The organism is Paraburkholderia denitrificans (assembly GCF_042655705.1).
Classification (GTDB): Bacteria; Pseudomonadota; Gammaproteobacteria; order Burkholderiales; family Burkholderiaceae; genus Paraburkholderia; species Paraburkholderia denitrificans.
Genome location: NZ_JBHSMP010000028.1, coordinates 1 through 89,041, shown reverse-complemented (window position 1 = coordinate 89,041; position 89,041 = coordinate 1). Strand labels below are relative to the sequence as shown.

Annotated in this window: 82 protein-coding genes, 1 pseudogene and 1 riboswitch; of the genes and pseudogenes, 33 read left to right on the top strand and 50 right to left on the bottom strand. The window is 63.7% G+C overall.

All coding sequences use genetic code 11. The annotated features are described in order from the left end of the window. Positions 1-774 precede the first annotated feature (774 nt). Positions 775-1,338 carry a LysE family translocator gene (locus ACFPTO_RS20100; protein WP_377714074.1) on the top strand — a complete coding sequence of 188 codons (564 nt, stop codon included), beginning with the start codon at positions 775-777 and terminating at the stop codon, positions 1,336-1,338. Between the two features lie 165 nt (positions 1,339-1,503). Here ACFPTO_RS20100 and ACFPTO_RS20095 read toward each other — a convergent pair whose 3' ends face one another. From ACFPTO_RS20095 to ACFPTO_RS20080, 4 genes are all read right to left on the bottom strand, one after another. Next, entirely contained in the window at positions 1,504-2,295 is a 792-nt protein-coding gene (locus ACFPTO_RS20095; RefSeq protein WP_377714072.1) for an enhanced serine sensitivity protein SseB C-terminal domain-containing protein, read from the bottom strand. Positions 2,296-2,299: 4 nt separating this feature from the next. After that, positions 2,300-2,839 (bottom strand): hypothetical protein, encoded by a 540-nt coding sequence (locus ACFPTO_RS20090; protein ID WP_377714070.1) that lies wholly within the window; start codon positions 2,837-2,839, stop codon positions 2,300-2,302. 180 nt (positions 2,840-3,019) lie between these two features. Continuing rightward, entirely contained in the window at positions 3,020-3,661 is a 642-nt protein-coding gene (locus ACFPTO_RS20085; RefSeq protein WP_377714068.1) for a hypothetical protein, read from the bottom strand. 38 nt (positions 3,662-3,699) lie between these two features. After that, positions 3,700-4,116 (bottom strand): hypothetical protein, encoded by a 417-nt coding sequence (locus ACFPTO_RS20080; RefSeq protein WP_377714066.1) that lies wholly within the window; start codon positions 4,114-4,116, stop codon positions 3,700-3,702. A 201-nt stretch (positions 4,117-4,317) separates the two neighbouring features. Here ACFPTO_RS20080 and ACFPTO_RS20075 point away from each other — a divergent pair, with 201 nt between their 5' ends. Beyond that, a complete protein-coding gene (locus ACFPTO_RS20075; protein WP_377714064.1) occupies positions 4,318-5,196 on the top strand; it encodes a hypothetical protein in 879 nt (292 codons plus the stop codon). A gap of 549 nt (positions 5,197-5,745) precedes the next feature. Further along, positions 5,746-5,967 carry a hypothetical protein gene (locus tag ACFPTO_RS20070; protein ID WP_377714062.1) on the top strand — a complete coding sequence of 74 codons (222 nt, stop codon included), beginning with the start codon at positions 5,746-5,748 and terminating at the stop codon, positions 5,965-5,967. Here ACFPTO_RS20070 and ACFPTO_RS20065 read toward each other — a convergent pair. The 6 genes from ACFPTO_RS20065 to ACFPTO_RS20040 form a co-directional block, all read right to left on the bottom strand. Then, positions 5,964-6,356, bottom strand: coding sequence for a hypothetical protein (locus tag ACFPTO_RS20065; protein WP_377714060.1), 393 nt, complete (start codon positions 6,354-6,356; stop codon positions 5,964-5,966). The two genes, ACFPTO_RS20070 and ACFPTO_RS20065, sit on opposite strands and share 4 nt — an antisense overlap. Positions 6,357-6,583: 227 nt before the next feature. Next, entirely contained in the window at positions 6,584-6,982 is a 399-nt protein-coding gene (locus tag ACFPTO_RS20060) for a DUF6088 family protein (protein WP_377714058.1), read from the bottom strand. Next, positions 6,979-7,164 (bottom strand): HAD domain-containing protein, encoded by a 186-nt coding sequence (locus ACFPTO_RS20055; protein WP_377714056.1) that lies wholly within the window; start codon positions 7,162-7,164, stop codon positions 6,979-6,981. Before ACFPTO_RS20055 ends, ACFPTO_RS20060 begins: the two co-directional genes overlap by 4 nt. Further along, positions 7,110-7,526, bottom strand: a complete 417-nt coding sequence (locus tag ACFPTO_RS20050; RefSeq protein ID WP_377714054.1) for an HAD domain-containing protein — start codon at positions 7,524-7,526, stop codon at positions 7,110-7,112. Before ACFPTO_RS20050 ends, ACFPTO_RS20055 begins: the two co-directional genes overlap by 55 nt. Before the next feature lie 28 nt (positions 7,527-7,554). After that, positions 7,555-7,884 carry a hypothetical protein gene (locus ACFPTO_RS20045; protein ID WP_377714052.1) on the bottom strand — a complete coding sequence of 110 codons (330 nt, stop codon included), beginning with the start codon at positions 7,882-7,884 and terminating at the stop codon, positions 7,555-7,557. A 245-nt stretch (positions 7,885-8,129) separates the two neighbouring features. After that, the gene (locus ACFPTO_RS20040; RefSeq protein ID WP_377714050.1) at positions 8,130-8,588 is read right to left on the bottom strand and encodes a hypothetical protein; all 459 of its coding nucleotides are present in this window, start codon (positions 8,586-8,588) and stop codon (positions 8,130-8,132) included. A gap of 296 nt (positions 8,589-8,884) precedes the next feature. On the opposite strand from ACFPTO_RS20040, the gene ACFPTO_RS20035 reads away from it, so the two are divergent. Continuing rightward, positions 8,885-9,124 (top strand): helix-turn-helix domain-containing protein, encoded by a 240-nt coding sequence (locus tag ACFPTO_RS20035; protein ID WP_377714048.1) that lies wholly within the window; start codon positions 8,885-8,887, stop codon positions 9,122-9,124. Between the two features lie 722 nt (positions 9,125-9,846). On the opposite strand, the gene ACFPTO_RS20030 is transcribed toward ACFPTO_RS20035, so the two are convergent. Then, entirely contained in the window at positions 9,847-13,140 is a 3,294-nt protein-coding gene (locus tag ACFPTO_RS20030) for a DEAD/DEAH box helicase (protein WP_377714046.1), read from the bottom strand. Between the two features lie 642 nt (positions 13,141-13,782). Here ACFPTO_RS20030 and ACFPTO_RS20025 point away from each other — a divergent pair. Next, positions 13,783-15,780 carry a tyrosine-type recombinase/integrase gene (locus ACFPTO_RS20025; RefSeq protein ID WP_377714044.1) on the top strand — a complete coding sequence of 666 codons (1,998 nt, stop codon included), beginning with the start codon at positions 13,783-13,785 and terminating at the stop codon, positions 15,778-15,780. A 337-nt stretch (positions 15,781-16,117) separates the two neighbouring features. On the opposite strand, the gene ACFPTO_RS20020 is transcribed toward ACFPTO_RS20025, so the two are convergent. The 8 genes from ACFPTO_RS20020 to ACFPTO_RS19985 all read right to left on the bottom strand — a co-directional run bounded on the left by ACFPTO_RS20020 (position 16,118) and on the right by ACFPTO_RS19985 (position 19,124). Then, on the bottom strand, positions 16,118-16,678 hold the full coding sequence (locus ACFPTO_RS20020; protein WP_377714042.1) for a carboxymuconolactone decarboxylase family protein: 561 nt from the start codon (positions 16,676-16,678) through the stop codon (positions 16,118-16,120). Between the two features lie 49 nt (positions 16,679-16,727). Continuing rightward, a complete protein-coding gene (locus ACFPTO_RS20015) occupies positions 16,728-16,997 on the bottom strand; it encodes a GDCCVxC domain-containing (seleno)protein (RefSeq protein ID WP_377714040.1) in 270 nt (89 codons plus the stop codon). Then, entirely contained in the window at positions 16,978-17,532 is a 555-nt protein-coding gene (locus tag ACFPTO_RS20010; RefSeq protein ID WP_377714038.1) for an RNA polymerase sigma factor, read from the bottom strand. The genes ACFPTO_RS20015 and ACFPTO_RS20010 overlap by 20 nt, the downstream gene beginning before the upstream one ends. Positions 17,533-17,535: 3 nt before the next feature. Continuing rightward, a complete protein-coding gene (locus tag ACFPTO_RS20005) occupies positions 17,536-17,745 on the bottom strand; it encodes a YgaP family membrane protein (RefSeq protein WP_377714036.1) in 210 nt (69 codons plus the stop codon). 209 nt (positions 17,746-17,954) lie between these two features. Further along, positions 17,955-18,128: a hypothetical protein gene (locus ACFPTO_RS20000; protein ID WP_377714034.1), complete on the bottom strand. Its 174-nt coding sequence runs from the start codon at positions 18,126-18,128 to the stop codon at positions 17,955-17,957. 154 nt (positions 18,129-18,282) lie between these two features. Continuing rightward, a complete protein-coding gene (locus ACFPTO_RS19995; RefSeq protein WP_377714032.1) occupies positions 18,283-18,417 on the bottom strand; it encodes a hypothetical protein in 135 nt (44 codons plus the stop codon). Positions 18,418-18,561: 144 nt separating this feature from the next. Beyond that, the gene (locus ACFPTO_RS19990) at positions 18,562-18,858 is read right to left on the bottom strand and encodes a type II toxin-antitoxin system RelE/ParE family toxin (RefSeq protein WP_377714030.1); all 297 of its coding nucleotides are present in this window, start codon (positions 18,856-18,858) and stop codon (positions 18,562-18,564) included. After that, positions 18,855-19,124 (bottom strand): ribbon-helix-helix domain-containing protein, encoded by a 270-nt coding sequence (locus ACFPTO_RS19985; RefSeq protein ID WP_377714028.1) that lies wholly within the window; start codon positions 19,122-19,124, stop codon positions 18,855-18,857. Before ACFPTO_RS19985 ends, ACFPTO_RS19990 begins: the two co-directional genes overlap by 4 nt. Positions 19,125-19,426: 302 nt before the next feature. Between ACFPTO_RS19985 and ACFPTO_RS19980 the strand changes: the two genes are divergently transcribed. Together ACFPTO_RS19980 and ACFPTO_RS19975 are read left to right on the top strand one after the other, a co-directional pair. Continuing rightward, a complete protein-coding gene (locus ACFPTO_RS19980; protein ID WP_377714026.1) occupies positions 19,427-19,669 on the top strand; it encodes a hypothetical protein in 243 nt (80 codons plus the stop codon). A 147-nt stretch (positions 19,670-19,816) separates the two neighbouring features. After that, positions 19,817-20,392 (top strand): hypothetical protein, encoded by a 576-nt coding sequence (locus ACFPTO_RS19975; protein ID WP_377714025.1) that lies wholly within the window; start codon positions 19,817-19,819, stop codon positions 20,390-20,392. A 61-nt stretch (positions 20,393-20,453) separates the two neighbouring features. Here the strand turns inward: ACFPTO_RS19975 and ACFPTO_RS19970 are convergent, their stop codons facing one another. Beyond that, positions 20,454-21,173 (bottom strand): FadR/GntR family transcriptional regulator, encoded by a 720-nt coding sequence (locus tag ACFPTO_RS19970; RefSeq protein WP_377714080.1) that lies wholly within the window; start codon positions 21,171-21,173, stop codon positions 20,454-20,456. Positions 21,174-21,290: 117 nt separating this feature from the next. Here ACFPTO_RS19970 and dgoD point away from each other — a divergent pair, with 117 nt between their 5' ends. Together dgoD and ACFPTO_RS19960 are read left to right on the top strand one after the other, a co-directional pair. Continuing rightward, positions 21,291-22,439, top strand: coding sequence for a galactonate dehydratase (dgoD, locus tag ACFPTO_RS19965; RefSeq protein WP_377714023.1), 1,149 nt, complete (start codon positions 21,291-21,293; stop codon positions 22,437-22,439). 281 nt (positions 22,440-22,720) lie between these two features. Further along, the gene (locus tag ACFPTO_RS19960) at positions 22,721-23,020 is read left to right on the top strand and encodes a hypothetical protein (protein WP_377714022.1); all 300 of its coding nucleotides are present in this window, start codon (positions 22,721-22,723) and stop codon (positions 23,018-23,020) included. Between the two features lie 41 nt (positions 23,021-23,061). On the opposite strand, the gene ACFPTO_RS19955 is transcribed toward ACFPTO_RS19960, so the two are convergent. Then, positions 23,062-23,988, bottom strand: coding sequence for a CopD family protein (locus ACFPTO_RS19955; protein WP_377714020.1), 927 nt, complete (start codon positions 23,986-23,988; stop codon positions 23,062-23,064). 499 nt (positions 23,989-24,487) lie between these two features. On the opposite strand from ACFPTO_RS19955, the gene ACFPTO_RS19950 reads away from it, so the two are divergent. The 4 genes from ACFPTO_RS19950 (at position 24,488) to ACFPTO_RS19935 (ending at position 29,302) form a co-directional block, all read left to right on the top strand. Next, on the top strand, positions 24,488-25,258 hold the full coding sequence (locus ACFPTO_RS19950; protein WP_377714018.1) for a c-type cytochrome: 771 nt from the start codon (positions 24,488-24,490) through the stop codon (positions 25,256-25,258). A gap of 22 nt (positions 25,259-25,280) precedes the next feature. Then, positions 25,281-26,585: a c-type cytochrome gene (locus ACFPTO_RS19945; RefSeq protein ID WP_377714017.1), complete on the top strand. Its 1,305-nt coding sequence runs from the start codon at positions 25,281-25,283 to the stop codon at positions 26,583-26,585. A 264-nt stretch (positions 26,586-26,849) separates the two neighbouring features. After that, positions 26,850-27,470, top strand: a complete 621-nt coding sequence (trhA, locus tag ACFPTO_RS19940) for a PAQR family membrane homeostasis protein TrhA (protein WP_377714015.1) — start codon at positions 26,850-26,852, stop codon at positions 27,468-27,470. Positions 27,471-27,697: 227 nt separating this feature from the next. After that, positions 27,698-29,302, top strand: coding sequence for a DEAD/DEAH box helicase (locus ACFPTO_RS19935; RefSeq protein WP_377714014.1), 1,605 nt, complete (start codon positions 27,698-27,700; stop codon positions 29,300-29,302). 249 nt (positions 29,303-29,551) lie between these two features. Here ACFPTO_RS19935 and ACFPTO_RS19930 read toward each other — a convergent pair whose 3' ends face one another. Continuing rightward, positions 29,552-30,385 carry a ferritin-like domain-containing protein gene (locus ACFPTO_RS19930; protein WP_377714012.1) on the bottom strand — a complete coding sequence of 278 codons (834 nt, stop codon included), beginning with the start codon at positions 30,383-30,385 and terminating at the stop codon, positions 29,552-29,554. Between the two features lie 581 nt (positions 30,386-30,966). Between ACFPTO_RS19930 and ACFPTO_RS19925 the strand changes: the two genes are divergently transcribed. Further along, positions 30,967-31,164, top strand: a complete 198-nt coding sequence (locus ACFPTO_RS19925) for a hypothetical protein (protein WP_296658469.1) — start codon at positions 30,967-30,969, stop codon at positions 31,162-31,164. 267 nt (positions 31,165-31,431) lie between these two features. Here the strand turns inward: ACFPTO_RS19925 and ACFPTO_RS19920 are convergent, their stop codons facing one another. Then, entirely contained in the window at positions 31,432-31,827 is a 396-nt protein-coding gene (locus tag ACFPTO_RS19920; RefSeq protein WP_377714010.1) for a hypothetical protein, read from the bottom strand. Positions 31,828-32,012: 185 nt separating this feature from the next. Here ACFPTO_RS19920 and ACFPTO_RS19915 point away from each other — a divergent pair, with 185 nt between their 5' ends. Then, entirely contained in the window at positions 32,013-32,699 is a 687-nt protein-coding gene (locus ACFPTO_RS19915) for an HAD family hydrolase (protein ID WP_377714008.1), read from the top strand. Positions 32,700-32,718: 19 nt separating this feature from the next. Here the strand turns inward: ACFPTO_RS19915 and ribB are convergent, their stop codons facing one another. Further along, entirely contained in the window at positions 32,719-33,450 is a 732-nt protein-coding gene (gene ribB / locus ACFPTO_RS19910) for a 3,4-dihydroxy-2-butanone-4-phosphate synthase (RefSeq protein ID WP_377714006.1), read from the bottom strand. Positions 33,451-33,624: 174 nt separating this feature from the next. Then, positions 33,625-33,815: riboswitch (FMN riboswitch) on the bottom strand. Between the two features lie 539 nt (positions 33,816-34,354). On the opposite strand from ribB, the gene miaB reads away from it, so the two are divergent. The 11 genes from miaB to ACFPTO_RS19855 all read left to right on the top strand — a co-directional run bounded on the left by miaB (position 34,355) and on the right by ACFPTO_RS19855 (position 46,885). Next, complete coding sequence (miaB, locus tag ACFPTO_RS19905; protein ID WP_377714004.1) at positions 34,355-35,728, top strand: tRNA (N6-isopentenyl adenosine(37)-C2)-methylthiotransferase MiaB; 1,374 nt, start codon at positions 34,355-34,357, stop codon at positions 35,726-35,728. A 33-nt stretch (positions 35,729-35,761) separates the two neighbouring features. Then, the gene (locus tag ACFPTO_RS19900) at positions 35,762-36,865 is read left to right on the top strand and encodes a PhoH family protein (RefSeq protein ID WP_377714002.1); all 1,104 of its coding nucleotides are present in this window, start codon (positions 35,762-35,764) and stop codon (positions 36,863-36,865) included. A 25-nt stretch (positions 36,866-36,890) separates the two neighbouring features. After that, positions 36,891-37,382, top strand: a complete 492-nt coding sequence (gene ybeY, locus ACFPTO_RS19895) for an rRNA maturation RNase YbeY (RefSeq protein ID WP_377714000.1) — start codon at positions 36,891-36,893, stop codon at positions 37,380-37,382. A gap of 26 nt (positions 37,383-37,408) precedes the next feature. Continuing rightward, positions 37,409-38,155, top strand: a complete 747-nt coding sequence (locus tag ACFPTO_RS19890) for a gamma-glutamylcyclotransferase (protein ID WP_377713998.1) — start codon at positions 37,409-37,411, stop codon at positions 38,153-38,155. 192 nt (positions 38,156-38,347) lie between these two features. Further along, the gene (locus ACFPTO_RS19885; RefSeq protein WP_296658451.1) at positions 38,348-39,241 is read left to right on the top strand and encodes an HlyC/CorC family transporter; all 894 of its coding nucleotides are present in this window, start codon (positions 38,348-38,350) and stop codon (positions 39,239-39,241) included. A 140-nt stretch (positions 39,242-39,381) separates the two neighbouring features. Next, positions 39,382-41,103 carry an apolipoprotein N-acyltransferase gene (lnt, locus tag ACFPTO_RS19880; protein WP_377713996.1) on the top strand — a complete coding sequence of 574 codons (1,722 nt, stop codon included), beginning with the start codon at positions 39,382-39,384 and terminating at the stop codon, positions 41,101-41,103. A 257-nt stretch (positions 41,104-41,360) separates the two neighbouring features. Beyond that, positions 41,361-42,368, top strand: a complete 1,008-nt coding sequence (gene glyQ / locus ACFPTO_RS19875) for a glycine--tRNA ligase subunit alpha (RefSeq protein ID WP_296658447.1) — start codon at positions 41,361-41,363, stop codon at positions 42,366-42,368. Positions 42,369-42,385: 17 nt separating this feature from the next. Next, positions 42,386-44,485: a glycine--tRNA ligase subunit beta gene (gene glyS, locus ACFPTO_RS19870; protein WP_377713993.1), complete on the top strand. Its 2,100-nt coding sequence runs from the start codon at positions 42,386-42,388 to the stop codon at positions 44,483-44,485. Positions 44,486-44,515: 30 nt separating this feature from the next. Next, on the top strand, positions 44,516-45,079 hold the full coding sequence (gene gmhB, locus ACFPTO_RS19865) for a D-glycero-beta-D-manno-heptose 1,7-bisphosphate 7-phosphatase (RefSeq protein ID WP_377713991.1): 564 nt from the start codon (positions 44,516-44,518) through the stop codon (positions 45,077-45,079). Between the two features lie 107 nt (positions 45,080-45,186). Then, positions 45,187-45,948, top strand: a complete 762-nt coding sequence (locus ACFPTO_RS19860) for a lysophospholipid acyltransferase family protein (protein WP_377713989.1) — start codon at positions 45,187-45,189, stop codon at positions 45,946-45,948. Positions 45,949-46,027: 79 nt separating this feature from the next. Continuing rightward, on the top strand, positions 46,028-46,885 hold the full coding sequence (locus tag ACFPTO_RS19855; RefSeq protein WP_377713987.1) for a M48 family metallopeptidase: 858 nt from the start codon (positions 46,028-46,030) through the stop codon (positions 46,883-46,885). Between the two features lie 189 nt (positions 46,886-47,074). On the opposite strand, the gene gloA is transcribed toward ACFPTO_RS19855, so the two are convergent. Beyond that, positions 47,075-47,458: a lactoylglutathione lyase gene (gene gloA / locus ACFPTO_RS19850; RefSeq protein ID WP_377713985.1), complete on the bottom strand. Its 384-nt coding sequence runs from the start codon at positions 47,456-47,458 to the stop codon at positions 47,075-47,077. A gap of 181 nt (positions 47,459-47,639) precedes the next feature. Between gloA and panE the strand changes: the two genes are divergently transcribed. Both panE and ACFPTO_RS19840 read left to right on the top strand, forming a co-directional pair. Next, positions 47,640-48,584, top strand: coding sequence for a 2-dehydropantoate 2-reductase (gene panE / locus ACFPTO_RS19845; protein ID WP_377713983.1), 945 nt, complete (start codon positions 47,640-47,642; stop codon positions 48,582-48,584). Positions 48,585-48,675: 91 nt separating this feature from the next. Further along, the gene (locus tag ACFPTO_RS19840) at positions 48,676-49,635 is read left to right on the top strand and encodes a DMT family transporter (protein WP_377713981.1); all 960 of its coding nucleotides are present in this window, start codon (positions 48,676-48,678) and stop codon (positions 49,633-49,635) included. Positions 49,636-49,755: 120 nt separating this feature from the next. On the opposite strand, the gene rsmA is transcribed toward ACFPTO_RS19840, so the two are convergent. The 4 genes from rsmA to ACFPTO_RS19820 all read right to left on the bottom strand — a co-directional run bounded on the left by rsmA (position 49,756) and on the right by ACFPTO_RS19820 (position 55,545). Beyond that, positions 49,756-50,589, bottom strand: a complete 834-nt coding sequence (gene rsmA / locus ACFPTO_RS19835; protein ID WP_377713979.1) for a 16S rRNA (adenine(1518)-N(6)/adenine(1519)-N(6))-dimethyltransferase RsmA — start codon at positions 50,587-50,589, stop codon at positions 49,756-49,758. A 15-nt stretch (positions 50,590-50,604) separates the two neighbouring features. Beyond that, a complete protein-coding gene (pdxA, locus tag ACFPTO_RS19830; protein ID WP_377713977.1) occupies positions 50,605-51,663 on the bottom strand; it encodes a 4-hydroxythreonine-4-phosphate dehydrogenase PdxA in 1,059 nt (352 codons plus the stop codon). Positions 51,664-51,675: 12 nt separating this feature from the next. Next, positions 51,676-53,076 (bottom strand): peptidylprolyl isomerase, encoded by a 1,401-nt coding sequence (locus ACFPTO_RS19825; RefSeq protein WP_377713975.1) that lies wholly within the window; start codon positions 53,074-53,076, stop codon positions 51,676-51,678. Between the two features lie 99 nt (positions 53,077-53,175). After that, complete coding sequence (locus ACFPTO_RS19820; protein WP_377713973.1) at positions 53,176-55,545, bottom strand: LPS-assembly protein LptD; 2,370 nt, start codon at positions 55,543-55,545, stop codon at positions 53,176-53,178. 223 nt (positions 55,546-55,768) lie between these two features. On the opposite strand from ACFPTO_RS19820, the gene ACFPTO_RS19815 reads away from it, so the two are divergent. Further along, positions 55,769-56,839 (top strand): aminoglycoside phosphotransferase family protein, encoded by a 1,071-nt coding sequence (locus ACFPTO_RS19815; protein WP_377713971.1) that lies wholly within the window; start codon positions 55,769-55,771, stop codon positions 56,837-56,839. Between the two features lie 59 nt (positions 56,840-56,898). Next, entirely contained in the window at positions 56,899-57,600 is a 702-nt protein-coding gene (murU, locus tag ACFPTO_RS19810; RefSeq protein ID WP_377714078.1) for an N-acetylmuramate alpha-1-phosphate uridylyltransferase MurU, read from the top strand. Between the two features lie 102 nt (positions 57,601-57,702). Here murU and ACFPTO_RS19805 read toward each other — a convergent pair whose 3' ends face one another. Beyond that, complete coding sequence (locus ACFPTO_RS19805; protein ID WP_377713969.1) at positions 57,703-59,586, bottom strand: ABCB family ABC transporter ATP-binding protein/permease; 1,884 nt, start codon at positions 59,584-59,586, stop codon at positions 57,703-57,705. 297 nt (positions 59,587-59,883) lie between these two features. On the opposite strand from ACFPTO_RS19805, the gene ACFPTO_RS19800 reads away from it, so the two are divergent. Further along, entirely contained in the window at positions 59,884-60,279 is a 396-nt protein-coding gene (locus ACFPTO_RS19800; RefSeq protein ID WP_293033334.1) for an acyl-CoA thioesterase, read from the top strand. A gap of 77 nt (positions 60,280-60,356) precedes the next feature. Here ACFPTO_RS19800 and ACFPTO_RS19795 read toward each other — a convergent pair whose 3' ends face one another. Both ACFPTO_RS19795 and ACFPTO_RS19790 read right to left on the bottom strand, forming a co-directional pair. Continuing rightward, positions 60,357-63,512, bottom strand: a complete 3,156-nt coding sequence (locus ACFPTO_RS19795) for a sensor domain-containing protein (protein ID WP_377713967.1) — start codon at positions 63,510-63,512, stop codon at positions 60,357-60,359. A gap of 214 nt (positions 63,513-63,726) precedes the next feature. Then, entirely contained in the window at positions 63,727-64,209 is a 483-nt protein-coding gene (locus ACFPTO_RS19790; RefSeq protein WP_377713965.1) for a nitrate reductase associated protein, read from the bottom strand. Positions 64,210-64,322: 113 nt separating this feature from the next. On the opposite strand from ACFPTO_RS19790, the gene fdhD reads away from it, so the two are divergent. Then, positions 64,323-65,147, top strand: a complete 825-nt coding sequence (gene fdhD / locus ACFPTO_RS19785; RefSeq protein ID WP_377713963.1) for a formate dehydrogenase accessory sulfurtransferase FdhD — start codon at positions 64,323-64,325, stop codon at positions 65,145-65,147. Positions 65,148-65,204: 57 nt separating this feature from the next. Here the strand turns inward: fdhD and ACFPTO_RS19780 are convergent, their stop codons facing one another. The 18 genes and pseudogenes from ACFPTO_RS19780 to ACFPTO_RS19695 all read right to left on the bottom strand — a co-directional run bounded on the left by ACFPTO_RS19780 (position 65,205) and on the right by ACFPTO_RS19695 (position 88,026). Next, entirely contained in the window at positions 65,205-65,972 is a 768-nt protein-coding gene (locus tag ACFPTO_RS19780) for an enoyl-CoA hydratase (protein ID WP_377714076.1), read from the bottom strand. A 159-nt stretch (positions 65,973-66,131) separates the two neighbouring features. Further along, a complete protein-coding gene (locus ACFPTO_RS19775; RefSeq protein WP_377713961.1) occupies positions 66,132-67,331 on the bottom strand; it encodes an acetyl-CoA C-acyltransferase in 1,200 nt (399 codons plus the stop codon). Positions 67,332-67,365: 34 nt separating this feature from the next. Next, positions 67,366-69,807, bottom strand: coding sequence for a 3-hydroxyacyl-CoA dehydrogenase/enoyl-CoA hydratase family protein (locus ACFPTO_RS19770; protein WP_377713959.1), 2,442 nt, complete (start codon positions 69,805-69,807; stop codon positions 67,366-67,368). 109 nt (positions 69,808-69,916) lie between these two features. Continuing rightward, on the bottom strand, positions 69,917-71,722 hold the full coding sequence (locus tag ACFPTO_RS19765; RefSeq protein ID WP_377713958.1) for an acyl-CoA dehydrogenase C-terminal domain-containing protein: 1,806 nt from the start codon (positions 71,720-71,722) through the stop codon (positions 69,917-69,919). Between the two features lie 82 nt (positions 71,723-71,804). Next, a complete protein-coding gene (locus ACFPTO_RS19760) occupies positions 71,805-72,404 on the bottom strand; it encodes a TetR/AcrR family transcriptional regulator (protein ID WP_296658386.1) in 600 nt (199 codons plus the stop codon). A 255-nt stretch (positions 72,405-72,659) separates the two neighbouring features. Beyond that, positions 72,660-73,973: pseudogene (locus ACFPTO_RS19755) on the bottom strand (phospholipase D-like domain-containing protein); the annotation flags it as partial. Between the two features lie 65 nt (positions 73,974-74,038). Next, positions 74,039-74,515: a dihydroneopterin triphosphate diphosphatase gene (gene nudB, locus ACFPTO_RS19750; RefSeq protein WP_377713957.1), complete on the bottom strand. Its 477-nt coding sequence runs from the start codon at positions 74,513-74,515 to the stop codon at positions 74,039-74,041. A gap of 229 nt (positions 74,516-74,744) precedes the next feature. Continuing rightward, on the bottom strand, positions 74,745-76,550 hold the full coding sequence (gene aspS / locus ACFPTO_RS19745) for an aspartate--tRNA ligase (RefSeq protein ID WP_293033354.1): 1,806 nt from the start codon (positions 76,548-76,550) through the stop codon (positions 74,745-74,747). A gap of 77 nt (positions 76,551-76,627) precedes the next feature. Then, on the bottom strand, positions 76,628-77,266 hold the full coding sequence (locus ACFPTO_RS19740; protein ID WP_377713956.1) for a DUF502 domain-containing protein: 639 nt from the start codon (positions 77,264-77,266) through the stop codon (positions 76,628-76,630). Between the two features lie 77 nt (positions 77,267-77,343). After that, positions 77,344-77,730, bottom strand: a complete 387-nt coding sequence (locus tag ACFPTO_RS19735) for an FmdB family zinc ribbon protein (RefSeq protein ID WP_377713954.1) — start codon at positions 77,728-77,730, stop codon at positions 77,344-77,346. Positions 77,731-77,869: 139 nt separating this feature from the next. Beyond that, positions 77,870-78,532, bottom strand: a complete 663-nt coding sequence (locus tag ACFPTO_RS19730) for a methyltransferase domain-containing protein (protein WP_377713952.1) — start codon at positions 78,530-78,532, stop codon at positions 77,870-77,872. Positions 78,533-78,612: 80 nt separating this feature from the next. Next, on the bottom strand, positions 78,613-80,190 hold the full coding sequence (gene ubiB / locus ACFPTO_RS19725; RefSeq protein WP_377713950.1) for a ubiquinone biosynthesis regulatory protein kinase UbiB: 1,578 nt from the start codon (positions 80,188-80,190) through the stop codon (positions 78,613-78,615). A gap of 3 nt (positions 80,191-80,193) precedes the next feature. Beyond that, positions 80,194-80,835, bottom strand: a complete 642-nt coding sequence (locus ACFPTO_RS19720; RefSeq protein WP_377713948.1) for a ubiquinone biosynthesis accessory factor UbiJ — start codon at positions 80,833-80,835, stop codon at positions 80,194-80,196. Positions 80,836-81,107: 272 nt separating this feature from the next. After that, positions 81,108-82,121: a Tim44 domain-containing protein gene (locus tag ACFPTO_RS19715; RefSeq protein WP_377713946.1), complete on the bottom strand. Its 1,014-nt coding sequence runs from the start codon at positions 82,119-82,121 to the stop codon at positions 81,108-81,110. A 36-nt stretch (positions 82,122-82,157) separates the two neighbouring features. Continuing rightward, positions 82,158-82,889 carry a bifunctional demethylmenaquinone methyltransferase/2-methoxy-6-polyprenyl-1,4-benzoquinol methylase UbiE gene (ubiE, locus tag ACFPTO_RS19710; RefSeq protein ID WP_377713944.1) on the bottom strand — a complete coding sequence of 244 codons (732 nt, stop codon included), beginning with the start codon at positions 82,887-82,889 and terminating at the stop codon, positions 82,158-82,160. A 101-nt stretch (positions 82,890-82,990) separates the two neighbouring features. Beyond that, positions 82,991-83,404 (bottom strand): gamma-butyrobetaine hydroxylase family protein, encoded by a 414-nt coding sequence (locus tag ACFPTO_RS19705; RefSeq protein WP_293033370.1) that lies wholly within the window; start codon positions 83,402-83,404, stop codon positions 82,991-82,993. 80 nt (positions 83,405-83,484) lie between these two features. Beyond that, the gene (locus ACFPTO_RS19700; RefSeq protein WP_377713942.1) at positions 83,485-83,916 is read right to left on the bottom strand and encodes an HIT family protein; all 432 of its coding nucleotides are present in this window, start codon (positions 83,914-83,916) and stop codon (positions 83,485-83,487) included. A 63-nt stretch (positions 83,917-83,979) separates the two neighbouring features. Then, a complete protein-coding gene (locus tag ACFPTO_RS19695; protein ID WP_377713940.1) occupies positions 83,980-88,026 on the bottom strand; it encodes a DUF3683 domain-containing protein in 4,047 nt (1,348 codons plus the stop codon). Positions 88,027-88,583: 557 nt separating this feature from the next. On the opposite strand from ACFPTO_RS19695, the gene ACFPTO_RS19690 reads away from it, so the two are divergent. Next, the coding region (locus tag ACFPTO_RS19690) for a pyridoxal-phosphate dependent enzyme (RefSeq protein ID WP_377713938.1) at positions 88,584-89,041 on the top strand (458 nt) is incomplete at its 3' end.

Genomic DNA, 89,041 nt, shown 5'->3' with positions numbered 1-89,041 from the left:
ATTCATTAACGCCCGGCTCCGTCCGCCGGATGACCGCCTATCCCGAAAATCCGACAGTCTCCTAGCCCGGAGAGTCAGTTTCCTGCGGGCGCGCCGATGCTATGGCTGACCCGACCGGCGATACATTGCTGCACGCCGGGCGCTCCGTGCGAATTTGCGGTTCCGGTGGCCGGACCACTCAGCACGAGGCACAAGAACAAAGCGCAAGCCGAGAGGTTGACGCCGAAGCGCCCACCACTGGCACGTTTTTGCTTTCGACCTGAAACGCCACTTTCACCTCCCATTCTGGGGTTTTTGCCCAGGCTGACAAGCGCCGCGAAGCGTCAAGGCCGCCCAAGCCTGAAAATAAAGTCTACCGACCGTCCAATGCGACCTCAAAACGGCTGAAGCTACGGTGCTACGGCGGACTACAGGGCTTGGGCTGTTTCCTGCGGGCGCGCCGATGCTATGGCTGACCCGACCGGCGATACATTGCTGCACGCCGGGCGCTCCGTGCGAATTTGCGGTTCCGGTGGCCGGACCACTCAGCACGAGGCACAAGCAAACTGCATTATTGATATCAGAATTTCCCCACCAAAACAACATCGGGGTCAAGGCTGGTGGTCAGGGGGCATCTCCCTCCCGACAACTCATCACGCAGGAACGAAAAAGCGCGCCAAGGCGAATTATGCGCGGTGCGTCGTGTTCTGCCAGCAGCGACCCAACAGAACTCGCGGCTCAATGCCGGCGTCATGTTGGTGCAACGCGACCTTCAACGCCCCCTGCCGGAGCAAAATGCTCTTGAACCTTCTCCCAGCCGACAAGCGGATTTCTATGGAAGCAAAGATTGCGTGCATTCGGTCCGACGAGATTTTCAGCCTATATCTTGCAATCACGATAGTTGTAGCACCGGGCATCGGAAAACTGGTCACGAGGGTTCCGTCCGTTCTGACCGTTGTCGGTGGCGCGTATCTGCTCTGGCTGGGCGTCCGGACGTTGATGCATCCGCCCGAACTCACCGCCAGTCAGAATGAAGTGCAGCAGAGCCGGTGGGACTGGTCAATGCGCGGTTTTGCAATCAGCGGCCTGAATCCGAAGGCTCTGTTACTGTTCGTCGCCCAATTGCCTCAGTTCGTCAGACCTCAAGCCGGATGGTCAGCCTCCGGCCAGATTGTGGCTCTGGGACTTGTGCACATGGTCAACGTCGGCACGGTCTACTCCGTAGTCGGCTTGGGCTCGAAGGCCGTCCTGAGCACTCGACCCAAAGCGGCACGCATGGTGGGTCAGCTCTCCGGTGCAGCAATGATTCTGGTTGCAGCCCTCCTGTTCGCTGAACAGGTCTACGCTTTCGCTCGATAGTCTGTTCGCGGAAGCAAACCACTTGATGACCGGCTGCGCCTTTGTCGGCCGCTATCCAGGCACCCGTTTAACCTGTACTGGCGGCCCGCTTCTCAAGATTTCTCATCGAGCTTGAGAATTCTTAAATCCGACGAGAATGCATAATGCACCCGGGTGACCATGCCCCTATCGTCGGCCGAAACCGAATACGCGCTTCAACTTAGTCGCGAGCGTCCGTTCATAGAACGGCTTATCGTTTTGGTAGAAGTGGCCAGCGAGCCCGCTATCCCCGGGAGCGATTCGCATGACGTCAGTCGGGCCGTAGCTCTTCACGTACTCGTCAGCGACAGCACCGACATCGCGCAACACCTGTAAATCCTCGCCCTCAAGCTCGATTGCAAACAAGAGATGTGGCTGCTCGTCGATAGATGCGTCATGCATGAGCGCGAGATACGCAGCCTTTACCTCACGTCGGCCAGCCAATAGCTTCGTCACCGATTGCGCCATGTCCTCCGGCCATACACGAGGTTTCCCGATGAGTACTTTCGTCTCCTGCCGAACGATGCGCGTCGTGCCCGGGTTGCTGACACCGGTACTCAGCAGCGCTTCGACCTCAGCCGGAATGAACTCCTTGCCATAGTCCAATTGTGGGTTGAGGACCAGCGCGGCTCCGCGCGTGATTTCGAAAAGGCTGCGAGCCGGTAGCCGCAGGTACTTCTCCTCCTCCCTAATGGCGAGGCGCATCGCTTTCTCCGAAGTAAAGAAGGGAATCACAGGGCTTCCGTCCGGTCGACACCAGCTTTTTACCGCTACGTTGGCACCAGTACGTAGCGTTCCTTGCACTAGCTCGCCCTCGGGATAGCCTAGGATAAATACCTCGGCTTGCAATAGTGTGCGAGCAAATTCCGGCCGATAGGCGGGCTCGGTTGCCGCCAATCGAAGCAGGCGCTCAACGTCGTTTTCGCGTTCAACATACATAGCATCAGTCCGTTTGTTTGTTGGATGAACCCGCTGAAATGACGTTCTCGTCCGTCGGCCCGTGGAACCCGCCTCTATCCCTGCAAAAAGCAAAGTAGGCGACGGCAGCAAAGTAGAAGAGCATCCAATGCCCAGAGAATCCACGAGCTACTCGAGCCCGAAGTGAGGTGTATTCGGCCGCGCTTAGACTTCGAACGATTCTGCCGTGGTTTTCAAGTACGTATTGCCCCGCTTTGATGGCTGGGTTTCCGTCCATGCTAACGAGGCAAACATAGAAGTTGAAGAGTGCATAAGCGAAGAACACAGCGACCAAAGCCTGGACCCAGTCAGGAAACGCCCGGCGCAGGTCAGCCAGCGCTGGCCTAGCTCCAAATCGCCTGCGCGCCAACATGACGGCAGGAGCGAACACGATGAATATGCCGACATGCAGGCCCCACACGTATGGGACACGACTCATGACGTCGACGCCTAACAGCGAGGCGCCATGCACGACGACTGAGAGCGCAAGCCCGATTGCTGCGATGGAAGCCATCAGGCGATTCATTCAATTTACCTTCCACTGTGGGATGTATCGCCACCGGCCCGGTGTATCAAAGACGGTCCGGTAATCGAGTGGCAGCCAACGGGCGGTGACCATGCTCGGAGTAGTTTCGAGAACCTAGCGCGTCCGCGGACTTGCGAACGCGCTCAATCCAGACTTTCAGACGCGGCGCAAATACGCCGTTTAGGTAATCGACTTCAGGAAGAACGAAGTCGCCTTTCGGGCAGGGGGCCATTCGGTCTGAGCGGCAAGCGTGAGCATACTCGCATCCGATTTGGCCTCAAGCCGGTTCAACGTTCCGCCGTACGCGTAGTCGGCCGTGCTCCCGCACACGAACAGCAGAACATGAGCACGCCGTCCGCCTCTGCCCATCGACACCTCCAAGTCCCTAGTGTCAACAACGTCGTTCCATGGCACCGTAGCGAGGTCGAAGTACGCCACACAATCGTCGCCTAGGCGCAGTGCAGGTCGAGCCCATGGAAGGTCGCTGCCAAATCGCACAATGCGACGCAGATTGCGACCAGCCACCAGGGCGCCCATAGCGGCCCCCGAAGCAAAAGGGACGAACGCAGCCGTTGCGAGTACAGGATGAACGGGCCAGTGGACCGCAAGCAAACAGACCAACGCGCTCGCAGCGACGAAAAGGGCAGCCGCCAAGCATGTGAGCAGAGGCAGTGACGCCTTTTTCACATAGACCTCCAGAACCACCTCCTCAGATGCCCACATGCTGCGCGTCGCATCGAGATTCGCCCGGCGTCGCTTTCGAGCCTCAAAGGCCACCCAGTTGATAGAGACGACTATCAGCCAAAGTGCGACGAACTCCATGGTGCTATGGCCGACAGCGGTTAGGAGGCCCCGGGTCGTTACACTTCCGGGTCGAAGAAGGAAGCAAGCACCGGGTAGGTGCTCGCATCCATGCTCGCGCAGCCGAGCTTGCGCAACGCATTATGGTGCCGGTCGCCGAGCCAATGGTCCGCTCCTGCGTCACGCAGCACTAGCCGAAACGCGCGCGCGTCGCTGCGGCCTGCGAAGAGTTGTTCCACATACCGGTCAGCATCCAATCGTCCCGCCTCCGCAGCGGCCGCCAGGCTATCCATCACCCAGTAGAGTGCGGGATTGTGAGGCATTGCCAGCAAGGCTTCGACGTGGATTGGCGTCAGCGTCTTGTCCTCGTGATTCCAGCCACCGAATTGTAGGCACGCTCCTGCAGTGCGCCTTCCTTCTTCAGTTTCGAACAGCAGCGGAGTAACGGTCGGAATGTACGCATTGATTGTCGCCATTGATGTCCTCGGAGCCTCAATTTTTTATTGCGCCGGTCAGCGATTAAAGCGGGCCGTACGGATTAACGGCATATGTCAACAAAGCTTTAGACTATCGAGTAGTTGTCAAACGCAGCGCTGTCTGTCACGACGCACTACAGCTACGCTGCAGCGAAGTCATCAGCCATAATCCAATAGTCGAGAACCGCGGGTCCGAAATCAATGAGCTACGACCTTTTCTTTACCCTGCCTGCTGACATCACCAAGGATGACGTCGCGGCGTACTTTCGACAGCGTAGCCACTACAGGGTCGACGGCAACGCCACATACGAAAATACGAACACGGGGGTCTACTTTTCCTTCGCATTTGATGATGCGGAGCCAACCAATGGGCAAAGTGCCGGAGCGCAGCGGCGCATCGCGTTCAACTTGAACTATTTCCGCCCACACATCTTTGGACTCGAAGCCGAGCCCGAGGTGTCGCTGTTTGTCAACCGATTCAATCCGGAAATTGAAGACCCACAGGTTCAAGGGATGGCAGCGGGGCCTTACTCGGCAGAAGGATTCCTACGTGGCTGGAACTGCGGAAATGAGGTCGCGTACGAAAGCATTATCGAGTCGCATAGCAGGACCAACAATTTCCTGACAATGTCGGAAGCCGTCATCGAGGCGGCGTGGCGCTGGAATTATGAAGTCCCAACAATGCAGGCAGCGCTCGGGCAGTCAGTTTTTGTGCCCAAAATCATGATGCTCAATATTGAGGGGGAAGCGAAGTCTTCTGTCGTGTGGGGCGATGGCATACCTACGCTGCTTCCCGAGGTCGATATCGTCTTTGTCTACCGTGACGAACTTGCGCCGAAGCCATTGCTCGGAAAACGGGAGAAGGACCATTGCCTTATCGTGCACAGCCAGCTCGATGAGGTACTCGAACCACTTTCGAACAAGGGCTATCCGCTGCCAGTGCGAACACCGATATATGTCGAGGCACCTAAAAGTGTGAGCAACTTCGTTCGCAAGCTTCAGAAACACACCGGTGCGCTCGAGAGAGTCGCGATGGACCGCGTACTCAGCCGCGAGCTTTTCGAAAAGAGCCCACAATAAGGGAAGGCGTAGTAGCGATTGTTACCGCCCCCAACTGAAACAAGCAGCCACACCGCTCTGGCTGCACCCGGCGCGCACTCTACATGTCCCTTCGTCTGCAAAACTGCGCTAGAGATAGAAAGACGCCTTTGCACACATGAATCCCACTTGCTCCTTCCGCGCGGCGCGCAAACTCCTGCAGCCACTCACGGCTATTTTCCATGGCCGTTGGCCCTATCGAAGTGCGGATATTCGCTGCATAAGCCAGTCCAGCTCTTCCGGCGACACCCACCCCTTGCGAGCAACTGACACCCGAACGCGCTCCAGCGTTCGGTCCCGCGTCTGCCCCGGGTGTCGTGCCACATCTTTGCGAGCAACTGCTACCAACTGCCGCGCGAGGTCTTCACACATTTCCCACCGTCTGGCGCGCTCCTCCTCGGTTTGCCCGGCAACGTATCGACCATCGACTAGGCGAACACCGATTTTTGGCTGCACACCAGAAACCGCTGCGGGCAGTGTGTCGCGGGGAAAATCTTCGGGTACGCTAGTCATCATGTCGAAGAAGGTGCGATGGAGCCGATTTTGCTGACAGTGCTGCGGGATACAGCGCCGGTGGCGGTAGTGCTGGTGTTAGCGGCCGCAGTTGGTTTTGCGTTGGGCCGCCTGCTGCGCGGCCGTCGACCCACCCCTGATGTGCCGGACGCCCGTAAAAAGGCATTCGCGGGACGCGCAATGACCCGAGAAGAGCTGGATAAGGCCTTGTCGCACGTCGAGGGGCGGACAGAGCGCTAGCGCTGCAGCTGACCTGCGAGGATTTTGCGCACAATTTCTACGGCGTCATCGCCCGGCTCGTAGCGCACGGGAGCCGTGTCCCACCTCGGCCCTTGCCCAACAGCACTGGCGCTTGCCCAGCCGTTTTGTGTACAGCCGTCGAGGCGTAGCAGGGGAGTCACCTCGTCGCCGACCTTGCGGCCAATTGCAACCGTAAAATAGGTGCCGCTCAGGGGCTGAATGCTGTATCGGTCGGCGCACATTTCCAGTACGCGAAGCGCTTCTTCCAGCACCGAAAAAGGCGGTCGGTCAAAGGGTGTGACGCTGCCCTCGATTTCGCACAGTCGTGCCAGGCAGGCCATAGGTCGCGAGTACTCGCCGTCGTAAATCGTGATTTTCAGCATGCTCATAAGCTGTCCCGAAAGCCATACCAGTCGTGCCAATATGCACATCCGCGTGGTTCCGGGTCTTCTGCAATCAGCAGGCATGTGCAGCCATCCAGGCTGCGCTGAAATAGCGTTCGCGCGGGCTCAGGTATTTCGCGCAGTCGCACATACCTTGTGCCCGTTGAGTCTGTATGCATAGGCACGTCGCGATGCGTTGACCTGCAAACACACATTTTCAGCACGGTAACCCCCTATTTGTCGTACTTCACCGCTCTGCTGCCAACTTGTATTTTGCGGCGGATACGACGCCGGCCGGTGCACACAGCGCCGTCCACTGGTATCTGCGTTGTTGCCCCAGCGTTGTACTCGCGCGTGAGACGCCCTAGCTGCACCGCAATGCGCAACTTTCGAAATGTCTCTGCGGCGATGACTTCAAACGGCGCTGCTGGCGCCAATTGCCCCGTAAACCTGTTGACACGTGTTTTTGCATACACCCCCCTGCTGACACGCACAAGCCTTCCGTCACTCACCAGCTTTGCCAGCACACGCCCCACCTGTGCGGCGCTTCCCAGTGGGGCGACCTCTGAGCGCAAGATGACCACGCCCTTCCTCCGTTTGATGGAGTGGACGAGGCGGGCTTCGACGGTCATGTGCTGTGCATTGCTACCAACTTTGCCTGCAGCTCTGCCAACACAGCGGGCTCGCTGATACCGAGGTCTGGGTCGGTGCGCACGAGGCTGTCCGGGCACCACTCAGGCCACCCCGAATCGTCGTCATCTAGTGCAAGCCACGCTTTCGGCTTGCGGCGCAGCACGTCGCTCCAGATTTGCATGCCTCGCGGCGAGTACACAAACGCCGGAACATCCATGCGCCCGTGAACGTGCCACCAACAACACGTGCCTTCAAGCCGTGCGTAAGTCGGCGTGCCACGTGGCTTACGCTTCGGTAGTGGCGCACCCACGACGTCGACAAAACAATGCGCAGTTCCGGGTACGGTTCCAGCACCTCTTCGAGCAGCGCACAGTGCTCGAACAGCTCGTGCCCCGGGTAGCCAACAAGAAAAGGTCCGGAGTCGCGCTTTGCGTACACGTTGTGCGGATGCAATACCCCGTCGAAATCCAGGTAAAGCACGTGCCCGCCCACGCGCCGCAGCGGAGGTACGTTGGGTAATTCTCCGGGTGGGCCTGTCAGCATTTAGCGCCCACCACCGTAATGTGCAGCGTCACTTGACCTCAATCACCTTGCGCACGCGCTCGGCGAGCGCAATTGCATCGCCAGGCAACATAGGCAACGGCCACAACGGCGCTGTATGCAGCTCCCACTCGAACAGGCTGCGGACAAGCGAAACGTCCTCTGCGGACAGCAATGCTAACCTCGCGAGTGCCCGTTCCATGACATCTTCGACGCGCTCGTCCCGTGTGTCTGCCAGACACAGCGTGGCATCATGGGTGCAAGCGCAGCACCAGTAAATCGCGTGCGAGGCGGCCATCAAGCGAGTTGACGGTGTCAATTCGGCAACTCGCGCATCGCGAATAAAGTCTTCGTACGTCAAGTGGCACTCCATTTTTGAACGACGCCGAACATGGCAAGAATATATATTCGCACTACTACATTTAAATTTGCGACGCGAATTATGTGAAAGATGCCTCGACTACGCAGCAGTTTATTGGGGGCCACGCCCGCGTGAGCGTATTGCGCGCTGACCTCACATTCGAGTAGGCAGCGTGCACTTGCAACGGTGCCGCTGAATGGAACTTCTTCGCTTACGATGCGACTTTGCTGCGTCGTTAAATCTGGCTACCAGTCCAAGAATTGAGACCAGTTCCAATCGGTTGGCCGTGCGTCCGGATTCATCCCCGCTGACTCTGGTCCTTTCCTTCTCCCGTATTGCCTTATCAGCGACCTGTACCGACTCAACAAGACATCTCCTTCTCGTTTGACGTCAACATCGAGCTGTAGCTCGTCAGGCTTCGCCAACCACGTCTTCTCCTCGTCGATATCACCAAGCGTGAGCAGTGCGCCTTCGGCGACTACCTGCGCCTCAATTGGATGCAGATTAGTCTTGCGAATAAGGTCCCGCTCGAGTGCAACCAGAGCAGCGATTCTCTCGTCTCGCGGCTGAGCCAAGAGTTGACAGGCCGTTCTGGCAACAAGCCAGTGGATGAAATCAATACGCCACTCAATCTCGCCCGGCATTTCGTGCGGCGAGAGCCTGAACTGCTCGCCGTCGATATCAACCGAGATGTAGGCGCCCACGCGTGCCATCATGGTTCGCGTGGTAGCCGGTGCGTATTGCAGATTTACTGGTTCCAACCGGACCTCCAAGTAAGGGCTCTGTCGCCGCTGGACCATGGCAACTGTGACGCACTTGCCCTGCTCGCAGACCTGCGTGTTACTGGTTGCCGCGAACACGGCGAAGGCGGTCAGGTGCTCAAGAATCAGCGAAAAAAACCTGAATTAGACGTTAACGCATAATTTTAGACGTTTACGCTCTTTACGCAAGTACTTTCCGCCAGGACACTGTCCACTCCCGAAATCGCCTAAAAAATTACATGCAGTTGAGGAAGGCCTTTGGTCTCGTCGTGAGCACTGAACGAAAAGCGCTCGAACTGACGCAGACAGAACTCGCTGAGCGCGGTGGCCTCCACTTCACGGCCGTGAGCATGCTTGAGCGCGGTTCCCGGCCCGCGAACTTTGACACCCTGGTGCTGATTTCGTCGGCGCTAGGCGTACCTCTGTCTGACCTCTTTCGCCGCGCCGAAGAACTGCAAAAATCGCATCCAGATTCGTAGGCAGCCTCCTCAGCGCTCGCTCTTTTTCTCGATAAAAGTGACGCACACGTTCAAGTGGTTGACCGCGAGCCTGCGGAAGAACCGCTGTTGCTTTGAGCCCGTGCTAGCCAAGCCTCGACAACATCAATTCGCCAACGCCAAAGTTGGCGGTCGTACAACTGAGCACGCGGCGGAAGCAGCCACGGTCGGTGTTTTGCTCGCAGAAGAACGACCCGTGGTGAGATGCCCAACACCTTCGCAAGTTCTTGAAAATCGAGATATTTGTCGGCGAGGGGATTGTTGATTGATGTCATGCACCATATAGCGCACTAATTTAGCCAAATAGTCATTTTGATGGCATGGCCGACAGGCTTCGCATCGATTGCCGGGGGTACGTCTGTTCCCCGTGATTTGATTTTCGCGAGCGCTTGATGATTCGCCACAGACATCATTAATCGGCGTGTGCGCAACTCGTTGGGCGAGCCTGCCCAACATCAGGTCAAACGGTCTACGTTTAAACTGCCGATTGCGCCCAACCGGGTTCGCAAAAAGCAAGGAACAGGACATCGATGCCAGTCGCGGTTCAGTGTCGGGCAGCCAGGCTCGGCTTGCAATTGGAGATAGGCGCGATTACGGTTCTTGCGATGGCAAGGAAGGCGCGTGAAGTACCGTGAAAGGCGCCGCGCGACAGGCCGCCCGCGGGCTCCTCGTCCTCGTCCTAGTCCTTCCTTGTCGGTCAGGCATTAGCTACCAATAAACTCGAATGCGCAGTCGTAAGTCTCACGCAGGTAAAGCTCGGTGACCCCAAGTAGTTCGAGCTGAGCGGGACTGACGTCTGCGTTCAAAACACCCGGCTGCACCACGTAAATCTTGAGTGATAGCCGGCTAGACCGAAGCGACCGCGCAACAGTGGAGAGCACTTTCAGGTCACCCCGTTCGAATCGCGTACGTCCAGTGCGTTGCCGGCTGACCTCGCGGTACTGCAAGTGTTTGAACAATCGCTCAGGCTCCCCCTTCCAAAAGACACTTCGCTGAGCTTGGCCGCAAACCACGTAAAGGTCATCAACGCGTGCTCCAGCTTTGTCCCCGTGCGAGTATTTGCAGTGATAGAAGGACACCTCGACCCCTCCAGGGACAACTTTCATTGCAACCACATCGGCCATCTCGCCAGAGCCGTCATCGTCGAAGACGATGTCCAGCCGTTCCTCACCTTGTAGCGCCAGAAGACTATCGACGACACGTCGTTGAATCGAATCTGCGTCCTTGGTCGCCCCCTGCGACTCTTTTCGGATGTTCACCCCGGCCCAATCCCATGCGACAAGATGTTCGCGTTGGAACGCAACTCGGCGCTCAGTGGCCGGAAGCCGGAACAACTCGTTGTGAATGAGCGTCGAACCGTCAGCGAAGTACAACGTCGGCGGCTCGGCGCGGAACCACGCATCCAACGATTCACGTTTGCGTCCCGACGCAACATACGCTGCGGTACCCTCAACGAGTACATAGGACACGTCGTCAGCCGAAAACCGGACTTCGTACACAGAGTCGCCGTTCGGCGTTCTGAGCCGCAAGCGTAACGGACCATCCGCGGCGGTCGAATCTGGCTGAAGGTCAACATCACAGAGAGCGCTCGACATTCCGCCAATGTCGAGCTCGACGGCGTCTTCCCTCCGGTGCAACATTTCCTCATTCCAGTCGACGGCTATCAATACAACCTCCGGTCGCGTCGAGACGACTTCTGGAATCACTACATTCCGAAAAATGTCTTCCGTTGAAATATCCGGATTATTTAGCTTCGCGCCGACCTGATGACACCACTGCACCCATTTTGCAAGGTCATAGGCAATACGATGAGACCAGAGGCGCCCCTTCTGAGAGCAACCGACTGTGACCCGCTCTCCGCCTTCATAGCCACGGCCGAACAGGTTGGATTTCGACCGGTTCTGGCGCAGCGCTAAGGTAAGCGCGTTCCCGACGTCTGCGCCGCTGTACATCGAGAATTGGACCGTCCGGCTTATCAGATGGCGCAGACCGAGGTTCATGATGAGAAATCTCGTTACGCCGTGCAACGATTTAAAGATTTGCTCGCCCTTGATTAAAGTCGCATCTGGACCACAGACTGCTCGAGCGAGTTCCTCATGCACCGAAGAATTGTCAGAGCTGTTGATAAAAAGAAGTCTTTGCTCTTCGTTCCAGTGCAACACAAACACGTTCCACGCCGTATTTTTCAAGTCCCGTACATCCCCCCACGGAACCTGTTCCTGGTCCTTCGTCACGAATACGCTAACGTGCTCTGCCGGATTATTGAAGGGACCCGCATACATGCGTACAGGCTTAATTGCACGCTCAATACGCTCAGGGTCCCACGTCGCACCTGTCCGGTAAACCACAGCGCTCATCTTCGGTGAGATGTTCTGCAACGCGATTTGGGGCGCGGACTCTTGGAACCCTTCGAGGAATTCCGAGCGCCGAATTTCGTCCTCTGTAGCCCCTTCGCTTAGAACGCGAAGTAGCTCGTTCCATTCCGCGTCTTCGGCGTAGAGTGCGCGCAGGCGTTCGCCGACCTCCACATCGGCGATGTTGGCAACAACCGTCGCGTTGCCGATGTCATCGGCAGACGTCCGTGTGAATCTTCCAGTAAATTGCAGCGTAATCGCCAAGCTCTTGTGCATGTCATGAAGGGCGGCAACCTTGAGCTGCGGCATGTCGAAACCCTCCCCGAGCATGTCGACGCAGACTATCACCCTTGAAGCTCGCGAGCGCAGGGCCTGTAGACTCGCCTGCTTGACGACCGCGGTTTGACGGCTGTGCACTATCAGCGGGTGCAGGTGAGGGGCGTGGTCGCAGTAAATTTGATGTATCGCTTCGGCCCGCGATATTGACTGTACCCGGGCCATAAGGACATGGTCGAGGTTTGCCGCCAAATCTGCACTAAGCGCCGAAACCGCCTCTTCCATGATTCGTTCGTCCGCCCGCTCATTGTTGTACTCAACAACGGGCCGGAAGCTTACAGGCCGGAAGTACCCCTCGGCCTGCGCACGTCGAAGTGGGTAGTTGAAAATTACCTTTCCGTCGACCAACTTCCCATCCGTGCGGAACGGCGTCGCCGTGAACTGGAGCACGGGCTTTTCGCCGAACTCATCGCGGAATGCCGTCCAGGTTGCTGCAGAAACATGATGAGCTTCGTCTATGAACACGTGCGTCGCCCATCTCGCGATGACTGCCCTATGAGTCGCTCTACCGTTCGCCGCAATGCTCATCGTCGCAACAACCACGTTACATCGCTCGAGAATTCCCTGAAGAGCCGCCGCATCCTTGGGCATTGCCTTCAGGAACCCAACCACGGGACACTGTGCATCGGAGCCAACGACCCCGAACTGCTTGAGCCACCCCAACGTAACAAACTTGGAGCCAATCTGGTCTCGAAGGGCGTCGCTGGGAACGAGCACCAAAAGTCGGGGAATCCGTTGGGCGACAAGCAATGCAAGCATTGTCTCCGTTTTCCCGGTCCCGGTCGGCATCACAACCGTGGCAGGCTTTGAGGATGCTCGCCAATGTCCCAACGACGCATGCAGCGCACCAATCTGCGGCGCGCGCAATCCTGGACAAACAGTCCCGTCCCCATCCTCTCGCTCTTCTCGATATCGGAAAGCATCAACCCAACTTTGAACGACGACACGGGTTCTCTGCGCACTTTCGCCTACCGGCTCGGTACCAACGTTCAGCGCTTTCGGAAACGCCCAACGGCTAGGTCGGGCCGTAAGATTCCAATCCGAGCCATCGGAGGGCATCTCATCTGAATCAGTAAGAATCAGAAGGCGGTCCACACCTTCAGGCGCAGCAATCGTTCTCGTTGAGACCGCGACTTTCTCGCCGTCGAAATTATCAAGAACGAGATAATTGCGTCCGCGACCCGATGGTTGATTCACCGACACTTCCCGCCGCTTCGCGTCGCGCGTCAGTTGAATTACTCGGTTGCCATCAACAAGGCCATGAATTCCATAAACCGCCGGGATAGAAGCTTCCGTTCTCAACGTCACTCTCGCCTCTCTGCTTATCTTTATTTTGATGCGCGGTGATTCGAACCGAACCCACTGGCACCCCCGAACTACCCCTTTTAGTTGCCTGTTAACAGCGGCAAGGCGTGCGCCTTTCGCAGGACTCTGGCTATTTTTAGCCGAACACAACGAGTCAGTCGCTGGCTTTCGCCAATAGTGCGAAATGTGAAGGAAGAAGTTACTGCGATTTCGTGTTGCATCCCGCACCTCGAGAGGCTTTCTTTGATATTTCCTCAGACGATTGTAGGGCATTGAGCCCGCGGCTGCCGACCGTAACAGGTGGTCAGGTTCACCAGGCAAAGACATCATCAACGACAAAGAAGTACGCGATAAAAAAGGACCGGCACCGTGGGTCCCGAAATACCTGTTGCGGCTGCCGTTGATTATGAACAACTTTCGGCTGAAAGCGTGCCGAAGCACAAAACGAGGCAATCAGACCACTACACACCCGCCACCCGTGCATACGAGACCTGCTGTGCCACGCTTGAATCAGCAGGTTGCCGTTTCGCACCGATATAAACCGTTCCGTTATACCGGGTACCACTAACCCAACCCTCCTGGCCGCCCAATAGGACATAACGAACGGCTGACCTCCGCCATGGTAAGGCAGTAGACGGAGGCATCATGAGGAAATCACATGAAATCATAGAGTTACCAGCCTTTCGTTATAGTGCAAGGCTTTGCCATAACGAGGACGGCAACGATTCGTGGCAGCTATGTGAGGGTCTAAACGGACCCGATATGGACCTTTATTACCGAGAACTGGTTGTACTCATGCAGACCCAGGTAGCATCTCAAAGCGAGATGGATGTCCCTGCGCTATCTGACCAAACCCTCAAAAACCGTATCTCAACACTTCATTCCTTCCTCGCGTTTCACGGCAAGACGGTCGACTCCGCTGTGGGAAAGGAGCTTTTATCGCGATTCGATGCGAGCTTGAAGGCGTATTCGGAATCGCTCACCGTTAGCAGCCACTCCAAGAGCGACCGGAGAAGCCACTTGCGCGCATGGCGCAAGGCCGCAGATTCCCTGCTTCATGAAAACCGACGCATCAAGCCTGCAGAAAAAACCAACTCGGAAGTCTCGCCATTTCATCTCGCTCTCCGGGCCGCGCTAGCAACAACGGGAGATGCTCCCAAAACCATCGCTAAGCGGGCTGGCGCATCTACCACGGCTCTCGCACGTTGGCTAAAAGGCGCGGTGCCGAACCGGCGCGCTTTTCCTTCTGTCAGACGGCTTGAGCGAGAGCTGGGGCTCGAAGCCGGCACCTTGGAATCCCTGATTCCTGCGGTGAAAAAAGCGCTCGTCAATAGCGCTTCGGTTGGCGCCGGCAGTCAAATCGACTATCGCATCAGGCTCGCTCGAAACATCAGGGATATTTACTACATCCAGGAGGACGCACTTTCCGCCGACTTCTTGACTGAATGGAATGCATTTTTCGCCTACAAGACCGACAAACGGACAACCTTGGCGAGAAATCCAGGTGGTACGTGGCGACTACAATCGGGCGAAAAGCAAGCCAAACTACCGTCGGCGCACGCATGGCGTAATGGACTGTGCTGTCCGACTGCACAAAAGAATTTGGACAAATTTCGCTCCTTCTTTGGTTTCCTTGCTCGACCACGCGAGGACGGGGGGTATGGCGTTTCGGCTGATGCAGCGCAGAGCCTCGCATGGTTCGCATCTCGCGATGCCGTCAATGCTTACCTCGAATTCATGCGAGCACGGTCCGGTGGTCTGGTTCATGGAGGTCATGCAGCATTCGCAGCGCTCACTGCCGGCCTCCTCAGTGCGAATACGGGCTTTGTGACACAGCAGCCGACCCTCATCGAGCGGCTTCCCCCGGGAACTTTAAACACGGGCTGGGCCAACGCGTGCCTCGAAACGCGGCAACTCGCCAAAGAATGGCTGACTGACGCGACCGACGTGTCGCGACGCCCGGAAGAGCCTATTCAGTCATTGCTGGACATGTCCGAACCGTTGGCCCCCCTGTTCAGAGCGGTCGAGTTGCTGGACAGGGAAGCAGCTAGCGCAGCGCCTGGGAGTCCGCTGGAGGCCACCCTAAAGCGCGACGCGCTGGCGCTATCGATTGTGCTTGCAAACCCTCTGCGCCTCCGAAATCTTGTCACCATGACCTGGCGCCCGAACAACTCCGGCTCACTATACCGTCGCGAAGACGGGCAGTGGCGAATCCGGTTTGGCCCACAAGACTTCAAAAACGACCGCAAAGCCATCAAAGGAGCGTATGACGCACCGCTGCCGCGCTCGCTTGGGCAGCGAATCGAAGAATACCTGGATGAGTTCCGGCCCCGCCTCCTTCGCGCCAATCCCAAAGCAGACTGGCTTTTCCCAAATGACGAGTCCGGCAGGTGGAAAAGCCTGAATAAACAGTTCTTCAGACTGACTCGACGACTCATTCCGCAGACCCCGGGATTCGGTCCCCACGCTATACGGCATCTCGTTGCAACCGACTACCTAAGAAAGCACCCCAACGATTTTCTTACGGTTAGCCAACTCCTGCACGACAAGCTAGAGACGGTACTTTCCGAATACGCACATCTGAGACAGGACGATGCTTTCGCGAAATATGAAATCCATCTTCGCGGTGTCATGGCTAGTTGAATACTTCCTGACAGCCGGTCAACAGGTGATTCGGCTGCCAGTTCTGAAATTCAAGGCCGAGATAGGGCTATTTCTGGTCGGATGACCCGTTCTGAGCACCTGGAAACTGCTACCTTAGGGTGCTATCCTTGGAACGTGTAGCAGCCATAGAAGCCGGCTGGACCGGGGTTCCCGGGAGTTCATCGCGAGTCCCTGATTCGCCACCAGTTGTAAAAGAAGCCGCTGATCCGAAAGGGTTAGCGGCTTTTTCTTTGTCTGTCGCTTTGCGCGCAATCAGTGCGTGGCCCAATGCGGCGTGCCCAATGCGTGCCGACAGATCGCAATTCTGGCGACAGCGTCAACCCACCTTGTAAGCCGCAAATCTCGAATCGACTTCGGTCCCGAATGCGTGATTGGAATAATTGCTCAGAACCTTAACAGAGACGGCCAGGATGATGTAAAGCACATCCTGCTCCTTATAGCCGGCATCGAGAAAGGCGGCGACCTTGCCTTCGCCCGGTTTGCCGAGCGTACGAACGATGTCTTGAGTCAGACCGAACAGCGCGGCCAGCCTCGCATCCGGGATGGGCTGGCCGTTGCGAATGGCCTGCAGGACCGGGGCGGGCACCCCCGACATCTTGTCGGCAATCATGCTGTGAGCTGCCGTGCAATAGGCGCAGCCATTAACCTGGCTCACTGCCAGAAAGACAACCTCCTGCTCCGCCGGGGAAAAGCCGGACTCTCCCCGGAACAGTCCGTAGCCGTGCAGATACGTGTCGAGAACCGCCGGAACATTGGCCATGTTGGCATACATGTTGGGGATGAAACCAACCTGTTTGCGAGCCGTGTCCAGTATCTCTTTCTGCTTGCCTTCTGCAGATGCATGGTCAACAGCGGCAAGCGTTTTGATGTAAGGCATGTTCATCTCCATGGATGAGATAAATAGGATGACCGCATTTCAATCGCGGTCAGTTGGCACGAGTGCCGTAACAGCGGTGCGCCAGCTGGATGGGAGGGCATTTCATCGAGCCGTAGCTGCAAAAGACGCAGCAGTCGCCCGGAGACGGACGAAGCTGTACATGACACCTCTCGCACTCGTAAAAGAACAAACACGCGTCCGTGGGCATGTCGAGTTCGACGGCATGGCCGCATGCCGGACAGGTCAGTGTCGAGCGCAATCGAGCGTCAGTTGAGCCGGGTTGGGGATTGTTCACGCATTCATCTCCTGCCGCCTTCATGCGGAGCGAGGTCTGGGCCCAGCATGTACTCGCGCACCAGTTCCCGCGCGCGATGCAACCGGCTTTTGACGGCGCCCTGCGGCTCGCCCAGACGCTCCGCAATCTCGGCAATCGTCAACTCTTCGAAATCGCGTAGCAGCACAACTTCCAGGTAGTGCGCAGGCAACGATTCCAGGGCGTTGGCGAGGTCCACGCGTAGCGCGTCGTCGCTACGGTGGGCGAGCAACTCCTCAGCAGCCTCTTCCGGCAACGGGTCGTGCCTGAACATCATCCGTTGAAGCCTGCGGCATTCGCGCTTGATGACTGTGAACAGCCAGGCGGAGAACGCAGCCGCCGCCTTGAGACCCTTCACCTTACGCGAGATGATAAGCAGCGACTCTTGCACGGCATCGTCGACATCGCTGGCGTGGCAGTGCTTGTATGCATAACGCCGGGCGTCGGCCTGACATACGGCGAGCAGACTTGAGATAGCAGCACGGTCGCCCGTCTGTGCGGCCAGTATCAAGTTGTCCCGCTCGATCCCGCTCTTTGCCACGGCTTAGTGTCCCTTGTCCAGTTTGCGCCCCACCATCGCACACATGGGGCAAAAGCCAATCAGGCCGCTCATGGCCAGCATCGCGCCCACGATGCCCGCGCCGATGGCCAGGCTTGAACCACCCCAGTTCATGACGGCAAAGCCCAGGCTCATCAGGCCCATGATGGCACGCAGGGCGCGCTCCCAGTTCGGAACGTTCTTCACATAGAACATGGCAATTTCCTTTGTCGGTGTTTGAGGACAGTCCTCGCAGACCAAGAGGCATCCACCAGGCAAAACGGTTCGCCGAAAATGAAAAAAATGCGCGTTCGTGTTGCTATCCACCGACTGCGGCACCGCAACCAGCGAGGGTAGCGAGCTTGCGAAATTTGACTTGCTTATTGCGCACCGGAAGGCGCTTTGAAGATGTTCAGACAAGAGGGTCAAAAACGCGTGGTCAATGCCGTGAGCCATGCAGGAGAATGACTCACCAGCCGGGCTTCGATGGTTTTGTCGGCCCCGCTCAGGATAAGCACTGCGATAGCCACCATGATGGCACCCATGGCAATCTTGCCGGTCTTCCCCGCCAGCATCAGCTTGCCGCGCATTTTCGCCATGGCGTGTTGCGCCTAAAAATCAGGCAAAGCATGTGCATACGAGGCGAGGCGAGGCGAGGCGAGGCGAGGCAAAGCTTACCATTTGCCTTCTATTTGTTACGCATTCCTCTATGTTTGGTGCGCAATGCGGGGCAGCAGATGTGTCCGCTTTTTCCTAAACCGACTTCAGTCCGTACCAGACGCCACGCCCACTGCCGTGCAGCTCCAAATGTCCGCGCTCGATCAGGTCGCGAAAGTGCAGCTTCAAGGTGTTGCGATTGCTGCCTGTCAGCCTGATCGCCTCGGCCATCGTGATGCGGCCATACTCACGGGCAAACTCGACGATCTGTAAGGACAGCGCTGGCAGTGACCATCAAGCAATGCCCCGGCCACGGACATCATCATTGCCTCAGCCGCTCAACTTCCGCCAGGAATGCAGGAGTGAACCCTGCAATCAGGGATTCAATGTCGCGGACCTGAGCTCGACGGCGAGCACAACAATGCCATCTGGCACGATGTCATAGATCACGAAGTGTTGCCGTGCGGGCACCATCAAGAAAGGTGCCGAGCGAAGCTGCCGCAAGCGGCCATCCTCCGGCCTGACAGCCACCCGCTGTATCGCAGCGTACACATCATCAAGATATCGGTCGGCCACCGCTTCGCCCCATTCGCGGGTGGAGCGCACATGAATTCGACGCAGCTCGAGTGCGGCGTGGCGGGTCAGGAATAATCGGGCGGCAGATTCCGTCATTGCCAGCCCTCGGCCTCCTTGCGATCCAGCAAAGCCATGTCGGCCTTGAAATCCCCGGTCGACGCAAAGACGCGGCCCGCGGCAAGATCACGGTAGCCTGCAAGGATGGCTTCTTGTAGAAACTGGCCTTCGCGCTTCTCCATATCGCGCCTGATGAGGTCGCGCACATACTCGCTAGGCGTCTCATAGAGACCTGTTTCGCCAACCATCCGGCTCACAAACTCAGCCAGGGGCTGGGACAGACGAGCATTGATGCGTTCTGACACAGGAAACCTCGCTGGCTCATTCACGAAAAAACTGTCGCACAGATCGCGGCTTTATTCGCATCTATCGCACCACGCCAGACCAGCGTCCTACTCGATCAGCGGCTTCAGTAGGTGGCGATAGTGCCCCACTCCCTCCACGCGGTCTCTCACCTACTTCGCGTCAACCGTTATCGCACCCGTTCTGACGGCGACAGCGGGAGCTATTTCCACAGCTGGTTAGAGCCCGCCGCTTTTCTTTCATAATGCTTTCATCGACAATCCATAAGCTATTCAAAAGCAATCGGCATTTTTGGATACGCGTGATGGAAAATTCCACGAGAAACCCCGTAAGGTTAATAAATTTATTTTTATTAACCATATTTTCAATAGCCAGCTTCAATGCCACATCCGCAGCCATGAAAAATGATCTTTCACCGACGGAATCCACTGAAAAATCCATCTTCGCCAACACCCCAAGCATCGATTTTGAATGGAAAACGCTTAAGAGCGGCGACATCAACTTCGAACGTGGAGCGCTGATGATAAAAGCCCGAGAGGAAATTTAAGGGCGCGAGGTAAAATTTCAGCTAGACACGGGCACCCCCGTAAGTCCCCTTTATGAAATTGCCGTAACCGAACAACTCGGAGAGAAGTACACCAAAACTGATGCAGTCGAATTTTGCCTCACTTTTTCTGATTCTTACAGGAGATGCATGCCGTTCTTCTATATGAGATCTCTTGGCAAGAGGGCTAACGAAACAAATCCTTTACCAACGCTTGGCACACTCGGTCTCGATTTTTTCAAGTCTCAGCCGGTCGCCATCGATTTCCCTGCAAAAAAAATATATTTCTTCTCCGAGAAAACAGTCGACGAAATCCGCTCAAATCCAGGAGCATCCTTTCTGACATTCAAATCCGAATATAAAAATATACGCGACAAGATTTTCATCCCGTTCAAAATTGGCACGACAGTTCAATACGCAATATTCGATACTGGAAGCAGCGAGACGGAATTGTATTTGCCGCCTGACGAATGGGAAAAATTGCAAGCCACACACTGCCGTGGCCAAAATCATGAAACGCTTATTGTCGAGGCGTGGGGAAAGCCGCTGACGCTGTGGAGGCAACCGGCAAACTGCTCTATCGAAATCGCGAACGCCAAATTCAACGTTAGTGAGATTTATACATCGCCGGATAGCGGGTTTCCTGCGATGTTAGGCAACGCCCTCTTCCTCAACAAGGTTGTTGTGATCGACACTGCAAGACACCTCTTTGGTGTCTTGCAGTAAGTAAGCATCCAGCAGAAAAGAGGCGCAAAAAGCGCTCGAACGCCCCCCCAACCGCCACCAATCACCCCTCGATCCGCTCCCGCGTCGTGCGCAACAATTCCGCCATCGCCGATGTCGCGCGCGACGCATCGCGACACGCAATCGCATCCAACACAGCCGTGTGCTCAGGCAGCGCGGCGTTGAACACCTCCGCGCGCGTCGCATTCACACGCAACTGCCCTTCAAGCGTGCGGGCAATCAGCGCGCCGAGCGGCACGAGCAGTTCATTGCGACACGCCGCGAGCATGGCAAGGTGAAAGCGCAGATCGGCGCGCACCCATTCGTCGACGTTACGCGCGCCCACCATCGCGCTATGCGCTTCACGCAGAACCGCCAGCGCATCGGCATCGTGCGCGCTCGCCGCCAATCCAGCAGCGAACGGCTCGACCATCTCGCGCATCTCCTGAAGCTTGAGCGCGAACGCGAGCGGCGGCGCAACGCCCGCGTACCAGTCGAGCACGTCGGCATCGAGCAGGTTCCACGCTTCGCGCGCACGCACGCGTGTGCCCACGCGCGGACGCGATTCCACCAGCCCCTTCGACGTGAGCGTGCGTAGCGCTTCGCGCAGCACGGTGCGGCTGACGTCGAACATATCCATGAGTTCGGCCTCGCGCGGCAGCACTTGCGCGGGCGCGTAGTCGCCGCGCAGGATCGCGCTACCGAGTTCGAATGCCACTGTGCCGTGCAGATCGCGCTGAATCGCCGTTCTCCTCGAATGCCGTTGCGGTCCACATGCCCAGATAATGGGACCCTAAACGAAATAATACTATTAATAGCACTTAACAGCAGCTTTTGAAGTAGCATGAACGCCGAAGACGCGTAACCCACGCGCGCCGCACCCGATACCGGAGACACCGCCATGAAAATCACCAGGCTCGAAACGTTCGTCGTCCCGCCTCGCTGGCTCTTCCTGAAGATCGAAACCGACGAGGGCATCGTCGGCTGGGGCGAGCCGATCGTCGAGGGTCGCGCGCACACGGTCGAAGCCGCCGTCCACGAACTCGCCGACTATCTGGTCGGCAAGGATCCGCGCCACATCGAGGATCACTGGCAAGTCATGTATCGCGCGGGTTTCTATCGCGGCGGGCCGGTTTCGATGAGCGCGATTGCGGGCATCGATCAGGCGCTCTGGGACATCCTCGGCAAGCATCACGGCGTGCCCGTTCATGCGCTGCTGGGCGGCCAGGTGCGCGACCGGATCAAGGTCTATTCGTGGATCGGCGGCGACCGTCCGCACGACGTCGCGAACAACGCGCGCGCGGTGGTCGAACGCGGCTTCAAGGCCGTGAAAATGAACGGTTCGGAAGAACTGCAGATCATCGATACCTTCGACAAGGTCGAAGGCGTGATCGCCAATGTCGCCGCCGTGCGCGAGGCGGTCGGGCCGCACGTGGGCATCGGCGTCGATTTCCATGGCCGCGTCCACAAGCCGATGGCCAAGGTGCTCGCGAAGGAACTCGATCCGTACAAGCTCATGTTCATTGAAGAGCCCGTGCTCTCCGAAAACGTCGAGGCGCTGCGCGACATCGTCAACCAGACCAGCACGCCAATCGCGCTCGGCGAGCGGCTCTACTCGCGCTGGGACTTCAAGCACATCCTCTCGGGCGGCTATGTGGACATCATCCAGCCCGACGCTTCGCACGCGGGCGGCATCAGCGAATGCCGCAAGATCGCCGCCATGGCCGAAGCCTACGACGTCGCGCTCGCGCTGCATTGCCCGCTCGGTCCGATTGCGCTCGCGGCCTGCCTGCAGATCGACGCCGTGAGCTACAACGCCTTCATCCAGGAGCAGAGCCTCGGCATTCACTACAACAAGGGCAACGATCTGCTCGACTACATCCGCAATCCGGGCGTGTTCGCGTACGAGGATGGATTCGTGTCGATACCGCAGGGACCGGGTCTCGGCATCGACGTGAACGAGGAGCAAGTGCGCGAGATGGCGAAGACCGGCCACCGCTGGCGCAATCCCGTGTGGCGTCACGCGGACGGCAGCGTCGCCGAGTGGTGACAGGCGTGATGACCGGCCTCAACCGCGCGCGCGGCGTCGAGCGACGCTGTCTGCAAGTCGCGTTTCAGCGCCGAAACGTTTAAGGCCGGTTCGAAGCCGATTCGCCGCGTGACGCCATCGAGCGCACGCGGCGATTGTCTTCATGCGCACATAAAACCATCGCCGCTAGCCCCGCCGCTTATGATCCGTCGCGCGCGAGGCGCCAATGGACCGCGACCGGCGCCGTGCTGGCGTAGTCCTTGCTGAATCCCCAAGACCCATTGCGCGTTACAGGGATTCATATGGACACGATGCTCCCGGACTATCTGCTCCGCGAACAGGCCGCCGTCGGCGCGCTGGTCGTCTTCGGCATCATGCGTGTGATCGTTGCGGCAATCGCCCGCGCGCACGGCTGGCGCATCCTCGCCGTCGAACATGCGTTCATCGGCGTTGCGGTGCTGTGGTGCGCGCCGCAACTGCTCGATCTGTTGTGGGATCCCTCTTCCGTGTCTGCGCTCGCCGAACTCGAAGGCAAGGCCGCCGGGTGCGCTATCGCCCTCTTCTTCTCGCCGATTCTCAGTCACCGGCTCGGCTACGAGTGAGGCCGCGGCATGTTGCCTTCGCGGCCTTCGGAATTCACGTATCAGCCGTGCAACACGTAGGCCGGCACGCTGCGCGCGAGCACGGCCGCCAGCATGAGCACGCCGATCATCACGATCGCTTCCAGGTGAAGCACGTTCACGAAGCGGCGCGCCGCCGCCGTCGAAGCCGCGCGTCGCAGCTGCGCCATGGCGACGATCCGGTTATAGCCGCCCATCATGAGTGCGAGCGCCACGAGCCCCGCCTTGAACAGCAGCACGTGGCCCCACGAACTGCCGGTCAGCGCGGCGAGTGATCCGCCGGAGCCGCGCACGGCATTGAACACGCCGGTCGCGAACATGAAGCCCACCAAGAACATCGCCACGTTCGACACCTGCATCGACGTGCGGATCAGGATGCCGCGCGCCGTCGACGCACCGAGCGCCGGCAGCACGGCAAATCCGCCCGCGAGGACGATGCCGCCCCACGCGCTCGAGCTCAGGACGTGCAGCGCGTGCATGCCGAGCGCGGCCGAGGCGAAGCCCGAATCGGCGGCATGGCCGAGCGCCGCGCGCCCAAGCGCGATGACGACGAGCGCGATCCAGAGCACGCCGTCGCGCACACCGCCGGACCTGAGGAATGCCGTCACGACCAGCACGAGCGCGCCGCCAGCGGCGACGCCCCACGCTTGCCCGACGTGCGTCTGCGTGAGCACCGTCGACACGATGCCGAACGCGGCAGGCAGGCGCTCACCGCTCATCGACGCACTTTCGTAGAGCAGCCACATCGCCAGCGCGATCACGAGCACGATGGCCGCCGCGCGCAGCGAGCGTTGTGCGCGCAGCCATGCCGCATGAGCGGGCGAGACGGGGCGATGCCCATCCCTTTCGAGCCATGCGCCGTAGAGCGCCGAGCCCACGGCGAATGCGTACGCAACGTTGATGAGGGCGGCCATCGCGACCTGCCCGATCCAGAGCCAGTCGGGTTTCATCGGGCCGTCGCCTCCACGCGTTCACGCAACGAAAAGAGGTACGCGGGGCAGGCGCGCCGCATCGAACGGCAAAGTGCAATTGGAGTCATCGAGACCAGTGGCAAAGAAGCAACATGAAACATGAGTACATAGGCATCGAAGCAAACATCGAAGAAAGCGCAAATTAAACAGCGGCGAGCCACGCGATGCGCCCCGTTCGAAAGGCATCCCCCGCATGGCTCCAACGCGGATTCGGGCACGCGGGCGCCGAACAAACGCGTGCCACGGATCCGGCAACCGGTGCAGAATGATACCGGCTGATTCCGGCGATAGCGCTCCGGGTTGTTGCATTGGCGTTCGGGTAAGCCCTTGCACGGTCGGCGCGGCATGTGCGACAAATGGTCGCCGCAAGACGGCGATGATAGAATTTCGCGTCGCCGCAGTGCGCAAGGCCAGCAGATTTCAGCGCGCGCAGCCTGGAAGCCGGGTCGTTCGAAGCCCGGTCAGGTCCACGATAAAGATGGAGTTAAGCGTGTTCCCAAGACGCCTCTTCCGACCGCTCATTCCGCTCGCCGCGCCCCTGGGAGCATTGCTGGTATTCGGGGCGACCGGCGTTTTCAACACGGCGCACGCACAGACGCCGCAACCGAAGGCCCCACAAACCAAGGCCCCGGACACGATCGAAGCGCGCGTGCGGGGCTGTGCCGCCTGCCACGGCAAACAAGGCCAGGGTTCGGACAACGATTACTTCCCGCGGCTCGCCGGCAAACCGGTCCAGTATCTGTTCAACCAGCTGGTGAATTTTCGCGAGGGGCGCCGCAAGTACCCTCCGATGAACTACCTGGTCACCTATCTCTCCGACGACTACCTGCGCGAGATCGCGACGCACTTCTCGCAGCAGCGTCCGCCCTATCCGCCGCCCGCCGCACCGACGGTCGCCGCGAGCAAGCTTGCCCGCGGCAGCAACATCGTCCTGCACGGCGACCCGGCGCGGCAGGTTCCCGCCTGCGCGGCATGTCACGGCGAGAAGCTGACCGGCATGGAACCGGCGATTCCGGGTCTCGTCGGCCTGCATGCGGACTACATCAGCGCGCAGATCGGCGCATGGCGCTCGGGTTCGCGGCGTGCCATCGCACCGGACTGCATGCATGCGATCGCCACGCGTCTCTCCGACGAAGACGTGAGTGCGGTCGCCGCCTGGCTCTCCACGCAGCCCGCTCCGCAAAATCCCGTGCCCGCACCGGCGGGCTCGTTGAAGACACCGCTCGCTTGCGGCAGCGAGCCGCAATAAGGCGCCTGGGGGAGACAGCCAAATGAAACGCAAGTCCCTGTTCGCTCTTTCCGCGGCCATCGTCGCCGTGGTCGGTGCAGTTGCGGCACTCGCGCCGGTGCTGTGGTCCGGCCTCGACGCGCTGCACATCGGCGAGGCGCTCGCAGCCGGGCCCACCGACGAGGCCAACCTCATCAAACGCGGCGAATACCTCGCCCGCGCCGGCGACTGCTTCGCCTGCCACACCGTGCGCGGCGGCAAGCTGTTCGCGGGCGGCCTCGCGATGGCGACGCCGTTCGGCACGCTCTACACGCCGAACATCACGCCCGACGATCAATACGGCATCGGCAAGTGGAGCGCCGACGACTTCTATCGCGCGATGCACACCGGCCACTCGAAGGACGGCAGCCTGCTCTATCCGGCGTTCCCGTTCGCGAGCTACACGAAAGTCACGCGCGCCGACGTGGATGCGCTCTACGCGTTCCTGCGCTCGGTGCCGCCCGCGAACGTGCCAAGCCGCCCACACGAGCTGCGCTTTCCGTTCAGCAACCGCAACCTGCTGATCGGCTGGCGCACGCTGTTCTTCCGCGAAGGCGAGTTCGCACCCGATCCGACCAAGTCGGTCGAGTGGAACCGCGGCGCGTATCTCGTCGACGGCCTCGGCCACTGCGCGATGTGCCACACCTCGATCAACATGGTGGGCGGTCCGGTCAACTCGGCGGCATTCGGCGGCGGGCTGATCCCGCTGCAGAACTGGTATGCGCCTTCGCTCACGTCTGGCGAAGGCGGGCTCGGCGACTGGGACATCAAGGACATCGTGAGCCTGCTGCGGACCGGCGTCTCGCAGCGCGGCGTGGTGTTCGGCCCGATGGCGGACGTGGTCCACAACAGCTTGCAGTACCTCTCGGACGAAGACATCCGCGCGATGGCGACGTACCTGAAGACCCTCCCGCAAAAGAGCGAGGCGCCCGAGACGACGCAGATGGAGACGTCGGAAGCCTTCGGCGGCGAACTGCTGCAGCAAGGCGAGAAGATCTATCGCGACCAGTGCGCGAAGTGCCACGCGGACAACGGCCTCGGCATGCCGCCGAACTACCCGCCGCTCGCGAACAACCAGTCGATCCAGATGCATTCGGCCGTGAACCCGATCCGCATGGTGCTCAACGGTGGCTATCCGCCGAGCACGGACCGCAATCCGCGGCCCTACGGCATGCCGCCGTTCGCGCAGTCGCTGTCGAACCAGGAGGTCGCAGCCGTGGTCACGTTCATCCGCATGTCCTGGGGCAACAAGGGCAGGCCGGTATCGCCGCAACAGGTGGCCGAGCTGCGCTCCGCGCCGCTCGACTGACGCTGCGACCGCAGATTGGGGCCACAGCGCCGACGGCAAACCCATCTAAGTCGTTACTGATATAGTTGCGTAGTGGCATCTGCCTGACAGGGCGCAGCCTGCCGAACATCGCGGGTTGCGCCCTTCGCTATTTCGGGCCCGGATTGTGCGGCACGCTTCAGTGCCCGGCTTTTGTGCCCTGGCACACAGCGGCATCGTGCCGTTCGTGGTGGCATAGAGGCGGCATCCAGGTGCCGTACGGGCGCAGAAAAACAAGGAGTGGCTATGCACGCTGGTGAGCGTCTGAACAGCATTACTCACCTCGTGGGCGCAATGCTGTCGATAGTGGGCCTCGTGTCGCTCGTGACGATCGGCGCGCTCGATCACGATGCGTACAAGGTCGTGAGCTTCGCAGTCTACGGCGCGATGCTGTTCACGCTGTACACGATTTCGACGCTTTATCACGGTGTGCGCGGGCCGCGTCTGAAGGCAATTCTTCAGAAGTGCGACCACTCGGCCATCTATCTGCTGATCGCGGGCAGCTATACTCCGTTCACGCTTGTCACGCTGCGTGGGCCGTGGGGCTGGTCGCTGTTCGGAGTGAGCTGGGGACTGGCCGTCTTCGGCATCGCGCAGGAACTCACCATCGGCCGGCGCACGCGCGCGCTTTCGATGGTCCTGTATGTCGTGATGGGCTGGCTCGCGGTCGTCGCGGTCCGCCCGTTGCTCGAAGCGTTGCCGCCCGGCGGCACCGCGTGGCTACTGGCCGGCGGCATCATCTATAGCGTCGGCATTTATTTTTTCATCAACGACGAACGCATCCGGCACGGACACGGTATCTGGCACTTGTTCGTGCTCGCAGGAAGCGTCTGTCAATTCGTCAGCGTCGCGCGCTACGTCGCGTAACGCGTCTTTTGCGAAGCCATCGCGCGGCCGCCGCAGTGTCCGCGGCCCCGCGATGCAACTTAACGCCAGCCGGCGCATCTAGATAGATCGCCGACAATGCGGCGCGCGCACTGGCGCGCCGTCCCGTAACGCGAGAAGGCCGGGATGCCGGGTCCGCCCTGTGTCCCGTGGCGCGCGCATGTGCGCTGCGCCTTGCCGCCCGCGCCACCGCAATAAAACGAGTGTCTATGTCTTTTGATTCTCTCGGCTTGTCCGAACCGCTAATCCGCGCCGTCAACGAACTAGGCTATACCACCCCGACGCCCATCCAGCTGCAAGCCATCCCCGCCGTGCTGAACGGCGGCGATCTGCTCGCGGGCGCCCAGACGGGCACCGGCAAGACCGCCGGTTTCACGCTGCCAATCCTCCAGCGCCTCAATGAAATGCCGACCGCCGCGAACGGCAAGCGCGTCGTGCGCGCGCTCATTCTCACGCCGACGCGCGAACTCGCCGCCCAGGTCGAAGAAAGCGTGCGCGCCTACGGCAAATATTTGAAGCTCAAATCGACGGTGATGTTCGGCGGTGTCGGCATCAACCCGCAGATCGACGCGCTCAAGCGCGGCGTGGATATCGTCGTCGCCACGCCCGGGCGTCTGCTCGATCACATGCAGCAAAAGACGATCGACCTCTCGCAGCTCGAAATCCTCGTGCTCGACGAAGCCGACCGCATGCTCGACATGGGCTTCATCCACGACATCAAGCGCGTGCTCGCGAAGCTGCCGCCCAAGCGCCAGAACCTGCTGTTCTCGGCCACCTTCGCCGACGAAATCAAGGCGCTCGCCGACAGCCTGCTCGATTCGCCCGCGCTGATCGAAGTCGCGCGCCGCAACACGACTGCGGAAACGGTCGCCCAGAAGATCCACCCCGTCGATCGCGACCGCAAGCGCGATCTGCTCACGCACCTGATCCGCCAGCACAACTGGTTCCAGGTGCTCGTCTTCACGCGCACGAAGCACGGCGCGAACCGGCTCGCCGAACAGCTCACGAAGGATGGCATCAGCGCGCTCGCGATTCACGGCAACAAGAGCCAGTCGGCGCGCACGCGCGCACTGAGCGAGTTCAAGGACGCCACGCTGCAGGTGCTCGTCGCCACCGATATCGCCGCGCGCGGCATCGACATCGACCAGTTGCCGCACGTCGTCAACTTCGATCTGCCGAACGTGCCCGAGGATTACGTCCACCGCATCGGCCGCACGGGACGCGCGGGCGCGACGGGCGAAGCGGTGTCGCTCGTGTGCGTCGACGAACTGCAACTGCTCAAGGACATCGAGCGGCTCATCAAGCGTGCCGTGCCGCAGGAAGTCATCGCGGGCTTCGAGCCGGACCCGAACGCGAAGCCCGAGCCGATCCAGCGGCGCAGCCAGGGCGGCGGCGCACGCGCGCCGCGCCAGGGGCAAGCGCAGGGGCAAGGGCAAGGACAGGCGCGCGGCGCCGCTCAACGCGGGCAAGGCGGCAAGCCGGCGCAGCCGCGCGGCGAGTCGCGTAACGGCGGGAATGGTGGCAACGGCGGTGGCAACGGCGGTAACGGCGGACGCGGACGCGGCGCGAATGGCGCAGGCAACGACGCGCGGCGCGCGGCGAAGCCTGCGGGCGGCGCACGTCCCGTGAAGGCACAAGGCCCGGGTGCCGGCGCTCAGCGCGCCGAGCACACGCGGCGAGAAGGCGCCCGCGATCACGATCGCTCGCGTGGCGCGGCACACGAAGGCGCAACCGGCCGCGCACCACGCAAACCGCAGACGAACCCCGGCGCGTTGCTGGGAGGCCGTCCGGGCAACGGCCCGCGCGAACGCTAAGCCTGATACGGCAGCGGGACGGCGTGAGCCGTCTCGCTCGTCGTTGTCGACCGCGTTCAGAGCGGCAGATCAAAGGCCGCTTCGCGCTTTGCGTCGATCAGGTGTGCAGCATCAGGAAAGCCCCAGGCGGTCGGCTTCGCCGATTGGCTTTTCCGCTCGCATTGCCGTTGCGCCAGCCGTGCCGCGCAAACGAAAAGGCCCGCAGTGTGGCGGGCCTGCGGGCTGCACGTGGGCTGCACGCGCGGTGCGTCAGCGAAAGAACACGTGCTGCGTGATCTTCGCGAGCGGATAGTGCACGCCGGGCTGGATCTTCGCCGGGATATCGAGCGGCTTGAGCAGCATCTTCACGCACATATCGGCGGAGAGATTGTGCCGCACGAGCCGGCTCACGCGCGCGGTCAGTTCGCGGTTGTAGACTGGATCGCTCACGCGCTCGGGATAGCGGATCGCAAACACGTGACGCAGCGCGATCTCCGAATCCTCGTTCTTGATCTCCATGACGCGGCGCAGCAGTGCACCCAGCACCGCCATCCGGCCGTGGCCCTCGATCTGGTTGTACTTCTTGAAGTAGTGGAAAAAGTGCTTGTAGTGGCGCACTTCGTCGGTGCGGATGTGGCCGGCGATCTCCTTGAGCACCGGCTCGTCGGAGCATTCGCCGATCGCCCGGTAGAGCGTGGCCGTGCCCGTCTCGACCACGCAGCGCGCAACCATTTCGAGCGCGCGCGTCTTCTCGAACTCCTCGAACGAACAGGTCTTCGAATATTCATCGAAGAAGTTGTAAAACGCGGTGTCCCAGTCGAAATCGGGCCACACGTACTGGATGTAGGTCTGTAGCGCGCGGCCGTGCTGAAGCTCCTCCGGTTCCCACTCGGTGGTGAGCCATTCGGAGACTTCCGGGTCGCCGTTGAAGAACACGCTCAGGTTGCTGGTGTACAGATCGGAGCCGCTTTCGATGAACGAGGATGCGCATAGCAGCAACAGCAGATCTTCGTTCACGGCGGCACGTTGGCGGTCGATACGCGTGAAATCGATGTCTTCGATTCGCCAGGGCATCTCATGGCCTGGCTCAATAGCGTCGCGCATTGTCTTGTTCTCCCGAAGCGGAGTCTGTGCTCGCACAGGGCGCAGCTTTCGATTCAAGAAGGCGGGTGCATAAGCGTGGTGAAAGGCACCACCCACCTTTAATTCATCTTAGCTGTTGTCTCGCGAGATTGCAGTCCGCGAGCACGGATCGCTACTCGCTCCCGCAGTTCCGGAAATAGACGCCTTGAACGTGCCCCGCAGCCGCCCGCGCGGGGCGATTGCACCGGCACGCCGCCGACGCGCAACGCACTTCGCCTTGTCGCGCCGCATCAAAAACCTGAAGTGAAATCAAGGTTTTAGCCGAGCGCCACACCCGCTTGCGGGCCGCATGGATGTCAATCAAAAAATTTTCGGAATGTGATTTGTAGAACGCTGTCTCGTTGACTAGACTCCAGTTCCCCGTCGCCGATCCTGGGCCGGACAGCGTTTGGCCTGTCCGGCCCGTCAGCCGAAACTGGCAGTGTATTTTCAGAGCGCGATCAGCACGGGTGCAGGCTTTCGCTCACACCACCGCATTTTGTCGCCGGGCCGCCCTGAGGGCCGCTTTCGCCGACTTCTGATGCGGCAACACGGAGAGAACGATGCTGAGTCCGCATGAATTCGCCACCCTGCTGCTAGTGAAGGACGCGCCGCACCAGATCGACATGGAGCGGGAAGAACTGGACGCCCTCCTCGAACGACAGCTCGTCCAGCTGGAGCGGCTGGCTTCCGGCCGGCAGCAATGGCGACTCACTGAAACCGGCAACTCCGCGTTACGCGCCATCAAACGGTGTACTTAGGCGGGCGGGGCCCTGGCGCCCCGTAAATCCGTCAACGCTTTCGACTTGCGCGGACACCGGGATTGTCCGCCGCAATGCCTTGTCGAGCGCATCCCCGATGCAGGCGCATCGCTGTAGCTGTACGCGCCTGCAGTGCATGGTCACGCGGACCCGCGCGCTTCATGCCCGCGTGACCACTTTTTCTTCCGCTCGTCCGTAGCCGTTGGCGGCGCGTTTGCCGCACGTCTGGTGCGCGTTCGCTCCGCGTTTGCGCCGCGTTTACTACGTTCAGCCCGCCCGCAAGGTGGGGTCGACCGACGCGCGCCACGACACGGCCAGCGCCCGCTGTTCGTTCAGGTAGGTCACCCACCGCTCGCGCGCCTGCGGATCGCTGCTCTTGCCGAGCGCCGTGTAGTGCTGCGCCAGCGCGGCCTGGAAGCCGCAGAACTGGTCCTGCGTGAGCTTGCCGCGACGATGCGCGACGAACGCGTCGAGCGTCGCGGAATAGACGGCCTGCGCGTCGGCGCCGAAATCGACCGGATGGCCGCCGCACATGCCCTGCAAGGCGGCGAACGACGGCGCCCGCCAGCCACCCTCGACACCCGGCGGCGTAATCGCACATCCCGCCAGCACCGCCACCGCGCCGATCATCGCAAGTCCACGCATGTATTTCCCCGTCTTCATCTGAGCAACCGATCACTGAATGTCGATGCGGCTATTGTCGCATTGCGTCGAGCGCGCCACAGATCGGCCATTCGGCCTGGCCGACCGGCCAACCCGCGCCGCGCGGGGCGCCGCCGCAAAAGCACGTATCATGGCGGCGTCACCCATTTCGCCAGCGCCTCGGCGCCCTGCTCTTCGTTTTACGCATGATCGACCATCTCATCTGCGACTGTGACGGCGTACTTGTCGACAGCGAAATCATCGCCGACCGCGTCCTGTTCGAAACGCTCACGCAGACCTTTCCCGGCATCGATTTCCGCGCCGCCGTGAAATCGGCCTTCGGCCAGCAAACCTCGCGCTTTCTGGAAGACGTCGCCGCGCACTTCGGTCTCACGATGCCCGCGGACTTCCTCACCACCATCGACCACAACGTCGACACCGCGCTGGCCGCGTCGGTGAGCCCGATCAACGGCGTGCGCGACGCGCTGCGCCAGATCCCGCTGCCGGCCGCCGTCGTGTCGAACAGCCGCATGGCGCGCGTGAGCGCATCGGTGCGCCGCGCCGGGCTCGACCCTCTCTTCGGCCCACGCGTGTTCAGCGCCGATCAGGTCGCCCGGCCCAAGCCTTACCCGGATGTCTACCTTTTCGCCGCCGAACGACTCGGCGTGGAACCGTCGCGGTGCCTCGTCGTGGAAGACAGCGTGTCCGGCCTGAACGCCGCGCGCGCGGCGGGGATGAAGACCATCGCGTTCGTCGGTGCAAGCCACATCCCGTCGGGCTATGCCGACGTGCTGCGCAAGATGGGCATCACCCGGATCATGGAACGGATGGATCAACTGCCCGCTCTCGTCCTGGCGGGCATGCGCGGCGAATTCGGCGATGTGCAGTCGTAGGCGGCGGGCACTCCCCGCTTCAGGCGGGTTCGGCGCAGCGCTCGCGCAACGCGGCGAGCGACTCGCGAAACTCCACGAGTTCCGCAATCGACAGCATCGGCAGGCCGTGCAGCTTCGCAAAGCGCTCGACCTGTTCTCCGCGCGCCATCGTGCCATCCGGGTTCATCAGTTCGCACAGCACGCCCGCTGGCGCGAGACCCGCGAGCGCGGCGAGGTCGACCGTGCCTTCGGTATGGCCTCGGCGCGCAAGCACCCCGCCGGGCTGCGCGCGCAGCGGGAAGACGTGACCCGGGCGCACGATGTCGGCAGGCACGGCATTCGGGGCAATGGCGGCGCGGATCGTCGTCACGCGGTCGACAGCCGATACGCCGGTGCTCACGCCATCGCGCGCCTCGATCGTGACCGTGAACGCCGTGCGGTTGCGGCTTTCGTTGTGCGGGACCATCGGCGGCAGTTCAAGCGCGCGCACTTTCTCGTCGGGCAGGCACAGGCAGACAATGCCGCTGCATTCGCGGATGAAAAGCGCCATCGTCTCGGTGGTCAGACGTTCGGCGGCGACGATCAGGTCGGCCTCGTCCTCGCGGTCGTGATCGTCCTGAAGCACGACCGGGCGGCCTTCGCGCATGGCCTGTAGCGCCGCGGCGATGCGCGGCGGCACCTGCGCCGCGTCGAGCAACTCGAGATCGTGAATCGCGTCGAGCGGTTGTTCGACAGCTGCGGCAGCAGCAAAAGCGGTGGGGGTAAAAGGCATGTGAAACGTCCTCGCAAAAGTTGGGCGAAAAACGTTTCAGGGCATTGCAAACAGACAGGACACCCTTGCCTGCGGACTCGGGACGCGCGCGAATTGCATATCTGACTGCACACCCGCAAAGGCGTGTTCGCGCACGGCCGCATAGCCGCAATGGCTGGGCGGGCATGACCATCTGCACATCTTCTTCCATCCGGACTCTGACCGTCGGCTCTGGCTTCGCACCAGATCTGCTGACCCTGCACGCCTGTGGCTCACACCACGGGACTGGAACGCTCGCGCAGGCGCTCGCGGGCTCGCTGGCCAAGCCTAATGGCTCGGGCCGGCATACCGCCGGTGGGGAATTTCACCCCGCCCTGAAGACGCACTGATTGCCGGATCAACCGGCTGGCAAAGCATACATCAGCCGTCTGCGATATGCAGAGTAACCACGACGACAGTGCGGCACAGTTGCACATGCAACGAAGGCGGCCATGCCGGGTGGCGAAACGGCCGCGCTCGCCCCGCGTGTCCCCCGCGTATGCCCCGTATGCGCCCCGTGTGCGCCCCGTGTGCGCCCCTTCCCGGGGCACGAAGCCGCGGAACGCAAACGGCTATAATGTCGGATTACGCTGAAAGGCGGCCCGGTAGCGTCGAAAATCGCGCATAAAAGTGCACGAAAGGCGCACCGAAAGCGCACCGAAAGCGCACGGAAAGTGCGCAAAATGCCGCATCGGAACCCGACAATCCGTTGCCGAAAAGCAAGCGCGAAGACCACCTGGACCGTGACGACCGCGAGGATTGTGGAAAGCGGCCGGAATGGCAATGCGGAGCTGCCGGCCGATTCAGCCCTCATTTTTTGACCGTAGTCCAGTGTTGCAGCAATGGACGACGCCCCCAGGTCAACCACTGCGAACGGCGAATCCAGATGACCAAGAAAGTTTATGTAAAGACCTTTGGCTGCCAGATGAACGAGTACGACTCCGACAAGATGGTCGACGTACTCGGCGCAAGCGAAGGCCTCGTGAAAACCGACACGCCCGAAGACGCGGACGTGATCCTCTTCAACACCTGCTCGGTGCGCGAAAAAGCGCAGGAGAAAGTCTTCTCCGACCTCGGCCGCGTGCGCGAGCTGAAGGAAGCGAAGCCGGGCTTGCTGATCGGCGTCGGCGGCTGCGTCGCGAGCCAGGAAGGCGCGGCGATCGTCGCGCGCGCGCCGTACGTGGACCTCGTGTTCGGTCCGCAGACGCTGCACCGCCTGCCGCAGTTGATCGACGCGCGCCGCGTTTCGGGACGCCCGCAGGTCGACATCTCGTTTCCCGAGATCGAAAAGTTCGACCATCTGCCGCCCGCTCGCGTGGAAGGCCCGAGCGCCTTCGTCTCGATCATGGAAGGCTGCAGCAAGTACTGCAGCTACTGCGTCGTGCCGTACACGCGCGGCGACGAAGTATCGCGCCCGCTCGACGACGTGCTTACCGAAATCGCCGGTCTCGCCGACCAGGGCGTGCGCGAAGTCACGCTGCTCGGCCAGAACGTCAACGCTTATCGCGGCGCGCTCACCGCGGGCTCGCACGACATCGCCGACTTCGCGACGCTGATCGAATACGTCGCCGACATCCCCGGCATCGAGCGCATCCGCTACACGACCTCGCATCCGAAGGAATTCACGCAGCGTCTGATCGACACCTACGCGAAGGTGCCGAAGCTCGTGAGCCACCTGCACCTGCCGGTGCAGCACGGCGCCGACCGCGTGCTGATGGCGATGAAGCGCGGCTACACGGTGCTCGAATACAAGTCGGTGATCCGCAAGCTGCGCGCGATCCGGCCGAACCTGTCGCTGTCCACCGACATCATCGTCGGCTTCCCGGGCGAAACCGACGAGGACTTCGCGAAGACGATGGCGCTCGTCGTCGAGATGAGCTACGACACGAGCTTCTCGTTCATCTACAGCCCGCGTCCCGGCACGCCCGCCGCGAACCTGCAGGACGACACGCCGCGCGAAGTGAAGCTCAAGCGCCTGCAACACCTGCAGGCGACGATCGAAGAAAACGTGCAGCGCATCAGCCAGTCGATGGTCGGCAAGATCGAGCGCATTCTCGTCGAAGGCCCCTCGCGCAAGGACCCGAACGAGCTGTCGGGCCGCACCGAGAACAACCGTGTCGTCAACTTCCCGGCCGCGCCCGAAACGCACGCGCGCCTGGTCGGCCAGATGATCGACGTGAAGATCGATCACGCGTATCCGCATTCGCTGCGCGGCGAACTCGTGCTCGCGCATGAAGACACGTCGGCGCTCCCGCACTGAGCAAGAGCCCCGAAACCGGAGTTCATCGATATCTTGAAGACCCAACAGCAGCATCTGGAATTCACCGCACCGCGCGACGACAATGCGCGGCTCGCGAATCTGTGCGGCCCGCTCGACGAAAATCTGCGGCAAATCGAACAGGCGCTCGACGTGACGCTGTCGCGCCGCGGCCACCGCATCACGATCCGCGGACGCGGCGCGAAACTCGCGCTCGCCGCGCTCGAAAACTTCTACAACCGCGCGCGCGATCCGATCTCCGTCGACGATATCCAGCTCGCGCTCGTCGAGGCCCGCCATCCCGGCAATCCGGCGAACGATCCGCGTAACAGCCGCAACGGCGGCATTGGCGGCAACGGCGAAAACGGCGGCGAGCCGATCGATCCGCGTTTTCGCGGCGACCCCGATCATCCGTTCGACGAGCCCGTCGGCGATCGCATCGACGCCGAAGAACCCGGCCCGAAGCTCTACACGCGCCGCGCCGACCTGCGCGGCCGCACGCCCGCGCAGCGCGAATACCTCAAGCAGATCATTTCGCACGACGTCACGTTCGGCGTCGGCCCGGCGGGCACCGGTAAGACCTATCTCGCGGTCGCCTGCGCCGTCGACGCGCTCGAACGCGACCAGGTCAAGCGCATCGTGCTCACCCGTCCGGCTGTCGAAGCGGGCGAGCGGCTCGGCTTCCTGCCGGGCGATCTCGCGCAGAAGGTCGATCCGTATCTGCGTCCGCTGTACGACGCGCTCTACGACCTGCTCGGTTTCGACAAGACGGCCAAGATGTTCGAGCGCCAGATGATCGAAATCGCGCCGCTCGCCTACATGCGCGGGCGCACGCTCAATCACGCGTTCATCATCCTCGACGAGGCGCAGAACACCACGCCCGAGCAGATGAAGATGTTCCTCACGCGCATCGGCTTCGGCTCGAAGGCGGTCGTAACCGGCGACACCACCCAGGTCGACCTGCCGCGCGGCCACAAGAGCGGCCTGATCGAAGCGCAGCAGGTGCTGGGCGATGTGCGCGGCATCGCGCTCACGCGCTTCACGAGTGCAGACGTCGTACGCCATCCGCTCGTCGCGCGTATCGTCGAGGCCTATGACGCCCACGCCAGGAAAGACGAAGGCAACGGCGACGCCCGCTGAACGTCAGGAACACCGTAAGCGCTTTATGGCCCCCACACCGAAACTCAAGCTGACCGTGCAGTTTCCCGCCGCGAAGGCGTTCGCCCAGCACAAGGCGGCGCTGCCGCGCGCAACCATCGCGACGTGGGTGAAGGCCGCGCTCTTCGCCGACGCGGAACTGACCGTGCGCTTCGTCGACGCCGAGGAAGGCCGCGCGCTCAACCGCACGTATCGCGGCAAGGACTACGCGACCAACGTCCTCACGTTCGCCTACGCGGAAAGCGAGGACGATCCGCTCACGGGCGACCTGATCCTGTGCTGCCCGGTGGTCGAGAAGGAAGCCGCCGAGCAGGGCAAGCCGCTCGCCGCCCACTACGCGCATCTGCTCGTGCACGGCACGCTGCACGCACAAGGGTACGATCACGAGGACGAGGCCGAAGCCGAAGAGATGGAAGGCATCGAAACGCAGATCCTCACCTCGCTCGGCTACCCGGACCCGTACCGCCCGGGTTCGCACCGCCCGGGTTCGCACCGCTAAGGCTACCGCTCGCCGCCCCGCACGACATGCGCGCAAAAGCATCCGACAAAATCCCCGAACTGCTGGCCGTTGATGGACCAGGCGCCGGCTCGGTTAGCAACTCCGTCAGCAACCCGGTCAGCCAACCAGGCAGCAAATCAGGCAACACCGCGCGCACGCCCTGCCCCGGCTATCCGCCCTTTCTCGGCGAATCGCGCGTGCTCACCGATGCCGAACTGCGCGCGTCGCTCGACTGCGCGCTCAAGGACTGGGACCGCACGAGCGACCTGTGGCTCTTCGGCTATGGCTCGCTGATCTGGAACCCTGGGCTGCCGACGGTCGAAAACGTCCGCGCGCGCGTGCACGGCTACCACCGCGGGCTCTATCTCTGGTCGCGCGTGAACCGCGGCACGCCCGAGCAGCCCGGCCTCGTGCTCGCGCTGGATCGCGGCGGCTCGTGCACCGGCGTAGCCTTCCGGCTTGCCGCGCAAGGCGTGATGCCGCACCTCGAAGCGCTGTGGCGGCGCGAAATGGTGATGGGTTCGTATCGGCCGGCGTGGCTGCCGTGCGCGCTCGCGAACGGGCAGCACGTGGCGGCGCTCGCCTTCGTCATGCGCCGCGACGTGCCCACTTACACCGGCAAGCTCACCGACGAAACCGTGCGCACCGTGTTCGGCTGCGCATCGGGCCGCTACGGAACGACCCTCGACTACGTGTTGCGCACGACGCAGGCGCTGCGCGAGAGCGGCATGCCCGACCGCGCGCTGGAGCATCTGCTCGCGCGCTGCGCCTGACGGCGGGCGCGCTTGGCGGTGCTTGGCGGTGCTTGGCGGCGCGTCGCCGCGCCGAGCGCACGGACATTATCTGCGTTACGATTGATTGACCGGCCTTACCGACACGGCGACACGGACGCGCCACGGTCATGTTGTATCCTTAACCATTCCGCAACAACGCGCCCAGCCCGGACAGGCCGAGGGCGCACCACCATGAACGACTCTTATCCCAGTCGACGACATACCGACAAACCGCAGGAAAAGCGCTCCCTTCTCGAGCGGCTGACCGACTTCATCTCGCCCGAGCCCGACTCGCGCGCCGAGCTTCTTGAAATCCTCCAGGACGCACACGAACGCAACCTGATCGACGCCGATTCGCTTTCGATGATCGAAGGCGTGTTCCAGGTGTCCGAACTGTGCGCGCGCGACATCATGGTGCCGCGCGCCCAGATGGACGCGATCAACATCGCAGAAACACCTGACGAATTCATCCCGTTCGTTCTGGACAAGGCGCACTCGCGCTATCCGGTCTACGACGGCAATCGCGACAACGTGATCGGCGTGCTGCTCGCGAAGGACTTGCTGCGCTACTACGCGCAAGAAGAATTCGACGTGCGCGGCATGCTGCGCCCGGCGGTGTTCATTCCGGAATCGAAGCGGCTCAATGTGCTGCTGCACGACTTTCGCGTGAACCACAACCACCTGGCCATCGTCGTCGACGAGTACGGCGGCGTCGCGGGCCTCATCACGATCGAGGACGTGCTGGAGCAGATCGTCGGCGATATCGAGGACGAGTACGATTTCGACGAGGAAAGCGGCAATATCATCGCCGCGCCGGACGGCCGTTTTCGCGTGCGCGCGCTCACCGAGATCGCGCAGTTCAACGAAACGTTCGGCACCGATTACTCGGATGAGGAAGTCGACACGATCGGCGGCTTCGTCACGCATCACTTCGGGCGCGTGCCGCATCGCGGCGAGAAAGCGCGCATCGGCAAGCTGATTTTCGAGGTACAGCGCGCCGACGCGCGTCAGGTGCACATGCTGCTCGTGCGGCGCGACCCGCTGGCCGGTCAGCGCGAGAGCGAGTTGCAGCCGCAAGGGACCTGAGCCCGGCCGGGGCCGGGCCTGGCCGCCCGGCTGGCGTCACCGAATCCGACGCACGAAAGTGCTATCGTTGCGCTCGCTGGCGCGCCCTGGGCGCCGCCGTAGCAGACATCGAGCAACCGCGCGAAGCGCAACCCGATCAAATGGCAGAACAGCTCCATTCCCCGACGCGCGAAAGTGCGCCCTCCGCCACGCCCGCCAGCACCAATGGCAGAAACGGCGCCGCGCGCCGCGCGCTGCCCGCCTGGCACTATCTCGCCGCCGCCGTGCTGGGCGCGCTGAGCACGGCGTCGTTCGCGCCGACGCCGCAAGGCGGCTGGCTCCAGATCGCGGTCTTCACGATCTTCTATCTGTGGCTCACGCGCACGACCGGCTGGAAGAGCGCGCTCTTCACCGGCTGGGCCTTCGGCTTCGGCAACTTCGTCACCGGAATCTGGTGGCTCTATGTGAGCATGCACGACTACGGCGGCATGCCCGCTGCGCTCGCGGGCAGCGCCGTCGTGCTGTTCTCGCTCTATCTCGGCCTGTATCCCGCACTCTCGGCCGGTCTGTGGTCGTTTTGCGCCGGGCACGCAAGCAACGGCCGCACGCAAGACCGGCCATTCTCACCGACCTGGCACGGCGCGTTCGCATTCGCCAGTGCGTGGGCGCTCTGCGAATGGGCGCGCGGCTACGTGTTCACGGGCTTTCCGTGGCTCGCGAGCGGCTACGCGCAGGTGGACGGCCCGCTCGCCGGTTTCGCGCCGATCGCGGGCGTGTACGGCGTCGGCTGGATGCTCGCGCTCGTCGCGGCATTGCTCGTACAGGCGCTCGTGCGCGCGCTGGATCCGCAACAGCGGTCTTCGCTCCGCGAACCGGACGCACTCCGCCGGTCGCCGCGCGCCGCCTTCGTCACGCCCGCGGTCGCGGCGCTGGCCGTCATCGTCGCCGGGCTGCTGTTGCCGCTCGTGTCGTGGACCGAGCCCGCCAACGCGCCGCTGAACGTGCGGCTGCTGCAGGGCAATCTGAAGCAGGAGATGAAGTTTACGGACGAGGGCATGAATACCGCGCTCGACGAGTTCCAGAAACTCATCACCGAAAAACCCGCCGATCTCGTCGTCACGCCGGAAACCGCGATTCCGGTGCTGGTGCAGGACATTCCCCGGCCGTTCGGGCTCGCCATTCGTCAGTTCGCCGATTCGACCGGCACGGCGATCCTGTTCGGCGCCGTGGGCGCTACCGTGACGCCGGACGGACGCGCCTACGACTTCACGAACAGCCTCTTCGGCATCACGCCAGGCCAGCCGGGCCTCTACCGCTACGACAAGCACCATCTCGTACCCTTTGGCGAATTCGTGCCGTGGGGCTTTCGCTGGTTCGTGAATCTCATGAACATTCCGCTCGGCGATTTCGCGCGCGGCGCGCCCGTGCAGCCGCCGTTCCTCGTCCATAACCAGCCGGTGGCTGTCAACATCTGCTACGAGGACATCTTCGGCGAAGAGATCGCGCGCAACGTGCGCGAGAATGCGGCCACGCCCGGCGTGCTGATCAACTCGACGAATCTCGCCTGGTTCGGCGACACCATCGCGCTCGACCAGCACCTGCAGATCGCGCGCATGCGCTCGCTCGAAACCGGCCGGCCGATGCTGCGCGCGACCAACACCGGCGCGACCGCCGCCATCGACGCCCGCGGCCGCGTGATCGCGCGCCTGCCCACCTACACGGCGGGTTCGCTCGACGTGCGCATCGAGGGCACGACGGGCTTCACGCCCTACGTGAGGAGCGGCAACAACACGGTGATCGCGGTTTCGCTCCTGATGCTCGCATTCGGCTTCGCATTCGGTCCCGCGCGGCGCGCTCGCCGCAAGGCGCGGGACGAGCAGTAAGGCACGCGGGCACCGCGCAAACACAACCCGCACCCAACCCGCACGCCGCGCAATACGGTCCCGAACCTCAACGCCCCGGCAATCCGGTAAAATTCAGCGTTTTAGCACCAGGCCGTTCCTGGCCAAGGTAGCTGGCCGAGGCAACCGGCCAGGGCAGCCGGGCGGCGCAGCACGAGTCGTAGCACAACTCGCAGCACAACTCGTTCGCGCGCCGCCGGAGCCGCCGCTTCCTGCCCCAAAGACACTGCAGGCACTTCATGCTCACGTTTCAGCAAATCATCCTGACGCTCCAGTCTTACTGGGACAAGCAGGGCTGCGCGCTGCTCCAGCCGATCGACATGGAAGTCGGCGCCGGCACGTCGCACGTCCACACCTTCTTGCGCGCAATCGGCCCCGAGCCGTGGCGCGCCGCCTACGTGCAGCCGTCGCGCCGCCCGAAGGACGGCCGCTATGGCGAAAACCCGAACCGCCTGCAGCACTACTACCAGTACCAGGTAGTGCTCAAGCCCGCGCCTGAAAACATTCTCGACCTGTACCTCGGCTCGCTCGAAGCGCTCGGCTTCGATCTGAAGCAGAACGACGTGCGCTTCGTCGAGGACGACTGGGAAAACCCGACGCTCGGCGCGTGGGGTCTCGGCTGGGAAGTGTGGCTCAACGGCATGGAAGTCACGCAGTTCACCTATTTCCAGCAGGTGGGCGGCCTCGACTGCAAGCCGGTGCTCGGCGAAATCACCTACGGTCTCGAACGCCTCGCGATGTATCTGCAGAAGGTCGAGAACGTCTACGACCTCGTCTGGACCGAGTGGGAAGAGCAAGGCCCGAACGGCCCCGAACTGCGCCGCCTCACCTATGGCGACGTCTATCACCAGAACGAAGTCGAGCAATCGACCTATAACTTCGAATACGCGAACGTCGACCTGCTGTTCACGTTCTTCAACGCGTACGAGAGCGAAGCGAAGCGCATGATGGAGCTTCAGCTCGCCCTGCCCGGCTACGAACTCGTGCTCAAGGCCGCTCACACGTTCAACCTGCTCGACGCGCGCGGCGCGATCTCGGTGACCGAGCGCGCGGCGTATATCGGCCGCATCCGCGCACTGTCACGCAGCGTCGCGCAGTCGTACTACGACTCGCGCGAGAAGCTCGGCTTCCCGATGCTCGGCAATCCGGTGCACGGCGTGCCTGGCCTCACCACCGACGAACAGGACGCCGCGATGCCCGCATGGGCGCCGCCGCTGAAGGTCGAACGCAAGCTCGACGAGGAATGACCGGATTTCCGACAACAATGACCCAAGCTCATCACGCCACTCTCCTCGTCGAACTGCTGACCGAGGAACTGCCGCCGAAAGCGCTCGCGCGCCTCGGCGACGCGTTCGCCGAAGGCATCGCGCAGCGCCTTGCCGCACGCGACCTGATCGAAGGCGATCTCTCCTTCGAACGCTACGCCACGCCGCGCCGCCTCGCGGTGACGATCAAGAACGTGCGCAGCGTCGCCCCCGAAAAGCAGGTGCGCGAAAAAGTGCTGCCGGTCACGGTTGCGCTCGACGCCAACGGCCAGCCCACCGCGCCGCTCGCGAAGAAGCTCGCGGCGCTCGGCTTCCCCGACACCCCGGTGAGCGAGCTGGAGCGCGCGTCGGACGGCAAGAACGAAGCGTTCTTCCTGAATTACGCGGCGCCGGGCGCGACGCTCGCCGACGGCCTGCAGGCCGTGCTCGACGAAGCGCTCACGAAGCTGCCCATTCCGAAGGTCATGACGTACCAGCGCCCGGACGACACCAACGTGCAGTTCGTGCGCCCGGTGCACCGTCTCACGGTGCTGCACGGCGACAAGATCGTGCCGGTGACGGCGTTCGGCATCGATGCCGGCGACACGACGCGCGGCCACCGCTTCCTGTCCGAAGGCCCGATTGCGATCACGCGCGCCGACGACTACGCGCACACGCTGCAGCATAAGGGCTTCGTGATCGCGAGCTACGCGGACCGCCGCGAATCGATCCGCTCGCAGCTGATCGCCGCCGCACTGACCGACACGGTCGTGATGCCCGACGCACTGCTCGACGAAGTGAATTCGCTCGTCGAATGGCCGGTGGTGTACGCCTGCAAGTTCGAGGACGAATTCCTGCAAGTGCCGCAGGAATGCCTGATCCTCACGATGCAGACGAACCAGAAGTACTTCGCGCTCACCGACGCCGAAGGCCGCCTGCGCTCGCGCTTCCTCATCGTCTCGAATATCGCGACCGATACGCCGGTCGAAATCGTGGAAGGCAACGAGCGCGTCGTGCGCCCGCGTCTGGCCGACGCCAAATTCTTCTTCGAGCAGGACAAGAAGAAGCCGCTCGCACAGCGCGTGCCGCTGCTCGCGAACGTCGTGTATCACAACAAGCTCGGCTCGCAGCTTCAGCGCGTGGAGCGCCTCGAAGCGCTCGCGGGCGAAATCGCGCAGCTGTGCGGCGCCGACGTCGCGCTCGCGAAGCGCGGCGCGCGCCTCGCGAAAGCGGACCTGCTGACCGACATGGTCGGCGAGTTCCCCGAGCTGCAAGGCACGATGGGCACCTACTACGCGCGCCACGACGGCGAAGCCGAAGAAGTGGCGCTCGCGTGCTCCGCGCACTACCAGCCGCGCTTCTCCGGCGACGCACTGCCGGGCACGCCCACGGGCACGATCGCCGCGCTCGCGGACAAGCTGGAAACGATCGTCGGCATCTGGGGTATCGGCCTCGCGCCGACCGGCGAGAAAGACCCATTCGCGCTGCGCCGCCACGCGCTCGGCGTGCTGCGCATTCTGGTCGAGAAGCAGTTGCCGCTCGACCTCGTCGAACTGCTGCGCGCTGCCGCTGCGCAATTCGCGAACATCCCGGCCGTGACCGATTCCACCGACGCGATCTACGAGTTCTGCATGGACCGCCTGCGCGGCCTGCTGCGCGAGCGCGGCTACGCCGCCGCCGAAGTCGACGCGGTGCTCGCGCTGAACCCCACGCGCCTCGACGACATCGTCGCGCGCCTCGACGCCGTGCGCGAATTCGCGGCGCTCGCGGAATCGGCGTCGCTCGCGGCGGCGAACAAGCGCATCTCGAACATCCTCAAGAAGTCCGATGGCGCCGGGGATGCGGGTGTGCAGATCGCGCTCTTCGTCGAAGCCGCCGAAAAAGCGCTCCATGCCCAGCTCGAAGCTGTCACGCCGCGTGTCGAAACGCAGCTCGCCGCCCGCGAGTACACGGGCGCGCTCACCGCGCTTGCGGCGCTGCGCGAGTCCGTGGACATGTTCTTCAACGATGTGATGGTCAACGCCGAAGACCCGGCGCTGCGGGCCAACCGCCTCGCGCTGCTCAAGGCGCTGCATCGCCAGATGAACAGCGTTGCGGACATTTCGCGGCTCGCCGCGTGATGCCCCGAACCCACCACTGAGCGCGACGCCATGCCGACCAGTCCCAGCAGAAAGCTCGTGATCCTCGACCGCGATGGCGTGATCAACCTCGATTCCGAGGCGTTCATCAAGTCGCCGGACGAATGGGTCGCGATTCCGGGCAGCCTCGAAGCGATTGCACGCCTGAACCAGGCGGGCTATCGCGTCGCGGTGGCGTCGAATCAGTCGGGCATCGGCCGCGGCCTGTTCGACACGGCTGCGCTCAACGCCATGCATGCGAAGATGCACCGCCAGGCTGCCGCCGTGGGCGGTCGCATCGACGCGGTGTTCTTCTGCCCGCACACCGCGCAGGACCACTGCGACTGCCGCAAGCCGAAGCCCGGCATGCTGAAGATGATCGCGGAGCGCTTCGAAATCGATCCGGAAGACACGCCGGTTGTCGGCGACTCGCTGCGCGACCTGGAAGCCGGCGCCGCGCTCGGCTTTCGCGCGCACCTCGTGCTGACCGGCAAGGGCGAGAAGACGCTTGCAGCGGGCGGCCTGCCCGAAGGCACGCAAGTCCACGCCGACCTGCGCACGTTCGCACTCGACTTCCTGACGAAAGAGCGCGTCTGAACACGTCCAGGCGCGTCTGAGCACGTCTGACCCGACGCAACACTAACCTCACAGGCTGCGGCGCACACAAGCTGCGCGCCGCACGCCACTCCCCTCCGGCCCGACCGATGCGCTTTCTCCGTTCCCTGCTGCTCTTCATCTACCTCATCGTATTCACGGCGCCGTACGCCACGGCATGCATGCTGGTGTTCCCGTTCATGAACGCCGAACGGCGTTACTGGATGGCGGTGGGCTGGTGCCGCACCACGCTCTTCGTGGCGCGCTGGCTGAACGGCATCCGCTATCGCGTCGAGGGCATGGAGAACCTGCCGGACGGGCGGGCGGTAGTGCTCGCGAAGCACCAGTCCGCATGGGAAACGATCGCGCTGCCCGCGCTGATGCCGCGCCCGCTGTGCTACGTGTTCAAGCGCGAACTGCTCTACGTGCCGTTCTTCGGCTGGACGCTCGGCCTCCTGAAGATGGTTCATATCAACCGCAAGGAAGGCAAGGCCGCATTCGAATCGGTGACGCGCCAGGGCAAGTTGCGCATGGACGAAGGCGCGTGGGTCATCATGTTCCCGGAAGGCACGCGCACGCAGGTCGGCAAGCAGGGGAAGTACAAGAGCGGCGGTGCGCGCCTCGCTATCGAAACGGGCGCGCAGGTCATACCGGTCGCGCACAATGCGGGCCACGTCTGGCCCCGCAACTCGTTCACGAAATATCCGGGTATAGTCACGGTGTCGATCGGCAAGCCGATCGACACGGCCGGACTCTCGCCCGATGAAGTGAATACGCGCGTCGAAAAATGGATCGAAGCCGAAATGCGCCGCATCGATCCCGACGCGTATCGCGTGACGAAAAACGCGTCTGCGAACCCCGCACAGATCTGAAGCGCGCGGGTGGTTCGGCGATACGCCTCGCCCTTCACGCGCAGCACGTGGCACCCGCTCAATCGCACCAGACCTGACGATGCAGAAGTCCTCCACGCCGCGGCCCGCTGCGGCGCTCGACAACCGTCAACTCGATCTGCCGCTCTTCGCCGAGCCGGCGTCGCCTGCTACATCCACCACGCCTGCCTTACCGTCCAGCGCGCCGCTCGCGCCGGACGGCACGAAGCTGCGCACGCTCGTCCTGGGCGCGCGAACGCTGCACTATCGGCTCAAACGCTCGTCACGGCGCTCGATCGGATTTGCGATCGACGGCACCGGGCTCGCGATCACGGCGCCGCGCTGGGTCACGCTCGCGGATGTCGAGAATGCCATCGCCGAGAAACAGCGCTGGATTTTCGCCAAGCTCGCCGAATGGCAAACGCGCGTCGAGCAGCGCGCGCTGCCGCGCATCGAATGGAACGATGGAGCCGAGCTGCCTTATCTCGGCAAGCCCGTGCGGGTCGTGCTGGGTGCGCGGCACCTGGAATTCGACGAAGCCACGCGCGTGCTGGCGCTGCCACTGCCGCCGCATGCCGATCCGCAGCAGATCAAGGATCGCGCGCTCGGTTGGCTGCAGGGCGAGGCGAAGCGCATTTTCGGCGAGCGGCTCGCGCTCTACGCCGCGCGGCTTGGCGTGACGTTTCGCTCATATGCGCTTTCTTCGGCGGCGACGCGCTGGGGAAGCTGCTCCAGCGAAGGACGCATCCGCCTCAACTGGCGGCTCGTGCACTTTCCCCTTTCCATCGTCGATTATGTCGTCGCGCACGAACTGGCTCACCTGCGCGAAATGAACCATAGCCCGAGGTTCTGGCAAACCGTCGAGTCGATTTTTCCCGAGTTTCGCGAAGCCCGAAAGGCGCTCAGGCAGCATCCGCCGGAGATGGTGCCGGGCGTGTAAGCGGTCCGCTGGCTGTATTTTTGGTGGCCGCGTTCGCCGCTGCCAGACAATACGCGATTATCTGGACTGCAGATTAATCGCGAGCCACCGGAACCAGATGAGTAGCCGACGCTGCGTATAGCGTCAGCCATCAAACGCAACCGGCGCCGGAACGATCCGGCGCCGCATTACAGCACCTACGGCGCGTCCTTACTTCTTCTGGATGAACTCGATCTTGTAGCCGTCCGGATCGGTCACGAACGCGATCACGGTGGTGCCGTGCTTCATCGGCCCAGCCTCGCGCACGACGGTGCCGCCCTGCGCCTTGATCTTCGCGCAGGCCGCGTAGGCGTCGTCGACTTCCACCGCCAGGTGACCGAAACCCGTCCCCAGATCGTATGAAGGCGTATCCCAGTTGTGGGTCAGCTCGATCACGGCGCCATCGCGCTCGTCGGTGTAGCCGACGAACGCCAGCGTGAATTTGCCTTCGGGAAAGTCGTGGCGGCGCAGCAGTTTCATACCGAGCAGTTCGGTGTAGAACTTGATCGAGCGATCGAGATCGCCAACCCGGATCATCGTGTGAAGCAGGCGCATCGTGAACTCCGTTTTGCCGTCGTCAAAAACCGGACTCTACCAAAATCCCGTCCGCCCTGCCCACGCCGGACCGGCAAGCTTCCCCGATTTGCACTAGCATGAACGCCATCCCGAATTTGCCACGTGCAGCAGGCAAACCATACAGTCGAAGTCGAGACGTTGATCGACTCAAGGAGAAGACATGCGGATTCTGGTAGTGGGAGCAGGGGCGACGGGCGGTTACTTCGGCGGGAGACTGGCCGCCGCCGGGCGCGACGTGACATTCCTCGTACGGCCCGCGCGTGCGGCACAGTTGCGCGAACACGGTCTCGTGATCCGCAGCCGCTTCGGCGACCTCACGCTGCGCGACGTCAAAACCGTCACGCAGGACGCACTGAAAGCGCCGGGCGCACAGCCATTCGATGTCGTGCTGCTCAGTTGCAAGGCCTACGATCTCGACAGCGCGATCGACTCGTTCGCGGCGGGCGTCGGCCCCTCGACGCTGATCCTGCCTCTCCTGAACGGCATGCGCCACCTCGACGTGCTGCAGGCGCACTTCGGCACGCGAGCCGTTCTCGGCGGCGTTTGCGTGATTGCCGCGACACTGAACGAGCAACGCGAAATCGTGCATCTGAACGACATGCACGCGATCACCTTCGGCGACCTCGGAGGCGGCATCTCGACGCGCGCACAGGCCATCGCCGATACGTTCTCCAACGCGGGTTTCAACGTCGAGGCGAGCGAACGCATTCTCCAGGAGATGTGGGAAAAGTGGGTGTTCCTCGCATCGCTTGCGGGCGCAACGTGTCTCTTTCGCGCGTCGGTCGGCACGATTCTCGCCACGCCCGATGGCGAAGCGACTGTCGAGCGCCTCTTCGCCGAGTGCCGCGCGATTGCTGGCGCGAACGGCCACGCGGTACGCGACGCGTTTGTCGCCCGCGCGCGCTCGATGCTCTTCGCGCCTGGCTCGCCATTCACGGCTTCGATGTTGCGCGACGTGCAGAACGGCTCGCAAATCGAGGCCGATCACGTGCTCGGCGATTTGATCCGGCGCGGCGGTGCAGCGCAGAACGGCGACGCAATTTCAGTGCTGCGCATCGCCTATAGCCACTTGAAGGCCTACGAGGCACAACGCACCGCCGCGTAAGTACCCTTAAGCGCCCAGCGCGGGGGCATCATTATTGAATGCGCGCGCAGTTTGATATCTTATCGGTCCGACCACAGCCGTCCGCCGACCGATGAGCACAATCGCCCTGCCCGCGCGCCGCGCACCCGACAGCCAGGCTGTGATCCTGATGATCGTGCTCTGCGCGATCTGGGGCCTCCAGCAAGTCGCCATCAAGAGCGCCAATGCGATGCTGCCGCCGGTATTTCAGGCAGGGCTGCGCTCGGCGATTGCCGCCGTGCTCGTGTGCGGCTTCGCACGCGCGCGCGGCACGCCGCTCTTTCGCGAGGACGGCACGCTGGCCGCGGGTCTGCTCGCGGGCGTGCTGTTCGCGGGCGAGTTCATCTGCATCTTTCTCGGCCTGACGATGACAAGCGCGTCGCGCATGGCCGTGTTCCTTTACACCGCACCCTGCTTCACGGCGCTCGGCCTGCACTGGTTCACGCCTGGCGAGCGCATGAGGCGCACCCAGTGGATCGGGATTGCGGTGGCGTTTGCGGGCATGGCGCTCGCCTTCGCGGATGGTTTCGTGCGCAACGGGACAAACAGCGGTGCGGGCAGCGCGAACGATCTGCACGCGATGCTCACCGGTCTCGCAGGCGATGCGCTCGGTGTGCTCGGCGGCGCGCTGTGGGCCGCGACGACCGTCGTCGTACGCACCAGCACGCTCGCTCATGTGAGTGCGAGCAAGGTGCTCTTCTATCAACTGGCGGTGTCGGCGCTCGTGCTGCTTGCGCTCGCTGCCGGTCTCGGTCAGATGGAGGTCCGCACCGTCACACCGCTTGCGGTCATGGCGATCGGCTATCAAGCCGTGGTGGTCGCGTTCGCGAGCTATCTCGCGTGGTTCTGGCTCCTCACGCGCTATATGGCGTCGCGGCTTTCGGTGTTCTCGTTCCTCACGCCGCTTTTCGGCGTCACGTTTGGCGTGCTGCTGCTCGGCGAATCGTTCAGCAGCCGCTTTCTCGCCGCCGCGCTGCTCGTGCTGGCCGGAATCGCGCTCGTCAACACGCCCGCGAAAGCGAAGCAAAGCTGAAGCGCACCGCGCGCTGGTGCGGCTTGTGTGTCGGTTTTTCTGTTCCGGCCCGTCCGAAAACGACTGCGGGCGCTTTCGCGCCCGCATGGTCTGTCCAGCTTGTGCCGACTCGCGCCGCAATCAGCCGGGCGTCTGCGCTTCCCTGCCCAGTGCCTGCGCGATGCTCACATACTCTTGCACGGGCACATCCTCGGCGCGGCGCGCGAGATCGAAACCGAGTCCCTCGAAATCCACGCGCTCGCGATACGCACCCAGCGTGTTGCGCAGCATCTTGCGCCGCTGCGAGAACGCGGCGGTCACGAGATCGCCGAGGATCGCGTCATCGACAACCGGCAGTTCGTGCGGCGCATACGGAATCATGCGGACAATCGCCGAATCGACCTTCGGCGGCGGCTGAAACGATTCGGGCGGCACGTCGATGAGCTTGTCGATGACATAGCGGTACTGCAGCATCACCGTGAGGCGGCCGAACGCCTTGCTGCCCGGCTCGGCGACCATGCGCTCGACCACTTCGTTCTGCAGCATGAAGTGCTGATCGATCACACACGGCGCGAACGTCGCGAGGTGAAACAGCAGCGGGCTCGAAATGTTGTACGGCAGATTGCCGACGATCCGCAGCGACGGCTTCCCGCCAGGCGCCGCGAGCGAGCCGAAATCGAACGAGAGCGCGTCGCCCGCGTGGAGTTCGAGCAGCGCGCCGAACTTCTTCGTGAGCCGCGCAATCAGGTCGCGGTCGAGCTCGACCGCGTGCAGCGGCGATTCGGGCGTGGCGAGCCGCTCGATCAGCGGCTCGGTGAGCGCGCCAAGGCCCGGCCCGATCTCGACCATGCGTTCGCCGCGCTGCGGGCGAATGGTGTTGACAATGGCGTTGATCACGCCCATGTCGACAAGAAAGTTTTGCCCGAAGCGCTTGCGCGCAAAGTGGCCCTGGTGCTGTCTGCTGCTATTGGACATCGTCTGGAAAATCAGTCAGGAGGCGCGGGTATGACGAAAGCGCGCCATCGAAACGGCGGCGTCGACGGCGGCAATCAGGCTGCCCGCATCGGCACGGCCCGTTCCGGCGAGATCGAGCGCGGTGCCGTGATCCACCGACGTACGGATGATCGGCAGACCGAGCGTCACGTTAATGCCTTCGCCGAACGTCGCGTATTTCAGGACCGGCAGGCCCTGGTCGTGGAACATCGCCAGCACGCAATCGGCTTCGTTGAGGTAGCGCGGCTGGAACAGCGTATCGGCGGGATAGGGACCGCGCGCGTCGATCCCGGCCGCAACGGCCGCCTTGAGCGCGGGTGAAATCGTGTCGATCTCTTCGCGGCCCAGGTAGCCGTTTTCGCCCGCGTGCGGATTGAGCCCCGTCACTAGGATGCGCGGCTGCGGCACGCCGAAATGGCGGCGCAGGTCGTGGTCGATTATGCGCAGCGTCTCGACGAGCGAGTCGATCGTCAGCGCGGCGGGGACGTCCTTGAGCGGCAGATGCGTCGTCGCGAGCGCCACGCGCAGCGGCCGTGCGCCGGTGCCCGCGAGCATCATCACGACGCGCGGCGTATGCGTGCGCTCCGCCAGATATTCGGTGTGACCGGTGAACGGCACACCGGCATCGTTGATCGTGCTTTTTTGCAGCGGTGCGGTGACAATCGCGTCGAACGTCCGCGCCATCGCGCCGTCGATCGCACGGTCGAGCAGCGCGAGCACGTAGCGGCCATTGGCGGCATCGAGCTTGCCTGCCTGCGCCGGCGCCGCGAGCGGCACATGCTCGACGCGCACGCGCGAACCCGCGCCAATCGTGCAGAGTGCAGCCCAGTCGACGTTCACGGCGGCGGCGCGCGCCGCCAGCAGGTCCGCGTCGCCCAGTACGACAAACTCCGCATCGGGCCAGTGCGCGGCCGCGCCCGCGAGCGCCATCGCAGTCAGTTCAGGACCGACGCCGGCGGGCTCGCCGGTGGTGATGGCAATACGGAGAGGCTGGGGGACAGACTGCGGCCCCCGCGGAGCCGGCGTGGCCGACGACGAGGTTGCGGGGGCGTTCACGGCGCGATTCCTTTAGTGCTGCGGCGGCGTCATGCCGCTGATCTTGTAGTCGACGTAGGCGCTGTCGCGCAGTTCGCGCAGCCAGTCGGCGTAGGCGCGCTCCGCCTTGCGCTGGCCGATGGCCTGGCGCGCGATGTCCATCTGCTGCGAGACCGAGCCTTCGGCGTCGCGGCGGCCGAGCACCTGGATCAGGTGGTAGCCGTATTCGGTGCGGACCGGATCGCTGACCTGGCCGTCCTGCAGCGTGTTCATGGCGCGTTCGAATTCGGGCACGGTTTCGCCCGGGCTGACCCAACCGAGATCGCCGCCCTGCGAGGCCGAACCGTCCTGCGAGTAGCTGCGCGCGAATTTCTCGAAATCGCCGCCTGCCTGCAGTTCACGCTTGATTTCGAGAAGCTTCTGGCGCGCTTCCGGCTCCGACGTGCCTTCGCCGACGCGCAGCAGGATGTGGCGCACGTGCGTCTGCACGAGCTTCGGCGCATCGGCGGACGTGCCGCGGCCCGCGCGTCGATCGACGAGACGGATGATCTCGAAACCGTCGTTGGTGCGGATCACCGACGGGCTCACCTCGCCCGGGCGCAGCATCGATGCGGCCGTCACGAATTCGGCGGGAAGCTTCTCCGGCGGCAGAAAGCCCATGTCGCCGCCCGCTTTCGCTTCCGGCGCCTGCGAGTTCGACTTCGCGAGGCTCGTGAACTTGCTGCCCCCGAGGGCTTCCTTGAGCAACGCGTTAGCCTTGGCCTGCGCGGCCTCGATGTCCGTCTGCGATGCGTTGAGCGGCGCCTTGATCAGGATGCGCTCGAAGCGCAGGTCGTTTTGCTGACCCGCGTTCGGCCCGCGCTGGCTCGCGATGTAGTTCACGACTTCCGCGTCCGAGACCGAGATCTTGCTGTCCACTTCGCGCTCGCGCAGCTTCGAGAGCGTGAGTTCGGTGCGCGCGTCGTTCATGAACGTGCTCCAGGGCACGCCCGCTGCCTCGATACGCGAGCGGTACGTGGCAAGGTCCATGCCGTTGACCTGGGCGAGGCGTTCGAGCGTGCGCTGCACGGCGGTATCGTCGACGACGATGCCGTCTTCCTTCGCCTTCTGGAGCTGGATGCGCTCGATCACCATCTGGTTGAGCACCTGTGAGCGCAGCTGGTCTGTCGGCGGCACGGGCGCTTTCTGCTGGGTCAGGCGGCGCGCGATCATTTCGGCGCGCTCATCCAGTTCGCGCTGCGTGATCACGCCGTTGTTCACGACGGCGGCAATCGTGTCGACCATCTGGCCGGAATCGGCCGCATGGCTCGTGGAGGACTGGCCCGATCCGGCGGGCAGCGCCTGCGCTTGCGCCGGGGCGACCGGCGCGAGAACGGCGGCGGCGAGGAAAGTCGCAGCGAAAGCTGACAGGCGAAGCTTGTTCATCATTCCCACAGATACTCCAATGTTGGCGGGCAGCTTCGCCCGTCTCTATGCAACCGACCCCACGTTGCCCCGCGCGTCCCGGTCCGGGAAAACGCGGCGGATCACGCGTTATTGATAATCCGTGAAGCGCGACGGCACAGGCGGCTGGCCGGGCAGCGGCGTGTAGCCCGGCACGCTGGCGCGGAACGCCGCCACCAGCCCGTTGTCGACGTCCGACAGCCCCTTGAGCGTGAGTTGCGCGAGGAACCGCGTCGCCGAGTTTTGACCGCCCGTCGTATTGACCCCGTTAGCGTAGCGCTGCAGGCCGACGCCGAGCGCCCAGCAATCGGCGTCGTACTGCAAGCCGACCAGCCCGTCGACGAGGCGCGCGCCGTTCACGTCGTAGTTGAAGCGGCCCACAGCGTACACCCGGTGCGAGAGCGGCCATTGCGCCGAGATCAGGATCTGGTTGATTGGCTGGTTGTCGAGCGTCGTGTTCGCGCGCGTGTAGCGGTACGCGACATTCAACACGCGGCTCGTCCCCGGGCTGTAGCCGAATCCGACGCTCGCCTTCGTGAGCTGTTCGTTGTCGGCATTATATTGGAACGCCGTTTCCGAAGCGAAACCCGCCCCGAGCTTCAACGACGCGCCCGCGATCAGGTCCGAATGCGTGGCCTGCTCGGTCGTTTCGGTCGGCAACAGCGTGACGCGCTGATCCCGGAAGTAGTACTGCTGCGCGAGCACGAAGCGCGCGCGCTCGTCGCCCGTGGCCGCGTCGATGAAGCGTGTGGTGATCGCGGCAGTGATGCGGTTGGCGTCGGCGATGCGGTCGTTGCCGACGAACGTGTTCGGCGTGAAGATTTCCGCGAGTCCGAAGTCGGACTCGGCCGTGTCGAAGAGCGGCGCGAAGCTCTGGTTCCGGTACGGCGTGTACACGTAGTACAGGCGCGGTTCCAGCGTCTGGATGTAGTCCCGGCCGAACAGGTGCACCGAGCGGTCGAACACGAGCCCCGTGTCGAAGCTGAAGGTCGGCACCGATTCGGTGAAGTTCTTCGGCTGTCCGGCCGGCGAGCCCGAACCGATGTTGCTGAGGTCGTACGACGCGAAGTGCCACTGCACCTTCGGCGTGACGAAGTAGCCCGGCCCGATCAGCGAGTACGACAGGTACGGATTGAAGACGACGCGGTCGCCTTCGGTCATGTCCGAACTCGTGATGCGAAAGCGCGAGTAGTCGGCTTCCGCGCCGTAGTCGAAGCCCCCGACGTTGTACTTCGCGTACTGGACGTTCAACTGGGGCTCGCGGCCATACGGCGCCGCGGTCGGCTCGAGCGTCTGCCAGTGCTGGATGCGTCCGAGCACCGACCACGGGCCGTTGTTGTAGGTCAAGCCCGCTTCCTGCTGATACAGCAGCTGCGTGCCGTTCAGGAACTGGTTGACCGGTGACGCCAGGTCTTCCGGATAGGTGTTGTCCGAGACCCGGTTGTAGTAGATGTACCCGCCGAAGCCGCCGCCGAAGTTCTGGTTGTGCTGGATGAACACCGCGTAGCGGTTCGACTTCGTGATCGCGTCGTCGGGCAGGAACGTGCCGGTGATCGTGCCGCTGTAGTTGGTCGACAGATACCGGTAGGCGGCCTCCGTGAACACGCCGCGCTTCGAGATCAGTTCGGGCGTGAGCGTCAGGTCGCGGTTCGGCGCGATGTTGAAGTAATACGGCAGCGCGATCTCATAGCCGTTCGTCGAGCTGACCGAAAAAGTGGGCGGCAACAAGCCGCTGCGGCGGTCGCCCGACAGCGGAAACGTCAGCCACGGGCTCGCGAAAATCGGCACGTTCTGGAAGAACAGCACGCTGTTGTGCGCCACGCCTTCGTCCGCGCCGGTGTCGAAGTCGAACTCGCTGCCCTTGATGTACCACGCCGGGTTCGTCGAGCACCGGCATGCCGTATAGGTTCCGTTCGTGAGTACCGAACGCTCGCTGTCGAGCAGGTCCGCGCGCTCGGCGCTGCCGGAGCCGCCCGTCAACGTGAAGTGATACTTCGGCGCGGGCATGAAGCCTTCGTTGGCTTCGACTCTCAGGTGAGCTTCAGGGCCCGTGAACGTCGCGCCACTCTGGGAGACCACGACGTGGCCGTACGCGGCGGCGGTGTCGGTGTCGACGTCGTAGTGCAGCGCCTCGCCCTTCACGATATTGGTGCCCTGGCGCAGTTCGGCCGAGCCCCTGAGAGCGATGTCGGTGTTGGCGGTGCCTGTGGTCGAGTCGCCGAGCACGAACGTGGCCGGGCGCTGCCCGGACACATTCGGGTGAACTTCGAGTTGCGGCGCGAGGCGCAGGCTCAACGGGCCGTCCAGCGGCTCGGGCTGCGCGGCGGCGCCCGACAGCTGGGCGTGCGCCAGCACGGGTATCAAACCCGGCACGGCCACGAGTGCCGCGATGAGCCGCCGCTTGCCCGGCACGCCGTCGTCACTGCTGGAGATCGTCTGGAAAAACTGTCTGGGCGGCATTTATGGTTTTGGCGAATCGGCACGGCCGTCTGCCCGGTCCAGCGCTGCCTCGTACCTCTCGCGCCGGCGCGAGGCGAGGCCCGGCTGCACGTCCGGTTACCCTTCATCGTTCGATCAAGGCGGCGTACGAACCGTCACGTGGGCTTTGGCGCGAGTCGCGTCAAAAAAGTCGTGGGGTATTATATGGCAAGACGTTGATCCACTGATTTTGCCCCCGGTTTTCATGACCTCGACCGCCGCACCCCGTTTAGACGATACCCCCGCCGATTCCCGGCACGCCCTGCTCGCCGCCTGGCTCGCCCGCCACGCAGACCGTTATGCCCTCGACCTCGCCACGCTCGTCCCGGCGTCCTCCGACGCGAGCTTCCGGCGCTACTTTCGCATCGCCAGCAGCAATAGCAGCGGCGCGCACGGCGCGTCGCTGATCGCCGTCGATGCGCCACCGCCCGAAAAATGCCGCGAATTCGCCCAGATCGCCGATCTGCTCGCCGCAGCGGGCGTGCATGTGCCGCGCGTGCTGGAAGTGGACTTCGAAGCGGGCCTGATGCTCGTGACCGATCTCGGCGCCGCACCGTATCTGCAGGCGTTGCAGGAAGCCGGCCCTGGCCCGCGCTCGCGCGAACTGATGCGCGACGCACTCGATGCGCTGATCCGCTGGCAGCTGTCGTCGCGCGAAGACGTGCTGCCGCCGTTCGACGAAGCGTTTCTGCGCCGCGAAATGGAGCTGATGCCCGAGTGGTATCTGCAACGCCATCTCGGCCGCGAAATCGACGAGGCCACGCGCGGCGTGCTCGATCGCACCTTCGCGCTGCTCGTGGCGAATGCGCGCATGCAGCCGCAGGTGTTCATGCTGCGCGATTTCATGCCGCGCAACCTGATGATCGCAACGCCGAATCCGGGCGTGCTTGACTTCCAGGACGCGGTGTACGGACCGATCACGTACGACATCGCGTCGCTGCTGCGCGACGCGTTCATCAGCTGGGACGAGGAATTCGAACTCGATTGCGTCGCGTGGTACTGGGAGCGCGCCAAAAAGGCTGGGCTGCCCGTCAACGCCGACTTCGGCGAGTTCTACCGCCAGCTCGAATGGATGGGCCTGCAGCGGCACATCAAGGTGCTCGGCCTCTTCTGCCGCATCAACTACCGCGACGGCAAGGCGCACTACATGGCCGACCTGCCGCGCTTCCTCGGCTACGCAAGCAAGGTCGCGCATCGCTACCGGCCGCTGGCGGCGTTCGCGCGGCTCATCGACGAGCTGCAGGGCGCGAGCGTCGAAACCGGCTATACCTTCTGACCATGCCCGTCCATGACGAGATTCACTTGATGAGCCGCGCCCGCTTCGAGCGCACGGCGATGATCTTCGCAGCCGGGCGCGGCGAGCGCATGCGCCCGCTCACCGACACCTGTCCCAAACCGCTGCTGAGCGTCGGCGGCAAACCGCTGATCGCCTGGCAGATCGAACGGCTCGCGGCGGCCGGTTACACGAAGATCGTGATCAATCACGCGTGGCTCGGCGACCGGATCGAGGCGGCGCTCGGCGACGGCGAGCAATTCGGCGTCGCGCTGCGCTACTCGCCCGAGTGTGAAGCACTGGAGACGGCGGGCGGCATCGCCGCAGCGCTGCCGCTCCTCGAAGCGAACGGCGAACCGGCGGTGTTCCTCGCCGTGAGCGGCGACGTCTACAGCGAATTCGACTTCGCGCGACTCGACGCGCGCGCCGAAGCACTCGCCGCGCAGCCCGAGCCGCATATGCACCTCGTGATGGTCCCGAATCCGCCGTTCCATCCCAACGGCGATTTCACCCTCGGCGCCGATGGCTTGCTCGCCGCCGACGGAGCGCCGCGCTACACCTTCGGCAATATCGGGCTCTATGACACGCGCATGTTCCGTGCGCTCGCGCGCGGCACGAAGCGCGCGCTCACACCGTACTACCGCGAGAGCATCGCGCAGCGGCGCGCGAGCGGCGAGCTTTACGAAGGACACTGGGAAAACGTCGGCACGCCCGCGCAACTCGCGGCGCTCGACGAAGCATTGCTGGCCCGGCAGCACGGTTAAAGCGCAGCGGGCGGCCCGTGCATGCTGCATGGGCTGCATGGGCCGCCTGAGCCACACGCAAGCGCCACGCACAACCCGCGCCCAATCCACCCGCCGCGCGCCTCACTTCCCGCCCGCAGGCTCCGCCATCTGTCCGGCCGGCTCGCCCGACTTCTGCTGCTGGAGCGCCCACATCTGCGCATAGTGGCCACTCACGCGCAGCAATTCGGCATGCGTGCCGCGCTCGACGATCCGCCCATGATCCATCACGATGATCTGCTCGGCGTGCACGACCGTGGAGAGCCGGTGCGCGATCACGAGCGTCGTGCGCTCGCGCGCGATGTTGTCGAGTTCCTGCTGGATCGCGCGCTCCGAGCGCGAATCGAGCGCCGAGGTCGCCTCGTCGAACAGCAGGATCGGCGGATTCTTCAGCAGCGTGCGCGCAATCGCGACACGCTGCTTCTCGCCGCCCGACAGCTTCAGTCCACGCTCGCCGACCGGCGTGTCATAGCCCTTCGGCAGCGTCTCGATGAACGCGTGAATATGCGCCGCGCGCGCCGCCGCGATCACTTCGTCGCGACTCGCATCGGGCCGCCCGTACGCGATGTTGTAGTAGATCGAGTCGTTGAACAGCACCGTATCCTGCGGCACGATGCCGATCGACACACGCAGCGTCTCCTGCGTGACGTCGCGGATATCCTGGCCGTCGATCGTGATCGCGCCGCCCGTCTCGCGTTCGAGATCGTAGAAGCGGAACAGCAGGCGCGCGAGCGTCGACTTGCCCGAGCCGCTGTGGCCCACCACCGCCGTCGTCGTGCCGGCGGCAATCGTGAAGCTCACGTCGTGCAGGATCTGTCGCGACGGCTCATAGGCGAAGCTCACGCGCGAGAAACGCACTTCGCCGCCGCGCACGGCAAGCTGCGGTGCATCCGGCGCGTCGGCGACTTCGCGCGAGACCGTGAGCAGCGTGAACATGCGGTCCATGTCGGTGAGGCTCTGCTTGAGTTCGCGATACACCGCGCCGAGAAAATTCAGCGGAATGTAGAGCTGCAGCATGAACGTGTTGATGAGCACGAGGTCGCCGAGCGTGAGCCTGCCCGCCATCACGCCTTGCGTCGCGCGCCACAGGATGAACACGAGCCCCGTGCCGATGATCGTCTGCTGCCCGAAATTCAGCGCCGAGAGCGACTGCTGCGACTGGATCGCAGCCGTACGATAGCGCTGCAGATTTTCGTCGTAACGCTTCGCTTCCCACTCTTCGTTGCCGAAATACTTGACGGTCTCGTAGTTGAGCAGCGAGTCGATGGCGCGCGAATTCGCGCGCGAATCGAGTTCGTTCATGGTGCGGCGAAAGTGCGTGCGCCACTCGGTCACCCGCACCGTGAACACGATGTACACGACGAGCGCGATGAGCGTGACGATCGCGTAATACGCCTCGTACTTCACGACCAGGAAGCCGAGCACGAGCCCCACTTCCACGAGCGTCGGCAAGATGCTGTAAAGCGAGTACGAAATGAGCTGCATGATGCCGCGCGTGCCGCGCTCGATGTCGCGCGACATGCCGCCCGTCTGCCGGTCGAGATGGAAGCGCAGCGACAGCGCGTGCAGATGGCGGAACACCTTGAGCGCAAGCAGGCGCACGGCGCTCTGCGTCACCTTCGAGAACAGGATCTCGCGCAGTTCGGTGAAGAGCGACGTCGAGAGCCGCACGGCCGCGTAGGCGATCACGAGCATCCCGAGCCCGCTGACGAGCACGATGCCGGGCGCGTTCTGTTCGCGCCCGAGCGCCGCGAGTTGGCGCACCGCGGCGAGATTGTCGACGATGTGCTTCATCACGATCGGCACGCCGAGGTTCGCGACCTTCGCGCCGATCAGGCACGCGAGCGCGAACGCCACGCGCCACTTGTAGGCCGTGAGATACGGCAGCAGCGAGACGATCGTCTGCCAGTCGTTGCGCGGGCCGACGGCGGGCAGCGCGGGTTCGTTGGAGGACGGGAAACGGCGCATGGGCGAAAGCGGGGCGTGAAGGCGTATTCGGGGCGTTGGCGGCGTTGCGGACAACGGGTTCGGCGGGGCGTTCGGCGGGCGTCCGGCTGGAAGCGCGCAGTCTACATTGGCCAGCCGCAAGCCCGCTTTCTCGTACCGCTTTCTCGTACAATTCCTAGTCCCGGTATTGTCGCAGAACGCTGCACACGCCGCTGAGGCCCGCCAACCGGCGCATTTTAGTCGTACATTAGGCGCACCTTCCGCGTACCTCAGGCGCGCGAACGCCCCGACGTTTCCCCCCTTTTTTGTGGATTACCGATGAACGACGCCCAGCCGCTCCCCCAACAACCGCCCGCCTTGCGCGTCATGCCGCAGCCCTCGGACGCGAACGTCCACGGCGACGTCTTCGGCGGCTGGATCATGTCGCAGGTCGACATCGCCGGCTCGATACCGGCGAGCCGCCGCGCGAACGGCCGCGTCGCGACCGTCGCGGTGAACTCGTTTCTCTTCAAGCAGCCGGTGTTCGTCGGCGATCTGCTGAGTTTTTACGCCGAGATCGTGAAGACGGGCAGGACGTCGGTGACCGTCGAAGTCGAGGTGTACGCCCAGCGCATGCGTCTCGCCGATGAGGTCGTCAAAGTCACCGAAGCGACGCTCACCTACGTCGCCACCGGCAACGACCGCCGCCCGCGCCCGCTGCCGCCGCTCGAGTAATACCTGCCGGGGCGCGACGCAAGCGCCCCGCGCCGCCTTTACGTCGATACGTCACGTCGATACGTCACATCGGTGCGTCAGCACACCCACGCGACCCCACGGCTTTCGACCTGCGTGGCGCTCGCGCGCAGCAATCGCTCGATATCTTCGCCCGGCAGCGCCGGCGCAAAGAAGAAGCCCTGCATCTCCTCGCACGCGCGCTCGCGCAGGAACTCGAACTGCACGGTCGTCTCCACGCCCTCCGCGATCACCTTCAACTGCAATTCGTGTGCGAGCGCGATGATCGCGGCCGTGATCGTCTGATCGTCGCCGTTCGTGCCGATATCCGCCACGAACGACTGGTCGATCTTCAGCCGGTCCACGGGCAGGCGCTTCAGGTAGCTCAGGCTCGAATAACCGGTGCCGAAGTCGTCGATCGCAAGGCCGATCCCAAGCTCATGCAGTTCGTTGAGCATCGATACCGCTTCCTCCGCGTTGCGCATGAGCGCGCTCTCGGTGAGTTCGAGTTCGAGGTAGCAGGGATCGAGTCCGGTTTCGGCCAGCACTTCCGTCACCACTTCGGCGATATTGCGCTGATGGAATTCGCGCGCCGACACGTTGACCGACATGCGCACGGGCAGGAGCCCCGCGCGCTGCCACGCGCGGTTCTGGCGGCAGGCCTCGCGCAGCACCCAGTCCGTCAACGGACCGATCAGGCCGCTCTCCTCCGCGACCGGGATGAACTTCGCGGGCGGCACGAGCCCCGAATCGGGATCGAACCAGCGCACCAGCGCCTCCATGCCGATGATCCGCCCCGTTTCCACCTCGACCTGCGGCTGGTAGTGCAGCTTGAATTCGCCGTCGCGCAGCGCGCGGCGCAGGCGCCGTTCGAGGTTCATGCGCACGTCGACGTTCGCGTTCATCTCCGGCTGGAAGAACTGGAACGTGTTGCGCCCCATGTCCTTCGCGCGGTACATCGCGACGTCAGCCTTCTTGAGCAGCGATTCCGCGTCGTCGCCGTCCTGCGGATACAGGCTCGCGCCCATGCTGCAGCCGATGTACAGCTCCGTGCCGTCGACCCACACCGGCTCCGAGATGATCGCGCGCGCGTGCTCCATCCAGCCGACCAGCGCGCGCTCGCCGACGACATCGGTGAGCACGATCACGAACTCGTCGCCGCCGTGGCGCGCCACGGTGTCGCCCGCGCCCACGCAGCGCACGAGCTGCTCGGCGACCACGGCGAGCAGCCGGTCGCCGACGCTGTGGCCGAGGCTGTCGTTCACGTGCTTGAAACCGTCGAGGTCGACGAACACCACGGCGACGCTGCGCGCTTGCCGCTGCGCGGCCATGAGCGCCTGCTGCAGGCGGGTGCGCAGCAGGTTACGGTTGGGCAGCATCGTGAGGCTGTCGTAGTTCGCCTGATATTCGAGCTGCTCCTGATAGCGGATCAGCTCAGTGACGTCGTTGATGATGCCGATGTGGTGCGTGGTGCGGCCATCGACGCCGGGCACCGGCGCGATCAGCAGCTGGTTCCAGAAGAGCGCGCCGTCCTTGCGGTAATTGCGCAGCACGGCGCTCACCTCGCGGTCCGCGACGAGCGCCTTTCGGACCGCGACGAGTCCGTCCTGGTTGCGATCGTCGCGCTGCAGCAAGCGGCTGTCGAGGCCGAGCACTTCAGCCGGATCGTAGCCCGTGATGCGCCTGAACGCCGGGTTCGCGTATTCGATCAGATTGCTGCCGTCCAGCCCCGGCGCCGTGATGAGAATGGCGTTCACGCAGGCATCGAGCGCGCGGCTTTGCAGGCGCAGCGCGAGATCCGCACGCTTGTGCGCAGTGGTGTCGGTGTAGGTGCCGAGCACGCCGATCACGCGGCCCTCGCCGTCGAGCATCGGCAGCTTGCTCGAAAGCCTCGTCTTGTGCTCGCCGCGGATCACGAGGTCCTGCTCGAAGTTGATGTTCGGCAGCCCCGATTCGAGCACCTCGAGATCCTGCCCGCGCAGGGCCGCCGCGTAGGTGCTCCACGGCATTTCATCGTCGGCCTTGCCGACCACCTGCTCGGGGTACGCGAGGCCCGCGTCGCGCGCGAACGCCATGTTGCAGCCGAGATAGCGCGATTGAGCATCCTTCCAGAAGATGCGCTGCGGAATGTTGTCGATGACCGTTTCGAGCATCTGGTTCGAGCGCTGGGCTTCGGCTTCGGCCATGATCTGGTCGGTGACGTCGTCGGCGAGCACGAAGACGGCGGCGCGGCCGACAAAGGTCAGCGCATGGTGCGACACATCCGCGCTGATGATCGAGCCGTCGCGGCGCCGGTGATGCCAGATGCCCGCCATCGTGCGCACGTTCGGCGTGAGCGTGTCCGAGCGCGTGAGGTGCTGTTCGAGGCGCGAGACGTCTTCGGGCGGGCGGATGTCGCGGATCGTCATCGTCAGAAATTCTTCTTCGCTGTAGCCGTACTGCTGGATGGCCGCCGCGTTGACGGCGAGAAAGCGCAGCGACTCGCGGTCGAAGACGTACATCGGCACGGGGTGCGCGTCGAACAGACCCTGGAAGCGCTCGCCGCGCGTGCGCACGCCGCGCAGCAGCTCGCGAGCCGCATTCTCGCGCGCGGCGAAGGTGTAGATGAGCACGGTGACGCCCGCCAGCATCGTCACGACCAGCATCAGCAGCGTGCGGCTCGCCGAGCGGGCCGCTTCGCTGAGCGCACCGGCCAGTGCGAGATCCTCCGAGCTTTGGAGCCCCGCAAGCTTCGCGTTGAGCTGGTGGGTGCGCGCGTCGAGCCGAATGTAGTCGCTCGCGAGCGAAGCGCGGGCTTCGCCGACGATGGCGGGCGCGCTGGCGCCTTGCGCATCGGCCAACAGCCGGGCGTCGCGCGCCAGCGCGTCGTCGATGTCGTGCTCGAGCGCAATCGCTTCGGGCGCCACCGCGTCGAACCGGCCGGCAAGCTCGGGATTGTTCGCAAGCTCCGCGCGCGCCGATCGCACGATTTCGTCGAGTAGCGCGGCCCGCCCGGCGCGCGCACCGGGCGCCTCCTGCTCCCCGGTCGTCTGCAGGCGGGCGAGCACACCGATCGCGCCGGTCAGCGCATCGCGCACGCGTGCGATGTCATGCCTCACGCGCGAGGCGCGCGCGGCCTGCGTATCGATCTCGCGCTGCAAACCGATCTGCGACCACGCGACGAACGCGTTGGCCCCGATGGCTGCCACGACGACCGCCAGATTGATGAGCTGGCGTCTGGAAAAAAGAGGATTCATTGTGTGCCGAACGTCGTTCGTCCCTCGGACCGTGTACGCGGGACGAATGAAAACGACCTGCGCGCGAATGGCCGGCGTCTACTGCACCATACCGAATAACGGCACGCTTTCGGCGAGGCTTGAGAGCCAGGGGCTGGAAAATTCGGCGGGAATACTCGGCGGCGCCAGGACGGCGCTCGCCGGTGACGGGACTCAGACGGCCCCCGGACGTGATTTAAGCGCCCGCTGCAAGCCCGAACTCGCGCATGGCGGGAACAAAATCGTGGTTGCTCTCGGGCTTGCGGGCGAGCTTGGCGAGCACGTAGCGCTGGAACGGCGCAAGCCGCGCCCACGCTTCGAGGTCCGGCGCGGCGAGGCTCGCGAGCGCCGCCTGCTGCGCGATGCCGCCCGGCACGGCGTTGATGTCGCGCCAGGCCGGTGCTTCGTCGGGCTCGAACCACTCGGGCTCGACATTTGCGTGCGTGCGCAGCATTTCGAAGAGCGCGTGGTCGAAATTGGGCTCGGTCGCGATGTCTTCGTCGACGGGAAAGCGTGCGAGCAGCCTGCGATCCTCCAGCGGCAGCAACTGCCACTGGGAAAGCGAGATGCGCAGGCCGAAACGGTCCAGATTGAAGCGCACGCACATGGGAATGTAGGTGAGGTTTTCCGACGATTCGACTTCGAACCGGAACAGAAGCGGAGCGGCGTTCAATGTCATGGCGGTATCCTCGCAAGGCGGACGTATGCTGGAGGCGCCCGCTTGAGGTATTTTAGAGCCTTCCGCGCGGCGCGCGAGCACGCGGCGCGAGGCCAGAATCCGGAGTATCACGCTTGAACCCATTAGAAACAGAAGACCAGCCCGGCACGATCCGGCTGCATGTGCGCCGGCACGACAGCGGGGCGGTCGAAACGCGCGCCGACTACGTCTGCCAGGAATGGCCCGTCGCGCTCGTGTTCAACGGCATCTCGCATGCCGTGATGATGTGCACCCCTTGCGATCTGGAAGCGTTTGCCGTGGGCTTCGCGATTTCGGAGGGCATCGTCGCACGCAATGCGGACATCCAGGACATCGAGGTCATCCTTCACGAAGATGCCGACCTGCCGCACGCCGAGGTCCGTCTCACGGTCGTCCAGCAGGCCTTTGCCGGGCTCAAGCAGAAGCGCCGCGCGCTCGCCGGCCGCACGGGCTGCGGCGTGTGCGGCGTCGAGAGCATCGACCTGCTCGAACTGCAGCCCGAGCGCGTGCCCGACACGGGCTTCGTCGAGCATCTCGCGCCCGGCGCCATCGCACGCGCCGCGCACGAGTTGCCGGAACATCAGGCGCTCACGAAGCTCACCGGCGGCCTGCATGCAGCCGCCTGGTGCGACGCGCAGGGCGCGATCCTTTGCGCATTCGAAGACGTCGGCCGCCACAACGCGCTCGACAAACTCATCGGGCAACTTGCGCTCGGCCGCATCGACCCGCAGCAAGGCTTCGTATTCCTGTCGAGCCGCGCGAGCTACGAGCTGGTGCGCAAGGCGGCGCGCGTCGGCATCCCGATGCTCGCGACGATCTCCGCGCCCTCCTCGCTCGCCATCGCCATCGCGCAGCGCGCCGGTCTGCGTCTCGTGAGCTTCTGCCGCGAATCCGGTTATATCGACTACGAGGTTCGCTAAAAGCGGACGCTGCAAGCGGCGCGGCCAGGACGTTGTCGAGGCCGCGCGACCGAGGCGTCAGTCGAACTGCCGGAAGTCCGGCTTGCGCTTTTGCAGGAACGCCGTGAACGCCTCGCGTGCCTCCGGCTGCAGCAGCATCTTGCCGAAGTGCACCGCCTCTTCCTGGATGCGCGTCTTGATCTCCTCGCCGCTCGTACGCTTCATGAGCGCCTTCGTCAGGCGCAGCGACGAAGCGGGCAGCGCCACGAGCTTCGCCAGTTGCGCGGACACGAACGCATCGAGTTCGGCTGCGGGCAGCACGCGGTTCACGAAGCCCATGCGATGCGCTTCGGCGGCGCCGAACATCTCGCCGAGCAGCAGCTTTTCCGCCGCCGCCTGATAACCGGCGATACGCGGCAGAAGCAGCGACGACGACGCTTCCGGGCACAGCCCCAACTGCGCGAACGGCATGGCGAAGCTCGCGGTATCGGCCGCATAGACCATGTCGCAATGCAACAGCAGCGTCGTGCCCACACCGATCGCCGCGCCGGCCACCGATGCGACGAGCGGCTTTTCTGCACTCGCAATCGCCGCGAGGAAGCGCATCACGGGCGAATCGCCGCCAGCGGGCGGCGTCTTCAGAAAGTCTTCGATGTCGTTGCCAGCGGTGAAGATGTCGGCCTGGCCGCGCAGCAACACGACGCGCACCGACGCGTCCTCTTGCGCCGAGGCGAGCGCATCGTTCATCGCCTCGTACATCGCTGGCGTGAGCGCGTTCTTGCGCTCGGGGCGGTTGATGGTGATCGACAGCACGCCGTTTTCGCGCGCGATCTGAATTTCCTTCATCGCCGTATTGGTCATCCGCGTTCTCCTTTTGTCTCCTGATGAGGCCTCGGTTCACGCCTCACCCGCCCAAGATGAAAAACGGTTCGCAGACCACGTGTAGCCTGCGAACCGTGTTGTTCTGGCGCTTCGGCACCAAACATCCAGAAGCGCCCGAGCCGCTTACAGGCGCTCGATGATGCCTGCCGCGCCCATGCCGGTGCCGACGCACATCGTCACCATCCCGTACTTCAGATTGCGGCGGCGCAGGCCGTGCACGAGCGTCGACGCGCGGATCGCGCCCGTCGCGCCGAGCGGATGGCCCAGCGCAATCGCGCCGCCCATCGGGTTGATCTTCGACGGATCGAGGCCGAGGTCCTGAATCACCGCCAGCGACTGCGCGGCGAACGCCTCATTCAGTTCGATCCAGTCGAGGTCGTCCTGCTTGAGCCCCGCGGCCTTCAGCGCGGCCGGAATCGCTTCCTTCGGGCCGATGCCCATGATCTCGGGCGGCACGCCGCGCACCGCGAAGCTCACGAAGCGCGCGAGCGGCGTGAGATTGAACGCTTTGAGCATCTTCTCGGAGACAACGATCAGCGCGCCCGCGCCGTCCGACGTCTGCGAGCTGTTGCCCGCCGTCACCGAGCCCTTGTTCGCGAACACGGCGCGCAGCTTCGCGAGCCCTTCCATCGACGTGTCCGCGCGCGGGCCTTCGTCGAGCGCGAGCACGCGCTCCTTCACCTTCACGTCGCCCGAAGCGAGATCCGGCAGGCGTTCGATGATCGTGTACGGCGCGATCTCGTCGTTGAACTCGCCAGCCTGCTGCGCGGCGAGCGCGCGGCGGTGCGATTCCACCGCAAACGCGTCCTGCGCCTCGCGGCTCACCTTCCAGCGCTCAGCAACCTTCTCGGCGGTCAGACCCATGCCGTAGGCAATGCCGATGTTCTCGTCCGAATCGAAAATATGCGGCGACATCGACGGCTTGTTGCCCATCATCGGCACCATGCTCATCGATTCGCAACCGGCCGCGATCATCGCATCGGCTTCGCCGACGCGGATGCGGTCCGCCGCCATCGCGAGCGCCGTGAGGCCCGACGCGCAGAAGCGGTTGACGGTCACGCCGCCCACCGTGTTCGGCAGTCCCGACAGCAGCGCGCCGATGCGCGCCACGTTCAGGCCCTGCTCGGCTTCGGGAATCGCGCAGCCGACGATCGCGTCTTCGATCACCTTCGTGTCGAGACCCGGCACGTGGGCCACCGCCGCTTTGATCGCGTGGACGAGCAGCTCGTCCGGGCGGGTGTTCCTGAACGCGCCGCGCGGCGCCTTGCCGATGGGCGTGCGGCTCGCGGCGACGATGTATGCGTCCTGCAACTGTTTGCTCATCTGATACTCCAGTGTCTGGTGTGCGTCGTGCCGCTTAGTTGCGCACCGGCTTGCCGGTCTGCAACATGCCCATGATGCGTTCCTGCGTTTTCTGCGTGCCGAGCAGATCGACGAAAGCGCGGCGCTCGAGCGTGAGCAGCCATTCTTCGTCGACCGTGCTGCCCGCTTCGACGTCGCCGCCGCACACCGCTTCGGCGATGCGGCTCGCGATCAGGAAATCGTGATCGCTGATGAAGCGGCCGTCGCGCATGCCGACGAGCGACGCCTTGATCGTCGCAATCGCGGAGCGGCCCGCAACCGGAATCTGCACCGGGCGCAGCGGCGCGCGGTAACCCGCGGCGCTCAGCGCGCGTGCTTCCTTCTTCGCCGTGTCGAGCAGTTCGAACACGTTGAAGACGATCGTGTCCGAGGGCTTCACGTAGCCCATTGCGCGCGCGTCGAGAGCCGAGCCGGACACCTTCGCCATCGCGGCGTTCTCGAACGACTTCTGCAGGAAGCGCAGCAGGTCGCCCGGAGCGGCACCGGCAGCGTTCGCGGCGTCGGCAGCGCGCAGCGCGGCTTCCTTCAGGCCACCGCCCGCGGGCACGAGGCCCACGCCTACTTCGACGAGACCGACATAGCTCTCGACGTGCACGACGCGCTTCGCGCTATGCAGCATCAACTCGCAGCCGCCGCCGAGCGCGATGCCCGACACTGCCGCCACGACCGGCACGTTTGCGTACTTCACGCGCAGCATGCCCTGCTGGAACTTCTTCACGAACGGCTCGATGCCCTTCGCGCCGCCCATCATGAACGCGGGCATGGCTTCTTCGAGGTTCGCCCCGGCCGAGAACGGGCCGCCCGGCGTGCCGAGCTTGAGCGACGTGGGCTGCCACACGACGACGCCCTTGTAGCCCGCTTCCGCGATCTCGATTGCCTTCGTGAGGCCGTCGAGCACGCCCGGGCCGATGGTGTTCATCTTGCTCTTGAACGAGACGATCACGACGTCGTCTTCACCGGCGCGCTCGTCGGTCCAGGCGCGCACGTGGTCGTCTTCGAAAAGCGTCTTGCCGAAGGTCTTCGGATCGCGCGCACCGGCTTCGCCGAAGAGCGGCGCGCGGAACACCTGGCGCTCGTACACCGGCAGGTTAGAGCGCGGCACGAAGCGTTGTTCGGCGGGCGACCACGAGCCTTGCGCACCATGCACGCCGCCGTTCTCGGCGACCTGGCCTTCGAACACCCACGCGGGCAGCGGCGCATTCGAGAGCGCCTTCCCGGCGTCGATGTCTTCCTTGACCCAGTCGGCGACCTGCTTCCAGCCCGCGCTCTGCCAGCCCTCGAACGGGCCTTCGTTCCAGCCGAAGCCCCAGCGGATCGCGAGATCGACGTCGCGCGCGTTCCCGGCAATCGATGCCAGATGCACGCCGATGTAATGGAACACGTCGCGGAAAATCGACCACAGGAACTGTGCCTGCGGATGCTGCGTCTCGCGCAGGAGCTTCAGGCGCTCGGCGGCCGGACGCTTGAGGATGCGGCCCACGAGTTCGTCTGCCTTGCCGGCGGCTTCGACGTACTCGCCCGAATTCGCATCGAGCACCTTGATCGTCTTGCCTTCCTTGCGATAGAAACCGCCGCCGCTCTTCTGGCCGAGCGCGCCCTTCGCCACGAGCCCCGCGAGCACGGCGGGCGTTTCGTAGACCGGGAAGAACGGATCGTCCTTCAGATTGTCCTGCATCGTCTTGATGACGTGCGCCATCGTATCGAGGCCCACGACGTCGGCCGTGCGGAACGTCGCCGACTTCGCGCGGCCGAGGCGGCTGCCGGTGAGATCGTCGACTTCGTCGAAGCGCAGGCCGAACTTCTTCGCCTCGGCGATCACCGCGAGGATCGAGAAGATGCCGACGCGGTTCGCGATGAAGTTCGGCGTATCCTTCGCGCGCACGACGCCCTTGCCGACGACGCTCGTGAGGAACGATTCGAGCTGGTCGAGGATTGCGGGCAACGTGTGCACGGTCGGGATCAGCTCGACGAGGTGCATGTAGCGCGGCGGGTTGAAGAAGTGCACGCCGCAAAAGCGCGCGCGCAGATCGTCGCCGAAGCCTTGCGAAAGCTCGGTGATCGACAGCCCCGACGTGTTGGTCGCGAAGATCGCGTTCGGGCCGATATGCGGCGCGACCTTCTTGTAGAGATCGTGCTTCCAGTCCATGCGCTCGGCGATGGCTTCGATCACGACGTCGCATTGCGCGAGCTTTTCGATGTCGTCTTCATAGTTCGCGGGCGTGATGTACTGCGCGTCTTCCTTCACGCCGAACGGCGCGGGCGAGAGCTTCTTGAGGTTCTCGATGGCTTTGAGCGCGATGCCGTTTTTCGGGCCTTCCTTCGCGGGCAGATCGAACAGCAGCACGGGCACGCGGGCGTTGATCAGGTGCGCTGCGATCTGCGCGCCCATCACGCCGGCGCCGAGGACGGCGACCTTGCGAATAATGAAATTGCTCACGTTGTTCCTCCAGCGGATATGCAATGTCGAGCGGATTGGGAGTGTGGGCGGCGCTGTCTGGCCCAGCCTCAGCTTCAGCCTGAGCGTTAGCGCCGCACCGGACAGGCTTTTAGAACAGCGCCTCGTCGACTTCCATGAGCGTCTTCGAGCCCGCGCGCGCCTGGCGGATCGCGGTAGCCGTTTCCGGCAGCAGCTTCGCGAAATAGAAACGCGCGGTGGCGAGCTTCGACTTGTAGAAGAGGTCGCCCGACGCTTCCTTGTCGAGGGCGATGCGCGCCATGCGCGCCCAGAAGTACGAGAACACAAGGTGGCCGACCGTGCGCAGATACGGCACCGCAGCCGCGCCCACTTCGTCGGGGTTCTGCATGGCCTTCATGCCGATTTCCATCGTGAGCTTCTGCACCTTGTCGCCGATGTCGGCAAGCGGGTTGATGAACTCCTGCATCTCCGGCTTGATGCCTTCGGCTTCGACGAAATCGGTCACGAGCTTGCCGAACTTCTTGAGCTTCGCGCCCATGTCGCCGAGCACCTTGCGGCCCAGCAGGTCGAGCGACTGGATCGCGTTCGTGCCTTCGTAGATCTGGTTGATGCGCGCGTCGCGCACGTACTGCTCCATGCCCCACTCGGAGATGAAACCGTGACCGCCGAACACCTGCATGCCGAGGTTGGTGCTTTCGAACGCGTTGTCGGTGAGGAACGCCTTGATGATCGGCGTGAGGAGCGCGACGAGATCGGCGGCCTGCTTGCGCTCGCCTTCGTCGGCGTGCGAGAGCTCGCGGTCGATCTGCAGCGCCGACCAGTACGTGAACGCACGGGCGCCTTCGGCCCAGGCCTTCTGCGTGAGCAGCATGCGGCGCACGTCCGGATGCACGATGATCGGATCGGCGGGCTTGTCCGGCGCCTTCGGGCCGGTCAGCGCGCGCATCTGCAAGCGGTCCTTCGCATACGCGAGCGAGTTCTGGTACGCGACTTCGGTGAGGCCGAGACCCTGCATGCCGACGCCGAGGCGCGCCGCGTTCATCATCACGAACATGGCGTTCAAGCCCTTGTTCGGCTCGCCGACCAGCCAGCCCTTCGCGCCGTCGAGGTTCATCACGCACGTCGCGTTGCCGTGGATGCCCATCTTGTGCTCGATCGAACCGCACTTGATGCCATTTCGTTCGCCCAGTTCGCCCAGTTCGCCAGGCTCGCCCGTGGCCGTCGGCACGAACTTCGGCACGACGAAGAGCGAAATGCCCCTGGTTCCGGGCGGCGCGTCCGGCAGGCGCGCCAGCACGAGGTGGACGATATTGGCCGACATGTCGTGTTCGCCGGCCGAGATGAAGATCTTCGTGCCGGAGATCGCGTACGAACCGTCGCTGCCCGGTTCGGCCTTCGTGCGCAGGAGGCCGAGGTCGGTGCCGCAGTGCGGCTCGGTCAGGCACATCGTGCCGGTCCACTCGCCCGAGACGATCTTCGGCAGATAGGTCTTCTGAAGTTCAGGCGTACCGTGCGCGTGCAGGCATTCGTAAGCGCCGTGCGAGAGACCCGGGTACATGCCCCACGCCTGGTTCGCCGAATTCAGCATTTCGTACAGCGCGTTGTTCATGAACACGGGCAGGCCCTGGCCGCCAAAGTCGGGGTCGCACGCGAGTGCGGGCCAGCCCGCTTCGACGAACTGCGCGTAGGCCTCTTTGAAGCCGGCCGGCGTGGTGACGACACCGTCGCCGCTGTACGTGCAGCCTTCGCGATCGCCCACCTGGTTCAGCGGAAACAGCACCTCGGAGCAGAACTTGCCCGCTTCTTCGAGCACCTGGTTGATCGTGTCGGCGTCGAGGTCCGCGTGCTTAGGCATCTGCTTCACTTCGCCTTCCACGTTCAGCAGCTCGTGCAGCACGAACTGCATGTCGCGCAGCGGCGCGGTGTACTGTCCCATCTCTTCTCTCCAAAGTTAGAGCGATGCCGGTCAACCGCCGCCGCGACGCATCTCGCGCCGCCAGTCAGCCGATAGCCAGGCGTTAGCGGCCTTCGCTCTGATACGAAACAATCAGTTTTTCCAGCGCGGCCCACGCATGCTTCGGTGCGTCCGGCAGATGCAGGAAGCGACCGTCATGATGCAGGCCGAGCGTGACGCTATAGACTTCGAACAACATCAGCCCCGGATCGGTGTCGCGGCGCAGATGGCCTTCTTCGATCGCCTGCGAAATGGCGCGCAGCAGCGCCGCACGCCAGATCGTGACGCTCGACACGAGCTGCTCGCGCACCTGGCTGTCCGCGCGGTCGTCGTACTCCACCGCGCCGCTGATGTAGATGCAGCCGGTCGTGACTTCGTGAATGCGCTTCTCGAACCACCGCGACAGCATCGCACGCAGACGGGGCAAACCGCGCGGTTCACGCAGGCTCGGGAAGAAGACTTCTTCCTCGAATCTGCGGTGATACTCGCGCACCACCTCGGCCTGCAGATCCTCGCGCGAACCGAAATGAGCGAAGACGCCGCTCTTGCTCATCTGCATGCGCTCCGCCAGCAGACCGATCGTCAGACCTTCCAGTCCATCGCGACCTGCCAGGTCGAGTGCTGCATCGAGAATTGCGGCTCGTGTCTGTTCGCCTTTTCGCATAGCTGTTTTTACCGTAACGATGTGGCCGGAATTAAGGCCGATATAAAATCGAACGGACGTACTATTGTTGAGTACAGCCGTCCGCGAAACAAGCACTTTATTAGAAACCGGTTTCTAACGAATGCTCTAATTCTGGGGCAAAGCGTGCCGCGCACAAGCGGGCTTCCATCGATTGCGCCCTTATCTCTTCGTATGGCAGTCACGAAGGGGGCGCCCGGGTTGGTCCGGGTTGGCCTGCGTTGGCCCGGGTTGGCCCTAGTCGTAGCCGCCGACCGTCAGCAGCTTCATGACCGCGCGATAGGCCGAATAGGCGAGCCAGCTTACCGCCCGCTCGAGCACCGGGCGTGCCTCATAGCGGGCGCGGTCGATCGGCACGGCGTCGCTGAACGCCGCCAGAATCGCGTCGCGCAGTTGCTGGATCTGCGGATGCAGCACCATCACCACGTTGGCCTCGTTGTTGAGCACGAGGCTCAGCGCGTCGAGATTCGAGGAGCCCACGGTGGCCCACTTCGAATCGACGACCGCCACCTTGCCGTGCAGCATGGTCTTTTCGTATTCGGCGATGTGCACGCCCGCGGACAAGAGCGTGTGATAGAGGAACGGCACCGCGTAGTCGAGGAGTTTGAACTCCTTTCGTCCGATCAGGAGGCGCACGGTGATCCCACGTCCGGCCGCTTCTACCAGCGAGCGCCGCAGCCGCCGTCCGGGCATGAAATACGGGTTGGCGAGCAGCACTTCGTCGCGTGCGGCGTCGATGGCGTCGAGATAGGCCCGTTCGATGGTGCGCCGGTTCACGACGTTGTCGCGCGCGACGAACGCCACGCACGGCACGCGCGCGGTGCGTGGGTCGCGCACGCTCGCGCGCAGGCGCGCACGCAGCCGCTCGAGGATGCGCGCCGCGCGCCCGCGCGGCACGGCGTGCGCCAGCTCGCGCAGCGCGTCGTCGATGGGGCGCGCGCGGCGGCCCGTGCCCTGGCCGGTCGGATGCGGCGAGAGAAAACCCACGCTCGCAGGCACGCCGGGAAACGGCTGCACCGCTGCCGAGCGCGGCACCGGCGGCCGGTAGCCGAGTTGAATGCGGCGCCACTGGAATTCGAACGCCTCGCGTACGTCGACCACCACGGGACCGCTCAACTCGGCGGCAAAATCCCAACGGTCGAACGGCAGCGTCCTGCCATCCTGTTCGCGATCGTCGATGACGTTGATGCCGCCGCAATACGCGTACTGATCGTCGATGACGGCGAGCTTGCGGTGCGTGCGAGAAAAGCCGAAGCGGCCGAAGATGTGCGGGTTGTAGACGCGATGCTCGACACCGGCTGTGGGCCAGTCGTCGAAGAGCGCCGTGCGCGGGCTGCCGATGCCGTCGGTAATCACGCGCACGCGCACGCCGCGCGCGGCGGCGCGCACGAGCGCCGCCGATACGGCGCTGCCCATGCTGTCGTCGCGAAAGATATAGGTTTCGAGCGCGACGTCGCGCGTGGCCGCGTCGATGCGCTCGATCATCGCGCCAAAGAGCGCCGCGCCCGAGCCGAACAGGCGCACGTCGTTGCCGCTCGTGAAGCGATAGCGAGTCCGGTAGCGCCGGCCGAGCAGCAGATCGTGCAGCCGGACGGCGAGCCGCGGATCGATATCCATCACACGCGCGCTCCGCGCAGCCGGCCAGGCAATTGCAGGATCGCCTCGCGATTCGACGACGAGAAGCACTTCGCGGCCGCCGCTTCGTACGGCAGCCAGAGATACGCAATGTGCTCGCGCGGCGCGAGCGTCACGGGCGTGCCGTGCGGCACTTCGAGGCTGAACCAGTGTTCGGTGTTGCGCGTGACGCCGCTTGCGTAGCGATGCCGCCAGACCGGATAGATCTCGTATTCGATCGTGTGGCGCCAGTCGACGAGCGCGGCGTGCGGCACGCCGCCCGAACCGACGACGATGCCGGTTTCCTCGCCCACCTCGCGCACGGCGGTTTCGGCGAGCGGCTCGTCGAGGCGGTCTTTCGAGCCCGTCACCGACTGCCAGAAACCCGGCCGGTCGGCGCGTTCGATGACCAGCACTTCGAGCTGCGGCGTGTGAATGACGACGAGTACGGATTCCGGAATCTTCGGCGGCTTCTGCATGGTGACGGAGCGTGGGTGGACTCTCGCGGCACGCGTCGTCGCTCGCGCGGGCCTCACAGAGAAAATACAAAGAGAAATACAAGGAGAAAATGTAACGCAAAAAGCAAAAAAGGCGCTCGATGCGCCTTTCCTGCGTTGCTTTTTGCGTTACGTCTTGCGTTGCGTTGTCTCGTACGGCGCTCCGCCCGCTGGGCCCGCCGCACGGACTGCGCGTGCTTACTGCGCGTCCTTACTGCGCAGCCTTCTGCTCGGGCTGACGCAGACGGATGTGAAGTTCGCGCAGCTGGCGCTCGTCCACCGGGCTCGGCGCCTGCGTGAGCAGACACTGGGCGCGTTGCGTCTTCGGGAACGCGATCACGTCGCGGATCGAATCGGCACCGGCCATCATCGTGACGATACGGTCGAGGCCGAACGCGATACCGCCGTGCGGCGGCGCGCCGTACTGCAGCGCGTCGAGCAGGAAGCCGAACTTCGCACGCGCTTCCTCCGGTCCGATCTTCAGCGCGCGGAACACCTTGCTCTGCACTTCTTCCTGATAGATACGCACCGAGCCGCCGCCGATTTCCCAGCCGTTCAGCACCATGTCGTAGGCCTTCGCGAGGCAGCGGCCCGGATCCGATTCGAGGTATTCCAGGTGCTCGTCCTTCGGGCTCGTGAACGGGTGATGCGCGGCCACGTGGCGGTTTTCTTCCTCGTCGTACTCGAACATCGGGAAGTCGATGACCCACAGCGGACGCCAGCCGCTCTCGACGAGGCCGTTGGCCTTGCCGAATTCCGAGTGGCCGATCTTCAGGCGCAGCGCGCCCAGGCTGTCGTTCACGACCTTCGCGCGGTCGGCCGCGAAGAAGATGATGTCGCCGTCCTGTGCGCCCGTGCGCTCCAGGATCGCGGCAATCGCGGCGTCGTGCAGGTTCTTGACGATCGGGCTTTGCAGGCCGTCACGGCCCTTCGCCACTTCGTTGACCTTGATCCACGCGAGACCCTTCGCGCCGTAGATGCGCACGAATTCCGTGTAGCCGTCGATGTCGCCGCGCGAGAGTTCGCCGCCCTTCGGCACGCGCAGCGCCGCGACGCGGCCGTCCTTCGTGTTGGCCGGTGCGCTGAACACCTTGAAGTCGACGTCCTTCATGGCGTCGGTCAGTTCGGTGAATTCGAGCTTCACGCGCAGGTCCGGCTTGTCCGAACCGAAGCGGCTCATGGCTTCCGAGTACTGCATGACCGTGAACTTCGCATCGAGTTCGACGCCGATGGTTTCGCGGAACACGTGACGCGCCATGTCTTCGAACAGGTCGCGGATTTCCTGCTCGCCGAGGAACGACGTTTCGCAGTCGATCTGCGTGAATTCGGGCTGACGGTCGGCGCGCAGGTCTTCGTCGCGGAAGCACTTGACGATCTGGTAGTAGCGATCGAAGTTCGCCACCATCAGCAGCTGCTTGAAGAGCTGCGGCGATTGCGGCAGTGCGAAGAACTGGCCGGCGTTCACGCGCGAGGGCACGAGGTAGTCGCGCGCGCCTTCCGGCGTGCTCTTCGTGAGCATCGGCGTTTCGATGTCGATGAAGCCGAGCGCGTCGAGATACTTGCGCACGGCCATCGTCACGCGATAGCGCAGGCGCAGGTTGTGCTGCATCTGCGGACGGCGCAGGTCGAGCACGCGATGCGTGAGGCGCGTGGTTTCGGAGAGGTTGTCGTCGTCGAGCTGGAACGGCGGCGTGACCGACGCGTTCAGCACCACGAGTTCGTGGCACAGCACTTCGATCTTGCCGCTCGTGAGGTTCGCGTTGACCGTGCCTTCCGGACGGTTGCGCACGACACCCGTGATGCGCACGCAGAATTCGTTGCGCACGCCCTCAGCCACCTTGAACATCTCCGCGCGGTCCGGGTCGCAGACCACCTGAACGAGGCCCTCGCGATCGCGCAGGTCGATGAAGATGACGCCGCCGTGGTCGCGGCGGCGATGCACCCATCCGCACAGCGAAACAGTTTGGCCCAGGAACTGCTCGGTCACCAGACCGCAATATTCAGATCTCATCGACATGATGTTCGTCTTTCGTTATGCATGAATAATTGAACGGGCGGCCGCGCGCAGTCATGAGCCGCGCCCGGCGCCCGGTATTACAGCGGAGGATCGATGGGACGGCGCGCAGGCGCTGCCGGGGCGACGACGCCCATCGAAACAATATACTTGAGCGCCGCATCGACGCTCATATCCAGCTCGATCACCTCGCTTTTCGGCACCATCAGGAAAAAACCCGAGGTGGGATTCGGCGTGGTGGGAACGTAGACGCTGACGTGCGGCTCGCGCAGATGATTCACCACGTCGCCGCCCGGCACGCCGGTGAGGAACGCAATCGTCCACGAGCCGCGGCGCGGGTATTCGATCAGCAGCGCCTTGCGAAACGCGTTGCCGTTGCTCGAGAGCAGCGTATCGGAAACCTGCTGGACGCTGCTGTACAGCGGGCCGACCAGCGGAATGCGGCGCACGAGCGCGTTCCACCACGAGACGAGCTTCTGGCCGATGAAGTTGTGCGTCAGAAGGCCGACCGCGAAGATGAACGCGAGCGTGAGGAGCGCGCCGATCCCCGGCAGACGCAGGCCGAATAGCCGCACGGGCCGCCACGATTCGGGCAGCAGCAGCAACGTCTCATCCATCGTGCCGATGATCAGGTTCAGCACCCACAGCGTGATGGCGAGCGGAACCAGCACCAGAAGGCCGGTCAGAAATACGGATTTGAGCGTCGCTTTCTTCGTCATCGTGTACACCGCCATGCGAGCCGCGCAGCGTCAGCGCGGCGTACGTGCGGTCCGGCTTGTAACCGGGCCGCGGATTCTCAGGTGGTTCCCGCCGTGCTGGCCGTCGCGCTCGTGTTCGTGCTCGTTCCCGACCCTACGCTCGCGCTCGCGCTTGTGCCCGACCCAGCCGGTGCCGCCGCGCTCTCGCCCGACGGCTTGCCGCCCTCGGACGCCGCCGCGGACTCGCCCGCAGCCTTCGCGCCGGTTGCTGCCGCGCCCGTACCGTTGCCGTTGCCGCTGTTACCGCCACGGAAATCGGTCACGTACCAGCCCGAGCCCTTCAGCTGGAAGCCAGCCGCGGTCACCTGCTTGCGAAACGTTTCGGCACCGCAATGCGTGCATTTCGTGAGGGGCGCATCGCTGAGCTTTTGCAGCACGTCCTTCTCGAAGCCGCACGACTCGCAGCGATAAGCGTAGATCGGCATGATCTCTATCCCGGTGAAAATCTGACAAATGCCTGCAAAGCCTTGAATTATAGCCGCATTCGATCGCCCGCCCTGGCTTTTGCCGGGAAGGGGCCGGTCGCGGCCAATTTCTGACAGTTTGGGGCGGACCGAGCGCCGATCAAGTGGCCGGCGCGACAGTTTCGACGCGCGCGTCGTTGCGTTGCCAGGTCATCCAGCGCTCGCGGCCCTCGAACACCGGCAGTGAACGGACCGCAGGCTGCTCGTCGAGCAAGGTGAAGTACGGCGAAAGCAGCGCGTCGATTTGATCGCGCCGCATCGGGAACGGCGGCCCTTTCTGAGGCTCGCCGATGAAAAAGTAACCCGCGAGCAGCGCACCGGGCTTCAGCAACGTGGCCATACGCTGCGCGTAACGCGGATAGTGCGCGGGCGGCAGCGCGCACAGGAACGCGCGCTCGAAAATCCATCCGGGAGCGAACGGCGGCTCGTACGTGTAGAAGTCGGCCTGCTCGACCACCGCCGCATGCTCACCGAGCGCCGCACGCGCGCTCGCGACCGCAGCCGGGGCGAAGTCGATGGCGCGCACCGTGCGGCCGTGCCCGGCAAGCCAGCCCGCTTCCCACGCGTTGCCGCAGCCGGGTATCAGCACGGCTGCATCGGGGTGAGCCGCGGCGAACGCTTCGAATTGCGGCTGGACGCCCGCCTGGTCCCACGGCGTGAAGCCGCGGCTGAAGCGCTCCTCCCAGAACGATGCGAGCCCGGGATCGCGCGTGTCGAATTCGGGTACGCCTTGGGGTGGCGTGGGGCGAACCGGTTCGTTCATGCTCGATCTCCTTCTGCTGCTTTGTGCCAGTTGGTGACAGTTGGTGCCAGTGGGTGACAGTTAGTGCGAGTTGCGAAGACTCAACCGCCCGCGGCAAGTGCAATCCACACGCGCGCCACCACCATGCCCACCCCCACCGCAATGCCGAACACCAGCGCGCCTTGCAGCAGCCGGTTCGTGCGGCGTTGTTCGGCGAGCAGGGCGCGCAGCGTTTCCTCGTCGGCGAGATGGGCGGCGCCCTCGCGGTGCTGCAGCGCCTGATGGATGAGGCGCGGCAACTGCGGCAGCGTCTTGCTCCATTGCGGCGCTTCGATCTTGAAGCGTTCGTACCAGCCGCGCAGACCGATCTGCTCGGTCATCCAGCGTTCAAGATACGGTTTCGCGGTCTTCCAGAGATCGAGTTCCGGATCGAGCGAGCGGCCAAGCCCCTCGACGTTCAGCATGGTCTTTTGCAGCAGCACGAGCTGCGGCTGGATTTCGACGTTGAAACGGCGCGAAGTCTGGAAGAGCCGCAGCAGCACCTGGCCGAGCGAGATATCCTTCAGCGCGCGGTCGAAGTACGGTTCGCACACGGCGCGGATCGCGCTCTCCAGCTCCTCGACACGCGTCGTGGGCGGCACCCAGCCCGACTCGATGTGCAGCGTGGCAACCCGGTGATAGTCGCGCTTGAAGAACGCGAGGAAGTTTTGTGCGAGGTAATTCTTGTCGAAGTCCGAAAGCGCGCCGACGATGCCGAAGTCGAGCGCGATGTAGCGCCCGAAGTGCGCCGGATCGAGGCTCACCTGGATGTTGCCGGGGTGCATGTCGGCGTGGAAAAAGCCGTCGCGGAACACCTGCGTGAAGAAAATCTCGACGCCTTCGCGCGCGAGTTTCGGAATATCGACGCCCGCCGCGCGCAGCCGGTCCACGCGGCTGATCGGCACGCCGACCATGCGCTCCATCACGAGCACGTTGGACGTGCTGAACTCCCAGTACATCTCCGGCACGAGCAGCAGGTCGAGGCCCGCGAAGTTGCGGCGCAACTGGCTCGCGTTGGCGGCCTCGCGCATGAGGTCGAGTTCGTCGTGCAGGTACTTGTCGAATTCGGCGACCACTTCGCGCGGCTTCAGGCGCTTGCCGTCCGCCCACAGCCGCTCGGCCCACATGGCGAGGTCGCGCAGCAGCGCGAGATCGGAATCGATCACGGGGCGCATGTTCGGCCGCAGGACCTTCACCGCGACCGGCTTGCCTGCGTGTTGCCCCGACTTCACCTTCGCGAAGTGCACCTGGGCAATCGACGCGCTCGCCACGGGCACACGCTCGAACTCGTCGAAGAGCGAATCCACGGGCGCACCGAGCGCCTTTTCGATCAGGCCGATGGCCACGGCCGAGTCGAACGGCGGCACCTGGTCCTGCAGGCGCGCGAGTTCGCTGGAGATGTCGGGCGGCAGCAGATCGCTGCGCGTGGAGAGCACCTGGCCGAACTTCACGAAGATCGGGCCGAGGCTTTCCAGCGCGAGACGCAGCCGCACGCCGGGCGGCTGGTTGAAACGGCGGCCGATGGTGGTGATGCGCAACAGCAGCCGCACGCGCCGGTCGTTGATCCGGCTCAGCATCACTTCGTCGAGACCGAACCGGATAATCGTGAAGAAAATCTTCAGAAAACGCAGGAAACGCATGTTCTAGTGGCCTGTGGTCGGGCGCGTGCCGCGCAGCGGCGTGGACGTGCCGGCAACCGTTTTTTGTTCGAGGCGCTCGATGCGTTTCTCCACGCGCGCGAGCGCATCGCGCGCGCGGGAGAGTTCGACGTTCAAGCCATCCAGCTCGGCGCGCCGCACGAGTTGCGGGTTTTCGTCGAGCAGATATTCCGTGACCGAGCCGAGCACGTTGCGGCTGGTGCGCCACGCCTGGTCGCGCGCCGTACGCGCGAGCGAGGCGATGCGCCATGCGCCCGCGTCGCCGATCAGCTTCGCGAGATCCTCCTCGGGCTCCCAGCGCAGGTGCTCCGCGAGCTTGCCGATGACCTGCGCGAATTCCGCATCGCCCTCGATCTTGACGTGCTTCATCACCGAGGCCTGACCGCCCTGCACGAACGACGAGAACGCCGAGGCGGGCAGCGAAAGCGCGACGTCCGCATGCTGCGCGTCGTGTTCATCCACGGCGGCGAGGTAGCCGTCCGGCTGGACGAGCAGCGTAAGCACGACGGGCGGACACGACAGGCGCGCCGTCTTGCCCGCATACGGCGCGAGGCGGTCGCGGGCCCACGATTCGCGGGCGAGCAGGTGATTGACGGCGGCGGTGAAGGGCTTGGCGGCGAAGGTCATCGGACGTGAAATAAGAAAAACCGCGCGGGCAAAAGCTCGCGCGGGTTCCTATTGTAGCGTTCGTGCGGTCCGATCGCGGTGCGCGCCGGCCTGGCCGGACGGCTAACGTGGCGTCCTGTCACCGTGCCGCGACGGCGTCATGATGCAAATCATGAAGAACGACCACAGGACGCGCAGTCTGAACCGAGGCCCGATGCCGCGCCAGGCGGAGGGCCAGCGGGATTCAGTGCGTTCAGTGCGATTCAGTGCGATTCAGTGCGATTCAGTGCGATTCAGTGCGATTCGGTCTGCTGGATACCGGCGAGCAGCCAGCCCTCGCCCGTCGAGCGCGACTTCGAGAGATTCCAGATCTCCGCGAACGGCTCGGCAGCCACGCCCGGCGTCTCGCGAATCAAACCGGAGAAGCGCACGCTCGCGAGATATTCGTCGCCGCGCTCGGTCACATCGAGCAGATCCGCGTTGAGCTGCACGACGTCGGTCTGGTTCGACTGCGTACCGCGGTCGGCGAGATCCACGCGAATCTCGGCGAACATCTCGGGCGTCGTGAATTCGCGGATGTCGTCCAGATTGGCCGCGTCCCATGCGGCCTGCAGACGCACGAAATGGACCTTGGCATTACGCAGGAACCCCTCGGTGTCGAAGCCCGCGGGGATCGACGGCGCGGCGCCGATCTGCGGCGTCGTGAGCGGATTTGCTTCGGGTGCGAGGTATTGGCCGGTCGGCGGCGCCGTGAAGCGCGGCTCCGAAGGGAAGCTGCCTGACCCATGCGAACCACCCTGCAAACCGCCCTGCGACATCAGCCCGCCGCCGGTCTGCCAGGCGGGCTGGACCGCGCGGCGGCGGTTCATGATCTTGCGGATCAGCCAGATGGCGACGAAGGCGATCAGCGCGATGATGATGACGTTGGCCATCGCACCGGCGAATGCTTCACCCAGGCCGAAGTGAGAAAGGAGCGCGGCGATGCCGAGGCCGGCGGCGAGTCCCGCGATCGGTCCCAACCAGCGGTTGCGCGCCGGAGCGGCGGGCGCGGGCGTGGCAGGCTGGGCGCGCTGCGCCTGGCCGGGCTGCGCCGCCGGGCTCTGCTGCGCAGGCGGCGTAGTCGCGCTGCGTTGCGTGGCTACCGGCGATTGCTTGCCGAGGCTGCGGCCGCCGCCCATGCGCCGGGCTTCGGCGTCGAACGACGCGAACGAGCTGCCAACCAGCACGCCGATCACGGCCAGGGTTCCGATCCGTCTGGCCCACCACGATGAAAGCTTTTTGGAAGCGTTGATTCGGGGCTCAGACATATCGAAATTTCCTTTAAAAACAGTTAACTATGGACGCTAATATTTTGTAGCGACGTGCAAGGCTACCACGCCAGCTGACAAATTGTAATATTTGACGGCGTCCAGGCCGACTTGTTCCATAATTGTTTTCAAAGTTTCCTGGTCCGGGTGCATACGGATCGATTCCGCGAGATAGCGATAGCTCTCGGAATCGTTGGCAAAGCGCTCGCCAAGCCACGGCAGCACCTTGAACGAGTAGACGTCGTAGGCTTTCTTGAGCGGCTCCCACACCTTCGAGAACTCCAGCACGAGCACGCGGCCGCCCGGCTTGAGCACGCGTCGCATCTCGCCGAGCGCGGCGTCCTTGTGGGTCATGTTGCGCAGCCCGAAAGCCACGGTCACCACGTCGAAGTAGTTGTCCGGAAAGGGAATTTTCTCCGCGTCGCAGAGTAGTGCGGGCGTGACGACGCCGCGGTCGAGCAGCCGGTCGCGGCCCACGCGCAGCATCGATTCGTTGATGTCGGTGTGCCAGACTTCGCCTTTCGGCCCCGCTTTCTTCGCGAACGCCATCGACAGATCGCCGGTCCCGCCCGCGATGTCGAGCACCTTCGCGCCCGGCCGCACGTTGGCCTGTGCGATCGTGAAAGCCTTCCACGCGCGGTGCAAGCCACCCGACATCAGGTCGTTCATCAGGTCATAGTTCGAGGCAACCGAGTGGAACACGCCGGCCACCTTCTTCGCCTTGTCCTGTTCGTCGACTGTCTGATAGCCGAAGTGGGTTTTGCTCATCGCGGTCTTCCTTTCGCAGGGGGTCTTGTCTTCAGTTGTATTCAGAATAGCCGCCGCGGCATGCTCGCGGCGACGACGGGGCAGGATCGTAACAGGAAGCGTCAGTGGCAGTGGCCATGTGCGGCAGGAGGCGGCGCCATTGGCGCATCGCGATCAACTCCCGCGGCCTTCAGCTTCGCGAAATAGTCTGCCCACAGCTCGTCCTGGCGCGTAGCCAGTTCATAAAGCTGATCCCAGGAATAGATGCCGCTGTTGTGGCCGTCCGAGAAGGTCGGCTGCAACGCGTAGTGGCCGACGGCCTCGAGCGCCGTAATGGCGACCTCGCGCTTGCCCGTCTGCAGCGTCTCCTGACCCGGCCCGTGGCCGCGCACCTCCGCCGAGGGCGAATACACGCGCATCAGCTCGAACGGGATGCGGTAGCTCGCGCCGTTCGCATATTGCAGTTCCAGCACGCGCGAAACGGCGTGCACCACGACGCCGGTCGGCACCGGCGTATCGTTTTTCAGTCCACTCATGATCGTCCTCGGGCTCCCGCCCGCTCAGCGAGGCCGCCCTGCCGCCTCGGGTCAGGGCCTCCTCGGGTCAGGCCTGTTTATCAGGCCAGCGCCTGCCGCATTTCCTGGCGCACGGCGTCGCGCAGCAGCGTGGCCTGCGCACGGCGCTGGCCGAGCATCGCCTCGGAAACCGTGCGCTGACGCGGCGCCCACACCGGCAGCGGGAAGTGCGCGTCGTTCGTGAAGCGCGGAATCACGTGCCAGTGCACATGCGGCACCTGGTTGCCTAGGCTCGCCAGGTTCACCTTCGACGGTTGCATGACGCGGCGCAGCGCCCGCTCGACGGCATAGACGGCGCGCATAAGGTGTTCCCGGTCCGGCACGCCGAGATCCGAGAATTCGGCGACGTGCGCGTTCCAGATCACGCGGCAAAAACCCGGGTAGTCGGCCTCCGACGTCGCCAGCACGACGCGCATCCGCTCGTCCTGCCACAGCACGTCGCCGCCCTCCTCACTGCAGAATATGCATCCCATCGTTGCCCCCGAACCGGTTCACGGAATCGTTATAAAACTTCGCGCAATCGATGCGCGCCGCCATTAAACCAGCACGCGCTCGATTCCGCCATTGTTCGCCTTCTGAACGTAGTCCGCCATCCAGTTTTCGCCAAGCAGGTGCCGGGCCATTTCGATCACGATGTAATCGGCGTCGATATCGGCGTCCTCGTTGTATCGCAAGAGCCCCTGCAGGCAGGCCGGGCAGCTCGTGAGGATCTTCACGTCCACGTCGTTGCCCACGCCGCCCGCCTCTTGCGGCGTGGCCGGCTGCACGCCGTTCGCGCCGGCCCCGACGAGCGGGATGCCGCGCAACTTCGCCGCACCCCGGCGAATTTCTTCTTCCTTGCGAAAACGCACCTGGGTCGACACGTCCGGCCGCGCCACGGCCAGCGTGCCGGATTCGCCGCAGCAACGCTCGTTCTTTTCGATCTTGTAGCCGTCGTGATCGCTGCCCATCAGTTCGTTGACGAGCTTCACCGCGTCGACGTTCTTGATCGGCGTGTGGCACGGGTCGTGGTACATGTAGCGCGTGCCCTTCACGCCTTCGAGCTTGATGCCCTTTTCGAGCAGGAACTCGTGGATGTCGATGATGCGGCAGCCCGGGAAGATCTTCTCGAATTCGTAGCCGGCGAGCTGGTCGTAGCACGTCCCGCACGACACCACCACGGTCTTGATGTCGAGGTAGTTCAGCGTGTTCGCGACGCGGTGGAACAGCACGCGGTTATCCGTGACGATCTTCTCCGCCTTGTCGTACTGGCCCGAGCCGCGCTGCGGGTAGCCGCAGCACAGATAGCCCGGCGGCAGCACGGTCTGCACGCCCGCCTCCCACAGCATCGCCTGCGTCGCGAGCCCGACCTGCGAGAAGAGGCGCTCGGAGCCGCAGCCCGGGAAGTAGAACACCGCTTCCGAATCGACGCTCGTCGTCTTCGGATTGCGGATGATCGGCACGATCTTGTTGTCTTCGATGTCGAGCAGCGCGCGCGCCGTCTTCTTCGGCAGGTTGCCCGGCATCTTCTTGTTGACGAAGTGGATCACCTGCTCGACCACCGGCGGCTTGCCCGTGGATGACGGCGGATGCGCGGTCTGCTTCTTCGCGACCTTCTTGAACAGTTCGTTGCCGAAGCGCTGCGCCTTGTAGCCCACGCCCATCATCGCGGTACGCACGAGGTTGATGGTCTGCGGATTGGTGGCGTTCAGGAAGAACATGCCCGCCGCGCTGCCCGGGTTGAACTTCTTCTTCCCCATCTTGCGCAGCAGGTTGCGCATGTTCATCGTGACGTCGCCGAAGTCGATCTTGACCGGGCACGGCGTCACGCACTTGTGGCAGACCGTGCAGTGGTCGGCGACGTCGTTGAACTCGTCCCAGTGCTTGATCGACACGCCGCGGCGCGTCTGCTCTTCGTACAGGAACGCCTCGATCAGAAGCGAAGTCGCGAGGATCTTGTTGCGCGGGCTGTAGAGCAGGTTCGCGCGCGGCACGTGGGTCGCGCACACCGGCTTGCACTTGCCGCAGCGCAGGCAGTCCTTCACCGATTCGGCGATCGCGCCGATATCGGACTGCTGCATGATCAGCGATTCGTAACCCATGAGGCCGAACGACGGCGTATAGGCGTTGCGCAGGTCGGCGCCTTCGAGCAGCTTGCCCGCGTTGAAGTGGCCCTGCGGATCGACGCGCTGCTTGTAGGCGCGGAATTCGGCGATCTCGTCGTCCGTGAGGAATTCGAGCTTCGTGATGCCGATGCCGTGCTCGCCCGAGATCACGCCGTCGAGCGAACGCGCGAGCTTCATGATGCGCGCGACCGCCGCGTGGGCGTCCTGCAGCATCTCGTAGTTGTCGGAGTTGACCGGGATGTTCGTGTGAACGTTGCCGTCGCCCGCGTGCATGTGAAGCGCGACGAACACGCGCGCGCGCAGCACCTTCTTGTGGATCGCCTGGGCTTCGTCGAGGATCGCCTTGAACGCGCCGCCGTTGAAGATCTGGCGCAGTTCGGCGCGGATCTCCTGCTTCCACGACACGCGCACCGTGCGGTCCTGCGTGATGTGGAACACGGTCGCGGCCGGCTGCGCGTCGACGCGGTCGGCGAACTTTTCCGCCAGCGCCTCGTAGCCGAGCTGCACGAGCGAGTGCTGCGCCTCGGCAAGCGGCAAATCGAGCTTGTCGCGCAGGAACTCCCAGCGCGCGCGCACGCGCTTGAGCAGTTCGATCGCTTGCTGCACGCGGTCTTCGAGCAGCTCGGCGCTCGGGATTTCGCTCGCGTCGTCGCTCTTGCTGAGCGGCAGGTTGCCCGCCTTGAAGAACACTTCGAGTGCGTCGAGCAGCTGCAGCTTGTTCTTGATCGACAGCTCGATGTTGATGCGCTCGATGCCGTCCGTGTACTCGCCCATGCGATTGAGCGGGATCACGACGTCTTCGTTGATCTTGAACGCGTTCGTGTGCTTCGCGATGGCGGCCGTGCGGCTGCGGTCGAGCCAGAAGCGCTTGCGCGCCTCGGCCGAGATCGCGACAAAACCCTCGCCGCTCTTGCCGTTGGCCATGCGCACGACTTCCGAGGTCGCCATGGCGACCGCATCGGCGTCGTCGCCGACGATGTCACCGATCAGCACCATCTTCGGAAACGCGTTGCGCTTGCTCTTGGTCGCATAGCCGACCGCGCGCAGATAGCGCTCGTCGAGATGCTCGAGGCCCGCGAGAATCGCGCCGCCCTGCTTCGCCGTTTCGAACAGGTAGTCCTTGATCTCGACGATGCTCGGAATCGCCTCGCGCGCCTGGCCGAAGAATTCGAGGCAGACCGTGCGCGTATGCGCGGGCATCTTGTGCAGCACCCAGCGCGCGGACGTGATGAGGCCGTCGCAGCCTTCCTTTTGCACGCCGGGCAGGCCCGAGAGGAATTTATCGGTGACGTCCTTGCCGAGGCCTTCCTTGCGGAACCGCTTGCCCTCGATGTCGAGCCATTCGGTACGCAGGAGCTTCTCGCCCGGCGCACGCTCGCCGTCGAACCACTTCAGCTCGAAGCGCGCGAGCGCGACGTCGTGAATCTTGCCGAGGTTGTGGTCGAGGCGCGTGACTTCGAGCCAGTTGCCTTCGGGATCGACCATGCGCCACCAGGCGAGGTTGTCGAGCGCCGTGCCCCACAGCACCGCTTTCTTGCCGCCCGCGTTCATCGCGATGTTGCCGCCGATGCACGAGGCGTCGATCGAGGTGGGATCGACCGCGAACACGAAGCCCGCGGCTTCGGCGGCCTCGGTCACGCGGCGCGTGACGACGCCCGCGCCCGAAAAGATCGTCGGCACCTGACGCCCGACGCCCGGCAGGTCGGTCATTTCGACCGCGCCCAACTGTTCGAGCTTTTCCGTGTTGATGACGGCCGAGAACGGCGTGAGCGGCACCGCGCCGCCCGTGTAACCCGTGCCGCCCCCGCGCGGAATCACCGTGAGACCGAGTTCGAAGCACGCCTTCACGAGCGCGGCAATCTCGGCTTCGGTGTCGGGCGTGAGTACGACGAACGGATATTCGACGCGCCAGTCGGTCGCGTCCGTGACGTGCGAGACGCGCGAGAGGCCGTCGAAGCGGATGTTGTCCTTCTGCGTGCAGCGGCGCAGCACTTTCGTCGCGCGGCGGCGCAACTCGGCCATTTCCCCGAATTCGCCGGCAAACGCGTCGACCGCGCGGCGCGCGGCGGTAATCAGCGTTTCGACACGCGCGGCGCGGTCCACGCCCGCGTTGTCGCCGTGCTCGCTCAGGTCGGCGCGGCGGCGCTTCTCGATTTCGGCGAGACGGTGATTCAGCGCTTCGATCAGGAGCGCGCGGCGCTTCGGGTTGTCGAGCAGGTCGTCCTGCAGATACGGATTGCGGCGCACGACCCAGATGTCGCCGAGCACTTCGTAGAGCATGCGCGCCGACCGGCCGGTGCGGCGCTCCGAGCGCAGCTCGGCGAGGGCGCTCCAGGCCTCCTCGCCCAGCAGGCGGATGACGATTTCCCGATCGGAGAAGGACGTGTAGTTGTAGGGAATCTCGCGCAGGCGCGGTTCGACGTCGGCGGTCACCGTAGCGGCGGCGCCATGAGGATCGAAAACTTGAGGTGCGTTCATGGTTGGACGACTCTTTGGGTCAGTACCGAGCAAACGGCTCGCTGGCCGTCCGGCCGATGCGGACTGGGCGCGTGGGGCGCTATTCTGAAATCTTGTCCGCCTGTGGCTGGTTGCGGACCTGGGGGGTGGGGAAGATGGGCGGCGGCAGCACTCACGCCGACGGTTCCCCGGCGCTCAGACTCCGCGACACGATCGTGCGTGGCGGACATGCCTCTGCGCTGCGGGGCGGGTCTCGCGCCGTACGGGCACCAAATGGGCGGTCCGAGGTTGCCAGTGCATCTTCCGATCCTGCTTGTCAAAAACGGATTTTAACGCATGATCCACACCTGCGCTGGTGCTGCGCGGCGCGCGTAAGGACATACGCGGGTCATACGCAGGACATACAAGTTTCACTTTCGCCCGACGCCGGGTCGCGCTCTTGCCGCCCCAGCGCGGCAGCCCGCCTCGCTTCCTTCTCCCGCTTCCTTCTCTCGCGTCCGTACCTGCTGTCAGCGCGTGCGCCGTTGGCGCTATCATTGATTCTTTTCCCGTCATCTCCCGCTTAAGCGCCCGTCCGCATGGCCACCCACGACGACTATCTGAAGAAAATCCTCACCGCCCGCGTCTACGACGTGGCCCGCGAAACCGAGCTGGAGCGCGCCCCGAATCTCTCGGCGCGCCTTTCCAACCGCGTGTTCCTCAAGCGCGAGGACAACCAGCCGGTGTTCTCCTTCAAGCTGCGCGGCGCCTACAACAAGATGGCGCACCTCACGCCCGCCCAGCGCGAGCGCGGCGTGATCACCGCTTCGGCGGGCAATCATGCGCAGGGTGTGGCGCTATCGGCCGCGAAGCTTGGCGTGAAGGCCGTGATCTGCGTGCCGGTGACCACGCCGCAGGTGAAAGTCGACGCCGTGCGCGCCCACGGCGGCCCGACCGTCGAGGTCGTGCAGGCCGGCGAATCCTACAGCGATGCCTACGCCCACGCCGTGCGCCTGCAGGCCGAGCGCGGCCTGACCTTCGTGCACCCGTTCGACGA

Excerpts from the sequence above, each read along its gene's own strand:
- ACFPTO_RS20100 (WP_377714074.1), top strand. The coding sequence starts at position 775 with ATGCTCTTGAACCTTCTCCCAGCCGACAAGCGGATTTCTATGGAAGCA.
- ACFPTO_RS20095 (WP_377714072.1), bottom strand. The coding sequence starts at position 2,295 with ATGTATGTTGAACGCGAAAACGACGTTGAGCGCCTGCTTCGATTGGCG.
- ACFPTO_RS20090 (WP_377714070.1), bottom strand. The coding sequence starts at position 2,839 with ATGAATCGCCTGATGGCTTCCATCGCAGCAATCGGGCTTGCGCTCTCA.
- ACFPTO_RS20085 (WP_377714068.1), bottom strand. The coding sequence starts at position 3,661 with ATGGAGTTCGTCGCACTTTGGCTGATAGTCGTCTCTATCAACTGGGTG.
- ACFPTO_RS20080 (WP_377714066.1), bottom strand. The coding sequence starts at position 4,116 with ATGGCGACAATCAATGCGTACATTCCGACCGTTACTCCGCTGCTGTTC.
- ACFPTO_RS20075 (WP_377714064.1), top strand. The coding sequence starts at position 4,318 with ATGAGCTACGACCTTTTCTTTACCCTGCCTGCTGACATCACCAAGGAT.
- ACFPTO_RS20070 (WP_377714062.1), top strand. The coding sequence starts at position 5,746 with ATGGAGCCGATTTTGCTGACAGTGCTGCGGGATACAGCGCCGGTGGCG.
- ACFPTO_RS20065 (WP_377714060.1), bottom strand. The coding sequence starts at position 6,356 with ATGAGCATGCTGAAAATCACGATTTACGACGGCGAGTACTCGCGACCT.
- ACFPTO_RS20060 (WP_377714058.1), bottom strand. The coding sequence starts at position 6,982 with ATGACCGTCGAAGCCCGCCTCGTCCACTCCATCAAACGGAGGAAGGGC.
- ACFPTO_RS20055 (WP_377714056.1), bottom strand. The coding sequence starts at position 7,164 with ATGCAAATCTGGAGCGACGTGCTGCGCCGCAAGCCGAAAGCGTGGCTT.
- ACFPTO_RS20050 (WP_377714054.1), bottom strand. The coding sequence starts at position 7,526 with ATGCTGACAGGCCCACCCGGAGAATTACCCAACGTACCTCCGCTGCGG.
- ACFPTO_RS20035 (WP_377714048.1), top strand. The coding sequence starts at position 8,885 with ATGCAGTTGAGGAAGGCCTTTGGTCTCGTCGTGAGCACTGAACGAAAA.
- ACFPTO_RS20025 (WP_377714044.1), top strand. The coding sequence starts at position 13,783 with ATGAGGAAATCACATGAAATCATAGAGTTACCAGCCTTTCGTTATAGT.
- ACFPTO_RS20020 (WP_377714042.1), bottom strand. The coding sequence starts at position 16,678 with ATGCCTTACATCAAAACGCTTGCCGCTGTTGACCATGCATCTGCAGAA.
- ACFPTO_RS20015 (WP_377714040.1), bottom strand. The coding sequence starts at position 16,997 with ATGAAGGCGGCAGGAGATGAATGCGTGAACAATCCCCAACCCGGCTCA.
- ACFPTO_RS20005 (WP_377714036.1), bottom strand. The coding sequence starts at position 17,745 with ATGTTCTATGTGAAGAACGTTCCGAACTGGGAGCGCGCCCTGCGTGCC.
- ACFPTO_RS20000 (WP_377714034.1), bottom strand. The coding sequence starts at position 18,128 with ATGGCGAAAATGCGCGGCAAGCTGATGCTGGCGGGGAAGACCGGCAAG.
- ACFPTO_RS19995 (WP_377714032.1), bottom strand. The coding sequence starts at position 18,417 with ATGGCCGAGGCGATCAGGCTGACAGGCAGCAATCGCAACACCTTGAAG.
- ACFPTO_RS19990 (WP_377714030.1), bottom strand. The coding sequence starts at position 18,858 with ATGACGGAATCTGCCGCCCGATTATTCCTGACCCGCCACGCCGCACTC.
- ACFPTO_RS19980 (WP_377714026.1), top strand. The coding sequence starts at position 19,427 with ATGGAAAATTCCACGAGAAACCCCGTAAGGTTAATAAATTTATTTTTA.
- ACFPTO_RS19975 (WP_377714025.1), top strand. The coding sequence starts at position 19,817 with ATGCCGTTCTTCTATATGAGATCTCTTGGCAAGAGGGCTAACGAAACA.
- dgoD (WP_377714023.1), top strand. The coding sequence starts at position 21,291 with ATGAAAATCACCAGGCTCGAAACGTTCGTCGTCCCGCCTCGCTGGCTC.
- ACFPTO_RS19960 (WP_377714022.1), top strand. The coding sequence starts at position 22,721 with ATGGACACGATGCTCCCGGACTATCTGCTCCGCGAACAGGCCGCCGTC.
- ACFPTO_RS19955 (WP_377714020.1), bottom strand. The coding sequence starts at position 23,988 with ATGAAACCCGACTGGCTCTGGATCGGGCAGGTCGCGATGGCCGCCCTC.
- ACFPTO_RS19950 (WP_377714018.1), top strand. The coding sequence starts at position 24,488 with ATGGAGTTAAGCGTGTTCCCAAGACGCCTCTTCCGACCGCTCATTCCG.
- ACFPTO_RS19945 (WP_377714017.1), top strand. The coding sequence starts at position 25,281 with ATGAAACGCAAGTCCCTGTTCGCTCTTTCCGCGGCCATCGTCGCCGTG.
- trhA (WP_377714015.1), top strand. The coding sequence starts at position 26,850 with ATGCACGCTGGTGAGCGTCTGAACAGCATTACTCACCTCGTGGGCGCA.
- ACFPTO_RS19935 (WP_377714014.1), top strand. The coding sequence starts at position 27,698 with ATGTCTTTTGATTCTCTCGGCTTGTCCGAACCGCTAATCCGCGCCGTC.
- ACFPTO_RS19930 (WP_377714012.1), bottom strand. The coding sequence starts at position 30,385 with ATGCGCGACGCTATTGAGCCAGGCCATGAGATGCCCTGGCGAATCGAA.
- ACFPTO_RS19925 (WP_296658469.1), top strand. The coding sequence starts at position 30,967 with ATGCTGAGTCCGCATGAATTCGCCACCCTGCTGCTAGTGAAGGACGCG.
- ACFPTO_RS19920 (WP_377714010.1), bottom strand. The coding sequence starts at position 31,827 with ATGAAGACGGGGAAATACATGCGTGGACTTGCGATGATCGGCGCGGTG.
- ACFPTO_RS19915 (WP_377714008.1), top strand. The coding sequence starts at position 32,013 with ATGATCGACCATCTCATCTGCGACTGTGACGGCGTACTTGTCGACAGC.
- ribB (WP_377714006.1), bottom strand. The coding sequence starts at position 33,450 with ATGCCTTTTACCCCCACCGCTTTTGCTGCTGCCGCAGCTGTCGAACAA.
- miaB (WP_377714004.1), top strand. The coding sequence starts at position 34,355 with ATGACCAAGAAAGTTTATGTAAAGACCTTTGGCTGCCAGATGAACGAG.
- ybeY (WP_377714000.1), top strand. The coding sequence starts at position 36,891 with ATGGCCCCCACACCGAAACTCAAGCTGACCGTGCAGTTTCCCGCCGCG.
- ACFPTO_RS19890 (WP_377713998.1), top strand. The coding sequence starts at position 37,409 with ATGCGCGCAAAAGCATCCGACAAAATCCCCGAACTGCTGGCCGTTGAT.
- ACFPTO_RS19885 (WP_296658451.1), top strand. The coding sequence starts at position 38,348 with ATGAACGACTCTTATCCCAGTCGACGACATACCGACAAACCGCAGGAA.
- lnt (WP_377713996.1), top strand. The coding sequence starts at position 39,382 with ATGGCAGAACAGCTCCATTCCCCGACGCGCGAAAGTGCGCCCTCCGCC.
- glyQ (WP_296658447.1), top strand. The coding sequence starts at position 41,361 with ATGCTCACGTTTCAGCAAATCATCCTGACGCTCCAGTCTTACTGGGAC.
- glyS (WP_377713993.1), top strand. The coding sequence starts at position 42,386 with ATGACCCAAGCTCATCACGCCACTCTCCTCGTCGAACTGCTGACCGAG.
- gmhB (WP_377713991.1), top strand. The coding sequence starts at position 44,516 with ATGCCGACCAGTCCCAGCAGAAAGCTCGTGATCCTCGACCGCGATGGC.
- ACFPTO_RS19860 (WP_377713989.1), top strand. The coding sequence starts at position 45,187 with ATGCGCTTTCTCCGTTCCCTGCTGCTCTTCATCTACCTCATCGTATTC.
- ACFPTO_RS19855 (WP_377713987.1), top strand. The coding sequence starts at position 46,028 with ATGCAGAAGTCCTCCACGCCGCGGCCCGCTGCGGCGCTCGACAACCGT.
- gloA (WP_377713985.1), bottom strand. The coding sequence starts at position 47,458 with ATGCGCCTGCTTCACACGATGATCCGGGTTGGCGATCTCGATCGCTCG.
- panE (WP_377713983.1), top strand. The coding sequence starts at position 47,640 with ATGCGGATTCTGGTAGTGGGAGCAGGGGCGACGGGCGGTTACTTCGGC.
- ACFPTO_RS19840 (WP_377713981.1), top strand. The coding sequence starts at position 48,676 with ATGAGCACAATCGCCCTGCCCGCGCGCCGCGCACCCGACAGCCAGGCT.
- rsmA (WP_377713979.1), bottom strand. The coding sequence starts at position 50,589 with ATGTCCAATAGCAGCAGACAGCACCAGGGCCACTTTGCGCGCAAGCGC.
- ACFPTO_RS19820 (WP_377713973.1), bottom strand. The coding sequence starts at position 55,545 with ATGCCGCCCAGACAGTTTTTCCAGACGATCTCCAGCAGTGACGACGGC.
- ACFPTO_RS19815 (WP_377713971.1), top strand. The coding sequence starts at position 55,769 with ATGACCTCGACCGCCGCACCCCGTTTAGACGATACCCCCGCCGATTCC.
- murU (WP_377714078.1), top strand. The coding sequence starts at position 56,899 with ATGATCTTCGCAGCCGGGCGCGGCGAGCGCATGCGCCCGCTCACCGAC.
- ACFPTO_RS19805 (WP_377713969.1), bottom strand. The coding sequence starts at position 59,586 with ATGCGCCGTTTCCCGTCCTCCAACGAACCCGCGCTGCCCGCCGTCGGC.
- ACFPTO_RS19800 (WP_293033334.1), top strand. The coding sequence starts at position 59,884 with ATGAACGACGCCCAGCCGCTCCCCCAACAACCGCCCGCCTTGCGCGTC.
- ACFPTO_RS19795 (WP_377713967.1), bottom strand. The coding sequence starts at position 63,512 with ATGAATCCTCTTTTTTCCAGACGCCAGCTCATCAATCTGGCGGTCGTC.
- ACFPTO_RS19790 (WP_377713965.1), bottom strand. The coding sequence starts at position 64,209 with ATGACATTGAACGCCGCTCCGCTTCTGTTCCGGTTCGAAGTCGAATCG.
- ACFPTO_RS19780 (WP_377714076.1), bottom strand. The coding sequence starts at position 65,972 with ATGAAGGAAATTCAGATCGCGCGCGAAAACGGCGTGCTGTCGATCACC.
- ACFPTO_RS19775 (WP_377713961.1), bottom strand. The coding sequence starts at position 67,331 with ATGAGCAAACAGTTGCAGGACGCATACATCGTCGCCGCGAGCCGCACG.
- ACFPTO_RS19765 (WP_377713958.1), bottom strand. The coding sequence starts at position 71,722 with ATGGGACAGTACACCGCGCCGCTGCGCGACATGCAGTTCGTGCTGCAC.
- ACFPTO_RS19760 (WP_296658386.1), bottom strand. The coding sequence starts at position 72,404 with ATGCGAAAAGGCGAACAGACACGAGCCGCAATTCTCGATGCAGCACTC.
- nudB (WP_377713957.1), bottom strand. The coding sequence starts at position 74,515 with ATGCAGAAGCCGCCGAAGATTCCGGAATCCGTACTCGTCGTCATTCAC.
- aspS (WP_293033354.1), bottom strand. The coding sequence starts at position 76,550 with ATGTCGATGAGATCTGAATATTGCGGTCTGGTGACCGAGCAGTTCCTG.
- ACFPTO_RS19740 (WP_377713956.1), bottom strand. The coding sequence starts at position 77,266 with ATGACGAAGAAAGCGACGCTCAAATCCGTATTTCTGACCGGCCTTCTG.
- ACFPTO_RS19735 (WP_377713954.1), bottom strand. The coding sequence starts at position 77,730 with ATGCCGATCTACGCTTATCGCTGCGAGTCGTGCGGCTTCGAGAAGGAC.
- ACFPTO_RS19730 (WP_377713952.1), bottom strand. The coding sequence starts at position 78,532 with ATGAACGAACCGGTTCGCCCCACGCCACCCCAAGGCGTACCCGAATTC.
- ubiB (WP_377713950.1), bottom strand. The coding sequence starts at position 80,190 with ATGCGTTTCCTGCGTTTTCTGAAGATTTTCTTCACGATTATCCGGTTC.
- ACFPTO_RS19720 (WP_377713948.1), bottom strand. The coding sequence starts at position 80,835 with ATGACCTTCGCCGCCAAGCCCTTCACCGCCGCCGTCAATCACCTGCTC.
- ACFPTO_RS19715 (WP_377713946.1), bottom strand. The coding sequence starts at position 82,121 with ATGTCTGAGCCCCGAATCAACGCTTCCAAAAAGCTTTCATCGTGGTGG.
- ubiE (WP_377713944.1), bottom strand. The coding sequence starts at position 82,889 with ATGAGCAAAACCCACTTCGGCTATCAGACAGTCGACGAACAGGACAAG.
- ACFPTO_RS19705 (WP_293033370.1), bottom strand. The coding sequence starts at position 83,404 with ATGAGTGGACTGAAAAACGATACGCCGGTGCCGACCGGCGTCGTGGTG.
- ACFPTO_RS19700 (WP_377713942.1), bottom strand. The coding sequence starts at position 83,916 with ATGGGATGCATATTCTGCAGTGAGGAGGGCGGCGACGTGCTGTGGCAG.
- ACFPTO_RS19695 (WP_377713940.1), bottom strand. The coding sequence starts at position 88,026 with ATGAACGCACCTCAAGTTTTCGATCCTCATGGCGCCGCCGCTACGGTG.